This window comes from Aquiflexum lacus (assembly GCF_015476655.1).
GTDB lineage: Bacteria > Bacteroidota > Bacteroidia > Cytophagales > Cyclobacteriaceae > Aquiflexum > Aquiflexum lacus.
Genome location: NZ_JABFHF010000025.1, coordinates 1 through 86,859, shown reverse-complemented (window position 1 = coordinate 86,859; position 86,859 = coordinate 1). Strand labels below are relative to the sequence as shown.

Annotated in this window: 79 protein-coding genes and 1 tRNA gene; 45 read left to right on the top strand and 35 right to left on the bottom strand. The window is 38.0% G+C overall.

Annotated elements, in window-relative coordinates; genetic code table 11:
• From HMJ38_RS19265 to HMJ38_RS19255, 3 genes are all read right to left on the bottom strand, one after another.
• A partial coding sequence (locus tag HMJ38_RS19265; protein WP_228779986.1) for a transposase occupies nucleotides 1–310 on the bottom strand: 310 nt, incomplete at its 3' end.
• Between the two features lie 426 nt (nucleotides 311–736).
• Nucleotides 737–2,503, bottom strand: a complete 1,767-nt coding sequence (locus tag HMJ38_RS19260) for an AAA domain-containing protein (RefSeq protein ID WP_194976065.1) — start codon at nucleotides 2,501–2,503, stop codon at nucleotides 737–739.
• Nucleotides 2,503–6,558, bottom strand: a complete 4,056-nt coding sequence (locus HMJ38_RS19255; protein ID WP_194976064.1) for a sacsin N-terminal ATP-binding-like domain-containing protein — start codon at nucleotides 6,556–6,558, stop codon at nucleotides 2,503–2,505. Before HMJ38_RS19255 ends, HMJ38_RS19260 begins: the two co-directional genes overlap by 1 nt.
• Nucleotides 6,559–7,016: 458 nt before the next feature.
• Between HMJ38_RS19255 and HMJ38_RS19250 the strand changes: the two genes are divergently transcribed.
• Both HMJ38_RS19250 and HMJ38_RS19245 read left to right on the top strand, forming a co-directional pair.
• Nucleotides 7,017–8,843: a DEAD/DEAH box helicase gene (locus HMJ38_RS19250; protein ID WP_194976063.1), complete on the top strand. Its 1,827-nt coding sequence runs from the start codon at nucleotides 7,017–7,019 to the stop codon at nucleotides 8,841–8,843.
• Nucleotides 8,844–9,062: 219 nt separating this feature from the next.
• Nucleotides 9,063–9,239 carry a hypothetical protein gene (locus HMJ38_RS19245; protein WP_194976062.1) on the top strand — a complete coding sequence of 59 codons (177 nt, stop codon included), beginning with the start codon at nucleotides 9,063–9,065 and terminating at the stop codon, nucleotides 9,237–9,239.
• 48 nt (nucleotides 9,240–9,287) lie between these two features.
• Here the strand turns inward: HMJ38_RS19245 and HMJ38_RS19240 are convergent, their stop codons facing one another.
• Both HMJ38_RS19240 and mobC read right to left on the bottom strand, forming a co-directional pair.
• The gene (locus HMJ38_RS19240; protein WP_194976061.1) at nucleotides 9,288–9,908 is read right to left on the bottom strand and encodes a hypothetical protein; all 621 of its coding nucleotides are present in this window, start codon (nucleotides 9,906–9,908) and stop codon (nucleotides 9,288–9,290) included.
• A 717-nt stretch (nucleotides 9,909–10,625) separates the two neighbouring features.
• Nucleotides 10,626–10,883, bottom strand: a complete 258-nt coding sequence (mobC, locus tag HMJ38_RS19235) for a plasmid mobilization relaxosome protein MobC (RefSeq protein WP_194976060.1) — start codon at nucleotides 10,881–10,883, stop codon at nucleotides 10,626–10,628.
• A gap of 2,043 nt (nucleotides 10,884–12,926) precedes the next feature.
• On the opposite strand from mobC, the gene argB reads away from it, so the two are divergent.
• From argB to argJ, 4 genes are all read left to right on the top strand, one after another.
• Nucleotides 12,927–13,751, top strand: a complete 825-nt coding sequence (gene argB / locus HMJ38_RS19230) for an acetylglutamate kinase (RefSeq protein WP_194976059.1) — start codon at nucleotides 12,927–12,929, stop codon at nucleotides 13,749–13,751.
• A 13-nt stretch (nucleotides 13,752–13,764) separates the two neighbouring features.
• Nucleotides 13,765–14,958, top strand: a complete 1,194-nt coding sequence (locus HMJ38_RS19225; RefSeq protein ID WP_194976058.1) for an acetylornithine transaminase — start codon at nucleotides 13,765–13,767, stop codon at nucleotides 14,956–14,958.
• Between the two features lie 194 nt (nucleotides 14,959–15,152).
• Nucleotides 15,153–16,190 carry an N-acetyl-gamma-glutamyl-phosphate reductase gene (argC, locus tag HMJ38_RS19220; RefSeq protein WP_194976057.1) on the top strand — a complete coding sequence of 346 codons (1,038 nt, stop codon included), beginning with the start codon at nucleotides 15,153–15,155 and terminating at the stop codon, nucleotides 16,188–16,190.
• A 10-nt stretch (nucleotides 16,191–16,200) separates the two neighbouring features.
• Nucleotides 16,201–17,415 (top strand): bifunctional glutamate N-acetyltransferase/amino-acid acetyltransferase ArgJ, encoded by a 1,215-nt coding sequence (gene argJ / locus HMJ38_RS19215; RefSeq protein ID WP_194976071.1) that lies wholly within the window; start codon nucleotides 16,201–16,203, stop codon nucleotides 17,413–17,415.
• Between the two features lie 199 nt (nucleotides 17,416–17,614).
• On the opposite strand, the gene HMJ38_RS19210 is transcribed toward argJ, so the two are convergent.
• Entirely contained in the window at nucleotides 17,615–18,154 is a 540-nt protein-coding gene (locus HMJ38_RS19210) for a hypothetical protein (RefSeq protein ID WP_228780154.1), read from the bottom strand.
• A gap of 87 nt (nucleotides 18,155–18,241) precedes the next feature.
• Here HMJ38_RS19210 and HMJ38_RS19205 point away from each other — a divergent pair, with 87 nt between their 5' ends.
• A complete protein-coding gene (locus HMJ38_RS19205; protein ID WP_194976055.1) occupies nucleotides 18,242–18,982 on the top strand; it encodes a CBS domain-containing protein in 741 nt (246 codons plus the stop codon).
• A 255-nt stretch (nucleotides 18,983–19,237) separates the two neighbouring features.
• Nucleotides 19,238–19,549 carry a hypothetical protein gene (locus HMJ38_RS19195; RefSeq protein WP_194976053.1) on the top strand — a complete coding sequence of 104 codons (312 nt, stop codon included), beginning with the start codon at nucleotides 19,238–19,240 and terminating at the stop codon, nucleotides 19,547–19,549.
• A 359-nt stretch (nucleotides 19,550–19,908) separates the two neighbouring features.
• Here HMJ38_RS19195 and HMJ38_RS19190 read toward each other — a convergent pair whose 3' ends face one another.
• The 4 genes from HMJ38_RS19190 to HMJ38_RS19175 all read right to left on the bottom strand — a co-directional run bounded on the left by HMJ38_RS19190 (nucleotide 19,909) and on the right by HMJ38_RS19175 (nucleotide 24,083).
• Nucleotides 19,909–21,153 (bottom strand): NAD(P)/FAD-dependent oxidoreductase, encoded by a 1,245-nt coding sequence (locus HMJ38_RS19190; protein WP_194976052.1) that lies wholly within the window; start codon nucleotides 21,151–21,153, stop codon nucleotides 19,909–19,911.
• A 9-nt stretch (nucleotides 21,154–21,162) separates the two neighbouring features.
• Nucleotides 21,163–22,200 carry a hypothetical protein gene (locus HMJ38_RS19185; protein WP_194976051.1) on the bottom strand — a complete coding sequence of 346 codons (1,038 nt, stop codon included), beginning with the start codon at nucleotides 22,198–22,200 and terminating at the stop codon, nucleotides 21,163–21,165.
• Between the two features lie 184 nt (nucleotides 22,201–22,384).
• Nucleotides 22,385–23,416, bottom strand: a complete 1,032-nt coding sequence (locus HMJ38_RS19180) for a hypothetical protein (RefSeq protein ID WP_194976050.1) — start codon at nucleotides 23,414–23,416, stop codon at nucleotides 22,385–22,387.
• Between the two features lie 106 nt (nucleotides 23,417–23,522).
• Nucleotides 23,523–24,083, bottom strand: a complete 561-nt coding sequence (locus HMJ38_RS19175) for a helix-turn-helix domain-containing protein (protein WP_194976049.1) — start codon at nucleotides 24,081–24,083, stop codon at nucleotides 23,523–23,525.
• 404 nt (nucleotides 24,084–24,487) lie between these two features.
• Here HMJ38_RS19175 and HMJ38_RS19170 point away from each other — a divergent pair, with 404 nt between their 5' ends.
• Complete coding sequence (locus HMJ38_RS19170) at nucleotides 24,488–25,036, top strand: fasciclin domain-containing protein (RefSeq protein ID WP_194976048.1); 549 nt, start codon at nucleotides 24,488–24,490, stop codon at nucleotides 25,034–25,036.
• Between the two features lie 59 nt (nucleotides 25,037–25,095).
• On the opposite strand, the gene HMJ38_RS19165 is transcribed toward HMJ38_RS19170, so the two are convergent.
• From HMJ38_RS19165 to HMJ38_RS19145, 7 genes are all read right to left on the bottom strand, one after another.
• Nucleotides 25,096–25,656, bottom strand: a complete 561-nt coding sequence (locus tag HMJ38_RS19165) for a hypothetical protein (protein WP_194976047.1) — start codon at nucleotides 25,654–25,656, stop codon at nucleotides 25,096–25,098.
• Nucleotides 25,657–25,950: 294 nt separating this feature from the next.
• On the bottom strand, nucleotides 25,951–26,271 hold the full coding sequence (locus HMJ38_RS25815) for a DUF2971 domain-containing protein (protein ID WP_394355076.1): 321 nt from the start codon (nucleotides 26,269–26,271) through the stop codon (nucleotides 25,951–25,953).
• 22 nt (nucleotides 26,272–26,293) lie between these two features.
• Complete coding sequence (locus tag HMJ38_RS25380) at nucleotides 26,294–26,632, bottom strand: hypothetical protein (RefSeq protein WP_228780153.1); 339 nt, start codon at nucleotides 26,630–26,632, stop codon at nucleotides 26,294–26,296.
• Nucleotides 26,633–26,792: 160 nt separating this feature from the next.
• A complete protein-coding gene (locus HMJ38_RS19160) occupies nucleotides 26,793–26,948 on the bottom strand; it encodes a type II toxin-antitoxin system VapB family antitoxin (RefSeq protein ID WP_194976046.1) in 156 nt (51 codons plus the stop codon).
• Between the two features lie 263 nt (nucleotides 26,949–27,211).
• Nucleotides 27,212–28,210 (bottom strand): 4-hydroxyproline epimerase, encoded by a 999-nt coding sequence (locus HMJ38_RS19155; protein WP_194976045.1) that lies wholly within the window; start codon nucleotides 28,208–28,210, stop codon nucleotides 27,212–27,214.
• 149 nt (nucleotides 28,211–28,359) lie between these two features.
• On the bottom strand, nucleotides 28,360–29,805 hold the full coding sequence (locus tag HMJ38_RS19150; RefSeq protein ID WP_194976044.1) for an aldehyde dehydrogenase (NADP(+)): 1,446 nt from the start codon (nucleotides 29,803–29,805) through the stop codon (nucleotides 28,360–28,362).
• A gap of 233 nt (nucleotides 29,806–30,038) precedes the next feature.
• Entirely contained in the window at nucleotides 30,039–30,929 is an 891-nt protein-coding gene (locus HMJ38_RS19145) for a dihydrodipicolinate synthase family protein (RefSeq protein ID WP_194976043.1), read from the bottom strand.
• A gap of 131 nt (nucleotides 30,930–31,060) precedes the next feature.
• On the opposite strand from HMJ38_RS19145, the gene HMJ38_RS19140 reads away from it, so the two are divergent.
• The 5 genes from HMJ38_RS19140 (at nucleotide 31,061) to HMJ38_RS19120 (ending at nucleotide 35,496) form a co-directional block, all read left to right on the top strand.
• A complete protein-coding gene (locus HMJ38_RS19140; RefSeq protein WP_194976042.1) occupies nucleotides 31,061–31,924 on the top strand; it encodes a helix-turn-helix domain-containing protein in 864 nt (287 codons plus the stop codon).
• Nucleotides 31,925–32,149: 225 nt separating this feature from the next.
• Nucleotides 32,150–32,698 (top strand): hypothetical protein, encoded by a 549-nt coding sequence (locus tag HMJ38_RS19135; protein WP_194976041.1) that lies wholly within the window; start codon nucleotides 32,150–32,152, stop codon nucleotides 32,696–32,698.
• Nucleotides 32,699–32,708: 10 nt separating this feature from the next.
• A complete protein-coding gene (locus HMJ38_RS19130; protein WP_194976040.1) occupies nucleotides 32,709–33,107 on the top strand; it encodes a hypothetical protein in 399 nt (132 codons plus the stop codon).
• Between the two features lie 52 nt (nucleotides 33,108–33,159).
• Nucleotides 33,160–33,591 carry a DUF4143 domain-containing protein gene (locus tag HMJ38_RS25810; RefSeq protein WP_194976039.1) on the top strand — a complete coding sequence of 144 codons (432 nt, stop codon included), beginning with the start codon at nucleotides 33,160–33,162 and terminating at the stop codon, nucleotides 33,589–33,591.
• Between the two features lie 219 nt (nucleotides 33,592–33,810).
• Complete coding sequence (locus HMJ38_RS19120; protein ID WP_194976038.1) at nucleotides 33,811–35,496, top strand: DUF885 family protein; 1,686 nt, start codon at nucleotides 33,811–33,813, stop codon at nucleotides 35,494–35,496.
• Nucleotides 35,497–35,796: 300 nt separating this feature from the next.
• Here the strand turns inward: HMJ38_RS19120 and HMJ38_RS19115 are convergent, their stop codons facing one another.
• The 8 genes from HMJ38_RS19115 to ubiE all read right to left on the bottom strand — a co-directional run bounded on the left by HMJ38_RS19115 (nucleotide 35,797) and on the right by ubiE (nucleotide 41,997).
• Nucleotides 35,797–36,603: a Spy/CpxP family protein refolding chaperone gene (locus HMJ38_RS19115; RefSeq protein ID WP_194976037.1), complete on the bottom strand. Its 807-nt coding sequence runs from the start codon at nucleotides 36,601–36,603 to the stop codon at nucleotides 35,797–35,799.
• 23 nt (nucleotides 36,604–36,626) lie between these two features.
• On the bottom strand, nucleotides 36,627–36,953 hold the full coding sequence (locus HMJ38_RS19110) for a hypothetical protein (protein ID WP_194976036.1): 327 nt from the start codon (nucleotides 36,951–36,953) through the stop codon (nucleotides 36,627–36,629).
• Nucleotides 36,934–37,428 carry an RNA polymerase sigma factor gene (locus HMJ38_RS19105; RefSeq protein WP_194976035.1) on the bottom strand — a complete coding sequence of 165 codons (495 nt, stop codon included), beginning with the start codon at nucleotides 37,426–37,428 and terminating at the stop codon, nucleotides 36,934–36,936. The genes HMJ38_RS19110 and HMJ38_RS19105 overlap by 20 nt, the downstream gene beginning before the upstream one ends.
• 351 nt (nucleotides 37,429–37,779) lie before the next feature.
• On the bottom strand, nucleotides 37,780–38,529 hold the full coding sequence (locus HMJ38_RS19100; protein ID WP_194976070.1) for a ThuA domain-containing protein: 750 nt from the start codon (nucleotides 38,527–38,529) through the stop codon (nucleotides 37,780–37,782).
• Between the two features lie 215 nt (nucleotides 38,530–38,744).
• Nucleotides 38,745–39,503 (bottom strand): M15 family metallopeptidase, encoded by a 759-nt coding sequence (locus HMJ38_RS19095; RefSeq protein WP_394355075.1) that lies wholly within the window; start codon nucleotides 39,501–39,503, stop codon nucleotides 38,745–38,747.
• Nucleotides 39,504–39,513: 10 nt separating this feature from the next.
• On the bottom strand, nucleotides 39,514–40,272 hold the full coding sequence (locus tag HMJ38_RS19090; protein WP_194976034.1) for an SDR family NAD(P)-dependent oxidoreductase: 759 nt from the start codon (nucleotides 40,270–40,272) through the stop codon (nucleotides 39,514–39,516).
• A gap of 274 nt (nucleotides 40,273–40,546) precedes the next feature.
• A complete protein-coding gene (porT, locus tag HMJ38_RS19085) occupies nucleotides 40,547–41,326 on the bottom strand; it encodes a type IX secretion/gliding motility protein PorT/SprT (protein WP_194976033.1) in 780 nt (259 codons plus the stop codon).
• Entirely contained in the window at nucleotides 41,275–41,997 is a 723-nt protein-coding gene (ubiE, locus tag HMJ38_RS19080; protein WP_194976032.1) for a bifunctional demethylmenaquinone methyltransferase/2-methoxy-6-polyprenyl-1,4-benzoquinol methylase UbiE, read from the bottom strand. Before ubiE ends, porT begins: the two co-directional genes overlap by 52 nt.
• Before the next feature lie 276 nt (nucleotides 41,998–42,273).
• Here ubiE and yihA point away from each other — a divergent pair, with 276 nt between their 5' ends.
• The 3 genes from yihA to HMJ38_RS19065 all read left to right on the top strand — a co-directional run bounded on the left by yihA (nucleotide 42,274) and on the right by HMJ38_RS19065 (nucleotide 43,750).
• Nucleotides 42,274–42,882, top strand: coding sequence for a ribosome biogenesis GTP-binding protein YihA/YsxC (gene yihA, locus HMJ38_RS19075; RefSeq protein ID WP_194976031.1), 609 nt, complete (start codon nucleotides 42,274–42,276; stop codon nucleotides 42,880–42,882).
• Nucleotides 42,883–42,940: 58 nt separating this feature from the next.
• Nucleotides 42,941–43,381 (top strand): DUF5606 family protein, encoded by a 441-nt coding sequence (locus HMJ38_RS19070; RefSeq protein WP_194976030.1) that lies wholly within the window; start codon nucleotides 42,941–42,943, stop codon nucleotides 43,379–43,381.
• Nucleotides 43,382–43,444: 63 nt separating this feature from the next.
• On the top strand, nucleotides 43,445–43,750 hold the full coding sequence (locus HMJ38_RS19065) for a hypothetical protein (protein ID WP_194976029.1): 306 nt from the start codon (nucleotides 43,445–43,447) through the stop codon (nucleotides 43,748–43,750).
• A gap of 49 nt (nucleotides 43,751–43,799) precedes the next feature.
• On the opposite strand, the gene fbp is transcribed toward HMJ38_RS19065, so the two are convergent.
• Nucleotides 43,800–44,840 carry a class 1 fructose-bisphosphatase gene (gene fbp, locus HMJ38_RS19060; protein ID WP_194976028.1) on the bottom strand — a complete coding sequence of 347 codons (1,041 nt, stop codon included), beginning with the start codon at nucleotides 44,838–44,840 and terminating at the stop codon, nucleotides 43,800–43,802.
• 57 nt (nucleotides 44,841–44,897) lie between these two features.
• Here fbp and HMJ38_RS19055 point away from each other — a divergent pair, with 57 nt between their 5' ends.
• A complete protein-coding gene (locus HMJ38_RS19055) occupies nucleotides 44,898–46,172 on the top strand; it encodes an aspartate kinase (protein ID WP_194976027.1) in 1,275 nt (424 codons plus the stop codon).
• 195 nt (nucleotides 46,173–46,367) lie between these two features.
• Here HMJ38_RS19055 and HMJ38_RS19050 read toward each other — a convergent pair whose 3' ends face one another.
• On the bottom strand, nucleotides 46,368–47,240 hold the full coding sequence (locus HMJ38_RS19050) for a fructosamine kinase family protein (protein ID WP_194976026.1): 873 nt from the start codon (nucleotides 47,238–47,240) through the stop codon (nucleotides 46,368–46,370).
• On the bottom strand, nucleotides 47,233–47,718 hold the full coding sequence (locus HMJ38_RS19045) for a low molecular weight protein-tyrosine-phosphatase (RefSeq protein WP_194976025.1): 486 nt from the start codon (nucleotides 47,716–47,718) through the stop codon (nucleotides 47,233–47,235). Before HMJ38_RS19045 ends, HMJ38_RS19050 begins: the two co-directional genes overlap by 8 nt.
• Nucleotides 47,719–48,087: 369 nt before the next feature.
• Between HMJ38_RS19045 and HMJ38_RS19040 the strand changes: the two genes are divergently transcribed.
• The 7 genes from HMJ38_RS19040 (at nucleotide 48,088) to HMJ38_RS19010 (ending at nucleotide 55,280) form a co-directional block, all read left to right on the top strand.
• Complete coding sequence (locus tag HMJ38_RS19040; RefSeq protein ID WP_194976024.1) at nucleotides 48,088–48,717, top strand: peroxiredoxin; 630 nt, start codon at nucleotides 48,088–48,090, stop codon at nucleotides 48,715–48,717.
• Between the two features lie 251 nt (nucleotides 48,718–48,968).
• A complete protein-coding gene (locus tag HMJ38_RS19035) occupies nucleotides 48,969–50,228 on the top strand; it encodes a 3-deoxy-D-manno-octulosonic acid transferase (protein ID WP_194976023.1) in 1,260 nt (419 codons plus the stop codon).
• On the top strand, nucleotides 50,225–51,148 hold the full coding sequence (gene rsgA / locus HMJ38_RS19030) for a ribosome small subunit-dependent GTPase A (protein ID WP_194976022.1): 924 nt from the start codon (nucleotides 50,225–50,227) through the stop codon (nucleotides 51,146–51,148). Before HMJ38_RS19035 ends, rsgA begins: the two co-directional genes overlap by 4 nt.
• Before the next feature lie 183 nt (nucleotides 51,149–51,331).
• Nucleotides 51,332–51,835 (top strand): phosphoribosyltransferase family protein, encoded by a 504-nt coding sequence (locus HMJ38_RS19025; RefSeq protein ID WP_194976021.1) that lies wholly within the window; start codon nucleotides 51,332–51,334, stop codon nucleotides 51,833–51,835.
• Between the two features lie 7 nt (nucleotides 51,836–51,842).
• The gene (panB, locus tag HMJ38_RS19020) at nucleotides 51,843–52,664 is read left to right on the top strand and encodes a 3-methyl-2-oxobutanoate hydroxymethyltransferase (protein WP_194976020.1); all 822 of its coding nucleotides are present in this window, start codon (nucleotides 51,843–51,845) and stop codon (nucleotides 52,662–52,664) included.
• A 97-nt stretch (nucleotides 52,665–52,761) separates the two neighbouring features.
• On the top strand, nucleotides 52,762–54,666 hold the full coding sequence (locus HMJ38_RS19015; RefSeq protein ID WP_194976019.1) for a tetratricopeptide repeat-containing sensor histidine kinase: 1,905 nt from the start codon (nucleotides 52,762–52,764) through the stop codon (nucleotides 54,664–54,666).
• Nucleotides 54,663–55,280 (top strand): response regulator, encoded by a 618-nt coding sequence (locus HMJ38_RS19010; RefSeq protein ID WP_194976018.1) that lies wholly within the window; start codon nucleotides 54,663–54,665, stop codon nucleotides 55,278–55,280. Before HMJ38_RS19015 ends, HMJ38_RS19010 begins: the two co-directional genes overlap by 4 nt.
• Nucleotides 55,281–55,322: 42 nt before the next feature.
• On the opposite strand, the gene HMJ38_RS19005 is transcribed toward HMJ38_RS19010, so the two are convergent.
• Both HMJ38_RS19005 and HMJ38_RS19000 read right to left on the bottom strand, forming a co-directional pair.
• A complete protein-coding gene (locus HMJ38_RS19005) occupies nucleotides 55,323–56,408 on the bottom strand; it encodes a hypothetical protein (protein WP_194976017.1) in 1,086 nt (361 codons plus the stop codon).
• A 119-nt stretch (nucleotides 56,409–56,527) separates the two neighbouring features.
• On the bottom strand, nucleotides 56,528–58,651 hold the full coding sequence (locus HMJ38_RS19000; RefSeq protein WP_194976016.1) for a T9SS type A sorting domain-containing protein: 2,124 nt from the start codon (nucleotides 58,649–58,651) through the stop codon (nucleotides 56,528–56,530).
• Between the two features lie 94 nt (nucleotides 58,652–58,745).
• Here HMJ38_RS19000 and HMJ38_RS18995 point away from each other — a divergent pair, with 94 nt between their 5' ends.
• From HMJ38_RS18995 to lpxB, 14 genes are all read left to right on the top strand, one after another.
• Nucleotides 58,746–60,044 (top strand): UDP-N-acetylmuramoyl-tripeptide--D-alanyl-D-alanine ligase, encoded by a 1,299-nt coding sequence (locus HMJ38_RS18995; RefSeq protein ID WP_194976015.1) that lies wholly within the window; start codon nucleotides 58,746–58,748, stop codon nucleotides 60,042–60,044.
• A 43-nt stretch (nucleotides 60,045–60,087) separates the two neighbouring features.
• Nucleotides 60,088–60,333 (top strand): hypothetical protein, encoded by a 246-nt coding sequence (locus HMJ38_RS18990; protein WP_194976014.1) that lies wholly within the window; start codon nucleotides 60,088–60,090, stop codon nucleotides 60,331–60,333.
• 73 nt (nucleotides 60,334–60,406) lie between these two features.
• A complete protein-coding gene (locus tag HMJ38_RS18985) occupies nucleotides 60,407–61,102 on the top strand; it encodes an XRE family transcriptional regulator (RefSeq protein WP_194976013.1) in 696 nt (231 codons plus the stop codon).
• A gap of 253 nt (nucleotides 61,103–61,355) precedes the next feature.
• Nucleotides 61,356–61,841 (top strand): methylated-DNA--[protein]-cysteine S-methyltransferase, encoded by a 486-nt coding sequence (locus HMJ38_RS18980; protein WP_194976012.1) that lies wholly within the window; start codon nucleotides 61,356–61,358, stop codon nucleotides 61,839–61,841.
• A 112-nt stretch (nucleotides 61,842–61,953) separates the two neighbouring features.
• Nucleotides 61,954–62,415, top strand: coding sequence for a GNAT family N-acetyltransferase (locus tag HMJ38_RS18975; protein WP_194976011.1), 462 nt, complete (start codon nucleotides 61,954–61,956; stop codon nucleotides 62,413–62,415).
• Nucleotides 62,412–62,855 carry a GNAT family N-acetyltransferase gene (locus tag HMJ38_RS18970; protein ID WP_194976010.1) on the top strand — a complete coding sequence of 148 codons (444 nt, stop codon included), beginning with the start codon at nucleotides 62,412–62,414 and terminating at the stop codon, nucleotides 62,853–62,855. The genes HMJ38_RS18975 and HMJ38_RS18970 overlap by 4 nt, the downstream gene beginning before the upstream one ends.
• A gap of 284 nt (nucleotides 62,856–63,139) precedes the next feature.
• Entirely contained in the window at nucleotides 63,140–63,769 is a 630-nt protein-coding gene (locus HMJ38_RS18965; protein ID WP_194976009.1) for a 7-carboxy-7-deazaguanine synthase QueE, read from the top strand.
• A 4-nt stretch (nucleotides 63,770–63,773) separates the two neighbouring features.
• Nucleotides 63,774–65,702: an OmpA family protein gene (locus tag HMJ38_RS18960; protein WP_194976008.1), complete on the top strand. Its 1,929-nt coding sequence runs from the start codon at nucleotides 63,774–63,776 to the stop codon at nucleotides 65,700–65,702.
• 533 nt (nucleotides 65,703–66,235) lie between these two features.
• The gene (locus HMJ38_RS18955; RefSeq protein ID WP_194976007.1) at nucleotides 66,236–69,259 is read left to right on the top strand and encodes a SusC/RagA family TonB-linked outer membrane protein; all 3,024 of its coding nucleotides are present in this window, start codon (nucleotides 66,236–66,238) and stop codon (nucleotides 69,257–69,259) included.
• A gap of 12 nt (nucleotides 69,260–69,271) precedes the next feature.
• On the top strand, nucleotides 69,272–70,777 hold the full coding sequence (locus HMJ38_RS18950; RefSeq protein ID WP_194976006.1) for a RagB/SusD family nutrient uptake outer membrane protein: 1,506 nt from the start codon (nucleotides 69,272–69,274) through the stop codon (nucleotides 70,775–70,777).
• A gap of 13 nt (nucleotides 70,778–70,790) precedes the next feature.
• Complete coding sequence (locus HMJ38_RS18945) at nucleotides 70,791–71,297, top strand: hypothetical protein (RefSeq protein WP_194976005.1); 507 nt, start codon at nucleotides 70,791–70,793, stop codon at nucleotides 71,295–71,297.
• 58 nt (nucleotides 71,298–71,355) lie between these two features.
• A complete protein-coding gene (locus HMJ38_RS18940) occupies nucleotides 71,356–72,021 on the top strand; it encodes a hypothetical protein (RefSeq protein ID WP_194976004.1) in 666 nt (221 codons plus the stop codon).
• A gap of 111 nt (nucleotides 72,022–72,132) precedes the next feature.
• Nucleotides 72,133–72,552, top strand: a complete 420-nt coding sequence (locus tag HMJ38_RS18935) for a 6-pyruvoyl trahydropterin synthase family protein (protein WP_194976068.1) — start codon at nucleotides 72,133–72,135, stop codon at nucleotides 72,550–72,552.
• Nucleotides 72,552–73,658: a lipid-A-disaccharide synthase gene (gene lpxB, locus HMJ38_RS18930; protein WP_194976003.1), complete on the top strand. Its 1,107-nt coding sequence runs from the start codon at nucleotides 72,552–72,554 to the stop codon at nucleotides 73,656–73,658. Before HMJ38_RS18935 ends, lpxB begins: the two co-directional genes overlap by 1 nt.
• Before the next feature lie 253 nt (nucleotides 73,659–73,911).
• On the opposite strand, the gene HMJ38_RS18925 is transcribed toward lpxB, so the two are convergent.
• The 5 genes from HMJ38_RS18925 to HMJ38_RS18905 form a co-directional block, all read right to left on the bottom strand.
• A complete protein-coding gene (locus tag HMJ38_RS18925; RefSeq protein WP_194976002.1) occupies nucleotides 73,912–74,700 on the bottom strand; it encodes a hypothetical protein in 789 nt (262 codons plus the stop codon).
• Nucleotides 74,701–74,853: 153 nt separating this feature from the next.
• Nucleotides 74,854–76,080, bottom strand: a complete 1,227-nt coding sequence (clpX, locus tag HMJ38_RS18920; protein ID WP_194976001.1) for an ATP-dependent Clp protease ATP-binding subunit ClpX — start codon at nucleotides 76,078–76,080, stop codon at nucleotides 74,854–74,856.
• Entirely contained in the window at nucleotides 76,080–76,754 is a 675-nt protein-coding gene (locus HMJ38_RS18915) for a ClpP family protease (RefSeq protein ID WP_194976000.1), read from the bottom strand. Before HMJ38_RS18915 ends, clpX begins: the two co-directional genes overlap by 1 nt.
• Nucleotides 76,755–76,832: 78 nt before the next feature.
• Complete coding sequence (tig, locus tag HMJ38_RS18910) at nucleotides 76,833–78,161, bottom strand: trigger factor (RefSeq protein ID WP_194975999.1); 1,329 nt, start codon at nucleotides 78,159–78,161, stop codon at nucleotides 76,833–76,835.
• Between the two features lie 108 nt (nucleotides 78,162–78,269).
• A tRNA-Leu gene (locus HMJ38_RS18905) sits at nucleotides 78,270–78,351 on the bottom strand.
• Nucleotides 78,352–78,484: 133 nt separating this feature from the next.
• On the opposite strand from HMJ38_RS18905, the gene HMJ38_RS18900 reads away from it, so the two are divergent.
• The 6 genes from HMJ38_RS18900 to HMJ38_RS18875 all read left to right on the top strand — a co-directional run bounded on the left by HMJ38_RS18900 (nucleotide 78,485) and on the right by HMJ38_RS18875 (nucleotide 86,494).
• On the top strand, nucleotides 78,485–80,707 hold the full coding sequence (locus HMJ38_RS18900; RefSeq protein WP_194975998.1) for a RelA/SpoT family protein: 2,223 nt from the start codon (nucleotides 78,485–78,487) through the stop codon (nucleotides 80,705–80,707).
• Between the two features lie 72 nt (nucleotides 80,708–80,779).
• Nucleotides 80,780–81,247, top strand: coding sequence for a Fur family transcriptional regulator (locus HMJ38_RS18895; RefSeq protein WP_194975997.1), 468 nt, complete (start codon nucleotides 80,780–80,782; stop codon nucleotides 81,245–81,247).
• Nucleotides 81,244–81,600, top strand: a complete 357-nt coding sequence (locus HMJ38_RS18890; protein ID WP_194975996.1) for an STAS domain-containing protein — start codon at nucleotides 81,244–81,246, stop codon at nucleotides 81,598–81,600. Before HMJ38_RS18895 ends, HMJ38_RS18890 begins: the two co-directional genes overlap by 4 nt.
• Nucleotides 81,601–81,687: 87 nt before the next feature.
• On the top strand, nucleotides 81,688–82,959 hold the full coding sequence (locus HMJ38_RS18885) for an adenylosuccinate synthase (protein WP_194975995.1): 1,272 nt from the start codon (nucleotides 81,688–81,690) through the stop codon (nucleotides 82,957–82,959).
• A 155-nt stretch (nucleotides 82,960–83,114) separates the two neighbouring features.
• Nucleotides 83,115–85,472: a PKD domain-containing protein gene (locus tag HMJ38_RS18880; protein WP_317174560.1), complete on the top strand. Its 2,358-nt coding sequence runs from the start codon at nucleotides 83,115–83,117 to the stop codon at nucleotides 85,470–85,472.
• The gene (locus tag HMJ38_RS18875) at nucleotides 85,469–86,494 is read left to right on the top strand and encodes a PorP/SprF family type IX secretion system membrane protein (RefSeq protein ID WP_228780152.1); all 1,026 of its coding nucleotides are present in this window, start codon (nucleotides 85,469–85,471) and stop codon (nucleotides 86,492–86,494) included. The genes HMJ38_RS18880 and HMJ38_RS18875 overlap by 4 nt, the downstream gene beginning before the upstream one ends.
• Nucleotides 86,495–86,859: the final 365 nt, after the last annotated feature.

Genomic DNA, 86,859 nt, shown 5'->3' with positions numbered 1-86,859 from the left:
TCATGTCTCTGATATGCTGGTTTTCGGCCAGTACTTTGCCGCAAAAATACTGTAAGGCCCAGTCTGTGTTGTAACGCTCCAACAATTGCCTGTCACTGGTGTTGAGATAGGCCTTCAGGAACATCAGTGCAAACATTCCTTTGCCACCGAACCAGCTTGGTGCACCTCTTCCAGAGCGTTCCTCGGGAAGGCAGGAAACCAGATCATCCCAGGGGATTGAATCATGTATCTGACCAAACAATGAATTCTTGAAAAAATGATATTTTGGAGAATATCCGTCGAAATCTTTGAAAAGAGGAAGCTGTGTCATAACTTTAATTGTATTTAAGTCTGCAACCTTAAAATACAAAAAAGAAAACCCCGAAAAAAGCTAAAAACAGCCAAATTCGGGGTTTTTGTGTTATGTTTTTGTTAAGTTATTGACTGAAAATCAGTATCTTAAAGGATTCGCAAGAAGCCCTAAAGGTAAGTTTGGGTATCAATTTTAAACCTAACTATTTCATGGGATATAGAAACCTTAATTCAGTATTTTTTCAATTCAATTTCATTTTCTATTTAAATGATTCGTTTATCTTAAAATTCTCTTGAATTCACAAATAATAGAAACTATAGGATATTTCGGGCTGAAAATCCAAGTCATTTAATTTAATGAAGAAAAATTCTATCCTTATTAATTGGCTCAGATAAATTTGATACCATAAACTTCATTAGAAATTTTTCTATTCGAATTTATACTTCATTGTTCTATTTTTTTAAGTTCTGGATCAGTATTTATATAAAATGAAAAGTCCTCATTTAGCCTGATTAAGTATTTCTGTACTTGATTGTCAACCTGAGAGCGAGTTAAAACATCTTTATCTGCTATAATTAATGTATGCCTTCTGGATCTACTTGTTGCTACGTTGAAAAGTCTGTTTTCTAAAGACCGATGATAGCTGGAATTGGGAACAACAAAAATTGTAACGTCTGTTGTTAAGCCCTGAACTCTTGATACTGTCTCAATTAGTAAATTCTTGTGATATCCAACAGTCTGAAATATTGCCTTTTGCAAAGCTTTTGTAGTTTCAACAAAGTAGGTCAATACAGAAATATGCAACTTTTCGTCTACAATCAATAAGTGTTTGACTATGTCTGCAGTAAGTTTTAAGGCATTTTGAGGTTTGAAGTCTCCAACTTTTAAGTCTGTTTTTATGAGAGTAGGTCCACCATTAGGATTAAAAAGTTTCCCGCATTCAAAGTTCATTTCAGGAAATGAAAGCCTTGTGTCCCTTTTGGCTCTTGATTTTAAATTGTCCTTATAAAAAATTCCTGTATAATTTGCTGACCTATCTGTTAAACGGTGTGATTCAGTTAATTGAAATATTGGCAGTGATGCATTGTCAGATAGAGCTTTAAGGCCGTCAATTAATGCACCATAGTTTTTGCGGTTTACTTTATCATCACTTAACACCACAACGGGAGGTAGCTGTCTGGTATCCCCAATCCAAATGTTTTTCTTGCCTAATAGCTTTGAACCCCCAAACATCCCAAGCAATGCTTGGCTGGCTTCGTCAACAATTACATAATCAAATGGTGGCTGGCTATTAGTTTGTGCTGCTTGGCCACTAGTTATGTAAAATGTTGAGAGGATTAATTTCCCGGGTTGCGGGCTAACATCTTTAGTTTGCTGAAGGTCAATGTGAATCTTTGCCTCATCAACTGATAATTTTGTTTTAAAAATTCTGTGTTCTTCAAGCAGATTTTTTAAAGCTGGTTTTTCAACTATTTCTATTAATGCTCTATTAGTTAATGCAGTAATTAAAACGGTCTTTTCTTGTTGACAAAGTTTTTCACAAATCTCTGCAATCATATAGGTTTTACCTGTTCCAGGGGGGCCTTGAATGATTAACGTGTCTTGTAAGGCTAATTGAGTTAATACGAAATCTGCAATATTTTTTTTATTGCCAAGTAGGGAAGGTGTCCAATCGGAATTATGGAAATCTTGGTCTAAGATTTTATTAACGGATTCATTGGTTTCATTCTGAATGATCTTTTGAAGGTTTACAATGTATTCGAATGGGGGTTTATTTGGCCCCAATAAAAGAATCATTCCTTCAGCATCTTGAATGTGTGATGAAAACTCTAAATCAACTCCTCTAAAGCCAGCAATGCTAAATTCCTTATCATTTGAAGGAGCTTGCCAAATACATACAATTTCGGAATAATTGGTTTTCGCTTTTACAAGATCACCATAAGTTCTATTTTTCCAATTTCTGTAATCTCTTAGATCTTTGGCAACGGTAAAACAATAAAGATATTCTCCTTGTCTTGGAAGGCCACGTTTGTTAGAAAATTTTAAAATCATTTCGCCTTCGTGAAATTTCAGAAATTGGGCCACGAATAATTCCTCACGGTCTTTCAAGAGGAATTGGGCAGGAGTATCTAATTTCTGCTTATAAGCTTCAGTCTGTGCTCGAAGCTCTTCTTCTAAAAATCGCCAATGCTCTTGTCTGGTGTATCTCATTAGTGCAGTAATCCTTGTTTATCACCACCAACTTCTTTGACATTTGTTTTACGGTTATCGAAAGCATATTCTTCAAATGCCTTTGCCATACTGAAATTTGGTGCGTCAAGTTGAAAATGAACGTTTCTTACGAATCTGAAAACTTCAGCAAATTTCACCAAACCTTCGAATGAAAAGGTAGAAGTTTCAAACTGAACGTGGAATTCAGAGTTCGCTCTTAACAGTCCTTCTAAATTAAGAACCTCTAAAACTCCATTGCCCCGATGAACCCAAAACATAGAATTATGCTTGCTTAATTGTAACCATTCGTTTGGCCTAATATTAAACTTGTAACTGGTGTTTCGATAACTTTTCACCACTAATGGATATTCTATTCCATTTTTATTTACTCCATTGACTACTGAGTTATTCCCTTTTCCATTTGTAAAATCAAAACCTTCTTTGCTTAAATGTTCAAATACCAGTTGTCTTGCTATTTCATTTTCCTCATTTTTACCCTTTTGATCGAGATGATTGGTGCTTGATATTGTTATTATGGATTCGTCTTCATCGGCATCAATTTTTGAAATTAGGTTTAAAAGCTGTTCAATCGTAAGGTTCTTTTCCTTCAATAATTTTTCTATGCTTAAAATATCAATAGATTGTGTAGGATTTTTAATTCCATCATTTTCAATGATTTGCTTAGATTTGATTTCCTTTGCCTTCTCAATTGCTTCGATAAAATGTACATTTTTATGAATGCTATCAAGGATAATCCCTTGTTCCATTAGCCAGATTGAGATTTCTTGTTCATCAAGTTGAAGCAGCAGACGTAATTCCTCATCTAACCCAACAAGTTCCATTAGTTTGGAAAGTGCGGGAAGCAACGAAAACATAGTAATCGGATTGGTCCATTTCCCTCTATAATAAAATTCATTTTGTTTTCGAAATACATTGAGACTTGGTCCCATGATAATCTCGTTTTGATAGTGAAAAGAAAGTTTGATTTGATCTGCCTTGTAAAATGCTGTATTTTCTATAATCTTATCCAGTCTTTTTAGTTCTAGAGAGTATTCTATAAATTGTTTTTTTTCAATTATAGCAACGAAGTATGGGAGAATTTCAAAAAGTTTATTTTTAAGGACATCAAGCTTTTCAGCTTTCTCAAAAGTAGGAATGAACTCGTCAATTATTTGAACATTAAATAATGCGATGAGGCTTTCAAATGCTTCCGAATTTGTTTCGCAATTATCAGGAATATAAATAATTTTCAGCCTTTCCGATTCATTGTTAAATCCATCTATTTTTATCCACTTAAGCTCGTTTGTATTCTCAAATCTCCCGTTGACAGAAAGTAATTTGTTTTCACTTGCCCATTGGAAAATTGCCTCCTTCTTTTCTTTAGAATAATTTTTTAATTGAGAAGCAATTCTGTTATAAATAGACCCAATTGTCTTTGTATTGTACTTTCTTATTACTTCACCTTCTTCAGTTTGTTGAGCAATATTTTTAAGAATGAGTAAATAATCATCTAACTCTAGTTTTTCTTTTAAGGGTAGAATTCTTCTCCAATTATCTGATAATGGTTCATCATAATCTAAAACGGCCAGATGTCTTCCAGCAATCTCAATTATATCTTTATCATTTACAAAAAGGTCTTTTGCTTTACGACATTCTCTGTCTGTTGAAGGGAATATGCTTGAATTCTCAATACACCATTGAAAATAGTTCTTAACAGGATGCTTACTTCCATAGTATCCCCAAGGCATATAAGCATAATTTGGTACTGTAGATGGTTGAACTGTTTTAAATGCTTGTTGCCAAAAAAGTTTTGAGAATTTATATTCTTTCGCAAATTCTGAATACCGTATCTTGTCTAAATAAATTGGATTAGATGAACCTAATAGGTGAGGATAACTATGCCCCTGTTTTGCTTCGTTACCTACTTCAACAAAATAACTCCTTTCAATCCCATTTACTTTATTAATACTTGTATTTAAATGGATTATCGAAATGTTTTCACTTACTCCTATCTTAAGAAATAAGGTCTTCCATTCACTCGTATAATCATCAAATAGTTTATAAGTTGTAGAGACGTATTTCCCTGCCTCATTAATTTTTTCTATTTTGAGAGAGGGTTCATAGAAATCTGAAAGATAGCATTCGTTTGCAGGGAAAAATCCATTAGTTGTTGTATAGAGTTTTAGGTTTTGCAGTTGAGCGTAATGCCATTCGCTTAATGCACCTTTCTTATGTTGATTAAAAATATATCTTGTAATTTTTAGATAGTTTGTTTTATCAATGCAAGTGTCAATATTGCCGATAATTTCATTTTCTAGATAAGCAGTATCTGATGGTTCTTTAACCCCTAATTGTTCAAGCCATCCTCTAATTTTACTATTTTTATCAATTTTTGGATAAACTTCACTATGAATCACGGAGACTCCTTCCCCAAATTCTGTCTCAAAAGATATCGAAGGAAAGCAAACCGTTTGTGGGCTTTTCAACTTTTTACCCTTGGCATAAATGAATGGAATTGATTTTAGCTTTTCGTTCCATTCTCTGGAATCATTTTTCACTACCTTATCGTGAAAATACTCTATCAAATAAAAATTCTCTGGAGGTTGGTGTTTACTCTTGAATATATCCGAAAGGAAAAATGACTCAAGATTGTCCGGTTCAAAAAACTTTGCCCCAAACATTCTTAACTTATCTAAACGTTGAAGCTTTGAATCGATGAATGAATCTTTTGTGTAACTAGTTTTCTCATTTTGATTTATAAATTCAATTACAGTTTCTTGAGAAATAAAATTTAATTCTGAAAGGCCAGTTCTATCAACTATTATGTCAGCTATCCTTTTTAAGGTTGAATTTTTAGATGGGACAAATGCTTTATGAATTATGGCATTTTCCAATGAAACATCAAAGGAAGCTTTTAATTCATTGAAATTAATCAAATATTTTGAAGGTAATAACTGAAGTAGTTGTAACTTGAATTTGCTATTGGCAAGTATTTCTAACCATTCAATTGTTTTTTCGGCAGTTAATTTAAAAAGCCATTGATTCCAGATCCTATCTTCGTGAAGTCCCTCTCTTGCTGCATTAGTAAGGAAACTTCCATTTAGTAAAAATGGAAATGTAAAGTCTAAAACCTTGGTAGGTAAGTAGGTAAAAATTAAACTTTCTTCATTTTGAAGTGGCTTAATTTTTCCTCTCTCGATTTTAGCAGCAAACGATAGCTCAGTATATTCAGCTATTTTAAGTTTTTCAGGTGTCTTTCCGTCTTGTTTTAATTCTACCTTTGTTTCCTCAGGTATGGCAATCTCCTCAAACGTTTTCGTGATCCAAGAACTGATTTCTTTCCCATCGTTATATAAAACAACCTCATTGAATGAGTGATCTTGGCTTTTTATTTTCTTTTCTATAGAGCAAATTGGAGTTCCATTACTTGATACCGAAATTTTTGAGACTTTTCTTAAGAATAAAAGGATTTGTCCGTTGTTAAGTAATTCATTTAATTCAATTAGTAATTCATCAGACTTTCTTACTTCTATTATGGTAGAAACAGCATAATTATATTCCGAAATGCATTTTTGGACAGAACTACTCAAATCAACCAGTTCTGTCCAAATAGGAATTATTTGCCAAGGTAATTTTGTTTTATGTATTGCTTTGTCAAAGCGAAATTGATAACCATCTGAAAATATTGTTACATGTTCAGACTTACCAAAAACTGATTTAAAGCCAATTCCTTTATATCCTGTTTTCGTTGGGTCTGCACGTTTAGTGCTAGATCCAGCTCCAGTTAGGGAGATAATATCTTCTTCGTCAAATGTCTTGCCGTTGTGAGATACAATTAAATAATTCGGCAAAAAGTCAAAGTGAATTTCATTATTTGTGTCTTTTGCAGCATCATCAGCATTTTGTATCAACTCAAAAACAAATCGTTGACTTTCAGAATAAATATCGCTAGAAACTGTATCAAGTAGGTTAGCTACCATTTCCGCCTGTCTTTCCGTACTGAAAGTTGCATTTTCCTTATATAGGTTTTTTATAAAAGTTTTCTTACTCATCATTTACATGGTTAAAATTAAAGTGTTTTAAGATGTTGAGATTGGGCGAAAAAGAAATGTTTTTCAAAACTGAGGCTGTTATTGCATTGGCATCTTTCTCTTATGTTTTTTTAAGGAGTTTAAGACGTCCTAATTATAGAGTCAGTATTTTTAATGGGATTTCCTTTAAAGAGGGTTTTGCTTCCAAACCTGAATATATTCCTGAAAATATCAAAATTAACTTCTTGAATTTTGTAAGATGAGCTTGACTTTTGTAATTAATTTTTCCAATTCTTTTACTTTTTTTAAATTTCACCAAACCTATCGATTTCAAACCACTCAAAAAATCCCCTGAACAGGGTATTTTTATAAACTTTATAAACTCCTTAGCAACAAAGAATCCATTCTATCCATCTTGTATTTCATTTTTATGATAACCTTCTTATATTAGGTTCTGGAATTAAATTTTTAAAAACTTACTGATGTTAGGCCACCAGACTTTTACTGTAAGAAAACACTCCCAAAATTCGACAAGGGTAGAGCACCTAAATGGGAATCACTATTGGACTACCAAGAAATTTGATGTTCCTGAAAACACAAAGATTTCATTATTTGTAAGAGATCTCAATTCAGATAATAAGACAATTAAAGCTGAATGGGCCTTGGATTATCTCTATAGGGAAGGTCAGACAAGAAATTTCAAGGTCTCCAGTATCACTAAAGATGAAATCAGACTTAAAGGACTCACAGGTGATAACCATACTATTCCCAATGGACCTGATTACAGTTACCCCTTTGTGGAGTCGGATATAGGTAAAATAATTGCTTTGCCCATCAAAAAGATTTTCAACCACAACAACTTACTTGAATTTGATATTAACGGATTTGTAGACTTAGGAAAAGCAATCGTTCCCTATTACATCAACACCGATCTTAGGCAATATCAGATCAAAGCCAAAGTAGAAATCTACGATAAATGGAAAAAAGGTCTGAAGAGCGTCTTGCTTCAAATGCCAACGGGTACCGGAAAAACAAGATTGTTTTGCTCCATGGTCAGGGAGTTTCATATTGCCTCGCAAAAGGATGATATTAGACGGGTTTTGTTGGTGGCCCACAGAGAGGAACTTATCCTTCAGATCAGGGACACCCTTTCCAAGAATTTTGGACTGAAAGCAGGGATCATCAAAAACGGATATGAAGAAGAGCCTAAAATCCCCATACAGATTGCGTCAATCCAAACTTTAAAAAACAGAGAGCTTACAAGAATCCCTTCTCTTGTAATCATAGATGAAGCCCATCATGCCAAAGCAGAAACCTACCTTGAGCTTTGGAAGAGGTTTCCTGAAGCCAATTTCCTGGGAGTGACTGCAACACCATACAGGTTAACAGGGGAGGGGTTCACGGATTTATTTAAGGCATTGATCACCACACCCTCCATCAGTCAATTTACAGAGGATGGATTTTTGGCTCCTATAAAATATTATGCCGTGAAAGAGAAGCGGAAATTTCTTTCCCTTGTGGGCATGAAGGGTGGGGATTACAAAGAAAGTGACCTTGAGGAATTTCTGGATACAGAGAAAAGCAGAAATGTATTGGTGAGGACCTACCAGGAATTGGCAGAAGGTAAAAAAGGGTTGGTCTATTGCGTGACAAAGAAGCACAGCAAGTTTGTCAAGGAGGCCTATTGTAATGCAGGGATTCCTGCTGAACACATAGACGGTGATACACCACCTGAAATTCGAAAAGAAATTATATCCAGATTCATCAAAGGGCATTTCAAAGTACTTTGTAATGTTGATATTTTTTCCGAGGGATTTGATTGCCCTGACATAGAGTTTGTACAACTGGCAAGACCTACAAAATCACTGTCTAAATACCTGCAACAGATTGGCAGGTGTACAAGAACGCATGCATCCAAAGGGTACGGGATCATTCTGGATAATGTGGGGAACCAACTTGAAAATGGAATTTTCAATCATGAATGGGACTGGGATTACTATTTCAGAGGTTATGCTGTCGACATAATGGATAGCGAAAATCCTAGCTTTGGTAATGGTATGAGAGAGTGGAAACTAGAAGAGGAGGATGATAACCTGGAACTGATCCTTGATCCGGGGATAGAAGAAGCAGACCCAGAAAAGCAGTATAAGGAAAATTTTGAAATCAGTTTTCACCACTTCCTAGACCAGGGCCTTAAATCGAGATACAGACAAATACATGCTATTGGATACAGTGATGAAGAAGTTATGAAAGTCCTCAAATTGCTTCACCCGCTTCAATTTGAGTCTGCAGAATCCCAATATATGTAATACCAAAAATGTAAATCAGAACTGGAGAAACTTAAAAACCAGAGAGTAGAGTTTGAACAGGAAATTATTCAAAGGAAAATTGAAATTTCAGAGTCTGATGCTTCAAAGATTGAGAAGGATATCCTTTCTGAATTCCCCAATCTTCAGTCTGTCTATTCAAAATTAAAAGAAGCGGGCATATTAAATGAATCTGACATCGAAGGTATCCTAAAACTCAAAATGAAAAGTGAATATGACTCTTTTCTTAAACGGGCAGAAGAGGCAAAAAGTGGTCAGCCGCAGCTTCAGGAGATTTTGGATGAATTATCTGAAAAGATAGAAATGGTAGACGAACGGATTTTCAAACTGAACGAAGAGATATTTCAAATGGTAGAGCCTCTTTTGGTGGAGAAGTAGGTATGGTTAAAACATATGTGTGTGCTTTAGGGTTTAAAAGATTATTTCTTATTCTGTTTTTTGAAAGTAATTTGCCACCAACCAAATTTCTCTCAGGGAGATTCTTTTATCTAGGCAATAAACTGAATACCACAAGAATAAAACAGCAGCAAGGGAAAACCAAAAATTTAAAAATTCCACAGAAAACAAACATTTTTTTTCAATAACAACTGTTCGAATGAAAAAGTAAATTATCAAAATAAAAATTTGGTAAATGGTGCAATAAAGAAAAGTCAAAAGAGAAAGTTGCTTTTCCATTAGTCTTTGTAATTTTCTTACATTTTTGTCGGAAGAAATTTGCCTTAGATAAGATTGAGAAAATAGGTGAAATCTAATTTCATCAATTGAAACTTCCGATCCGGGTTTCCATTCAGGATTAAAATTTGACATACATTTTTCAACATCGTCAGAGTTTGAGGAATTTTTTACAAAAATTTTCTTAATCTGCTTATTATAGAAATAGTTATCCAAAAATGCGACATGGATGGAATAGGTAATCAACCCCATAGTAGCTGCAGTTATAACAAGAAATAAGGAGTCTTTTGAAATATTAATTTCATCAATATTGATTTCAAACAAAAACATGTAAATCAACAACCCCATAAATCCAGAGGCAATATATCTTAGCAAGACCGAGATTGACTCAGAAAGTGTTTTAGTGTTTGAATTCATTTTCTAATCTTAGATATGTAAAATAAAATAGTAAATGAGGCATTAAAATCAACCATTAATAAAGCTCAATCAAATCAGTATAATTGAATCAACAATATTCATGAAATTGTTAAATTTAATGATAAATTCAAAATTAAATTCCATATTGATAGTGTTTTAACATATTTTTAGTGTGTAATACTATTTATTTCTTTTTTTGTTTCAGGTTTGATGGATAGAGATTTCACTTACAAAGACTGCGGCATCAATACCCGAAAAGGCAAAAATAATTTTTATGCGGTTACAGATAAACTCTGGGAACAGTATGGTGTGGGTAAGGGCATACTTTGCCTGGAATGTTTCATAGCAAGACTGGTAAGGGAATTCAAAAAAAGAAAACTTTATTTTGTGTGCATTAAACTATCGTGATAACCCTATGGTCAGGGAGATTTTGGACCTGAACACTGAAAAAAACAACAAATAGTCAATGATTTTGCAAATTGGAATCTTTTTTTTAGTCCTTGAAAAGCGCATGTTTAAATTCAGCGACGAACAAAACCCTCATATATTTCCCCGGTTGATTAGGAAGTCATAAACTGACCAAGTAGCAAAATGATTTAACTCAATTTCTCAAAGCCCGTTATTCAAATCAATAATTTGAACTGCGTATGTTCTCTGTAAGATCTCATCTAAAATCTAAAAGTCACTTTCTTGGTCCTTCTTTTTCCCAAGCATTTTTCTTAGAAATTCCATCTCACTTTGAATGCCCTCCAAATCATTTTTAATTTCTTTACTTGTGTATGATCCACCTAGTGTATTAAGCCTCTTTGCAATTTGATTTATATTATTTCCAATCCGAGCTAAGCTTATACTCGCTTCCTTTTTAAAAATATATTCTATGACTACTGGTTTTATATTTGGTATTTTATGATATGGATTTTTCACTAAGTCCATAATGTTTTTAGAGAGATTTCTAATGTGCTTTTCCTTTCTAAATTTATCTAAAAACTCCTTATCCTTTTGATTAATTCGAATCTTAAAATATTTACTTTTTACTTCAGATTCTTTAAGTTTTTGATCCCCATTTTTGTAATTGGGTCTTGATTTTGAATTGATTCCATACTGTTGATTTTTTATTCTGACAGACCAAAGGGAGAGTAGACTTTCAGACCGAACGGGAGGAAAGTAAATCGTTCCTACGATTTCGAGGAAAAGGGCTGAATTTTTCAGGGCTTTTAAGAATGTATATACATTCTTCTACCTCGCATGTACAACCTAAAAAAATAATAACACATTTTGAAAAATCTGATTACGTAATAAATTTAAAAAAAATAACACATGTTTTAGAGGGTTTTTACTTTGGATTTACAACAGAAAAAACCCATCATAATTGGGGTTGAATATTTATAATTATTTACATTAAATTATTATAATTCTTTAATGTAAATAGTTATAAATTATACGTAAATAAATTATGTAAATTTTAAATTTACGTATTTAAAATATGCGTAAATACTTTATATAAATTTAAAATTTACGTATTTAAAACACGCATAAATACTTTATGTAGATTTAAAATATGCGTATTTAAAACATGCATAAATACTTTTTATATTTTTAAAATACATTCATTAAGCTCGGATCATTGAAACTCTGTGGATTTATTCTATACATCAAAATAAGCCTAAATACTTAGCTAAATATAATTAGTCCAGTGCCAATAGAAAAAAGCTGCTTTGTCTCTTAATTTTTTAAGTGTCGATCACTTTTCGTTTGACCAAATCATGTATTCTCCAAGTTAAAGCACTTTCGGTAATTTCAGGATCTAAATCAGTCAAAAAGGAACTAAGAGTATCTCGACCGAAATGACCTTTGCCTTTAAAATGCTTCGATATTTGACGGTCAATGATTTTAGACATAACGCAATTTTGCCAGTATTTAAATTTATTGGGAAATTATATATTTACTTATTATTGCCAATACAACAAATATAATGGCATTTAGTAGAATTACTCAAAAATGCCATTAAAATATGTTTACTGGCATTTATGAGTCTCTAATATTATCTCCCAAATTGGATATGGAGGAAACTAGACTATTCTTGATTATAACTATATTTCAATCTTATCACATCCTCTCCAAACATTTGTCGTAAGTCGTGATGTAATAAAGGTTCCATACCTTATCATTTTTAGAATAATGACTATCTTACGCCTCGTACTTCTCATACTGTACAAATTGTTCGAATCATGAATTGCGTATAAAATTCCAAAACATTCGAAACCATTCAAATTAAAAAAATCACTTTTTTTGCCCGCCTTTTTGTCCTCTTTTATTTATAAAATATTAATAATCAAATAAATAGCATAGTCCTGTTCCCGCTACTCAAAAGCCAAGCAGAAATGCTTGGCTTTTTTTTTAGCTCCGCTAGCTCACAAATACAAGAATCATTATTTGTGCAATTAGGTGTCATCATATCTTGTTTTTATTTCTCCTGCTAGCGTAGCTGATCAGCTTGGTGAAGTCTATTTGATAGCGTTTCAAAGCAATATTCCATTTCATCGAACTCCTTTGCGGCAATCTTGGATATCGTACTGTACGAATTGTTGGTATCATGAACTGCATTTAAAAATTCCAATACATTCGAAACCATTCAAATTCAAAAAATCACTTTGATTTGCCCTGCCTTTCACCTTAATCCTCCTCCGACATAATATTTTATTTCTGGTTTTTGAGCCTGACACTATAGCAATCTCATATTCATTTTTTATTTTAACTATGCTTTTTCTAAGTCTCATTTTAACCTATCTAAGGAATTTAGACTATTGAGGTAATTTAGAATAATATTTCCCCCTATCGGAATGGTTATTGCTTTTAAGGAATTATTGTGATTTAGAAGATTCTAAAAATGAAATAAAATTCTGTTTGGAAGAGTTTTGAAAGATATATCACAAAAGTTTTTCAAAATAAAAGTTCAATTTTAACAACCAAAAATTTATGAACCCTTCAAAGATTCTCATCAAGTATGGTGGGAATGCCATGACCAATACAATACTCCAGAAAAAAATAGCAGAACAAATCCACCTGTTAATAGAGGCAGGACATCTAATAGTTGTTGTTCATGGTGGGGGACCATTTATCAACCGTGCACTTGAAAAAGCTGTCATCCATTCCGAATTCATTGAGGGACATAGGGTTACAAGTCCTGAGGCTTTGGTTGAAATCCAAAAGACGCTTATCGGTGATGTCAATGCCAGTTTGGTAAAGATATTCAATAGTTGTGATGTCAGAGCGGTGGGACTTTCCGGCTTGGATGGGAGAATGGTTCTGGCTACCAAGAAGTCGGTTCAAATACCATTGGCTTCAGGAGAAATTGAAAATCGTGATTTGGGCAGTGTTGGTGAAGTCACTCGGATAAATTCTGATCTTATTGAAATCCTTATCAGGAATAATTTCACACCCATTATCGCCTGTATTGCTTCCGATATGGAAGCAAATGCCTATAATGTCAATGCAGATAACTTTGCCGGGGCATTGGCAGCAGCCATTAAAGCTGATTTTTACATTACACTCACCGATGTAGATGGCTTATACCTGAATTTTCCTGACGCATTAAGCATTTTGGATCAGGTCTCCATTAACCAGCTATCGGAACTTTATGGGAGGGTTATCAAAGGTGGGATGATTCCCAAAATCCAGGCCATTGAAGCTGCTTTAAATGCAGGACTGTCTAATGCCCTGATTTTAAATGGTACCAAGCCGGAGCAATTGTATCAGTTTTTTGAAGAGAACAAAAGAATCGGAACTAAGATCATTCACTAAACAAATGGAAATTATGGAAAACATAGATTTACATCATTTAGATCAAAAATACTATTTACCTACTTTCAAAAGAATTCCGCTCACTTTAGTAAGGGGAAAAGGAAGCAAGGTATGGGATATTGAAGGGAAAGAATACACCGATCTTTTGGCGGGTATTGCAGTCAATAATGTTGGTCATTGCCATCCCCAAGTGGTGAAAGCAGTACAGGAACAAGCTGCTGAACTGATGCATATCAGCAACTTTTTTGTCAGTCCGCCTCAAGTAGCCCTGAGTGAATTTCTGGTAAAGCTTTCTGGCCTTGACCGGGTGTTTTTCACCAATAGTGGCGCAGAATCAGTAGAAGGGGCGATAAAAATCGCAAGACGTTATGCACATGCCAATGGAAGAGGTGGGACCATTATTTCTATGGAAAATTCATTCCATGGTCGGACTCTTGCAACCATCGCCACCGGACAGGCCAAATATCAGAATGGATTTGAACCCATTCCATCAGGTTTTGCCCAGGTGCCATTCAATGACTTGGCAGCCTTGGAATCAAAACTTACCAATGATGTAGCAGCCATTATCCTGGAACCTATTCAAGGAGAAGGAGGCATCATCCCTGTCAATCCTGAATACCTCAAGTCAGTCCGTGAATTATGTAATCAACATGACATTCTGCTGATTTTTGATGAAATACAATGTGGAATTGGAAGAACGGGTAATTGGTTTGCCAAAGACCATTACGGCATTCAACCCGACATCATGACGCTCGCTAAAGGGCTTGGGGGAGGTTTTCCTGTTGGAGCTTTTCTTTGTAGTGAGCGTGTCAGCACTGCCATTCAATTTGGTGACCATGGGACAACTTTCGGCGGAAACCCATTGGCTACGGCTGCGGCTATGGCTACCTTGAAGGTAATTACAGAAGAGAATCTTTGTAAGGAAGCAAAAGACAAAGGTGATTGGTTGATGATGAATTTGGAAAGCATGAAAAGTGAATTTCAGGAAATCAAAGAAGTTAGGGGAATAGGACTAATGATCGGAGTGGTCATGAACAAGCCCGCAGCCCCTTATGTTCAGGAATTCCTCAAAATGGGATTTATCACCAATGCCACTGCTGTCAATGTACTGAGATTGGTGCCACCCCTAAATATTGCAAGGAAAGATCTGGAAGATTTCCTGGAGACTTTTAAAACAGTACTCAAGGAGGAACATGTCACTGCTTAAAAATGTGGGTAAACCTTTGAGGTCTTGATAATCAAACCTCTGGTTAAATTCCAAAATTTTGAGACCTCGAAGGTTTTTTAGTCAAAAGAATGCTAATGGTTCATATTTAAAACCTTCAAGGATTGAAAAAAACCTCAAAGGTTAAAGCCTTTTGATTCAATTAAAAAGTCAGATTATTCAGGAATAAAACAACAATGAAAAAATATAAAATAGCAATCGTAGGAGCTTCTGGATTTACAGGCTCTGAATTGGCCCGCTTGCTCGCAAGACATCCCCAAGCAGAGATTATCGCGATTACTTCAGAGACCCATACAGGTAAATTATTTTCAGACCTACATCCCCAATTCTTCGGGATTATAGATCTACCATTGGTCAGTGCGGAATCCGTTACCAAAGCCGAAGTGGATGTTATCTTTTTGGCCCTACCGCACAAAATATCTATGGAATATGTGGCAAAATGGAAAAATCATTCGGCCAAAATCATTGATCTATCAGGAGATTTCAGGTTATCGACTCCTGAGGTTTATAAAGACTGGTACCAAAAGGAACATACATTTCCTGAGGGTTTCGAAAATGCCGTCTATGGCTTGCCGGAATTATTTGCTGACCTTATAAAGAATGCATCTTTGGTGGCCAATCCGGGTTGCTACCCAACTGCATCTATTCTAGCTTTGGCTCCTTTGTTTGCGGAAGGCATTGTGGAAGAAAATTCTGTTATCATAGATGCCAAATCAGGATTGACAGGTGCGGGTATCAAAGCAAGCGAAACTACCCATTTTTCCAATGTCAATGAAAATTTCAAGGCTTATGGGATAGGTGTTCACAGACATACCATTGAAATTGAAGAGCAGCTTTCAATATTGGCTAGATCCAATTGCACCTTACAGTTTACTCCTCATCTGCTTCCTGTGGACAGGGGAATCCTTGTGACAGCCTATGCAAAACTCAAAAATCCTGTCAATCAGAACTCACTGAATGATATTTATCAAAAATTCTACAAAGGGAAACCTTTTGTGAGATTGAGAAATTCTGCTCCGGGAATCAAAGACGTAAGGGGAAGTCACTTTTGCGATATTTTTCCGACATGGGATGATCGCACCCAAAGGGTTGTTATCATATCAGCCATAGACAATCTGCTCAAAGGAGCAGCTAGTCAGGCGGTACACAACATGAATCTTATGCTTGGTCTGGAAGAATCTACCGGACTGCATCAAATACCATTAAGACCTTAAAATCATGACAATGATCAAAAATATTACCAATGTACGTGGCATCAAATGCTGGGGTGCCCATACCGGTGTCAAATCCATGCGCAGAGATTTGGCCATCATTTATTCCGAGGTTCCTGCGGCGGCAGCGGCAGTTTTCACCCAAAATAAGGTGAGGGCTGAACCTGTGGAAATAAGTGAAAGAAATATAAATACCAACCACCGTGCCCAAGTTATTGTGTGCAATGCAGGCAATGCCAATGCTTGTACAGGTGAACAGGGGAGGTTAGGCGCCGAAGCCATGATGAAAGTGACCGCGGAGTTGCTGAATATTCCTGAAGATCATGTCATAATTGCGTCTACAGGTTTGATAGGCGAGCCTTTTCCTACGGAAGATGTGGTCAATGGCATCAGAAACAATATCCATAAACTCAGTGATGATACCAAAGCCGGCTCTTTTGTGGCCAATGCCATATTAACTACTGATACTTTTGCCAAAGAAGGTTTTGTGGAATTCGAGCATGGCGGTGTTCAGATCAATATGGGCGGAATAGCAAAAGGTTCTGGTATGATTCATCCCAATATGGCTACCATGTTGGCATTTGTGGTGACTGATATGAATATTGATGAAAAACTGCTGGACAAAACCCTTCGTTATTGTGTCGATAGATCTTTTAACATGATCACCGTAGATGGAGATACATCTACCAATGATATGGTATCCATCATGGCAAACGGGATGGCCGAGAACACTAAAATCAAATCCGAATCAGATCCCGGATACATTATGTTCAGGGAAAAACTCTTAGAATTACTCACTCACCTTGCCAAATTGATAGTGTCCGATGGAGAAGGTGCATCCAAATTTATAGAATACAAAGTTACCAAAGCCAGAACAGAGGAGACGGCCAGAAAACTGGTCAGGGCAATTTCCGGTTCCACATTGGTCAAAACGGCAATGTTTGGCAGGGATCCAAACTGGGGTAGGATAATTGCTGCCTGCGGTAATGCAGGAATCAATTTCAACTACAGAAAAGTAAACCTTTTTATTGGGGATCAGAATAAGATGATTCAGGTATTGGAAAAAGGGAAGCCACTTGATTTTGATAAAAACTACATCAAAAAACTTCTGAGAGAATCCCAAATCAGGGTACATCTCGAAGTCAATACCGGCAAAGAAAATGGCATCGGTTGGGGTTCAGACCTGACCACGGACTATGTTTTGTTCAACTCCGTGTATACTACATAAAGCAAAGACTGTCTCATAAGGTTCTATGTTCCCTTAAGTCCAAAAAAAGTATTGATTATCGCTTTGGAAACTTAGTGTCTTTGTGTCACAAATTTTCAGGTCTGTCACAAAGACACTAAGACTCAAAGCATATTCGAATCAATTTTGAACATAATTTTGAGTATCGATGAGATAATTAGACAATTGAGACAGTCTATTTTTAATCCTCTTTTCCGGCACCCTTGAAATAATCATCCTTATTGGAGAATAGTACATTGAAAGTAGTCAATGAACCGTAAGCACGGGTAATATATTGTTGGAGTTGAATGCGGTCTTCGTCGTCCAACTTTTCATGGTTATTGATGTTCTGTTCGAGGACCCGGAGTCTTTCTCTGACCATGACTATTTTGTGAAAAAAGGTCTTGATCGGAATTTCTTTGTTACTCATTTCAGGGTTGTAGGGATTGATCGTAACCGTCCCGTTGATCCACTTTTGAGCTAAAGTTACTTTAGGTAGATCTTCTTTGGGTTGGTTTTTTCGGATGACATTTTCTACAGCCATTTCGATTTCTGCCAAGGTGATGGGCTGAAATTCAGCTTCTTTTTTCTCTACCAATTCAAAATTGGGAAAGTCCCGGGCGATGGTCTTGACTTCTGCGGTGAAATTAAAATAGATCTTGTAGTAAGATGCATCTGATTCCACTACAACTCCTTTTCCAAACTTCGGATGTCTGATCTGACTCCCGATTCCTAAATCCATTGCTGACATATTTTTTTAATTTGTTCGTAAAAATTAGGTCAATATAAAAGGTAAATTTATATTTTCACAATCCATTCAAGCTACTTTATGAACGCTATAGACCGACTCCGATTGCTTTTTGAAGAACAGATCAATGTCCTGCCCATTGCTGAAAATCTGGTCATTTTCGAAAAAGAAAATTTTAAAGAGGAAATGGAAAGGAGAAATTTCCATTCCGCTGTTGTCGATGTGGAAGGTGTAATGATGAAATACGATGAGGGAGATGATGTTCTAAAACCCATTTCCCAAGAAGATTTGATGGAGGCCAATACCCCATTGTTGAAGGCATTTAGGATGCTGATTTCCCAAAGAAGGTTTTTTATCAAAGATGAAGATGGGAAATTAAGCTATATTGTAACAAGGACCGATTTGGATAAAATCCCTTTGAGGATAGGGTTTTTTGGATTGATAAGTCTACTTGAAACACATCTCAAAGACATGATCCGCAAGCAGCTGCCACACTGGGAGGAAAGCCTCACTGAAAACAGGCTTAGTCAGGCCAGAAGCCTTTACGAATGGAAGCAAGCCCGAAAGGAAGAAATCGACTTGGTACAATGTTTACAGTTTGGGGACTTGGGTTCGATATTCTCCAAAAACCAACGCTTCAAAAAATTTGATCCAAGTTTAAGCAGGGATCGTTTTGTACAGACTATGAACAATATCGGGCAGCTACGTGATGCATTGGCCCATTCCCAATCCCATTTGGGATTTTCTTGGGATGAAATTGATCAGATGATAGGATTTATTAGAAGCATAATTGACAGGGAAGACCCGATTTTTGAGGCATAGAATTTTTTATTTTTGGGGTAACAGGCAACCTCCAAGTTCTGGTTGTCATTTATTAATGTGTAAACCAGAATCTTTTGATCCAAAAAATCACCATAGAGGAAGCCCTTAAAGGCAATGAAAAAGCGCAAAGGTTGATCTATGAACAATTGGCCAAGCCTTTATTTATGCTATGTCTACGGTATTTGAAAGATCAAGAAGATGCTGAAGATGTGTTCTGCGTAGGGTTTTCAAAAGTATTCCAAAATCTGGCTCAGTTTGAGTACCGATTTTTTTACTTTGACCGCCTACTTTTCTCATTTGTCCCAAAGTGAATTACCTTTCCAAGTAGCCCAGGATTATTTTTTGGGAGTTGGATCGGAAACAGATCTATTGGGAAACAATTCTTCAGTAGTTTGGGGTTACAGGATACTTGGAGAAAACGGCATATTCCAAGATAAGCCGTTTATGTTTAAGGTGGATTATTCTATTACTCCTAAACTTAAAGTTTTTAATTCCTATTTTTCTAAGCCATTTTCTGGAGATTCCCGTGGCGCTAACCTCTTAGGGATATCGTACATGATTTTCTGATAAAAACTATAGGTAAATTATTGTAACAGACATTACAGTAATGTCTGTTACAATAATATTATAGGTATTAAGTTGTTTAGGGACTTGACTAATGAAATTGGTAAGAAATCCTGGACTCAACACATTAATGACAGTTTAAATATTCAACTTCTGCTTTTTAGGGTCAATGCCTTTTGCACCTTCAAGAGATTGCCACGTCGCACGAAAGCCTCCTTTACAAAATCAGATTCTCTGAAGTGCTCCTCGCAATGACGCCCCTAAAATTTTGTCCAATTAGTAAATAATCTGAAAATCCGTTTTCTTTCCAATATTGTGAAAGCTGCTTTCTTCGGTCTCCTGTCTTCGGTCTTCCAGCCTTTTCAATACCTCCCAACCTCAAAAGCGCTGATGTCCATTTGACTGAGGAGACCCTCGTGAAGTTCAGCAAGGATTTTCCCGGTTCCCGGAGCAAGGCTGATGCCCATCATGGAATGCCCGGTACCAACAAGTACATTTTTCCATTTTGGCGCGAATCCAACATATGGTAGCCCATCCGGTGAACAGGGTCTCAGGCCTTTCCAGATTTCTTCCGTTTCGGGAAACTTACTTTCAAAATCAGGATAGAACCTATTGATGGATTCAAAGATTCCTTTTACCCGGTTGATGTTGATGGATTCATTAGTTCCTGCGATTTCCATGGTTCCGCCAAAACGTACTTGATTGCCGTACGGACTTACAGCTACTTTCATTTCAGTTAAAATAGAGGCCTGTTTGATTTCCGGGTTATTTTCCTGTACAAAACTATAACCTTTTCCTCCCATCATGGGTAATGAGAATTCAAGCATTTGGGCCAATTCTGAAGACCAGGCACCACCGCAAAGGATAAACTTTGCACCTTCAATTTTGCCTTCTGTGGTTAGCACCGAATTCACATTTTCGGAATTTTTTTCGAAGCCGATTACTGATACTTTATTTTTGAAGATGACACCTTTTTCCTCCAAATAGTTTTTCAAAAAGCTGTACAAAATGGAAGGTGACAAATGGGCATCTCCTGGAAATAAGACTGCCCCTCTGGCTTTCACTTCAATATTAGGTTCCAACTTTCTTATATCTTCAATTCCAAGGATTTCCGCTTCCAAACCATGTTTCCTTGCTAAATGGGCAAATCCAATCTCTTCTTTTTCCATTTCAGCAGTCTGATAAATCATCATCAGGCCTTTTTCTACCAATCCCAAATTGGAATCCTGATGCTGATTTCTGAATTCCTGATAGAGGGATTTGCTCAACAAGCTAAGATTTTTGAGAAATGGGATGCTTTTTTCCACATGTCGGTTATTGGCAGCCTTGTAAAAAAGCCAAGACCACTCCAACAGTTTTCGGTCAAGACGTGGATGGATATAAAATGGGCTTTTGGCAGAAAACATCCATGAAATCCCCTTGCTGATCATGCCCGGCGCGGCCAAGGGGACAATATGGCTGGGTACAATCATGCCGGCATTTCCTGTGGAGCAATTGACCTCCATGTCTCCTTTGTCTACAATAATTACCTCCACTCCAGATTTATGGAGAAAATATGCTGTAAACAGACCGACGATTCCGCCGCCAATGATAATAGTTGGTTTCATTTATTTTATTCAGTAATTATTGGGTAGACATTTAGAAAGAATCTGATTCTTAAATAGTTTATCATTTTTGATAATATCAAAAAATTCGTGAAGGAAATTCCGGGCTGTTTTAAAGTCACTGGCACTCAAATATTCTTCATATTGATCTATGGTCTCTTTAATCTCAGGTTCTAGTTGGATATATTCCATTCTGACATATTCAACTAAATCTTTGTCCCTGCAAAGACCCCTATAAAGCCTTTCCTGAACTGATTTGATAGGAAGATAATCGTAGGGTATGGCATAAGGAGTGCCAACAAAACCTGCCATATCGAAATCATAGGGTAGTGGGATATGGTTTTTGTTTTTATCAGCCATTACCTTCACATTGTGTTGACCGGTATTTGACCAATCCGTATTTCCAATCATAAACGCAAAAAAATCCTGTCTGACAGCACTTGTGTCATTGATGTAATTTGGCCTGATCACTTTGGCATCTGAAATTTTGTACTGGAATCGCTTTGCTACTTTGTCATCGTCTTCAATGATAAAAGCCACTAGATTATGGGTTTTACTTTTCCTGTCTTTGACGTCGGTCAGGGTAAGGTTGACAAGCCTTGTCTGAAAATGATAAGGGGTAATTGATTCATAAAATTTATAACACATATACTCCTTTACGATAAAACCATTAAACGAATTGGCAAGTTGGCAGGGAAGCACAAGTTTAAGACTTTTATCCTCTGCAAATAGTGTATTTTTTGAATTGGACTTTTTGATTTTTATTCTTATTGGAGGGAAATGACAAATTTTTCTTCTTGTATTTCCACGGGCACGCAATTCTATCTGCAATGAATCCCATTGCCCCATTTCATTTTTATATTTTAAAACTGTGGAAAAAAAAACTGTATCTGATTTCGAGTTCCTCAATTCGTTCAAGGATGTTATCAATTCAAGTTCCAAAGGTTCTTTATCGGAAAAAAGTAGACTGCTTTGAAACCCATACGTTTGGCCTCCTGAAAAGATCAGGATAATAACAAATAATATTCCATGTGCGAGGCTGGATTTCATTGATAAAAATCAGGTTGATTTCAAGATTTAACAAAGAAGAAACTGTTTTTATTTCGACAGGCTAATTTAGATATTCTTTTGTTATCCGAATCAATATTCTATTGATGGATTGTAATACTATAATGCCTCCTGTTTGAAAGAAAACAGTTTCTTTTTTTTTCTTTGATCAAGATAAATGGCTTTTTTAACGACATTTGGATAGTATCTGATCTTTGAATAGCCTGTCATTTTTGAGAATCATAAAAAACTCCCCCAGATACTTCTTGAAATCCGGAATTTCCTTTGGGTTAAGCCCGATATCCAGATTATCTACTATTCCCATGATTTCAGGTTCCAATGCGAGGTATTCAGCCCTGACCTGTTCCAGTATTTCGGGGGAATAGCAGATTCCTCTGTAAAGACGCTCTCTGACATTGCTGATAGGTAAAACCTCACTGGTAGTGGCATAGTTGGCATTGACCAAGCCGCTCATGTCAAAGTCATAAGCAAGTGGGATATATTCTTTATTTTCCAGCTGCATGACTTTGATATTATGCTGGACCATACTGGACCAGTCTGTATTGGCAATCATAAATGCGAAAAAGTCCTGTCTTGCTGCAGAAAGTGGCTGCATCCTCTGTGGGAGTATCTGTTTTTCTTTTGCAATTTTGCCACCATGTCTTTTTGCCACTACATCATCATCTTCTATCCAGAATGATTTTACTTCATAAGTTTTAAAATTCTTGCCACTCTCATCCACTAGCGTCAAATTTGCCAATCGGGTTTCGAAAACATATGGAGTTACCGGTTCAAATAATTTATAACAAAGGTATTCTTTTAACACCAAGTCATTGTGGGCGCTGACTGTTTGGCATGGGACTACAAGTTTCAGGTTTTTATTACCTTCAAATATGGTCCCTTCAGCATCTTTCTTTTTTATTTTTATCCGGATGGGAGGGAAAAAGCATTTGGCTCTTCTGAAATTTCCCCTTGCTCTCATGGCAATCTTTAATGAATCCCAACTCCCTGTAGGATTGATATAATGTATATAAGATGGAAAATAAACTGTATCATCTTTTTCTTTTTTCATCTCTTTGATAGAGAAATTCAGACGGATCTGCATGGGATCCTTATCTGCAAACAAAGGCGAAACATCATTCTTTTGGGCAAAGCCAAATCCCGAAAACAGGGTTATAAAAAGAATGGTGAGGGTCAGTTTATTTAAAAATTTCATCATTTAGGTGGTTTTTTCTTCAATATCGATAATTGAAAATAAATAACCAAAGACCTAAGAATGAAAGTATTATAATTATCCTGCCCTAGATTCGAAAATGTGAAAAACCTTAAAGATCCTGAATAGCAATTCTTCTTTTTTCCTTTAATTTTTTAAAGTGGGAGGGAGATAAGCCGGTGACTTTTTTGAATTGATTGGATAGATGGGCTGCACTGCTGTAATGAAGTTTATATGCTATTTCTGATAAATTGAATTCTTCCAGGATGATCATCTCTTTGACACGTTCGATTTTCAATGATATCACATATTGAGCAATTGTGGTCGCTTCTACTTCTGAGAAAAAATTGGACAAATAGGTATAGCTATGGTTTAGTTTTTCACTCAAGAGCGTGGAGAAATTCACATTTGATTTTTCATCTGAGTGATAAACATAGTCGATGATGACAGCTCTGATTTTTTCAATAAGCACGCCATGCTTTTTTTCAAGGAGTTCCAGTCCGACTTTTTTAATTTTTATGTTGAGTTCACATTTTTGTTCATCGGAGACATCGGATTTTGTTTCAATTTCCCCCATACCGACTTTTATAATAATAATTTCAAGTTCATCTAATGCTTCCTTCACGAATGACACGCAGCTTTGACAAGCCATATTTTTGACATAGATTTTCATAGTGATTTTTTCGGGTTTATAAACTCGCTTGATGTTGATTCAGATCTCTTGAATGATCACTGTACGAATTACATGCCAAACATTGTCCAGACCAGTTCATCAATTCGGGGATATCTTTTATATATGATGATTTATAAGACGCCATTTTACTGTTTTAATCATAAAAAAAGATTTTACCTCATTGGGTTTTGGTGACAAATCTAGGCCATTGTGAAATCAAAAAAATTGCAAATTTTTGATGAAAACTTATAAGATTTTCCGACAAGTACAGCACGTAGATATATTTCTTTAAACCTTTACCTTAAAACAATAAAATTTTACCTTCTATCAAAATTTTCTTTACAATTATAAACTTTATAACGGGTTCATTGTTAGTTTTTTGTATTTAAACCAAGCCATACAAAATGAAAAAATTAAAATTCTTATCTTTAGCAGTTGTAGTTATCGCTTCTGCGTTTCTAGCAAGCTGTGAAAATTCCCCTAAGGAAGATACTACAGAAGAAACCGCTGTAGAAGTTGTGGAGGAAGCTCCGGTAGAAGCATCTAATACGGTTGTTGACATAGCTGTTGGATCTCCTGACCACACCACATTGGTTGCTGCAGTTGGTGCTGCAGGATTGGTGGAAACTTTAAGCGGAACAGGTCCCTTCACTGTTTTCGCACCGACAAATGCTGCTTTTGAAGCATTGCCTACCGGAACTGTAGACAACCTGTTGAAGCCTGAAAGTAAAGATCAGTTGACTTCAGTATTGACCTATCATGTCGTAGCAGGCAATGTTATGGCCGCAGATCTTTCTGATGGACAAATTGTAAAAACATTGAACGGTCAAGACCTTACGGTATCCATCAATGATGGAAAAGTAATGATTAATGGTGCAACAGTAACTGCTGCTGACTTAAGCGGAAGCAACGGGGTCATCCATGTAGTGGATGGGGTGTTGTTGCCCAAGTAATGATTACAGAAAAGAGACTAAAAACCTGCCAAATGGCAGGTTTTTTTGTTTTGAAATTGTCAAAGTTTGGAACCAGCCAAATTTTTGATTTTTGAAAAAAGTAACAAAATTCCCGGACGGATTAACAAGTAAATCAAAGTCCCGATCAATGCCAAAATACAACTGATTCCCGTTGGAAGAACTGCACCAAAAGTATAAGTCATTCCGACTACAAAGCCAAGAATACACTCAGCCCTATAGATTGGATAGAAAAGTGAAATTACCAATATACCCATCAACATATACCCGGGCATTTCGGTATTACCAAAGCTGAAAAATGAAGATAAGGAAATTCCATAAAGTAAGGCTAAAAAGAAACCTGTCCATACACTCTTTGGAATAGTGGTAAGAGGAGAATGACCTTTACACTGTTTTGTCAATCTTTTTTCAACCCTATATGATAAAAACAAAGTCAGAAAGGGAAGCAAAAAACCACCCCACCAATTGGAGATTTCAGGCAAATCCTCCCTTGCCAAAATATGGTGACTTGGCACCCCACCATGAAAATGGCTCCAGAGCAACAAGGCCCAAATGGCGAGGGTGATGATGGCTGTAAAATAGAGGCGGATTTTTAGAGACATTGGTTTTCGGGGAGGAGAGGATTAAAAATTAGGGGTTTCATAATGTCGTATTTCAGCAATTTCTATCCAATAACTTTCCATTTTATTACTGACTCTTATTTTATAAATTCATTTTAGAACGCACATTGTTTTTTTTGAAATACCTTAAAAAATGGCATTTATTATAAGTCTGATTGCTTCAAATTTATATTTGTCAAACTATATTTCTTAATAATATCTTCAATTACTTCTGAATACCATTTTGGAGCTTATGGTGATAAATGTATATTAGAAATTAATTCATCTGGTTCTATGTCACATTGAATTATGGGTGTTGGAGTAAAGCAATTTTCTTGCAGGTGTCATTTCATCATGAGTTTTTAAATGGGATAACTGGTCTTCTAATAATCTAAGATAAGAGATGATTAGTCGAAATTCATTTTCCGATTTATACTCTTGTCTCTTATATGTAAAAACATTCATTCCATTGTCAAGATGGTTAATTAGATCCTTTTGATAATTTAAATAATTTATTTCAGTTGGATACACGTCTTCCTTTGAGATTATTGCTTTTTGTAATTTTTCATGGGTTGTTTGGATTGCAATTCCATTTTCTTTAGAATAAATTTTCCACATATGGAGCATCTCGAAATTTTCCTTACATCAAAAATTTAAGTAGGTTGTTTGTTCTTATTAAACAGTTTGGATAAGTTCCAATATCCTTTGCGAAAAAGACCTTTTTGAATTTCTTTTCTTGCCCAATCATCAATAGCTTTTGCTGATAACGTTGGTAAAGTTCCTTCATATTTATCTTCAAAAGGTCTGCTCGTACGAAAAATAAAGATTTTTTGGCAAGTAAATATATTAGGGAAGGAATGTCCATATATCTCCAAAGTGTAATATTTTTTTTTTGGGGTCTAATAACCGGATGATTTTCATTTATTGGCATAACAATATATATGTAGATTTTTACGATTCCCTCTCTGTTGTAAATCAAAAAGTATTAATTTATATCAACTCAGTTTAGACTTGTGTTAACAATCACTTTGATAACTCTCAATTACCTAAACTTCAGCTCTTTTGGTTATTAATCCGATCTATCTTATCGACTTTTTTTAGGGTTAGTCTAATCTCATTGACCCCAGATTACCTTCCCATTATAATTTGCCACTGAGTTCACGAATTCCTTTTTGTTGATTCAACTGAATGATCAATTTCAATCCTTCCCCTACTGCTTCTTTTTTTGTTTTGACACCGGAAATCTTCATTGCTGCTAAAATCAGCTTATCCTCAATATCAATATTCATTTTCATGATGTATATGCTTTTATAAAAAATAAACATAAAATTTACTTAAAAGAACATTTGAAAATCTTCAAATTATTAAAGACCATTAAAATGATCATTTTACCAACCTATTTTCTTAACCAATCCCACCGTAAATGAATCAGCCCAAAAGGCTTAATTAAGTTCTCTTGATTCTTGGCTCCCCGATACTCGGGGCAGGCTTTGGTTCTTGTATCTTCTAACCCACCTTTCCCTTCAAAGTCTCGCTTCTCGGTTCTAATCTCTCGCCTCTATATCACCTGAAACCCATGCACATAAGGATCTTCATCATCCAAAAAAATGGTATTGTATCCTGTCACCACTGCCCATCCTTCTATGCTCGGAATAATAGCGGAAATTTCCCCGACTTGGGTTTCTTCTTCCACCTTTCCTGTGAATTTGGATCCAATGAAACTCTCATGGACAAATGGTTCACCTTTTTTCAATTTGCCCTTTGCATGCCATTGAGCCATACGAGCTGAGGTACCTGTGCCGCATGGGGAGCGATCGATTGCTTTGTCACCGTAAAAAACTGCATTTCTAGCTGTACTGCTTGGATCCAATGTTTTCCCTGTCCAAAGAACATGGGATAAGCCTCGGATTTGGGAATGCTCCGGATGGACAAAGTCGTATCTTTCATTCATCTTTTGCCTCAGGTTTCTGGCCATGGAGACCAACTGCTCTGCTTTGTAATGCTCTAAACCAGGGAAGTTTTCCTGAGGATCTACAATGCAATAAAAATTACCTCCATAAGCCACATCTACTATCAGCTTACCCAATTCTTCGGTCTCTATTTCAAGTTCTTCTGCTGCCAAAAAGCTTTTGACATTGGTGAGTTTGACGGATTTTACTTTTTTGCCTTCTTGCTTATATTCCACCAAGACCAATCCTGCCGGTGCTTCCATTCTTAGAAATCCGGGAGTTTTGGGCTGGATCAGTCCTTCCTCGATGGCAATGGTAATGGTTCCAATAGTTCCATGCCCACACATGGGAAGGCAACCACTGGTTTCAATAAAAAGCACGGCAAAATCATTTTCAGGATCATGGGGAGGAAAAAGCATGGACCCTGACATCATATCATGTCCCCTGGGTTCAAACATCAAACCTTTCCTGATCCAGTCCAAATTGTCCAGAAAAAACTGACGCTTTTCCAGCATATTTTTCCCTTCCAAAAAAGGAACTCCTCCTGAAACAAGACGCACAGGATTGCCACAGGTATGGGCATCAATACATTGGAAGGTGGATTTCATATTTTAAATGATATTTGTGATGTGGTTCAAGTCTTCAGGCTTGGACCACAAAATTTACAGTCTTCAGACTGTAGTAGTGCAGTCTGAAGACTGCTACCAAGAATGGTCCAAGACTAAGTCTTGAACCATTCCCTGAAGACTTGAACCACTTACTTCTTAAATTCCCCATCAACCATCCTCCAAATCCCCAATGGATTCTTCTCACTCAATGCATCAGGCAACAAATTTTCAGGCATATCCTGGAATGCAATAGGTCGGGCAAAACGTTTGATGGCGTAAACACCGACTGATGTGCTCCTGCTGTCAGTCGTTGAAGGATAAGGCCCTCCGTGCTGCATCGCGAAACCCACTTCTACACCGGTGGGAACACCTTTGTAGAGCATTCTTCCACACTTTTCTTCCAACAAATTGATCAGAAAGAGTTTGTTGTTCAGTTCATCTTCTTCTGCCCAAATGGTGATGGTCAATTGGCCATGGAGTTTTTTAGCGATTTCGAGCAGTTCGTCTTCATTTTCATAAACCACCATCAAGGCAAAAGAACCAAAAACCTCTTCTTGAAATTTAGCATCTTTCAACCAATCCTTGGCTTTGATCTTGGCCAAGGTAGGATGCGCTTTGATCAGGTCTTTCGCTGCAGATACCTTAACCCATTCCAATTCTTCTCTACCCTGTAGGTATTGAATGGAAGAATAATAGGCTTCAGCGATACCTTCGTGAAGCATGGGCGCGGCGGCGATATCTTCCAATTCTCCTTTGACAGCTTCGGAAAATTCTTTTTGAGCGGACTTAGGCACAAAGATCAATCCCGGGTTGGTGCAAAACTGACCTGCACCCAAAGTAAGTGAGCTTACAAAAGCTTTGGCGTGTCCCGAAATATCTTTTCCCAGTTTATGTTCAAATGTAAATATGGGGTTCACGGATCCCATTTCGGCAAATACCGGAATAGGTTCAGGTCTTTGACTTGCAAGGGCAAATAATGCCATGCCCCCACCGTGGCTTCCTGTAAATGCCACTGCTTTTGCTGTGGGATGTTTTGCCAAATCCTGTCCAATCTGAATTCCGCCTTCAACATGTGCAAAAACCCCAATCGGCAAGGCAGAATCTATGACGGCTTTGTGGATCACCTGCCCAACCAATTTGGATGTTTCCGGATGGGCGGGATGGGCTTTGTAAATAACGGGACAACCTGAAGCTAAGGCAGAAATTGTGTCTCCACCAGCTGTAGAAAATGCCAAGGGAAAATTGCTCGCTCCAAATACGATTACAGGTCCCAAAGGAGTCAAAAATCTTCTGATGTCAGGTTTTGGCGCAGGCGTCCTCTCTGGATCGGCATGGTCAATAGTGGCTTCTACCCAACTCCCTTCTTCCACCAAATTGGCAAAAAGCCTGATTTGACCACAGGTCCTACCCAGTTCACCGGCAATTCTACCTTCCGGCAAATTGGATTCTCCTGAAGCCAATGGGATAAGCTCAGCCTTCTCTGCTTCAAGACCTTCTGCAATTTTGCGCAAAAAAGCTGCTTTTTCCTTTCCAGGTACGTTTTTATAAAACAAAAATGCCTCTTGGGCGGACTCAAATATCTGATCTAGGTTCATTTTTCTTGGTTTAATTAGGTTATTTGGTTATTAGAAATAAGTTGGAAAAACAGTAGAAATATGATAGAAATAAGATGGAAATGAAATAGAAATATGGTTGAAATAGTAGAAATAATGATGAGTCTGGACTTCTATTTCCATTTTATATCGCCGAAGGCACGTTTCTACTTATTTCGAAATGCATAGATTACTGTTCAATATTCCCCCAAAACCTTCGAAGTCTTAAAAAGACCTCAAAGGTTGGGTCTATGTTCCAATCCTCGTTTGATAATGTTTTCTACTTTTACTCTTTCTTCACCAACTAATGTCAATCTTGGGGCTCGGACCCATTCAGTACCAATGCCTACCATTTGTTCGGCAAGTTTGATATACTGCACCAACTTGGGATGGATATCCAATTCCAATAAAGGTAAGAACCATCTGTAGATTAATAAAGCTTCTTCGTATTTTCCTGCCTTCACTAAATTATAAACGGCAACAGTCTCTTTTGGAAAAGCACAGACCAATCCTGCTACCCAACCATCTGCGCTCATTAACAGTTCCTCCATGGCTAAGGTATCTACACCGCAAAGCAACTTATAGCGATCCCCAAACTTATTTCTCATTCTGGTCACATTTGAAATGTCCCGGGTTGATTCTTTGATCGCTTGAATATTGTCACACTCCGCCAATTCCTCAAACATGGATAAAGTTACCAATGTCTTGTAATCAATCGGATTGTTATAGATCATGATCGGCAAATCTGTGCTATTTGCAACGTCTTTGAAATACTGCACCACTTCCCGATGATCCGCGGCATATCTCATGGGAGGCAAAATCATTAAGGCTGCGGCCCCCATTTCTTTGGCTTTATTTGCCCAAAAAATAGCATCTCTCGTTGCACCCTCGGCAATGTTTAGAATAACCGGTACTCGGCCATTGATGTATTTTACAGTGTCGGTAGTGAGTTTGATTTTTTCATCCTGACTGAGAACACTTGATTCCCCCAAGGTCCCCCCGAGAATGATGCCATGCACGCCGGCTTCCAATTGTGCATCTAGGTTTTTGAAAAACATGTCCATGTCCAAACTTCCATCCTGATGGAACTTGGTGGTCACGGCCGGAAATACGCCCTTCCAATTCATAGTCTTTTTGGTTTTTTTATCAAAGGTAACCCCGTATTGATGCGGATACTTACACCGGATTAGTCAATGATGATACTATATTGATTTAATATTAGACAATTTAATAAATTCGGATTAATATCATATTGCAAATGTCAAAAGTAATACCCTTTAAAATACCAAAGTCTCAAATGGAGTTCGTCCGCTATCAAGTGGATGCGGGACAACATTTTTATGATAAACTACACCAACACCCTGAATGGCAGCTGACCTGGATTAAGGAGGGGAAAGGCCAATTAATGGTCGGGGATTATTTGGGAAGGTTTGAAGCCGGTGATGTTTTTTTCTTTTCAGCTAATATGCCACACGTGTTCAGGTCAGATCCTGAATATTTCTCCGATAATGGCAATAAAAAATCATTGGGGCTAACACTGTTTTTTGATTTCGATACCTTGGGCAAGCATATCTGGGAAGTAGAGGAATTTTCTCCTTTACAACATTGGCTCCTTCAAATCAAAGGCTGTTACCACATCAAGGGATCGTCCAACTCTTTTATTCAGGAAGCGTTATTGCATTTTGGAAATAAAGAAGGACTAGACAAACTGATGGGCGCATTGCATATTCTCCGGCAATTACAGCAATCCAAGGACATGACATTGCTCAACAAACTCATTCCTCAAAAAAACTATACCGAAACAGAAGGAAAGAGGATGGGCCAGGTGATGTCATTTATTCTTGCAGAAAGTCATCGAACAGTTCAATTGCAGGAAGTAGCAGATCTTGCCAATATGAGCAAGGAAGCATTCTGCCGGTTTTTCAAAGAAAGGACCGGGAAAACATTGACAGAGTTTCTCAGCCAGGTGCGTATTCATCATGCCTGCCAACTCCTACAGGAAACTGATCTGTCCGTTTCCCAGATTGCCTATCAAAGTGGGTTTCAGAATTTATCCTATTTCAACAGGGCTTTCAAGAAATTCAGGGGAGAGACACCCAAGGAGTTTAGGGAGAAATTTTGATACTTTCAAATCTAAAAGGCTTAAAACCCTCCATCCCTACAAAATATTTAAAGACGCCTATCCTGAAGGTGGATTTTTAGTTTAATTTTTAGAGGTATTTTTTAGAATGGATCTGTAAATAACCTGAACTTTGTAGGTAGGGAGAAAAATTATTTTTTCCGGGAGGAGAAATGTTTCCTTATTTGAATTATCCATTCCATAAACCTTTGTCTTACAAATACTTAAATGATCAAAATCATCAAGGATCATGATTTCGATCATTGCCCTTTTTTCACTGGTGATCTAAATTTCATAAGCGTTCAAATTTGCTCACCTAAATTAATTAAAGCCATGAAAACACGCGAAATCTGGGCTTCCCTTCTAACAGCCTTTCTAATTGGTATTACCCTGTCAGCATCTGCACAGGAAATGAACAAACAGGACTATCTGGATAAAAGTAAGAAGCAAAAAACTGCTGCATATATCACGCTGGGAGGTGGACTTGTGCTTGGTGTTCTAGGGGCTAGCATGATTGATTCTAATAGAAGGTCTGATTTTAACCTTTTTGCTCCCACAGTTCCAAATACAACAGACAATTCAGAAGGGATTTGGGGAGCAGTTATGGTTACAGGTGGGCTGGCCGTTTTAGGAAGCATTCCTATGTTTATTAGTTCCAATAAAAATGCAAAAAAGGCAACCCAGTTGAGTTTCAGAAATGAACCCATACATATGCTAAAACATGAAGGCAACTTTTTCCGATCTGTACCATCCATTACTTTAAAAATTCCACTTTAATTAAAATGATATGAAAAAATCAATTGCACGCGCTGTATTTATTATAAGCATTCTAATCAGCATTATAGGCAACACGTATGGACAGGAAAAAACCAAAGATGACCTATTAAGAAAAAGTAAAAGACAAATTACCACAGGCTCAATCCTAGTAGGTGGTGGTGCTATCGCAAGTACAGCAGGATTATTCATGTTCTTAAATGAAAAAACATTTGATGCCGCCCCTACATTTATCATTACTGGCTTATTAACCGCCGTAATTGGCACTCCTTTTTATGTTGTCGGTCAAATAAATCGTCATAAGGCAAACCGTATGAGCTTTAAAAATGAATCCATCCATAATATCCCAAAATATGCCGGGAATCTTCCCAGATCAGTGCCTTCAATTACATACTCTATACCATTGAATTGAACCTGAGTTTTAAGAGGAATCGTCCCTGCAATTTTAAAATTAATTTTTAAAATTGCAGGGACGATTCCTCACTTTTGATCTTGAAATAAAGGAAATCAACAAAAGTCAAAAAATATACTTTTACGATTTTGGAATCAGAAACGCAATTATTCGCAACTTCAATAGAGCAGAAGTCAGGTTGGATATGGGAGGATTATGGGGAAACTTCTGTATAGGTGAAAGAATAAAATATAACCAAAATCACAGAAGTTTTGCCAACATCTACTTTTGGCGTACCTACGATCAACAGGAAATATACTATATCGAAGAAATAGGCGGAGTCTCAATTGCTATGTATTTAAGTACAGTCCGACAGCAAAGGCAAAATTACCCAATATATTCAAAGAAACATACCCCGAATCTGAGTTCAAGGTCATCACACCTAAGAATTTCTACTAACTATTTTTACTCGAAAACAGGACTTGAAAAGATAGCCCTCCGATAAGAACATATCAAAACACCACCCATCAACCAAGTCCCACCATTGGTCAATGGGGTATTGGTTTTTTGTGGAAAATTAAGTGAAATTGGTTCAGTGAAATATGATAGAAAAATACCGTTGGCGATATAAAGTTGAAATAGAGGTTAGGGACTTTTATTATATCAACTGTATTTCAATTATAGATCTATTTATTTCAGGAAAACCTATAAATAATTTTCAAATATGAAAAAGTCGCTACTTATAGTTATACTGACCATTTCAGTCTACATTTCATCCCTAGCTACAGAATTGTACCCAAGTATCATGAGCTATCAGGCAGATAGAACTGCTTTGGCCAGAAAATATAATAATCCATTGTCGGATGAATATTTTCAGCGAATGGACCGACTTTATAAAGATTGGCTGAAAGCATTGGAAAATATGCCTTACGAGAGCTATTCAGCAGATGGTAAGCTGGATTACCAGATTTTTAAGAATTACCTGGAAAAGGGAAGTTATTTTCACGCTGCGGCGTATGAGGAATACAAGTCTGTCAAAGATGTGGTTGATTTTGCAGGCCCATTGGAAGAATTCTATCAGACCAGAAGAATGGCAGAAAAACCCAATGCCCAAGAATTGGCAGCGACATTTACACAAGTTGAGAAAGCTATCAAAACCAAATGGGAGCAGTCCAAAAAAGCTAAAAAATATAACAGTTGGCAGACAGCGGAATTGGCAGCACAGGTGGTGGAAGCCATGCGAAAGAGTACTGAAGAGGCATACAATTTTTACTATGACTATGATCCGGAGTTTACCTGGTGGATGAAAGAACCCATGAAAAGTCTGGATAAAAGTTTGAAAGACTACGGGGATTTTTTGAAGAACCATTTTGAAAATACCGTGGTAAAAGATGACGGCTCGGGCATCATCGGTAAAATCTCAGGAAAAGTGGCCATAGAAAAAGAGCTTGCCTTTAATATGATCCCATATACTGCCGAAGAACTGCTTAAGGAAGGGGAAAAACAATATGCTTGGTGTGAAGCAGAAATGATCAAAGCCTCAAAAGAATTGGGTTTTGGAAATGACTGGAAAGCGGCTTTGGAGCATGTGAAAAATACCTATGTCCCGGCAGGAGAATGGCCCCAAATGGTGGCGGAGATGGCAGAAGAAGCGATTGCTTTTCTTGAAGACAATGACCTGATGACCGTTCCTGAAATGGCTAAAGAAACGTGGAGAACTACCATGATGTCCGCCGAAAGACAAAAGGTGAGTCCATTCTTCTTGGGCGGAGAAACCATCATCATTTCTTATCCTACATCAGAAATGTCCCATGAGGACAAAATGATGAGTATGCGGGGCAACAATCCACATTTCTCCAGAGCTACGGTTCAGCATGAACTGATACCCGGACACCACATGCAGCAATTTATGAATCAGCGCCATTTTCCCCATAGAAGGATATTCAATACACCATTTTGGGTGGAGGGTTGGACTTTGTATTGGGAATTTAACCTTTGGGACAAAGGTTTCCCGAGAAATGCAGAAGATAGAATCGGGATGCTTTTTTGGAGAATGCACCGGGCAGCAAGGATTGTTTTCTCATTGAATTACCATTTGGGGAATATGACTCCCCAAGAATGTATAGACTTCCTCGTGGACAAAGTGGGACATGAGCGGGCCAATGCAGAAGCAGAAGTCAGAAGGTCATTTGAAGGAAGCTATGGTCCTTTGTACCAATTGGCATATATGATCGGCGGTTTGCAGGTGTATTCCTTAAAAAATGAAATGGTCCAATCAGGGAAAATGACAGAAAAAGAATTCCATGATTTCTTTATCAGCCAAAATTATATGCCTATCGAATTGCTTCGTGCGAGGATGAAAGGTGAGGATTTGCCAAGGAATTTTAAAAGTAGCTGGAGGTTCCTGTAAAAACCTTTGAGGTCTTTTCCAGACCTCGAAGGTTTTTCTCCTAGGAATACATTGATTTTAAAGTAAAAAGACCTTTCAGGTTTTAAAAACCTCGAAGATATGGCTCTTCAACCTTTGCGATCATTTTCAGACCTCGGGGGTTTTTTAAGCCTAAATTAATTTTGTATCGCAGTTTCAAATCAGGAAATTTTATCCCTGAAGACCTTTGAGGTTTGAAAAATACCTCAAAGGTCGGGCGATGGTTATTCAAGCCATAACTTCGAGTCATGGCATGATTTTACCCATTATAAGCGCTTGGTATTACTTTGGAAATTCATCAGGTGCTTGCTTTAGGGTCATAATAATGACTCCGTTTTTACCTTTATCACCATAAAGTTCAGTGGCACTGGCACCTTTTATGACTGAAATACTTTCTATTTCATCAGGGCTGATGTCATCGAAGCTGAATATTTCCTTCAATCCATTTTTTGTTTTAAGGTAATAAGTAGGTTTGTTTCCATTCAATTCCTGCTCTAGTTGAAAAAATAACTTCGAATTGGAATCCGGAACAATTACAACATCGCCTGAAGGGCCTATTGTACTTGTTATTTTTCCTTTTAAGGATTCATTGGAGCTGAGGCCAGATACCCTTGGTCCCGACGCAACTCTTATCTGAGGACCAGTGCTTTGCAAAGTGGGTGAAATTTTTGTTGCTGTTTTTCCGTACACAGTCCAACTTCTTGACGAATTCAGCGAAGCTTGTTGGCTTTCAGTCAGTTCATTCTTAATTGCAACCAGGGTGCTTAGTTGTTTTTTCTTTAGTTGGTTTTCAAGATTCAAAACGAGATCCATTTGCCTGGATACTGTTACAGCATCAGGTTTCGTTTCAGCAAGTAGTTTTTTCAACTTTTCTGTAGCGGCATCCAAATCCCATTTGAGGGTGCTGAAGTCTGCTGCATTGGTACTGTGGATTTTTTTTATCTTTTCAGCTTGCGCATCCGAAAGTGAGATTTTATCCCTGTTTTTCATTACCAAATCGGCAGAGTAGAGATATTCCTGAAACATGTCTTGGGCGTTAACCAAGCCTGCGGTTAGGAAAAGGAATAGGAAAAGCATGTATTTAAACATAATAAGTAAGTTTTATAGTTGGTTTAGTATTCAGTCAAAAGAGAGGTGGTAGGAGATTCCCAGGTTTCCAGATAGGTTTTTTCTTCTATCCGGATTTGTTGATTGTTTTTTTCATCTTCTTCCAGTGTTATAATGATTACCTCAGTAGGAGGGCTTGGGACTTGATCTTCGTGAGGCAAAAGCAAAAATCCCAATGCAAGAGAAGCTGCAATCCCTATCGGAATCAGGTACCACAATTTTGGATTTTTCCGAATCGGAAATAGGGGGACTTCTATTTTCCTATCCTTCTCCTTCATTTCCAAAAAGAAGCCAGCCAATTCCTTATCACTATTATTGTCTTGCATTTTCATAAGCTTGTTTCTTTAGAATGAGTTTTTTAAGACCCGATTTCCCCCTGTCATAATGTGTCCTGACCGAACCGATACTGATACCCATCACCTCAGCAGCCTTTTCCAAGGTCAGATTATGGTAGAACACCAGCAGCAAAACCTCCTTTTGCCTTTCCGGCAGTCTTTCGATCAATTCTTCATGCGAAGCAGCAGTAACTTCTTCCTCTGTCTCTGCTGCATCAAATTCTGCTTCAAGTGGAGAGATATTTTTGTCCTTCTTTTTCCACTCCGCTGCGGTAAACCTGATGACAGAAAACAGCCAGGTTTTTACTTGGGATTTTTCTTTATAAATGGCCTTCCCCTCGAGAATTTTCAAATAAACCTGTTGCAACACATCCTTTGCCAAATCCTCATCAAATGAGCAGCACTGTCTTGACCAGTGGTAAGCTTCTTGGTGAAGATCTTTAAGGAGGTTTTCCAGTTGGGGGCTTTTCATTCTTAGTCATTAGTGTCTAAAAGGTACTTTTATATGACAAGGGAAGAAAGTTATTTTAGAATAAGGTTGGAAAAAGTTTGAAATACGTTGGAAATAGGGTTGGTGTAAATTGAAATACGTTGAAATAGGATAGATATAAATTGAAATAAAACCGAATCAACCGTGTTTTTCTTACCATCGTAATATTTTATTGTGTTAGCTCTTTTGCCCGCCTGCTATTTGGCAGGTCTCCCATCTTTTCTGCCATTTCAAAGGAAACGGATTCATCTTGAGGATAACCGGACAAGCATAAAAAAACCTGCCAACTCCTATGAATTCAGAGTTGGCAGGTATGGGGGAAACCTTTTGTACTTAATCTATTGGAAATCCTTTGGCGGCCCACCAGATTCCGCCATATATATGTTTTTGAAAATTGGGGTCAAGGAATGACCAATCGGTATGGCCCAATGCGGTATAAAAAATCCTACCCCCATCGTATTCATGCGTCCAAGCCATTGGGTGAAATTCTCCCATGCCCTTTTTAGGGTCATAGGAAGTCTCATCAGCGGTAATCAGAACCCTCACATCAGGGTTGAAATTCTTAAAAGCATAGATCTCGTCTGACCATAGCCATTTTTCGGGTAAGTGATATGTTGCAGGGTGGTTTCTATCGACGACATTTAACCTTAAAGTCTGCTGATGGGGATGGTTCAGAAACTGTGCGCCGATCAATTTGGTGTACCAAGGCCACTCATATTCAGTATCAGTAGCACTATGGATTCCAACGATGCCTTTTCCACTTTGCACAAAGCGTTGGATGACTGCCTTTTGCTCTTCATTGAAAATAGTCCCTGTAGTACTCATCAATATGATTACCTGATGTTTTTCCAGGTTTTTATCTGTGATGTAATTTTCGTCTTCAGTGGAATGTACATCAAAAATATGTTCAATTCCCAATTTTTTTATGGCAACCACACCATCAGGAATGGATTGATGTCTGAAGCCCTTGGTTTTGCTGAAAACCAAAACACTGAATTGCTTTTGGGCAAAAGATTCTGAACTCAAGCCTATAAGGATGATACAGGCGAGTAGGAGGGAGGGGATAAGGGTTTTTAGGTTTATCACTTTTTTTATTTTAGATTTTAGAATTCAGATTTAAACAAAGCCTGCCCCGAGTATCGGGGAGACAAGAGACAAGAACCAAGAACCGAGATTATCTTTTCCAAATCAAGTAGTGAGTTTTGAGATTAGGGGAATTTTCCAATCCGTCACGCCTGTGCGCCTGTGGCGTAGCGGACAAGTTCTTTTAATTTACAATCTTTGAATACCTTTCTTTCTCACTTCACCATTCCGAATTTTTCGGAGGCTTCTTTTCGGGAGAAGGCATTGAAATGCCACCATTCGGAGCCGATTCCAGTGAAACCTCCATGCTTCATTACTTTTCTGAGTATTTCACGGTTGGCAATATGTTCTTCAGTGATTTTTCCTTCCTTGAGCATTTGATCTTCTCTATCTGGATAAGCAGGATATCCGAAATAGTCGTACCCGGTTCCCATATCCAAAGCTTTTCCGGTTTCGGCATTGGCCAATGTAAGGTCTACTGCAACCCCGAAATTATGCAATCCTCCAATCTGGGGATTGGCAACATAAAGGGGTTTGATGCTATCAGGTTTGTTCAAGTTGTCCCAAAGTATCTGCTGTACACTTTGAGGTCGGACGCCGTCATAGATCAAGAATGTCAGTTCAGGATGATCCGCTTGGAGTTTTTCGTGTGATTCTTTCAGCATGTCAGCTACAATAGGTTGCAAATAGCATCGTGTTAAATCACCATAGACGTCTTGACCAAAGAAATTGTCTGTTGTGGAATATTTGAGGTCCACATAAATACCAGGAATAATGACTTCTATATCGACCAATCCAGCATCGATCAGGCTCTGCTCCAGATCTCCGACTTTATGGACTATTTTAAATTGCTCTCCTCCGATATCCGCGATTTCATCTTCATGGATATCATAGCCTGTGGCAGTTTGTTCGTTCATTTTGGATTCACAGCCCCAAAATGAAAATGCCAATATATAAATCAGGTGTTTTTTCAAAGTATAGGCTTTAAATGGACTTTTTCAAAACTGCAGTAGAAGCTTGAGCAGTTGGCAATATCACAATATCTGCCAAGACCACGTGAGGAGGTCTGCTAACGGCAAATGCAATGGTGTCGGCAATGTCTTCGGCTGTCAGAGGCTGAAGGCCCTGATACACAGTTTTTGATCTTGCTGCATCTCCTTTGAATCTGACCAAGGAGAATTCAGTTTCTACAAGCCCTGGATGAACACCTATAACCCTAATCCCAAATGGATTGAGGTCGATTCGCATTCCTTTGGTAATCGCATCTACGGCATGTTTGGATGCACAATAAACATTGCCGTTGGGATAAACTTCTTTTCCTGCTATAGAACCAATGTTGACAATTGTACCTGATTGCCTTTCAACCATTCCGGTCATGATTTCTTTGGAAACGTAAAGCAGCCCCTTGACATTGATGTCTATCATGGCATCCCAGTCTTCCAAGCTTCCGGACTGGATTGGATCCATTCCATGGGCATTGCCGGCATTGTTGATCAGGACATCAATTTTCTGCCAGGATTCCGGAAGGGAACCGATGGATTTTTTTACTTCTTCTTTGTTCCTTACATCGAAACAAAGTGTATAAAGTTCTATTCCGTCAGGAAGCTCATCTTTCAGATTTTCAAGCCTATCCTTTCTTCTTCCTGTTGCGATAATATTATAACCCAAATTGGCCAATGCAATCGCAGATGCTTTTCCTATCCCTGAAGTAGCTCCCGTGATAAAGGCAATCTTTTTTTCCATGCCCTAATCTAAAAAGAAATGACAAGGAATGAAATGGGTAATTTATGTGGAGTGAGATGCGAGAGACGAGAGGCGAGATGTTAGGTACAAGAAACAAGAGACAAGAGCCAAGAAAAGGATGAAGGATGAAAGAAGGATAAGAAAAAAAGCCTGCCCCAATGCTTTTATCTGGGAGCCAAGAAACAAGAAATGGATGGTAAGAGATAAGGAAAATCTTCCAATTTTTCAATTAAAAAATTTCTCTAAGCCAAAAAACTTTCAAGCCCTCCAACCTCTACTGGAAGTTAAGGTAAAGCGTGATGGATTTTCGGCGAATTTCGGAAATGGCGTCCCGGAAAGCAGGGTTGGTTTGTTCGGGACGGTAAATATCAAGTAATCCATGTGAAAAACGGACTTCAGGTGAAAACTTAAAGTATTTGAAATATAAATCGAAACCAACTCCAAGATCAACGGTGAAGTCCCTGCCTGTAGTCACCAAGTCCTCTATGTCTGCTTCATCCTGATCTTTTGTTCGGAACATCGCACTGCCACCTCCTGTGAAAAACATTCGGGTATTGTTAAATCGCTGTGCTTTGTATTTAAAAAGTATCGGTATTTCTACCATAGTTGCCTCGTTGAGGTAAGTTTGTCTTCTGGTTATGGCGGGAACATCGTTATTATTGGTCGGCTCAGAAAAATAATTCACATCTGTCTTAAACTCATAAAACCCAATTTTGGGGGTCATCATGATATTTACTTGGTCATGTAGCCTGATATTTACTAAAAACCCCAAGGAGAATCCTGGAGAATACACGGGTATAATGCTTTGGATATTATTTAGCGGTGCATTGGTAGGATCTAGGAATGCCTCGGAATACTTCATTCGCCACATATTGGTGTGGCCCGCGAGAAAGAAACCATAGGAAATGAATTTATCATCCTGTCCAGCAGAACTGATTTCATTGAACCTTGATTGTCCACTTGCCTGACTGATCAGAAAAAAAATCCCTAAAATGGAAAAGCTTATTTTTCTCCTATATATATAGAACTGATTCCGAATGTGAGCGGTTTGCATTGCGTGTTTTTAAATCCTACTTTTTTAAGTACTGAAAGAAAATCTTCACCATCAGGAAATGCCTGTACGGATTCCGGCAAATAAGTGTAAGCAGAATTATCTTTGGACACTAATTTACCGATTTGAGGCAGAATATATTTGAAATAAAAGTTATATCCTTGCTTCATCGGGAATTTTTTTGGTTTTGAAAATTCCACTATCACAGTTTTGGCGCCAGGTTTCAAAACCCTATACATATCCTGTAATCCTTTTTCTAGATTTTCGAAGTTCCTGACCCCAAATGAAACGATCACTGCATCAAATTTATTATCCTCAAAAAGCAACTTTTCAGAATCTCCCATTTGGAGGTCGATGATATGGTCCAGCTTTCTTTTGATCATTTTCTTCCGGCCTTCATTCAGCATTCCTTCTGATATGTCCACTCCGATGATTTTATCAGGGTTGAGTGCCAATGCCTCGATGGCAAAGTCACCTGTCCCCGTAGCGATATCAAGGATTAATTTTGGATTATCTTTTTTTAGATACTTGATGGCTTTTTTTCTCCAGACGATGTCTATTCCCAAACTTAAAAGGTGGTTTAAAAAATCGTATTTTTTGCTGATGTTATTAAACATCTCCGCTACCTGCTCCTTTTTTCCTTCCTGCTTTTCTTTATAAGGTACTACTGACATGGACTTTTCTCTAATGTTGTGCAATATTACTAAGGAAACCCGAGCAATCGAAAAATGTTGGAAATTAATGCGAATGTACAGTAGTTAACATTTATGTAATCGCATCTTTCCCCTATTTTAATACCATATCAATTTTATAATCGGATATTTATTGATACTGCTGGATATTGATTGATATTTTTGTGCCATTGAAAATTGATTCATGATCTTATGATTTAGTCAGGACAATCAGATTAATTTAAATTGGATTACCTTTGTGCCAAATAAAAAAATGTCATGATCAAGAAAGCGGTCTTTTTGATAAGTAATACCGATCACAACAAATGCCCTGAGCCCAATAAGCCTGAATTTGCTTTTATTGGAAGGTCGAATGTGGGCAAAAGTTCTTTGATCAATATGCTGACTGGCAACAGTAAGCTCGCCAAAACTTCAGGAAGACCAGGAAAAACCCAATTGATCAATCATTTCTTGGTGGATGACAAGTGGTACATGGTGGATTTGCCAGGCTATGGTTTTGCCAAAGTCAGCAAAAGCATCAAAGATACTTGGGGAAAAATGATCATGGACTATCTCACAGCCAGAGAAAACCTGGTGGCATTGATGGTTTTGATTGACAGCAGACTGGAGCCTCAAAAAATAGATTTGGAATTTATTACCTGGTGTGGAGAAAACGATATTCCATTTGTTTTACTTTTTACCAAGTCTGACAAACAATCCAGGTCAAGAACAAAAGAAAATGTCAATAGATTTCTCAATGCAGCATTTGAGATATTTCAGGACAAACCCCAGCATTATATCACCTCGGCGACATCAGGAGAAGGGAAAGAGGCAGTTGTTGCCTTCATTGAAGAATTGGTCAATGAATACAGGGAAGAGCGAAACTAATTCTTGGGCATTATAATTGAAATGATATCTTTGCAGCCTTAAATCAGAAAGAGACAAAATGAAATTCAACGAGATTGCCACAGTTTCCGGAAAATCAGGTTTATACAAAATATTGAAACCTACCCGTGGTGGAGTGATTTTGGAATCCATGGACGACAAGAAAGCCAAAATGGTCGTAGGTGCCAGTCAAAGGGTTTCCATCTTGGGAGAGATTTCCATGTACACCATGACCGAAGAAGGTGCGACTCCTCTGGAGGAAGTCATGAGAAAAATAGAAAAAGAGTTTCAGGGAGATTTAGGCCTTGATGCTTCGGCTGATGCTGATGAGTTAACTGCTTTTTTGAAGCATGTGCTTCCTGATTTTGATGAAACCAAAGTGTACCCTTCTGATATCAAGAAGCTGGTAAGTTGGTATAAAATCATCAGAGAACATGCCCCGGAAGTTTTGGAAGAGCAAACGGAAGAGGAAGGTGGTTCTGCTGAAGAAGCTAACTCATAATCAAATGTAGCCATGCCATGACTTTAGGTCCTGGCACGGCCAACTTTAACTGTCCACCACCCCATGGACCAACTTGTTATCCAGGATACCGCCCTTCTTTTAGAAAAAACCTTCGATCTGAAAATTCCTGAAAAGCTTTCAACCGAAGAAGAATTGGTTGCTTTGATGACTCCTATTGTCCATCAAATGCTTAACCGGGATTTTGAAAAACTACTTCAAGTGTGCTACAGAATTGATTTAGGAGAAAGTAAACTCAAACACATCCTTCATCAATCTGATCCTGAAACGATGGCTTTCGATTTGGCCAAAGCATTGGTTGAGAGACAGATGCTTAAAATCAAGATCAGAAATAAGTATTCAGAAAGTTAATTTCTATTTTCTCATTTTTTACTTTAGAAACTTCAATCATGGGTCTTTTTTATTTTTCGGCTACTTTTTCCAAAGAAGCTTTCAAGAAATTTTCAGCTTCGACCACCATATCAGGAGATCCAATGTAGAGCGGTGTTCTTTGATGAAGTGAGGTCGGTTTAATGTCCAAAATTCTTCCATAACCATCCGTTGCCATACCCCCGGCTTGTTCAGCAATAAAAGCCAAGGCATTTGCCTCATACAATAACCTTAATTTTCCCTTAGGAGATTTTGAAGTTGCGGGGTAAATGTAAATCCCCCCTTTAAGTAAGTTTCTATGAAAATCGGCTACCAAGCTTCCAATATATCGGGCACTGAATTGTCTTTCCTTACACAATTCAATGTATTTTTTCAATCCGGGCTCAAAAAGGTTGGAAGTGCCTTCATTGATACTGTAAATGTCTCCACCCTTTGGAGCGCACATATTGGGGTGGGAAAGGAAAAACTCCCCCAAAGATGGTTCGTAAGTGAAACCGTTAACACCGTGTCCTGTGGTGTAAACCAGCATGGTGGAAGATCCATAGAGTACATAGCCCGCAGCTACTTGTTGGTTGCCAGGCTGCATGATATCTTCCGGTTGAATAGGACTACCGACAGGTGTCACTCTTCGGTAAATTGAAAATATGGTGCCTATAGAGATATTGACATCAATATTGGAGGAACCGTCCAAAGGGTCGATGGCGACTACATATTTACCGGAACCGTTCTGAAGATCAATCACTTCATCGTCCTCTTCTGATACCACGGCGCATACCTCACCGCCCTTGGTAAGGGCCCGGGTAAATCGGATGTTGGCGATGACATCCAGTTTTTGTTGTTCTTCTCCTTGAACATTGGTTTGCCCGAAAGCGCCACCAATATTTGCAAGTCCTGCACGGTTGGTCTCCCGATTTACTATCTTTGCTGCAAGGGCAATGTCCCTTAAAATCTGTGACAATTCACCTGAGGCAAAAGAAAATTCGTTTTGTTTGATTTTGATAAATCTGTCCAAAGTGGTTCCCACTGAATAGGCTATGGATGAATCGCTGGGTTTGTAAAGCTTAGTCTTCATAATGTTGGAAAAATACTATTTAAGAATTTAACTCCTGAAAATTACAAATTAATTTCAATGGCAAAAACTTTTGTTTTCAAATTTGGTGGTGCTTCCATAAAAGATGCCGAATCTATAAAAAACTTGTATGAAATTGTATTCAATCGATTGCGAAATAATACAATTATTGTGGTTTCGGCCATGGGGAAGACAACAAATGCGCTTGAAGAAATTTTAGCTTTAAAATTGGAAGGTAAAGATTATTCTTTGAAAAGTGCAAAAATATTAGAGTATCATTTAGACATTTGTGAGGGACTTTTTGATTCAAATAGCCTTATTTTTCCAACTGTAAGAAATTATTTTTCACAATTGGAAAGGGTATTGGATGGGAATTTGGCTCAGGGAAATTATGACAGCTTTTATGATTCGGTAGTCTCTTTCGGTGAAATGATTTCCTCCAAGATTGTTCACGAATACCTTTGTGCCAAAGGATTGTATTGCATTTGGCAAGATGCCAGGGAAATTATTTTGACCAATAGTGACTTCAGGTTTGCAAAAATAGACTGGGAGAGTACAAGCAGACTTTGTCAAAAACTTTTAGCGCCAAAATTGACACAGTTTCCGGTAGTTACCCAAGGATTTATAGCTGCGGATCAAAAAGGCCGTACTACTACATTGGGAAGAGAGGGGTCGGATTTTACTGCAGCGATATTGGCGCACGGCATGCGGGCTAATGCGGTGACTATTTGGAAAGACGTGGACGGGGTCCTCAATGCTGATCCAAAACGATTTTCTGATTCTGTGAAATTTGAAGAGCTCGATTACAAAGAAGCGGCCGAACTGACTTATTATGGTGCATCTGTTATCCACCCCAAAACTATCAAGCCTTTGGCTAATCTTTCTATTCCTCTTTATGTAAAGTCTTTTATACATCCCGATAGGTCTGGTACAAAAATCCACCATGTTCAGGGAGTAAATACAGTTCCCTGCATTGTTGTCAAAGACAATCAGATTTTGGTGAGTTTCAAAGTAACGGATTTTACTTTCATCAATGAATCCCATATTCATTCAGTTTACACCGAGCTTGAAAGACTTAAGCTGAGCGTGAATCTGCTACAAACTTCAGCAATATCCATTTCCATTGTAATTGAGAAAGAACTTTTTAAGCTTGAAAAACTGATATACAATCTCAGGAACCAGTTCGAAATAAGGTATAATGAAAGTCTTCAATTGATAACTGTCAAAAACCACAATCCAGTCTTGATGGAAAAACTGGTGATAGGTAAAGAGGCTTTACTTGAACAAATGACAAGAACTACTTTTCAAGTCTTGGTCAAAAATCCCTATTTATAAAACTTAAATTCTTTTTAAATAAACCTATAGAAGTATTCTTATCCTTGTTAATCAGTTGGAATTGAGGTCATTTATCAGGAAGCATGAAATATCCATAGATCGGTTGATATCTTCAAAAATATCAACCAATATCAAATTGGTTATTTAAAGCATGAATTATATGTGGAACAGTATAAAAAATAAACAGCCTCCTACTTATATAAGTCTATTCACAGTCCTTTCAATTCCGGAGAGATAGCTTTTGCCAAAAAGCAGTAGATGGACCAATAAAGGATAGAGGTTGTATACCGGGATTCTTTCTTCAAAACCTGGTTCAAGGGGAAATACTGTTTCATAGGATTGGTAGAATCCTTCATCAAACCCACCAAACAACCTAGAAAAAGCCAAATCCATCTCACGGTGACCAAAATACACAGCGGGGTCAATCAGGGCAGGACTGCCATTTTTACCCCGCATGATATTCCCTGACCACAGATCGCCATGAAGGAGTGCGGGTTTTTCTTTTGGAAATATTTCTTCAAGGGTCAGATAGGTTTTTTGAAATTTTTTGAAGAATTCCAGACTCATGAGACCTTCATAATAGGCTTTACCTGCTAGTGGTTCAAGCCTGTTTTCAATAAAAAAGTCAATCCATGAGCTTTTATGGCTGTTAGTTTGGACAAGCGAAGCAATAAAATTATTTTTTACGTAGCCAAAGGACTCTTGGGTAGCCATGTGTAATTGGGCCAGGCCAACACCGAGTTCCTGCCAATAAACAGGATTGTTCTTATCAGCAGAAATCCATTGCATTAACAAAAAATTTCTGTCTTCCACTTTTCCTACATGAATAACTTTAGGAATTTGAAGAGGGCAATTTGACCGCAGCATTTCTAAACCATCTGCTTCTTTTTCGAAGATATCGGAGTCTGATTCGAAATTGGATTTTAGAAAAAAAGAGCCTGATGAGGTTTCTAAATAAATACCCTGATTGATATTGCCAGCTGCAATTAACTTTGCTTGTTTGATTTCGGGATTGCTCCCAAGACTCAGAAAAAGAATTTTTTCATAGTATTCGGGACTCTCAAACATAAATATTATGCTCTACCTTGAGATGTTCTAAAAAGTGATCGATGGAATTATCCAAAATATTGAAAACATTTTCAAATCCATCTTCTCCCCCATAATATGGGTCGGGAACCTCAATATGATCGGGGCTTGGTTGAAACTGTCTCATCAAAAAGAGCTGATTGTGTTCCATGCCGAGCTGATTCATGAGATTTTGAATATTTTTTTTGTTCGAAAAATCCATCGCAATCAGGTAGTCAAATTCCCTGATATCTACTCTATTGAGTTGTCGGGCGCGGTGCTGAATTTTGATTTCATGCTTTTTTGCACATTGAAGTGTTCTTTCATCAGGTAATTCGCCGATATGGTAATCAGAAGTTCCACAACTGTCACTGGTGAATTTTTCTTCAAGTCCAAGTATTTTGATTTTATGGTTAAAAATGGCCTCAGCTAGGGGGGACCTACAGATATTACCTAAACAGACGAATAATACTTTTACCATTTTCAAAAAGGAGACTATTATTTTAAATTTTATGTAATGTACAAGTTAAAAAAAAATATCAATAGAGAGAATAAAGAATTAAACTTAATTTAAATAAGCATAAAACTTGTCCCAAATAAAATTTTTCTTAAGATTCATTTAACTTGATAAACCTGCTTATATGACGAATTTTACATCATTATAATGTGGTTAACTTCATTATATTCCAAATGGGCCAAATATTATTTTGCATTATTTCTGAATTTTTTTCATAATTAGCTACCTTTGCATATCAAATCCAAAACAATTCGGCTATTTTATTGTCTTATTTTCAATGAATGCCTTTTTGAGAAAAATCAAATTTAAAATTTAACTTAAATCAAATATATTATGTCATTAGTAGGAAAAAGAGCTCCATTGTTTTCAGCGCCAGCGGTTATCAATGGTGAAGAAATTGTAGAAAGCTTTTCTCTCGACCAATTCATTGGTAAGAAAGAAGTGGTATTCTTCTTTTATCCAAAGGACTTCACTTTCGTGTGCCCAACAGAAATCTTGGCCTTTCAGGAAAAATTGGCTGAGTTTGAGCGTAGAGGTGTTGCAGTAGTTGGTGCTTCTACAGATACTGAAGAAACTCACTTGGCTTGGTTGATGACTTCCAAAGACCAAGGTGGAATTGAAGGTGTAACTTATCCGTTGGTTGCTGATGCTTCCAAAACTATCGCCCACAACTATGGTGTGTTGGCCGGTGAATGGAATTACACAGAAGATGGTCAGCTTACTTTCGAAGGAGCTCCAATTGCTTATAGAGGGTCTTTCCTGATTGACAAAAACGGAGTTGTAAGACACGAGACTATCAATGATTTCCCATTGGGAAGAAATATCGACGAAATGATCAGATTGGTGGATGCTTTGCACCATGTAGAAAAATTCGGAGAAGTTTGTCCTGCAAACTGGGAAGAAGGAAAAGAAGCGATGTCAGCTACTAAAGAAGGTGTTGCCGCTTACTTGAGCAAAAACTGAGAATAAAAATTCTATTGTATTAAAGCCCTTTCCATTACGGTTGGGGCTTTTTTATTATAATTTTTCAGAAAGAGTTGAATGAAAAGCTTTTTTTGTTTTACAGATAGTTTGAAATAACTTTACTTAAAGAACTGACTTTTGGATAAATTTATTCATTTATGGTTATCTTCAAGTTTATAGACCCTTCCTTTGTCAGGGTGACGGCTGCTGCGATTAGATAATGTTAAAAAGGTGGAAGGAAATAAATAAATATGAGATCTTTTGAAAAACCATTGTATGATTTTTCCATCCGGACTTTTTCCAAGTTGGCGGATATTTCAAAGGGTACCCACCTCAAGCTTGAAAAACTGGTAGAAGGACGCAAAGAGCTTTTCGAAAAGCTAGAGCAGTTCAGAGTGGGTTTTAAAAAACCCGTGGTCTGGTTTCATGTTGCCTCTTTGGGTGAGTTTGAACAAGCTAAGCCAGTAATTGGGCAGTTTAGGAAAAGATTTTCTGAATACGGAATTGTAGTAAGTTTTTTCAGCCCATCTGGCTTTGACCATGTGAATAGAAAACCTCAAGAAGATATCGACTTTATTACTTACCTGCCTTTTGATACACCCGGGAATGCAAAAAGATTTCTGGAAATACTAAATCCCCAACTGGCTTTTTTTGTAAAATACGATCTATGGGCCAATCATATCCTAGAGGCAAGGAACAGAAATATTCCGCTCTTTCTTTTCTCTGCTTCTATGAGAGATGAACAGATTTATTTCAAATCGTATGGCGGGTTTTTCAGGAAAATTCTTTTTTCTTTTGACCATATTTTTTGTCAAAATGAGAGAACTCAGAAGTTATTGGAAAGTGCGGGTTATCAAGAGACTTCAATTACAGGAGATACGCGATATGACAGGGTTCATGAAGTAGCCGGACACCCAAAATCTTTCCCAGAGTTAGAGCCCTATTTTGGGAATAATCCAACCATAGTAGCAGGGTCTGTATGGGAAGAGGATATGAAGTTGATTGTTCCACTGATCAATGAAAGTAAGCATTGCCGATGGATCATTGCCCCGCATGATATTGATCCGGGTCAGATTTCAAGTTGGCAGCAACGAATCCAGAGAACTTCTCTCAAATACTCTGAATTGCCTACTAATAGTAATGTGGAGGTGATCATAATAGATAATATTGGCATGTTATCAGCGCTTTACCAATTTGCTAAAATAGCCTATGTCGGCGGTGCATTCGGTAAAGGTCTGCACAATATCCTTGAGCCTTTGGCTTATGGAATTCCAGTAATCTATGGCAAACTTCAAAAGCCAGGTAAATTTCCTGAAGCAGCAATCAGTGAGTCCTTTGGCTGTTCTTTTCAGGTAAATGATTTTCAGGAATTTCAAAAGATTGTTCAATCACTATCAGATGAGACCGTATATCATATAGCTCAAAATGGGGCTCAAAAATTGATGAACGAAAATCTAGGAAGTTCAAAAAAAATATTAGATAGGGTAATGTCAATCTTGGATAACAAATGAAAGGAAGGGTAGTCAAATCCACTGGAAGTTGGTATACCGTCAAAACGGATCAAGGTTTGATCAATTCAAGGCTGAGAGGTAAATTCAAACAGGATGACCTAAAACTCACCAATCCAATAGCAGTTGGCGATTATGTTGAACTTGAAATGGAAGCAGGACAAGCTTCCTCTGTGATCAATGAGATTCTTCCAAGGGAGAATTACATTATTAGAAAATCCACGAGAAAAACACACTTCTCACATATTATCGCCTCCAATATTGACCAGGCATTTTTGATGGTCACCATTTCCCAACCCAGGACTTCCTTGGGATTTATAGATAGATTTTTGGTCAGTACCGAGAGTTTTAGAATTCCTGCAACCATTGTGGTCAATAAAACTGATCTGGTCAAAAAAGAAAAAGAGCTGGATTTTTTGGAATTGTTACATGAAATATATGACCCCATAGGATATCCTGTTTTGGAAATATCAGCACTAAACGACAAAGACCTGGATTTGCTTTTTAATGAAAGTTTGAGAGGAAAAACGACCCTCATTTCCGGCCATTCAGGAGTTGGAAAATCGACTTTGCTGAACAAATTGGTGCCACACGCCACTCAGTCCACCAAAGAAATTTCCAAGTTCAGTGCCAAGGGAGTCCATACCACCACTTTTGCAGAGATGTTTGAATTGGAAGGTGGTGGATACCTGATTGATACACCGGGTATCAAGGAATTCGGGATTTTGGATATCGATGATTTTGAATTGTCTCATTATTTTGTAGAAATACGCCAGTACCTAGGGCAATGCCGATATAATAATTGTCAACATATCAACGAACCAGGCTGCATCGTCCTTCAGAAATTGGAAGAAGGCTATATTCATCCCAACAGGTATGAAAGTTATTTGAATATCCTATATGAAGAGGATGATAGAAGATGATGCTATGAAGAGACAAGCAAAGCCTGCCCTGAGTATTGGGGAGAAAGCCTGGGGATTAAAGTAGCAGGCAGCTTATGGGATATACTTAACCGTTCTGAAATAAACCGTCCATTTTTAAAAAACCTTTGAATACTACCTCAATTGCTTTAATTTTCAATTTCCATTAAAATCCCGCGTATTAATATGACAGAAACCAAGACTTTGGTGCTAAATCATAAGCAGATCAAGCAAAAGATCACCCGCATGGCTTACGAAGTTTATGAAAGGAATGCATTTGAAAATGAAATTATTTTTGCGGGAATTACCGGTATGGGTTTTATTCTGGCGGGATATCTTGCCAAATGCCTTAAAGACATTTCCCCCTTGGATGTCAAAGTAATTGAAATCCATTTGGATAAATCTGATGTAAATAGAGGAGAAGTCGCACTTTCGGAAAATACAGACCTCAATAATAAATGTGTCATGGTAGTCGATGACGTATTGAATACCGGAAAGACTTTAGTGTATGCGCTCAAACCATTTTTGGATATTCCCATCAAAAAAATGGAAGTAGCTGTATTGGTCAATAGAAGCCACAAATTATTCCCTGTCACTCCTGATTACACGGGTTTGGAATTGGCTACCACCTTGAATGAACACATTACTGTAGATTTATCTTCAGACAATCACTCCGTACACCTTCACTGATAAACCCATGTCTGTCCACCAATCCTCGAATATCAAAAGAATCACCACCCATATCCTTCAGGAAATGAAAACCCGTGGAGAAAAAATCTCCATGCTGACTGCTTATGACTTTTCCATGGCAGGAATTGTGGATGCAGCAGGGATAGATATCATCTTGGTGGGTGATTCGGCTTCCAACGTGATGGCAGGGCATGAGACCACCCTTCCAATCACTTTGGATCAAATGATTTATCATGCCACTTCGGTGGTGAGGGCAGTGAAAAGAGCCTTTGTTGTAGTAGATATTCCTTTTGGATCTTATCAAGGCAACAGTTCAGAGGCGCTTAGGTCTGCTATCAGAATCATGAAGGAGTCGGGTGCGCACGCTGTCAAAGTGGAGGGAGGTTCGGAAATCCGGGAATCTGTGGTGCGGATACTTAGTGCAGGTGTTCCTGTGATGGGCCATTTGGGTCTGACCCCTCAGTCAATTTATAAGTTTGGAACTTATACAGTTAGGGCTAAAGAGGAGACCGAGGCCAATAAATTATTGGAAGACGCCAAATTATTGGAGGACTGCGGCTGTTTTGCAATCGTTCTGGAAAAGATTCCTGCGAGCTTTGCAAAGATTGTAGCTGAATCTGTATCCATACCAGTCATTGGAATCGGTGCAGGGCCGGACGTGGATGGACAGGTTTTGGTCGTACATGATATGTTGGGCATCAATCAGGAATTCAAACCCAGGTTTTTGAGGCAATATGCAAATCTTCAGTCTGTAATGACAAAGGCTGTTCAGGATTATATAAGGGATGTGAAATCTTTGGAATTCCCCAATGATAGTGAGAGTTATTAACTCTTTTTCTTCAAATTTTTCATACAATAGTTATCTTTTTGTGATTGATGGATAATTTTTATTACTAAATGGTTATTTTGGCACCAAATCCCAATAAATGAGGAAATTACTATTATCACCCATTCTTTTCCTTTTTGTTTTTTCAATTGGCTTTGGTCAGGATTTGACCGCATTGCTTGATAGTGCCCTCAATAGTCAGGGAGGTAATGAAATGTATTTTTCTCAAGCCAAAAATCTGATCAAATCAGAGGAAGATCAGATTCAATATTTGATGGCAAATCATGGATATCATAGTAAGTTGAATGACAGAGATTCCATGATGGCCTCAGAAAGGGATCTGATCCCTTTGCTAAAAACTAAGGATGATAAAGAGAAATTAATTACGGTTTATAAGCGCATAGGGTATTATTATGAGGTTGCAGGATTATATGATCAAGGTATCAAATTTTATCTCGATGCGCTTAATTATGCTGAGGACCAAGATAATCCAGAGATTTTGAGTGAAGTCCATAAATCTTTATCCCAGATCCACCGTCTCTTCCATGATTATGACAAAGCGGTGGAATTTGGGAAAAGTGCTTACGAAGTGTCCCAAGGAAGCGACAATCAATATCTTAAATCTCAAGTAAATGCCCTGAATATCATAGGTGCAGCATTCAGTGAAATGAATCTTCCCGATAGCGCAATCCATTACTACCACAAAATACTTGAACTGACTCCATTATTGGATACACTTGCCATCGCCCCAACTATAGTCAATATTGGATATGCATATTTATTAAAAGGAGATATTGAGCAGTCAAGAATGTTCAATAGATTGGGGCTGAATTTTTATAAAAAAATAAATAATGATTATGCCAAAAGTGTGGTTTATATCAATTCAGGCATGACTGAAAATAAGGCACAAAATTACACAGAAGCTTTGTCGCTCTTGGATTCAGGGTTATATTATTCACAAAAATCCCAATATGCTGAGATGTATAAATGGATTTATGATGAACAATTTAAAATCTACCATGCCGTCGGAAATTATCCAGAGGCGATAAACAGTCTGGTCAAATTGATTGCCATAAAAGATTCCCTGTTTGAAGCAGACCGGGTCCAGGTAGCCAAAGACTTGGAAACCAAATATCAAACCGCAATTAAAGATCGTGAAATAATTGAGAAAGAAGCGGAATTAAAAGCCAATCAGGCCCGATTTAATTGGATTATGTTTTTTGTGCTGCTTCTTGTTGTGATTATCGGGCTTTTAATTGTTATCCATTTTTTGAATCAGAATAGGTTTCAGAGGAAACAGGAATTGCTTGAAAAAGAAAAGGAAATCCAAATCAGGGAAGCGGCTATTAAAGCAGCTCTTTACTCTCAGGAAGAAGAGAAAAAACGCTTTGCCAAAGACCTTCATGATGGATTTGGGCAATTGATTACGGCACTAAGATTGAATATTTCAGGATTGGGTGACCAAAAGAACATTGAGAAAAAAATGGCGCTTTTTGAGCATTCCGAAAATATCCTTGGGGAGATGCACAAAGAAATCAGGCAGATAGCCTTTGACATGATGCCTGAGACCTTGGTCCAGCATGGACTCCTGCCGGCCCTTAAGGAGTTTGCGCATCGTTTGAGTACCAGTGGTAAGGTTATCGTAAATGTTCAAGCCTATGATTTTGAGGATCGACTGATTGAAATCCAAGAAATATCTATTTACAGAATCATTCAGGAATGGTGCAATAACATCCTCAAATATAGTGGGGCAACGAACATTGACGTCCAATTGGTCAATGACGAAGAAGAACTGCGATTGACTATTGAAGACAATGGAAGGGGATTTGATGTGGACCTTTTGGATAAAAGCAAAGGGCATGGTTGGAAAAATATCAATTCAAGGGTAAAGTTGATCAAAGGAGATTTAGAGATTGACTCTACCCCTTCTTCCAATGGGACTACTTTGATTCTCGCATTTAAACCACAGCATAAATCCATTGAACAAAAAGTTTTGAAAAAATGAAAGTATTGTTGGTAGATGATCATGCAATTCTTTTGGATGGGGTAAAAAGTTTACTCTCACATGATGCATCTGTGGATGTCATTGGTGAAGCTAATTCAGCAGAAAAGGCTTTAGAATTTTTAAAAGCCAATGAGGTAGACCTGCTCATAACCGATTTCAATCTCCCTGGAATGGATGGTTTGAGTTTGGTCAGGTTAGTAAAGAAAATAAGCCCCAAGACCAAAATCATCGTGCTGAGCATGCACGATGAGACCCATTTGGTCAAGGAAATTTTAAAGGAAGGAGTGGAAGGATATGTGCTCAAAAATGACTCTCATAAAGAATTGAAGATGGCTATCCAATATGTCCAAGAAGGAAGAATTTACCTCAGTAACAACATCAATAGGATAATCATTAACAGCCTTAATTTCCCAGAAGAGGATAGGCTACTGACAGATCGAGAGCGGGAAATACTTAAACTCATTGCGAAGGAATTCGCAAACAGGGAGATTGCTGAGCAATTATTTATTTCGGAAAGGACAGTGGAAACACATCGGAAAAATATATTCAGAAAGACCAAAACCAACTCTTTGGTGGGACTGATCAAGTTTGCTTACGCCAATAACCTGATTTGAAAAAAATGCCGGGAACAATGTCCCGGCCCAAAAGTTATCGGATTACTTACCCCCATTGGCTCCGACAGCCAAAGTTTTTGCAAATTCCTGACTGTACATTCTGAATAAATGTCTGCTGGCATCCATATAGGTTTCCTTGCTCATTTCGACGATGATAGGGTCAAAATCGACATCCATTTTTCTTTTTAAAGAGAATAATTGATTGAATAAGGATTCGCTTTTCTTTTTATCAGTATACAACTTGGCTTCATATGGGATGTCAGAAATAAAGTCCTTTTTAAGAGACACCGGTGCTGCAGGCATGGAACCTGTTTTATCAACTATACCAATATTGTTGTTCTTGATTTTCATGACCGGATACACATTGTAGGTGGCATCAGTGGATTTACTTTTGTCAGTTGATGTGATTTCATAATAGCCTACGGTTGAAGTTGAGACCCGCATTCTACTCTTAAAATCAACATCCAACTCTACATTCGAGAAGTCAATATCAAGGTTTTGCATCAATACGATGGAACTGGATTCTTTCATCAGGTCTTTCAGATTTTTGATCAGTCCTATTCCCATTGAAACAGATTTCAAATCCCCATTGTACATCATTATCCCATTTTCAGGCAAAAACATCACCTTTCCGTCCCCAATTTCCACATCTGCCGTTTTCCCTTTGGTTTTTTCGGTTTTGTTGCCAAATCTTTCTTTGATGGGTGCGTAGGCGCTGAATTGGTCAAGCTCTTCTAAAGGGGTGACCGTAAATCCCGCTTTACTGATTTCTTCTTCTAATATTTTCTGAAAATCATTGGACAATGATTGAAAATCTTCCGGTAGCATATCCACACTCAAAATTGTGGTAACCTTGGCTGCTCCGGATTGTCTTACATAATTTTTGTTTGTTCCTACTGTGGCCAAATTGTTTCTGATATTACTCACTTTGCTCTCCTGCTGTATTTTAACAGTCTCTGTAAAAGTTTCAAACCCAATATTCAATTGAGGAACAATAAAACCTTCGGCCCCTTTAATGTTTTTGTTTTGAAAACCTTTGGTTCCGATGCCATCAAAAAGATCTTGGGCAAAAATACTTGATGTACTGATTAGGCAGTACACCATCAATGATATAGCTGTTTTTTTCATGATTGTTGATTTTGTGGGGATTAAAATATTTATGGGGTAAAACTCCCAAAATCAGGTGTCCGAAAAAATACCATGTTTTTTGTATTTCTATATACCCACTGGCACGGATAAGAATTTGGTCAGGGCTGCACTATTATTTTGCGGCTAACCCTTCTGCCATCTGTGGTGGTCAATTGTATGATATATAATCCGGATGATAAAAATTGAGCTTGGATCTCAAACTCCCGGTTAGCAGTTAATCTGATTTGGTCAATCATGACTTGACCCAAGCTGTTGATAAGTCTAAAGTCTGAAGTTTGTGAAGCGATAATTTTGAATTGTCCCTGACTTGGGTTAGGGTAGATTTTCACCAATAATTCATTCTCGATGGGATTTTCACTTTCACCCTTAAATTTCAAATATTCCAATCCCCCTGCAGTATTACCCAGAAGTAAATCAGGATTTTCTGAAAAAGGTTTTGGAATTGAGGTTATCCAAGTATTCCTGCCCATTTTGCTGTTATGGGTTTCTCCTTCAATCAGTTCGATTTGTATTTGTTGCCTTTCAACTTGATTCATAAAGTCAGGAATATAAACCAATATTCCCCGCTGATCGATGGCATATAAAGAAGGGTTTGGGCCGGGAATCACGTGAATGTTGAGATTGCGGCTTGCAGGATTGTCTGAAAAATCCAGAAAACCCCTAGTAACAAGAGAAAGATGTTCCGCTGCATTGATATCAAATTCAAAAAGCACCAACTCACCTGTTTGTCGAGCGAGAAATAAATAATCTTTGTTTCCATACGAGAACAATTCCAAATGATCTAAAGGCCTGCTTCCTGTAACAGGAATAGTTACCTGCTTGGGATTGGAGAAAAGTGGGTCTGTATCAAAAAAAGCCCGATGTCTCAAGTCCAGGTTAGCAGTATCCACACCAGCAATCCAATAGGTATTTTGGTCGGTGGAGGTGAGAAATTCAAAATACTGGAGATTCAAAAGTCCAAGGTCGGATAGTCCAAGATAATCTTCATCCACCAAGTCCCATCCAGCTTGGGTTACCTCAATCCGATGTGCGGTTCCTATTATTCTGCCATCTTTTAGGCGGTTGGCAGTAAGAATCAACTCCCCTGATTCTTTAAAACCTTTGAAAAAAGGTCTGCTGTTTTCTCCCAAATCAAATATATGGGACTGAAGAAAAGGTTTAGCCTCTATAGGAGCTTGTTCATCAAATGAAAGTTGGAATACATTTTCCCTGTAATCTGAATTGAAGACTCCGGCCACCGCAGAAGAATTGCTGCTGATCAGCAAACCTATTTCCCAAAGATAGGAGGCATGAAAGACAGGGAATTCAGGAAGTGGCCCAATATTTGGAATTTCGGTGGAATATTCATCAAAAAGAGGCTGAGCATTTGTCCCTTTATTCGGAAGGAAATATAAGGTGTTGCATTCATCCTGTCCCAAAAGTAAGTCAAAGATACCATCATCATCGAAGTCAGTATAAAGTACAGAATGACCTCCTGCATGCTGGATTCTTTTGTTTTCATCTTCTATTTGTTCAATTCTACCAATAGGAAATCCATCACAGGTAATACCAAAACTAAAGCCGTCACAATTGCAAAATTCAAAATTTCCCCATCGACGTTCAGGAAATGCAAAACCATCGATATCTGCAAAGCCTTTTCGTTCGACACTGGTATTGAGGTAGAATTCAAGGTAATCACCCGAAGCAAAATTGAAAGTTGCAATATCCAAATCTCCATCACCATCAATGTCCATGATCAAAGGTATGTCCAAGTTATTGGCCTGAAGATTAGAATTGTTGTCCAGTCTTAAAAAATTCTGTGCCAGTTCCCAACTTGGATATTTGGCACCTTGCTGAGTGATATTTCGATAAGCCCTGATTCCAAAAGGGCTGCTGGTGAACAGATCTTTTTTACCGTTTCCATTGAAATCAGCAAGTACCAAAAATCCTGAAACATCATTTGGAAAATAATATGACATCTCGGGAAGATATACAAAATCATTTCCATCTGTTTGAAACACCAAAATCCTACGGGAATTGATGTCCCATACAATCAATTCTTCTTTTCCATCTCCATTGGTATCCATTTGTTGGAATTGAGCGGCATTGATGCCTACAGCAAAGGGCATTTCGATGTCATTTCCCTGAAGAGAAACTTTGGTGGATTGGTCAAAAGTGAAGGTTTGTTGGGCATTTGCCCAAAAGGTGATTAAAAATAAGATCGAAATAAAAAGGTACTTCATCAATTGGTCTTCGTATTAAGTCCTAAAATTAAACGATAGAATTTGATATAAGATGTTTGTGAATCCTTTAATTTTAGCCATCAAATCTGAAATCATGAATATCCCCCAACTTTACAACCATTTCCTTCGAGCTACAGGAGTAAGTACAGATACCAGAAAAATAGATCAAGGCAACATCTTTTTTGCCCTGAAAGGGCCAAATTTCAATGCCAATGATTTTGCCTCCAAGGCTTTGGAAATTGGAGCTTCTATGGTAGTGGTGGATGAAAAAAGGGTCGTGCCTGAAAATGACAACAGGTTTTTTCTGGTGGAGGATGTTTTGTTGGCATTGCAGCAACTCGCAAATTATCACAGAAAACAACTGACCATACCGATCATTGGATTGACCGGAAGCAATGGCAAGACAACTTCCAAAGAATTGCTTCACGCTGTTTTGAAAAGGAAATATAAGACCGCAGCCACTGTCGGCAATTTGAACAACCATATTGGAGTTCCTTTGACCATTTTGGGGATAGGAAAAGAAGTGGAAATAGCAATTGTGGAAATGGGGGCGAATAAACAAGGGGATATCAAAGAACTCTGTGACATCGCAGAACCTACCCATGGATTTATTACCAATATTGGCAAAGCTCATTTAGAAGGCATGGGCGGACCTGAAGGGGTGCTGAAAACCAAGACAGAACTTTTCCAACATCTCCGGGAAAATAAAGGAACAGTTTTTATCAATTCCCAGGACCCGATTTTGTCCAATATGGCCAAACGTTTTGAAGAACCGATTCTTTATCCTTCCAAAGGGGATTTCTGTGAAGTGACATTTGTGGAGGCTGATCCTTTTGTGAAGTTCAGGGTTGAAGGCCAAGAAGGAACTTATCAATCCGCTTTGATTGGAGCATATAATTTTGGAAATATTGCTACAGCACTCTGTGTGGGCAAGTTTTTTGAGGTGCCAATGATTGAAGCCGTGGAAGCTGTGATTGCATACAATCCTTCCAATATGCGTTCGCAACTTATTGAGAAACGCAGCAACCTGATCATTCTCGATGCCTATAATGCCAACCCTTCCAGTATGGAAGTTGCCATCAAGACATTTGGGAGCATGACAGGCAAAAAATACAAGATGGTGATTTTGGGTGATATGTATGAATTGGGGGACAGTACAGTAGAGGAACACAGCAAATTAGGAGAATTGATCAGTCAATATTCTTTTGACAAAATCTGCCTATCCGGCAAGCATATCAAAGCCGCACTTGGAAAAGCCCCTATTTCAACGCTTTATTTCCCCGATCCTTTTTCCTTCAGAAACTGGCTTCAGGATTCCAAGTTGGAAGATTATATGATCCTGATAAAAGGGAGTAGAGGGATGAAGTTGGAGGGGTTGGTGGAGTTTATTTAAAAAGATTTTTGGATTCGGGTATATTGGAGTCGTTCCTTTCATTTTGATCAAGGATGAGATCATTCTTGAACCGGTCATCGGCATTCCGGTCAATGCAAGGAATTTTGATTTGGCCGGTTTGGCTGAAATTGGCGGTGGGTATAGGATGGAAAAACTTTGGTTGACTGCTTCTGTCAATTATCTTCATAGTATAACCAATACTTCCATGACCAACACTGCTTTTTTTGGAAATGCTGATTTCAAGCATAAAGGAATGATATTTTCATTGGGAATGAAATATGGGTTGTAAATGTTAAAATTATCAACAATTTTTTGATAATAATTTTAGCATTTCATATTTTTATCGGATTAAATGAAAATCCATGTACCTCAATTCCAATATCAAAGTCCTCAGAAAGAGGAAATCCATTACCCAGGAAAATATGGCAACTGCTATTGGCATCAGCAGGTCAAAACTTGCCGGGTATGAACTCAACGTCAATCCTCCTTTGGACACAGTGTTATTGATTGCGGATTATTTGAGTGTATCCGTGGATATTCTGTTGAGAAAAAAATTGGAAGACCTTTCTGAATACAAGTTGCGGGAGTTACTGGAAACAGATCAATTTCTTAAAGGAAGAAACCTGCGGATTTTGGCGACCACTGTTGATGCTGATGGTCGCGAACTGATAGAGGTAGTTTCCCAAAAAGTCAAAGCAAGTTACTTAGCAGGTTTTTCTGATCCGGATTTTATAGAAGAATTGCCGAGGTTTAACCTCCCTTTTTTACCTCAGGACAAAAAGTACCGGGTGTTTCAGGTAGACGGGGATTCCATGCTGCCGATCCCCGACGGAGCTTGGATAGTCTGTGAATATGTAGATGATTGGACAGCGATCAAAGACGGGGGCAAATATGTCATTGTAACTGAAGGTGATGGCGTAACATTTAAAATTACCTACAACCAAATCAAGGATAACGAGCGGCTTTTACTTTGCTCATCTAACCCGATTTACAAACCATTTGAAGTAGATATCAATGCTTTAAGAGAAGTATGGATGTTCAGATTAATGATGGTTTAAGGATTTTTGACCCACTTTATGGGATGTTAAATCTAAATTGGGTATATTTTCTGTACATCAAATTGGGTGGTTTTTACAATTTGATGAATGGTTTGTTTTGGATGAATAGATTTTCTAATTCTGTAGTCTTTAGAAATTTTTTTTGAAATTAATTGTTTTTTAAGAAGACAAAATGGGTTTTAATCCGTTGTACATAAATAGTTTGGAAGTGCTTATTGAAAAATTGAGTATTAACCTTAAAAGATCAGTAATCATGAGAGAGAATGCGGTAATGAGAACCCCTTTAGGGAATGTATTAGTCGAAACTTGGGATGACTACCTTGTAAAACTTCAGTTTACAGATCTGCCGGAAACTGATAAATTTTTGGATGGTTTACTGATGGACATTAGGATTCAATTGGGTCTTTATTTTCAGGGTAAACAAAAAACCTTTGACATTCCTGTCGCCTTTGGCGGAACCGATTTTCAGCATAAGGTATGGATGGAAGTCAATAAAATTCCATTTGGAAATACAAGTACCTACGAAAAAATTGCAGCCAACATCGGAAATCCCCAAGCAGTAAGAGCGGTGGGAACTGCGATTGGTGCAAATCCTATTCTGGTCATGTTGCCCTGTCATAGGATTGTTGGTAAACATGGTCAGTTGACCGGATATGCCGGCGGACTTTGGAGAAAATCGCAATTGCTCGAAATTGAGCAAAAGGAGAAGGTTGGTAAGCAAGTCCCGTTACAATTTTAGGATATAAGGTTAAATTTCATAAATTGAGAATACAAAAAAGCCAAGTTTGGGAATCCGAATTTGGCTTTTTTGTTTTAAATTTCAATCATCATCTTTTTAATCCATAACAGACATGTCTTCCTTAAAAATCATTGAATATTCCCCGGAACTGCAACAGTATTTTGAAAAAATCAACAAACAATGGGTCGAGCAGTATTTTACCCTTGAACCCATTGACTTGGCACAACTGAAAAATCCGAAAGAAACTATTTTGGATAAAGGAGGGGCCATTCTTTTTGCAAAAGAAGGAGAAAAAATTATTGGGACGGTGGGTTTGAGTAAAGTAGAAGATGGTGTATTTGAAATGATTAAGATGGGAGTTAGTCCCGAAGCACAAGGGAAAAAAGTAGGACAGTTGCTCGGTCAGGCTATCCTGGAAAAAGCCAAGGAATTGGGTGCACATAAAGTGATTCTTTATTCCAACAGTAAACTCGTAGCAGCACTTCACCTTTACAAAAAACTTGGTTTTAAAGAATTGGTACCGGAATGTGGGAAATACAATAGGTGTGATGTCAAAATGGAAATGGATTTATGACAGAGATTAAAATCAGAACTGGATCTATCAGCGAGGTAGTGGAACTCAGCAGGAAAGTTCCTGAGTTTTTTCAACCTCATTCAGAAAAAATTTATGAAGAGAGATTAGCTGACACTCAACACTTAATCTTGATAGCAGAACTAGATGGCAATCCAGCCGGATTTAAGGTGGGCTATCAGAGATACAGTCATGATGTTTTTTATTCTTGGATGGGAGGGGTGTTGAATGAATATCGTAGGAAAGGCATTGCTACCAAGCTAGCCAATGAACAAGAAACTTGGGCAAAAACCCGGGGTTATACTAAGGTTGTATTCAAAACCCGAAACCGATTGACAAAAATGATTCATTTTGGACTGAATCGTGGTTTTATGATTGTTGATCTTATCAAAAAAGGTAAGGTGGGTGATTATCGGTTGGTATTGGAGAAGATGCTGAAATAGAAAAAATGTACAAATTATTATGAACCAAGTATCAAGAAATATGCGGCTTTATGACACATAAATGATTCGGTTTTTAATATTTGACTTTTTGATTTTGTTCAGTGTAACAGAGGGTTGTTAAACTTCTTGGATTATCTGAAACACTGTAAAATTTAGATTTCCAGAGAATATTCCAATCTATATAGGTTATTATTTTTAGCCATTATTATGATTTTCCTATACCTTTGCAAACCAAAATACAAATTTATCACTCAGCGGTTCAATAACCCGCTTTATCAAAAATTATGGAAAATACTAAAGTAGAAATAGATTCAGGGAAGATGCTCCCTGTGATGGAAGCATTTTATACCATTCAGGGAGAAGGGATGCATTCCGGTGCGGCGGCTTATTTTATAAGATTGGGCGGATGTGATGTAGGTTGTGTCTGGTGCGACGTTAAAGATTCCTGGGATGCGGGTAAATGGCCTGCGCTGAATATCCAAGAGATAGTAAAAGCTGCTATGGTATATCCCGGAAGACTTGTTGTAATTACCGGCGGTGAGCCATTGATGTATAATTTAGCGCCTTTGACAGCGTTATTGCATGAAAATGGTTTTAAAATTCACATTGAAACATCAGGAGTTTACCCTGTAACTGGGCAATTTGATTGGATTTGTTTTTCACCCAAGAAATTCAAAGATCCCCATCCGGAAATTTATAAGCTTGCTGATGAATTGAAGGTAGTAATTTATCATAAGTCTGATTTTGAATTTGCTGAAAAGCATGCCGAAAAAGTAATTAAATCCTGTAAAAAATTGCTTCAACCTGAATGGAGTAAGCGGGAAACCATGACGGAGCAAATCATAAATTATGTTAAATCCTTTCCAAATTGGAAAATATCGCTGCAAACCCATAAATTTATGGATATACCTTAACCCCATGAAATCAGTTACCCTTTTATTAATGATGGTTTTATTTGTCCATATCGGCTTTGGACAAACATATACTATCATTGACAGTAGGGCCATCAAGTTGCATCAAGAGGGTGATGAGCTTGTGCAAAGGAGACAATATGATGATGCTATCATGAAGTACAAAGCCTCGATTCAGCGGGAAGCAAGTTTTTTGGAATCTTATCTAAAATTGGGAAGGATTTACCTGACGAAGGGAGAACCAAATGAGGCCTTGGAAATCTCAGCAAGGGGAGAAGCAAGGGCGCGTACCTCTTCAAAAGCATCAAATCATTTAAAAGGAGAATTTAATTGGCTCAATCTTCATTGCTATTTGAGTATAGGAGAGTTTCAACAAGCTATTGAACAATTTGGAAAGGCGGACATACTCTTGGACGACAGTTTTAAAAGAGTTAATGAGTATAAAGATACAAAGTCTCAGGTGAGGTTTTTGCAAAATCAAATGCAGAATGTGCTTGCGATCGAAAAGGAAATTCTTCCCGAACCGCTTAACCAATTCCAACTGCAATATTTCCCGGTTCTTACCGCAGACAGCAAAAAGATTATCTTTGTTAAAAGAGATGGTTTACAGAACTTTGAACATGAGGACATATTTGTAAGCTATTTTTCGGAAGAACAACAGATTTGGTCAGATCCTCAAAGTATTTCAAGGAACATCAATACCAATTATAATGAGGGCACTTGTACCATATCTGCGGATGGGAATATCCTGATTTTTTCTTCCTGCGAAACACCGGATACCTTGGGAGATTGTGACCTGTATATTGCATACAAAATCAACGACAATTGGCAGCGTCCTGTCAATATGGGAAAAAATGTGAATTCAAGATTTTGGGATTCACAGCCATCCTTATCTGCGGATGGTAGAATCATGTTTTTCTCATCCAATCGGAGAGGGGGATATGGGGGCAATGATATTTATTACACGTTAAGAATGCCTGATGGATCTTGGTCCGAGGCCAAGAATCTCGGATCCAAAGTGAATTCAACCAAGGATGAGGTTTCTCCCTTTATTTATTTCAACAATGAGATATTGTTTTTTGCTTCTAGTGGACATCGTGGTTTTGGGGGATTGGATTTGTTTGTATCGAGGGTAGTCAATGGAGAGTTCTCCGAACCTGAAAATCTGGGCTATCCTATCAATGATCATCAGGATCAATACTCATTGTTTATAACTGCCCAAAAAGATTATGCATATTATACAGAAAGTACTTATATCGGCAAAAAAGTAGAGAGGTCATTTCTGTATAGGTTCAAATTCCCCGAAGAGATTGCTCTAGGAGAAAGTCTAATTGTTACTCAAGGTAAAGTTCTCAACGGAAAAACGGGAGAACCTATAGATGCCAGGCTTTCTTTGGTCAGCCTGAGTAATGACAGTACCCTTTATGAATTCCGGTCTGATGGAAAAACAGGCGAGTTTATGATGTTGTATCCTGATAAAGCATTTTCCGGCCTATATGTGGAAAAGAATGGCTATCTGCCAAAAATCTACAATGTGGAAAAGGATAATCTGAAAGACCAAAAAAATCTATTGGTTACACTGATCCCAATAGCACCTGGTGAAGAATTTATTTTTGAGAACATATTTTTTGATTTTGACAAAGATGATTTGAAACCAGAATCGATAAGTTCATTAAAAAGGCTTCAATCATTTCTAGCAGAAAACCCAAAAGTATCCATCAATATCGTAGGTCACACAGACAATGTGGGCAACGCAGGTTATAATGAGAACCTGAGTAAAAGGAGGGCTGAGAGTGTGCGCCTTTACCTACTTAAAAATGGAGTGAAAGAAAGTCGGGTCAATGCAATAGGTAAAGGTCAAAGTGAACCGATGGTAACGAATGACACCGCAGAAAACAGAGCCCTCAACAGAAGGATTACAGTTTCAATACAATAAGTATTCTAATCTTTTTAATCTTAAATTTCAAATTAAAATATATAAATAGTATTATTTTAAAATATAATAATTCAATAAAAATCATTTTTTTAGTGAAAGTTTAAAAATCAACTGCAAATTGAGTTTCGGTGCATTTTTTCTACTCTGAAATACGCTTTAATGTGTCCAAATAATTTAATTATTACTTAGAAAAGTATTGATTATGTGCTTGATAGCAAGAAAATTAAAAACTAAGGAAAATGATAGTTTGTAAAATCGGAAGCAAATTCTTTGAAAAAAGGATGTAATTTCTAAATATTTCTCATTTTTTTAAAAAAAAATTTAATTTTGTTTATTTTAAAATATTAACTTTAAAAATTAAAAAATCATTATATATACAAATAATTAAAAGTAAAATATTGAATTTTAACGAATTTAACCAAATTAAATTTTTTGGTATGTTTTGAGCTTTGTTTATTATTTTTTTGAAAAATATTGTAATATTTAAAGTTAAAGGATAAAATTGGATAAAATTATTTGCTCTTCACCTAAATATGAGAAAGTTTTTATTGATCAAGTCAATACTTGTATTGATTTTCTCGGCTGCATTCGCCCAAGACCGAATTGTCTCCGGTACTGTGATATCGACTGAGGATGGATTTCCTATGCCAGGAGTAACCGTGATGGTAAAGGGAACCATGATCGGTACAGCCACTGATTTGGATGGGAACTATTCACTGAGTGTCCCTGAAAGCAACAATATTTTGGTATTTCGGTTTGTAGGATCTGAATTCCAGGAAGCCTTGGTTGACAATAGATCCAGCATCAATGTTTCATTGAAGCCTGACAGCAAAAGCTTGGAAGAATTTGTGGTTACAGGATACAGTATCCAACCCAAACGAGAAATTACAGGCGCGGTCTCATCTGTCAAAGGTGAACTCATAGAGAACCTCCCTATGCAATCTTTTGATCGCGCATTACAGGGCAGGGCAACAGGCGTGCACGTTTCATCGGCAAACGGACTTCCTGGTGGTGCTGTTAATATCAGAATTCGGGGCACAGGTTCTATCAATGCAGGTAATGAACCACTATATGTGGTCGATGGGGTTCAGATCAATTCCAGGGATGATGCTACTTTTACCCAATCTAATCCTTTGGCTTTCCTGAATACCAATGATATTGAATCCATTGAAATCCTAAAAGACGCAGCCTCTGCGGCCATCTATGGTTCCCAAGCAGCAAATGGAGTGGTAATCATTACCACCAAAAAAGGTAAGCAGGGCAAAGCCCAATTTTCTTTCAATTCTTTTATAGGAACTAGTCAGCCCTTGAAATACTTGGATGTTTACAATTCCCAGGAATGGTACCAACTCAGAAAAGAAGCTTGGTCAAATACCGGCAGTCCCATAGCTGCGGCAAATGCACTCAACAATATGGGAATCCTTCCATCCAATTGGCAAAGCCTGAGTCCGGAACAACTTGATGCAGTAGCTGCTGAGCTTTCTACTTATGATTGGCAAAGACAAATGATAGGCTCTGGAAGTTTGCAGAATCATGAACTTGCCATTTCGGGAGGAGATGACAAAACCCTTTTTAGGATATCAGGATCTTACAACTATCAGGAAAGTACATTCAAGCCGGTAGATTTCGAAAGGGGAACATTATCAATCGCCCTAAGCCATCAGGCCAATCCAAGACTAAGGATTGAGAATAGTCTGAATATTTCCACCTTTGGACAAAATATTCCTTTTGCTACTTCGGGTTCATTTTTAGGGAATCCAGCTTTTTCCTCCTCCCTAATTTTGCCACATAATGCCATTTACAACGAGGATGGCTCTTTCAATACCAATATTGCTGGGGTTTTAAATCAAAATATAGCCATGGTCAATGCCTATAATTCTGGTAGTCAAAGAACAAATACTATGGTGGGAAATTTGGGTGCGAATTATCAGATCCTCGAAAACTTGACTTTCCGATCAATGGTCGGTTTAGATTACCGCATGGTACAGGGAGAGCAGTTCAGGGATCCAAGGACACCTGATGGCATAGGAATAAATGGGCGAGCATCTGTACAGTCCAACTGGAATGTAAATTTTATTACTACTCAGACCTTGAATTGGTTCAAGACATTTGCTTTTGAACATAACGTGTCCGTTTTGGGTGGGTTTGAATATAGGTCTGAAACCAATGAAGGTTTGTCAGGTTCTGCAATCGGTTTTCCATCATTTGAGTTTAGGACTATCCAATCCGGTGCTTCACCTGAGACAATATCCGGATTCTGGTCAGGTTATAGAAGAATCGGATCTTTTGCTTCAGTCAATTACGATTTCAGGAAAAAATATATGTTGACCCTGACGGGTCGTTATGATGGGTCTTCCAGATTCGGAATGGATACACAGTATGGATTTTTTCCTTCTGTAAGAGTTGGATGGTATATCAAAGAAGAGTCTTTTCTCCGTGATTCCGAAGTTGTATCAGAATTGAAAATCAGAGCTTCTTATGGAAGAACCGGTAACGATCAGATTGGGAATTTTTCGGCAAGAGGACTTTACGGTGCCGCAGGTAATTATTCAGGCGCAGGAGGTATCAGACCCGTAGGACTGGAAAACAGAAACCTCAGCTGGGAAATCAACCAATCAGCTAACTTCGGATTGGATTTTGGTTTAATGTCCAATCGGCTTATCGGTTCAGTTGATCTTTTTCACCGTAAATCCAAAGATTTATTGTTGGACCTTCCGGTCATAGCATCTAATGGCTTCAATTCAGTGACGACTAATATTGGAGAATTGATAAATAGAGGGATAGAATTTGAACTTACATCTATCAATGTAGATAGAGGAAGCTTTAAATGGAGCACTAGTTTCAATTATACCTATATCGAAAATGAAATTACCAAACTGCATGGAGGTAGTACGTTTCTGCCATCTGATCCATCTATAGCAGTTGGCCAATCTCTCGGAACACATTTCACCCAACAATATGCAGGTGTGAATCCAGCAACAGGCAGATCCATGTGGTATGACTCCAATGGCGATATCACTTATCAGCCAGTTGCAGAAGACAGGGTATATTTAGGAAATTCACTTCCAAGCCATTATGGAGGTCTTCAAAATGCCTTTTATTTCAAAGGTTTTGAGGCCATTGTCTTTTTCAACTATGAGTATGGTCGTATAATTGAAGATGGACAGTATAATTTTCTAAGAGAAAATGGAGCTCGTCTTACGACCAATGCACTCCGTGAGGTAGCTGACAGAAGATGGACTACTCCAGGACAGATTACTGATATCCCTAGACCTTATGCAGGTGGCCCTGAAGTCAGGTCTGTCAATATGAACACCGGCTCTGCTGTGTTGTTAAAAGCCGATTACATCCGTTTAAAGCAAATTACCTTGGCTTACAATTTCAAACCGGAATTGATCAGGGGTCTTGGGCTTTCCACTGTGAGAATTTTTGCACAGGGTATCAATTTGTGGACCTACACAGATTTTCCAGGATATGATCCCGAATTCTTAGGAGCGGCCACAGGCATTATTCCACAGACAAAAAATTATACCATAGGGATTCAGGCAGGATTTTAATTGATTTAAATTATGAAACTCATTACTTACGATATATTGAAATCTTTAGGCCTTGCAATTGTTTTTGCACTTTCCCTGATTTCCTGTGATGGTATCCTCAACGTTGATCCAAGACAATCCATCGATGGGTTTGATGCCCTCAATACGCCTGAAAATATGGAAGCGGCGCTTAATTCCCCATATGCAAGACTTAGGTCTGTGTCTGCCTACGGAAGAAACCTGATGGCTTTTGGTGATGCCTTGGCAGACAATGGGCTTGCGACCAACAATTCGGGTAGACTATTGAATGAAGCCAGAAATCAACCTTATTCCCACTACACCCATTGGACAAACTTTTATTTTGGGATCAATGAGGTGAATTTGATTTTGGAAGCGATACCCAATATTCAGGGAACACCCGCCGTATCCACTGCCACCAAAAATAGATGGGAAGGTGAAGCGAAATTCTTAAGAGCGCTTTTCTATTTTGACCTTGTAAAGACTTATGCATACCTTCCGGGAATAAATGTTCCGGAACTAGATAAGGGTGGGATACCCTTGGTTTTGGAGGGGGTCAGGACTACTGATATTGAAAAAGCCCTTAACAGACAGACGGCAAGATCAAGCGTTGAGCAGGTATTTACCCAGATTTATACAGATTTAGAAAATGCCATTCGTCTTTTGAATGATGGCAGGGGTGTTCAATTTGCATCCCAGACGGCGGCCAAAGCTTTACTCTCCAGAGTTGCCCTCTATAATCAAGATTGGGAAAAAGTAGTAGATCAATCCAACGAAGCTTTGTCTTCCTCAAGAGGGAAATTGTTGGAAGGGGAGGATTATATCGCAGGTTGGAGATTATCTGTACATCCAGAATCCATTTTTGACCTCCGGTTCGATAATGCTTCCGAAAGTAATGGCGTCAATGAATCTATTCAAGCTACTTATACGACCATCAGGGATCTTGAAAATATAACACAAGTAGGAGGTTGGGGAGATTTTATTCCTACGCCGGTTTTTGTCAACTTGATGGGAATTTCAGTAACGGGTTCAGGGCCAACCTTGGCCATAACAGATAGAGGAAGAGACATCAGAGCATTCCAATATGAGGTTGGTCCTGGAAGGGTTGCAAATGGCTCGGGAAGAAGGATGGAGTGCATTAAATTCGCATCCAAAAACGGTTTTGCTTTTGGTGACAATATTCCTGTCATCAGGAAGTCAGAAATGCTGTTAAACAGAATGGAAGCTTATTTTCACCTTGACCAAGAAGATTTGGCATTGGAAGATTTGAATTTTTTCAAAAATGCCCGGGGACTCGAAGAAGTGGATTTGGGAGGAGAGGTATTGCTTGCTGAGATTTTGCTGGAAAGGAGAAAGGAATTGGCTTTTGAAGGACATCGGTTCTTTGACCTCAAAAGGTATGGAAGGGACATCATCAAGCAGCAAGGCAATGTTCCATTTACGGATTTTAGGATTTTGGCAAACATCCCACAAGCAGAAGTGGATGGAAATAAAAATTTAGATCAAAATGCTGGCTATTAAACTGGGTAAAGAAATGAAAAAATTTATAGGATTCTTTTTGGTTTTCGTCTGTCTTTATACCAGTTCATGTTTAGAGCAGGAATTTCCATTATTTGAAGATTCGCTGATTGAATGGGATGCTACGGTCGTGAACAGTCCTGCCTTAGGAAAGGATTTCCCTTTGTTGTTAAGGGTGCCTCGCCCTACTTTTGCAATTTCAACCTCAGATCCCTTGATTACTAGGAGAACGGGTCAACTTAGCTTGAGGGTTAATTTTGTCAGCCCACAGAAGGCCAATGAAGAAAACTTTACCTACAGGGTAATTGCTGATGAAACTTCGGCAGTTGAAGGAGTGCACTATAACATAAGCGGACAGGCAGTCATTCCTGCCAAATCAAATTTTGCAGATGTACAAATTGAAATATTGGATTCAGGAGCAGGGACAGGGCCTGTTGACTTGGTATTGGAATTGGTTGGAAACACCACTGTCAAACCTAGTGAACGTTATAAGAAAGTAGGCGTCAGAATTTCGCAGCAATAATAATCCTTGGAAAAATTTTCTAAGTTCAATCTTCCCTTTTTTTAATTTTAAATCTTTTATGATCAAGTCGTTTCATTTTATCTTTTCTATTTCTTTATCACTCTTTACATTACAGGTTTCAGGACAGGTAGAAACACTTCAGGACGTCAGTATTCCCGGTGCTCCGTTGATAGCAAATGCCTATCCCGAAGTCAAAGGAAACCCCTATTTGAGTGATTTTTCTCAAGGTTATATTTTGGTCAGTAAAATAGATACTATTAGAAATATTGCCATTCGATTTAACCTTTATGGCAATATGCTAGAGGTAAACAGGTTGGGAGAACTGATGGGGTACACAGGAAAAAATATTCATGGATTTATTATTGAACCATTTGAGGCCATGGAAATCTATAAATCAGGATTTGATCTTCCCAAATTGGGAAAAGGTACTTTTGCACAGGTATTGACAGAGGGAAAATATACCCTTTTGAAATATAAGTATAAATACATCGCAGACGATCCCTCTGCTGCCTATGGATCTCAAAAGTCAAAAGCTTTTCAAAGTAAAATGGATTTTTTTGTGGTACATCAAAAAAATGTTTTTCCATTTAAAACGAAACGAAAACAATTGAACGCGGTATTCGGCGTTGAGACTTCAAAAGTTTTGGACTTGATAGGTGTAATGAACATAGACCTCAGGAATGAGGATGATATGGTAAAATTGATACGCGCTCTGAACAATTAAAACAGGTCAGCCTTCAGTATTTTTTTTTAGATTTTCATTCTATAGGGAATACCTATGTTTTTGTGAAGAATAGGTTTATTTTTGCACTCCGAAATCAGGAATACCCGTATCATGGTACACGTTTGTAGAAAAGAGCATTTTAACGCCGCGCATAAGCTTTGGAATCCAAATTGGTCAGAGGAAAAGAACAAGGAAGTTTTTGGACCCTGCTCCAATGTCAATTGGCATGGACATAATTTTGAACTGATTGTTACCGTCAAAGGACTTCCTGATCCTGAGACTGGCTTTGTTGTGGATTTGAAGGCCTTGAGTATTTTGATAAAAACTTTGGTGATTGATAAGGTTGACCACAAAAACCTGAATGTGGATGTGGACTTTATGCAGGGCAAAATGGCAAGTTGTGAGAATCTGGTCATGGAATTCTGGAAAATCCTCGAACCTGCTGTCAATGAAATTGTTCCTCATGGAAGTCTTTACAAACTGACTCTTTATGAAACTCCGAGGAACTTTGTGGAGTACTTTGGAGAATAATGCGATATTATATCATTTCAGGTGAAAGATCCGGGGACTTACATGCCTCCAATCTGATCAGGGCGATCAAGGGATTGGATATTGATGCCTCATTTCGGGGCATGGGCGGGGATTTTTCTCAGTCAGAAGGACAAGAACTGAGGGTCCATTATAAGAATGTTGCTTTGATGGGATTTATTGAGGTGGTTTTTGGGTTCAGAAAAGTTTTGAAATACCTACAGATCGTCAAAGATGATATTCTTGCTAATAGGCCTGATGTATTGATTCTGATAGACTATGGAGGTTTCAATATGAAAATGGCCGAATTTGCAAAGAAGCATGCGATTCCGGTCCATTACTATATCCCACCAAAAGTCTGGGCTTGGAACCAGAAAAGGGCATTGAAGGTCAAAGCCTTCACGGACCATGTTTATTCGATTCTGCCATTTGAACCGATATTTTTTGAGAAATTTGGGGTAAAAGCCCATTATGTTGGCAATCCGCTATTGGATGAAATAGCCAAATTTGAACCACATCCTTTTTTCCATCAGAAGAATGAATTGAGTTACAGCCCCATCATTGCTTTGCTGCCGGGAAGCAGAAAACAGGAACTCCAGAATATGATGCGGGTAATGCTGGAGGTTGTAAAGAACTTTCCACAGGCTCAGTTTGTCATTGCAGGGGTTTCCAATCTATCACCAAAACTCTATGAACCTGCCATCCAAGCGGGTATCAAAGTGATTTATGATCAAACTTATGATCTGTTGCATCATGCCAATGCGGCCATTGTCACCTCCGGTACGGCTACCTTGGAGACCGCTCTTTTTAGAGTTCCGCAGGTGGTGGTGTACAAAACCAGTTCGGTAAGTTATGCCATTGCAAAAAGACTGATCAAAGTTCCTTTCATTTCTTTGGTCAACTTGATAGCCGAAAGAGAAGTGGTAGCAGAGCTGATTCAGGGAGAATTCAATATGAAACGATTGAGTCTGGAACTGAACAAAATCCTGGCAGATATACACCACAAAGCAGCCATTTTGGATGGTTACACAGAAGTCAAAGAAAAACTAGGTGATGGTTCCGCTTCGGATACTACGGCAAAAATGATCGTTGAGAGTTTGAAGATTTGACCATATTGGTTTTTCTTACCACATAGAAACATAGGTCACATAGCTTCAATGGAGCGGTCGATTTTTAGGGCACATATAGACAGATTTAGTCAAGGTTTTGGAGGCTTGGAAAGATTGTATTGTTGAGGTTCATGAAATCCATTTCAATAAAACCCTATTTTATCTATGTGAACTATATGTGCTATGTGGTAATTAATTTTTTACCACATAGGAGACACATAGGGCACATAGTTTTCCTTGAAAGAATTTAAAGTTAATTTTTTGAGATGTTATTTCCTGTATAATATTCATAGACTTTTCTGAACTTTGGCACAAAATCCCATTGGGGATAAAATTCTTTTTCTTCTACCAATTGACCCCTGTCATTATAAAAATATTGAAAGGCATCTTCTCTTTCAGTACTTCCGAGTCCATAGGCTTCCTTGGCTTCTAATTGGTTCAGTGAATTATACCGATAATAATAAAGTAGGATGGGTGATTCTCCTCCTCCCATATAAGTGTATTTGAATATCCTGTCGAATTCATCGTATTCATAGATTTCTTTTTCCATATCCTGATTTTCACCGTATTGGGTTAATACCAACAGTCCGCTCTCATTGTAGGTATGGCTTCTTATTAATTTTTTTTCACTATTGAGTTCCCTGACTATCCGCCCATTTTCATCGTATTCCAGAAATACTGATTCCACATATTCAAAATCTCCATTTCTTTTATAGAATGACTTCTTTTGAACCAACAATCCGGAACCGTTATAGAAATAAAGACTGACCCCGGTAGTATCATTTTCATAGGTACCTGATGTCAAAACCACTTTTCCAGATTCATCGTAATACCAATCTTGTCTTCCAACATGAATGTCAAATTCGAATTGATAAGAATTAATGCTTTTTAATTTCCCTTCAGGGGTGTAAAGGTGTCCTTTAAGTACTTCCCTCACTTCGTCCAAGTTCATTGGATCAATTTCCGGGTCTATTTCCTGATTGATCTCACAAGAAGATAGCGATATCAGAAAAAGGGTTAAAATTTGAATGTACTTTTTCATGGCCAGTAGATTTAACAGTTAATCTACTAAAAAATATTTAGTAAAAAAGAAACAGTAGTTTTATTTTAGATGCCATAAAAAAACCGCAGAAATCATTTAAATGACTGCTGCGGTTTCGAATTGTTACTTGAATATTTAAAACTGAAAATACTATCAAGCCACCTGCAATTTTTTAAACTTGGACTTGTCAAACTGCTCTTGGGCGTATTTTTCATCGATCACCAATTCCTTGATGGTTTCATCGGATGGCAATTCGTACATGGCATCTGTGATGATGGCTTCACAGATGGACCTTAAGCCTCTTGCTCCTAGATTGTACTCAACCGCCTTCTCCACTATATAATCTATACCGCTTTCCTCAAATTGAAGTGAGACATCTTCCATGGCCAACAGTTTTTTGTATTGCTTGACCAAAGCATTTTTGGGCTCGGTGAGTATGCTTTTCAATGTGGCTTTGTCCAAAGGATCCAAATGGGTCACTACCGGAAGCCTGCCTATCAGTTCAGGGATCAATCCAAAAGATTTCAGATCTTGGGCTGTGACATATTGAAGAAGATTTGCTCTGTCCACTTGTTTGCCTTCCACAAATTTACTGAAGCCCATGGGCTGTGTATTTAACCTTTTGGCAATATGCCTGCCAATGCCATCAAAAGCCCCGCCACAAACGAAAAGTATATTTTCCGTATTGACCGCAATCATTTTTTGGTCAGGATGTTTTCTCCCACCTTGTGGCGGCACATTAACAATTGTTCCTTCTAATAACTTCAAAAGCGCCTGTTGTACACCTTCTCCACTTACATCACGTGTGATGGAAGGATTATCTGATTTTCTGGCTATTTTATCCAATTCATCTATATAGACTATACCTCTTTCCGCAGCTTCTACATTGTAGTCTGCTGCCTGTAACAGACGAGTCAAAATGCTTTCCACATCTTCACCCACATAACCTGCCTCAGTAAGCACCGTTGCATCGGCTATACAGAAAGGCACCTCAAGCACTTTGGCTAATGTTTTTGCCAAATAGGTTTTACCTGTTCCGGTATCCCCAACCATGATGATGTTTGATTTTTCGATCTTGATTTCATCCTCATCATGGACCTTTTGCTGTAACCTTTTGTAGTGGTTATAGACCGCCACGGTCAGCACCTTTTTGGCATCATATTGACCGATGACATATTGGTTGAGGTATTCTGTAAGCTCTTTTGGTTTTTTGAGTTTGAACTTGGGGTTCTTAACAGGTTTTTTGTTTTTCTCTTCTTCCCCCAAAATCTGATAGGCCTGATCTATGCAGAAATTGCATATATGGGCCGATATCCCAGAAACCATCAGGTCTACGTCTCTCTTATTTCTCCCACAAAAGGAACAGGTAACTTGTGCCATTATTTAATTTTTTTGATCAGTACTTCATCTATCAAGCCATATTCTTTGGCTTCAGGTGCTTTCATCCAATAATCTCTGTCTGAATCTTTTTCGATCTCATCATAAGTTTTTCCCGAATGGTCTGCTAAAATCTGATACAATTCTTGCTTCATAGACAAAATCAGTTTTAATGAAATTTCCATGTCTTTGGATTGACCTTGCATGCCACCGGAAGGCTGATGGATCATCACCCTGGAATGTTGAAGGGCAGATCTTTTATCTTTGGCACCTCCTGCCAACAATACTGCCCCCATAGATGCAGCTATGCCAGTGCAGATAGTGGCTACATCAGGATTGATATATTGCATGGTGTCATAAATACCCAAGCCTGCAGTTACAGAACCACCTGGACTGTTTACATATAGTAGCACATCTTTTTTTGGATCGGTTGATTCCAAAAACAATAATTGGGCGGTAATGATATTGGCAATAAAATCATCCACTTGTGTACCCAAGAAAATGATCCTGTCCATAATCAATCTTGAAAACACGTCAATTTCACGGAAATTGGTTGGTCTTTCTTCGATTACCGACCTGGTCATGTTTTCAACAAAAGTATTGTATTGGTCAAATGCATTGCCGCTGATGCCTCTACTGTGAACGGCATATTTTCTAAACTCGTCTCTGTTGATCATAATTTAATTTTTATGTAATGTACAAAAATAAAAAAAGCCCTTACAAAAGGACTTTTTCTTAACGATTTTATCTAGGAATTAGTTTTCCAAGAGTTCCTTGAATTTATCGATACTGATTTTTTCCTCTTTCACATTGGCTTTTTCCTTCACAAAGGCCAAAACCTTATCATTCTGAACAGAGGTCAACATTTGCATATAATTCTGCCCATCATTTCCTTTGAGGTAGTTGTCCACAAACATATCCATGCTCGCTTCCAATTGTGCACCAAGACCTGAAGAGGCAAATTGGCCTCTGATCATTTCTTTAGTTTTTTCGATAACGTCTTCATGTTCTGCCTGAATATTGTTGTCCTTAGCGATTGTATTGGAAATAATGGTCCAGGTTAATTGCTTGGCATATATCGGATATTCATCTTCTACTTGATCTTCAGTTACTTTGCCGTCATTGGCTTTGAGTAGCCACTCTTTTAAGAATACTTCGGGAAGATCGATATTTGCTTGATCTATTAGCTTTTCTTTGATTTTCTCATCGCTGTAAACCATAATTTCCTTATTGTAGTTTTCAGCCATAATCTCTTTGACCTTTTCTATCAACCCTTCCTCGGAATCTACTTGACCTTCACCGAAAAGTTTATCGAAAAATTCCTGATTGAATTCAGCCAACTCTGTTCTATTGATATTCTGAACAGTAAAGGTAAAATCACCGGTAAGTTTTTCTACTTCTTCATCAGAAACGCCAACTGTTGAAGCTAGGTCTTCTTTTATGGTTTTTGAGGGATCAAACTCAACTGCATCACCTTTTTTCAGTCCGACAAATTTGTTGAGGGATTTTTCCTCTACTTTTGATAGGGGAAGAGAAAAAGTTTTTTCAAAAGAACCATCTGCTGATTTGAGGTCACCGTAAAGGAAGTCATCTTTCTCGCTGATCTCAGGGTTGGTCATTTTGCCATATTGGCTTCTAAGGTTAAGAATAGCATCATCCACTTCTTTTCCGTCCATTTCAACGGAATAGGAAGTAGCTTCTAATGTTCCGTCAAACTTGACCTCAACATCATCCACAAAACCTATTTTATATTGGAATTCGAATTCTTTTTGGGTATTCCAATCAATTTTATCAGCATCTTCAATGATCGGCAGTGGGTCCCCCAAGATTTTGAAAGTCTGTTCTTTTAGGTAATTATTGAGGGAGGAGGAAAGAAGTTCGTTGATTTCGTCTACGAGGACCGAAGTTCCATACATTCTTTTCACCATAGAAACAGGAGCTTTGCCTGGCCTGAACCCTTTGATGGTGGCTTTTCTTGCATAGTCCTTCAGTTTCGCATCAACCTTAGGTTGATAATCTGCTTCATTTAATTTAATTTTAACAGAAGCTTGATTTGCTGCGTGCTTGTCTAATGTGATTTCCAATGTGTTGAATTTTGGTTTGATAAAATTTAAAAACCCCCAATCCCATTTCTTATTCGAAGTTCCTGACTCAGGATCGATTTCGGAAAGGTGATTGAGGGCCGGAAAATGTGCGGATAGAGGGACTCGAACCCCCATGCCTTACGGCGCTAGATCCTAAGTCTAGTGCGTCTACCAATTTCGCCACATCCGCTTAATGTGGACGCAAAGGTAATAAGTAAAATTTAACTTACAAAAATTGAATCAAAAATTCATTTAGAATTATTCTGAAAAAAACTATGCAACTTTCGTTGTTTAGATAAAAGTATTGCTTTAGCTTAGTTTATATGATACAAGTAGACCTGGAAGAGGAAAGAAAGGAAATAATTAAGAGATACAGAAAGCTTCTCAAGATGGCTAAACCCATGCTGAAGGATGGGGATTCCAAGATAATCAAAAAGGCTTTTAATGTTTCCAATGAAGCTCACAAGGAAATGCGCCGCAAATCCGGTGAGCCCTATATCTATCATCCATTGGAAGTCGCATTGATTTGTGTAGAGGAGATAGGCTTAGGTACAACAAGTATTGTTTCTGCCCTGCTGCATGATGTGGTTGAAGATACAGATTGGGAGTTGGAGGATATTGAAAAGGAGTTCGGCTTGAAGGTCATGCAAATTATTGATGGACTGACCAAGATTTCCGGAGTCTTTGAATATGGTTCCTCCCAACAGGCAGAGAACTTCCGAAAAATGCTTCTGACATTGTCTGATGATGTCCGGGTCATATTGATCAAAATTGCAGACAGACTCAACAATATGCGAACCTTGGAAAGTATGCCAAGGCATAAACAACTTAAGATAGCCTCGGAAACCATGTATCTTTATGCACCATTGGCGCATAGGTTGGGTCTCTATACCATCAAATCTGAACTTGAGGATTTATATCTGAAATTTACCGATTCAGATACATATCAGTTTATTCTGACTAAAATCAATGAGACTAGGGTTTCCCGAAACAAATTCATCAAAAGCTTTATAGCCCCGATCGAAGAGGAGCTTGAATTACAAGGTTTCAAATTCACCATCAAAGGAAGACCCAAATCTGTTTTCTCCATTTATAATAAGATGAAAAAACAGAATATACCATTTGAAGAAGTTTATGACCTGTTTGCAGTGAGAATTATTATTGAAAGTGAGGTGGACAATGAAAAGGCTGATAGCTGGCAGGTATATTCCATTGTCACGGATTTTTATCGTCCCAACCCTGATAGGTTGAGGGATTGGATCAGTACCCCACGGGCAAATGGATATGAATCTCTTCATACTACAGTAATGAGTAATACCGGACAGTGGGTGGAAGTTCAGATCCGTTCAGCGAGAATGGACGACATAGCTGAAAGAGGATACGCTGCCCATTGGAAATATAAGGATAAGGATATTGTTCAAGCCAAAGCAGGTACTGGTTTGGATGATTGGATCACCCAAGTCAGGACATTACTGGAATCCAATGATGGTTCGGCCATCGAATTCATGGATGACTTCAGGGGAAATCTTTTCCATGATGAAGTCTTTGTATTTACACCAAAAGGAGAGTTAAAAGTACTTCCTTTCGGAGCAACAGCGCTGGATTTTGCCTTTGAAATTCACACTGAAGTTGGGGCTAAATGTATTGGTGCCAAAGTCAATCAAAGACTTGTTCCGATCAATCATAAATTGAAAAATGGTGATCAGGTTGAAATTCTGACCTCCAACAAACAAAAACCAACCGAAGATTGGCTCAATTCGGTGGTGACTTCAAAAGCCAAAGCCAAAATTAAAGATGCGCTCAGGGAGGATAAAAAATCTATCTTAATGGATGGGAAAGAAATTGTCCAAAGGAAACTGAAGCAAATGAAAATCGAATTTACCTCAGAAATCGTAGAGCAGTTACGTGCATACTTTGAAACCAAAACTCCCAATGAGTTTTACTATAAGGTAGGAAGAGGAGTGATTGATGCCACTTCCATCAAAAGTTTTAAGGAATTTAGAGATCATAAAAAACAAAAAGGAAAAGTCACCTATGAAAAGGTTAAAGATGAAACAAGCTTTACCAAAGAAATCAAAAACCTCAAAGGTCCTGAGCACGATCAATTGTTGATCGGAGAGGATATGGATGTGGTGGATTATATTTTGGCAAAATGCTGCAATCCCATTCCTGGAGATGATGTTTTCGGATTTGTGACCATCAATGAAGGAATCAAAATTCACCGAACCTCCTGTCCCAATGCTTTGGAACTTTTATCCAATCATGGAAATAGGGTGATCAAGGCAAGATGGACCAGTCAGCAGCAAATCGCATTTTTGGCCGGATTAAGGATTGTTGGGACAGATAGGGTGGGTCTGATCAATGATGTCACCAAAGTGATTTCCAATGAACTTAAGGTAAATATGCGCTCTATCACTGTTGACTCGGACAGCGGACTCTTTGAAGGGACGATCAAACTATATGTTCACAGTACTTCGCATTTGGAAAAAATGGTTGCTAACCTTTCAAAAGTAGAAGGGATCATTAAAGTTACCCGGTTTGATTAATTAGCCATTGACATGTTTTATTTGAATCTTTTCTAAATAAGAAGAGTTATATTTGCACAAAATCCAAGATACATGGCCCTTAACGAAACTCTTTTTGAAGAGGTAAAGAAAATTTTCACTGCATACCTGGAAAACAAAAAACTTAGAAAAACGCCTGAGCGATATGCCATTCTGGAAGAAATTTACGGCAGATCGGGGCATTTTGATGTTGAATCGCTGTACATCAGCATGAAAAACAAGAATTATAGGGTCAGCAGGGCAACAGTATATAATACTTTGGATCTTTTGGTAGAATGTGATCTTGTGACCAAACATCAGTTTGGACAGAATCTCGCCCAATTCGAAAAATCCTACGGGTATAAACAGCATGATCATCTGATCTGTGTAGAATGCAATAAAGTATTTGAGTTTTGTGATCCAAGGATACAGAATATTCAAAATACAGTAGGAGAAATTCTTAAATTTAAAGTAATGCACCATTCCTTGTTGCTATATGGTAGTTGTGAAAACATGAACTGCGAAAACAGACCTAAAATATGAAGTTAAATTACAGAATTGAAAAAGAAGAAAAGGCTCATTTTTTATACTTAACCGGGGATTTAATTGGAGATGATATCGGTCCAAAGTTGGTGGAATTTGTGTCAGATGCGGTCAATGATAAGGTAATGGTCTTTATAGTGGACTTGTCCGAAGTAAGGTATATCAGTTCAAGTGGCATAGGCCTCTTGATCACCATGCTGACCAAAATGAGGAATGCAGGCGGAGATGTGTACTTGACTACCCCGTCGGAACATGTTAAAAAATTATTGATCATTACCAAGTTGAATAATATTTTCACTGTTTACCCTACTATGGAGGAAGCAAAGAAAGAATTATATGATAGGCAAGAATAAATCCCTTGATTTCCTTGCAATTCATTAACCTTATTCCAAATTTCACGCCTCAAAAAGACTTTAATCTAAGAGTTGATTTTATAGGAAATGAAAATGGATATTTTATTAGGCCTACAGTGGGGCGACGAAGGTAAAGGTAAGGTAGTGGATGTTTTGGCACCACAATATGACGTAGTGGCCAGATTTCAGGGCGGTCCCAATGCGGGACATACTTTGGAATTTGATGGCATCAAGCATGTACTTCACCAGATACCCTCCGGTATTTTTAGAGAAAACATACTCAATATCATAGGTAATGGAGTTGTCCTTGATCCTGTCGTTTTAAGAAAAGAAATTGAGGGGTTGCATAAATTCAACATTTCTTTCAAGAAAAACCTTTTTGTTTCCAAGAAAGCAACAATCATAATCCCAACCCATAAACTATTGGATGCTGCTTATGAAAAGTCAAAAGGCGATAAAAAAATTGGTTCAACTTTAAAAGGTATTGGTCCGACCTATCAGGATAAAATCGGTAGAGTTGCACTTAGAGTTGGGGATATATTGGCACCTGATTTTGAGGATAAATACAATGCCTTGGTAGAAAAGCATAAAACTATTCTGTCTTTCTACGAATTTGATCTGATCCACTTGCCCGAACTGGAGAAAACTTTTTTTGAGGCAGTTGAATTTTTCAGAACATTGAATCTGGTTGACAGTGAATACGAAGTGAATGGTTATTTGGATTCAGGGAAAAAAGTTCTTGCTGAAGGTGCTCAAGGTTCATTGTTGGACATTGATTTTGGCAGTTACCCATTTGTGACTTCAAGCAATACTATGGCCGCAGGTGCCTGTACAGGTCTTGGAGTAGCCCCATCTAAAATCGGAGAGGTTTTCGGAATTTTTAAAGCTTATTGCACAAGAGTAGGTAGTGGACCTTTCCCAACTGAACTATTTGATGAGGACGGAGAAGCCATGAGGAAAGAAGGGAACGAATTCGGTTCTACTACGGGCCGACCTAGGAGATGTGGTTGGATTGATTTACCGGCATTGAAATATTCTATTATGATAAATGGAGTGACTCAACTGTTTATGATGAAAGCCGATGTACTGAATATCTTCGAAGAAATAAAAATCTGCACCCATTATGAGTTGCCGGATGGTAGCAGAGTAGATAGACTTACCTATGAATTGAATACCCAGGATGCCAAACCGATTTATAAAACTGTCCGTGGCTGGTTCACCTCACTGGCCGAAGCCAATGATTATGATAAATTTCCAGTTGAATTAAGAGATTATGTCAGCCTTTTGGAAGATGAACTTGGTGTACCAATTAAAATGGTCTCAGTCGGTCCTGATAGAAAGCAAACCATCTTGAGATAAGAAGACTAAGACCTCCTTTTGGGAGGTTTTTTTATTTTCAAAAACATCTTTTTGAATTTTAAAAGGCCATCTAAGCCATTCATCATTTTTTTTATTTCCTTAAATTCTTAATTTACGATTTCGATTTTAAAATTAAAGAAAGGGAAACTGATACTGTGAGATTAGGAGAAGGTCAATTCATCAAGAGTTTCGGCATTTTATTAATGCTTTATTTTACATTTTTTGCATTTACAGATTCTGAGGCTCAGGTAGGGTTTCCTTATTGCGAGGATTTTCAGGACAATTCTACCCAGAGTGCGACTATCTTTGGGGGCAGTGCGAGGTTATTGGATGGCGTATTGAGATTGACTGATGCGCAATTAGAGCAGAATGGATACATATACATTGATATTCCATTTCCTTCCGCATTTGGAATCAAGACTTCTTTTGAGTTTTTTGTTTATGGAGGCAATGGAGCTGATGGGCTTACGGTATTCTTATTTGATGCTGCTGTTTCCAATTTTAGTCCAGGAGGTTTTGGAGGATCTCTTGGGTATGCCCAAAGAGGGCAAAATCCAGGGTTAACTGGCGCATATCTTGGAATAGGACTGGATTCTTTTGGAAATTTTGGTAATTCGGGAGAAGGAAAAGTCGGCGGATTTTTTGGCGGAGGGGATGCCCTTTATCCAAATAGTATTGTAGTCAGAGGGAATGGCTCTGGATTGACAGGATATCAGTTTGTCACGGGTAAATGGACAAACAATGCCGGTGAATTTTCACTTCCCGCTGCAGATCGATTTCCACTCGAATCTGGTGGTGCAGGCTCTCAAAGGGTGACAGATCCTAATATTCCAGGTTATAGAAAACTGTTTATTGATATGGAACCTCATCCTGGAGGGGTAGGCTATTCCATTTCTGTTGATTTAATGGTCACCACCAGCCCCGGAAATCCCAGAATGGTTAAAGTTTTTGACAAAACAGATTACATTTTTGAGGCACCTGAGAATTTAAAGATAGGCTTTGCTGCCTCAACAGGTGGCCAAACCAATATTCATGAAATCAGAAATTTGCAGGTAGAGGTTTCAGATCAGGACAGACTTGAAAATCCAATAGGTACCGATATTGATGACAAGGCTTCCTGCGAAGGTCAGGAAAATACCTATGAAATTACCCGAGAAGAAATTATACTCCCCAATGAAGGTTCTTCAATTAGATGTCTGCAACTGTATGGTTCATTGGATGAGATAGAAGCTGAAGCAGACGATATTTGTTCTCAAGGCAGGTGTAGGCCCGAAAACAGAGAAATGGTTTTGCCACAAGGCACCTTTAGAGCAGCTGATGAAGGTGGTAGCTTTACTTTTTTTCCGAACGTGGGATTTGTGGACGAGACGGTCGAAATTTATTATACCGTAACAGATAATTATGGTAAAACTTCCTCAGGGAATTATATACGTCTTTTGATTCAAGAATCTCCAGAACCGGTAAATATTTTAGGAGAGGGTCTAGGGGAAGTAGAAAATGACGTCAGGTTATGCGAAGGTGATGGAATTTTACTCAGTGCAGTGGGCGATGAAGTATATGTGAGATTTGAATGGTTTAAGGATGGGGAGTTAATCCCTGATTCGAATATCCCTGAATATTTTGCAGTGGAAGCCGGAGGATATACCGTTACTGCATACAATTCAAAAAGTTGCCCAACAGAATCGGCCGTATTCGAACTCATCAATCCGGCTTTTCCAGAACTTGGAATTGAAGACCCGGTGGTAGGATGTACACCTGGAATGACCTTGGATGTAAGGGACTTTATATTTGACTACAATGAGGAAGAATTTGATTACAGGTTAGAAACCCCTACGGGTCAATTTTTGATCAATGATGAAATGGCCGATGTTGGACAATCAGGGCTTTACAAAATCAGCGTGAAACACAAAGATCTGGATTGTTGGTCTGACCCGGTTGATTTTGAATTGATTATTGTTTCTGAGGCGCTGAACTCAAATTTTGTCTATGAAGTAGATGGAACGGGGATTACAGGTGATGAAGGAGGCGGGATATTTATCGATGATCCTATCCGATTCAATGATCTTTCCACAGGTGGCGCCATTGCTTGGAATTGGGATTTTGGTGAGGGAAATTCAAGCAGTGAGCAATCTCCTGTTCATGTTTTTGGAAAAAAAGGAAATTTCCTGATCAGGTTGACAGTTACCAATGAGTTTGGTTGTGAAGATACTTTTGAGATGGAGTTACCATTAACAAAGTCATTTAGAGTGATGTTACCAACAGGATTTACCCCCACTTTATCTGAAAATCAATTCTTCAGACCCAAAACAAAAGGAATTATAAAAATGGAAATGTTGATTTTCAATCTCTGGGGAAATATGCTTTTCAGGACAGAAGATATCAATACAGAAGGATGGAATGGAAGAGTCAACGGTGAATTGATGCCTTCTGGCAATTATGTTTATAGGATCAATATGGAGTCTATTGATGGTGATGTGATCGAAGAAAGCGGGAAATTTATATTGATCAGATGATGAAAAGAATTGAATTGATAGTCATGTTGGTTTTTGTTTTTGAGCTTTCTCAAGCGCAAGATGTTCAGTTTTCGCAATTTTATGCTTCCCCTTTATTTCTGAACCCAGCATTTGCCGGAAGTTCTGAAATGACAAGATTGGGTGTTAATTTTAGAAACCAATGGCCATCTCTGGATCAGACCTTTGTTACATTTTCAGCTTATGCCGATCATTTCATAGATGAGAAAAATTCGGGAATTGGGGTCATTATAAATGGAAGCAGGGAGAGTTTGGCCAATTTACAGAACATAGAAGTCGGCTTAGTATACTCTTATAGAGTAAGATTGGGAGAATCAGGATTCTTGCATATGGGTATTCAAGGCAGTTGGGCGACTAGGTCAGCGAGTTTTGATGAAGTTGTTCTCAGTACCCAATTGGATATTAACCGTGGAGTAGTGCTTCCCGGTGGAAATGGCGGAGCAATTCCTGACGATAGACAGCGCAGTTTTGCCGATTTTCATTCAGGGATGCTCTATTACAATGATAGGTTTTGGTTTGGCGTTTCAGGGCATCACCTTACACAGCCAAATATTTCCTATTTGGAATTTGACAGGGATAAACTTCCAATCAGGTATTCTACACACGGGGGTGTAAAATTTGACTTGACACCCGGTGACATCAATGACTATTTCAACAATACCCAACAGGAGCGGACCTTCTCATTGGCTTTTAACTATAAAAGGCAAGGGTTCTTTGATCAATTGGATTTTGGAATGGAGCTGTACTTTGAACCAGTGATTCTTGGACTTTGGTATAGAGGCTTTCCTACCAGGATTGGTTTGCCAAACAATGAAGCCCTGATAGGTTTGATTGGATTTTCTTTGCAAAATGGAATTGACCTAGGATATAGTTATGATTTTACCCTTTCACAGTTGGGTTGGAGAAACTCAGGTGGGGCACATGAAGTTTCTATGAGGTATTCCTTTGTTGATCAATTCCTGCAAAAGAAATCCCGTAAGAGGATGCCGACATTTAGATATTGAAGATTTCTTGGTCATCCTTTTTTTTTCTGCTTGAAAATCAGCACACTTTACCTTTTTGTTAAATTATTTTCAGATCTGCTTTTGCAAATGAGAAAAAGTGTTGCACCTTTGCAATCCCAAACGACGGGCACCCAAATCAAAATCCCCCCATTTATTCGGATTGATTGATTCATAAACAGAAAATAAAAAGTAAATTTTATAAATCTGTTTTTGAAAGAATAAAATTTTGAATTACCTTTGCACTCCTGTTTTACGGGAAGAAAAGAATAAGATAACGGCGCGAGTCGACGATGGCCGGGAAAGCCCGGTCAAAAGTTCATTGAAATGTTGAAGACGAAACGAATGAGAATCCGGTCGGAGCTTTA

Excerpts from the sequence above, each read along its gene's own strand:
- HMJ38_RS19165 (WP_194976047.1), bottom strand. The coding sequence starts at position 25,656 with ATGTCTCTAAAAATCCGCCTCTATTTTACAGCCATCATCACCCTCGCC.
- HMJ38_RS18925 (WP_194976002.1), bottom strand. The coding sequence starts at position 74,700 with ATGAAAAAGTACATTCAAATTTTAACCCTTTTTCTGATATCGCTATCT.
- HMJ38_RS19070 (WP_194976030.1), top strand. The coding sequence starts at position 42,941 with ATGAAATTCAACGAGATTGCCACAGTTTCCGGAAAATCAGGTTTATAC.
- HMJ38_RS18985 (WP_194976013.1), top strand. The coding sequence starts at position 60,407 with ATGTACCTCAATTCCAATATCAAAGTCCTCAGAAAGAGGAAATCCATT.
- HMJ38_RS18915 (WP_194976000.1), bottom strand. The coding sequence starts at position 76,754 with ATGATCAACAGAGACGAGTTTAGAAAATATGCCGTTCACAGTAGAGGC.
- HMJ38_RS19260 (WP_194976065.1), bottom strand. The coding sequence starts at position 2,503 with ATGAGATACACCAGACAAGAGCATTGGCGATTTTTAGAAGAAGAGCTT.
- HMJ38_RS19205 (WP_194976055.1), top strand. The coding sequence starts at position 18,242 with ATGAACGCTATAGACCGACTCCGATTGCTTTTTGAAGAACAGATCAAT.
- HMJ38_RS18945 (WP_194976005.1), top strand. The coding sequence starts at position 70,791 with ATGAAAAAATTTATAGGATTCTTTTTGGTTTTCGTCTGTCTTTATACC.
- mobC (WP_194976060.1), bottom strand. The coding sequence starts at position 10,883 with ATGGACTTAGTGAAAAATCCATATCATAAAATACCAAATATAAAACCA.
- HMJ38_RS25815 (WP_394355076.1), bottom strand. The coding sequence starts at position 26,271 with ATGTGGAAAATTTATTCTAAAGAAAATGGAATTGCAATCCAAACAACC.
- porT (WP_194976033.1), bottom strand. The coding sequence starts at position 41,326 with ATGCAAACCGCTCACATTCGGAATCAGTTCTATATATATAGGAGAAAA.
- HMJ38_RS19135 (WP_194976041.1), top strand. The coding sequence starts at position 32,150 with ATGATCAAAATCATCAAGGATCATGATTTCGATCATTGCCCTTTTTTC.
- HMJ38_RS18950 (WP_194976006.1), top strand. The coding sequence starts at position 69,272 with ATGAAACTCATTACTTACGATATATTGAAATCTTTAGGCCTTGCAATT.
- HMJ38_RS18885 (WP_194975995.1), top strand. The coding sequence starts at position 81,688 with ATGAAAATGGATATTTTATTAGGCCTACAGTGGGGCGACGAAGGTAAA.
- HMJ38_RS19050 (WP_194976026.1), bottom strand. The coding sequence starts at position 47,240 with ATGTTTGAGAGTCCCGAATACTATGAAAAAATTCTTTTTCTGAGTCTT.
- HMJ38_RS19055 (WP_194976027.1), top strand. The coding sequence starts at position 44,898 with ATGGCAAAAACTTTTGTTTTCAAATTTGGTGGTGCTTCCATAAAAGAT.
- HMJ38_RS18960 (WP_194976008.1), top strand. The coding sequence starts at position 63,774 with ATGAAATCAGTTACCCTTTTATTAATGATGGTTTTATTTGTCCATATC.
- HMJ38_RS19170 (WP_194976048.1), top strand. The coding sequence starts at position 24,488 with ATGAAAAAATTAAAATTCTTATCTTTAGCAGTTGTAGTTATCGCTTCT.
- HMJ38_RS18980 (WP_194976012.1), top strand. The coding sequence starts at position 61,356 with ATGAGAGAGAATGCGGTAATGAGAACCCCTTTAGGGAATGTATTAGTC.
- HMJ38_RS19015 (WP_194976019.1), top strand. The coding sequence starts at position 52,762 with ATGAGGAAATTACTATTATCACCCATTCTTTTCCTTTTTGTTTTTTCA.
- HMJ38_RS18955 (WP_194976007.1), top strand. The coding sequence starts at position 66,236 with ATGAGAAAGTTTTTATTGATCAAGTCAATACTTGTATTGATTTTCTCG.
- HMJ38_RS18970 (WP_194976010.1), top strand. The coding sequence starts at position 62,412 with ATGACAGAGATTAAAATCAGAACTGGATCTATCAGCGAGGTAGTGGAA.
- HMJ38_RS18935 (WP_194976068.1), top strand. The coding sequence starts at position 72,133 with ATGGTACACGTTTGTAGAAAAGAGCATTTTAACGCCGCGCATAAGCTT.
- panB (WP_194976020.1), top strand. The coding sequence starts at position 51,843 with ATGTCTGTCCACCAATCCTCGAATATCAAAAGAATCACCACCCATATC.
- HMJ38_RS18975 (WP_194976011.1), top strand. The coding sequence starts at position 61,954 with ATGTCTTCCTTAAAAATCATTGAATATTCCCCGGAACTGCAACAGTAT.
- HMJ38_RS19245 (WP_194976062.1), top strand. The coding sequence starts at position 9,063 with ATGAAAAGTGAATATGACTCTTTTCTTAAACGGGCAGAAGAGGCAAAA.
- lpxB (WP_194976003.1), top strand. The coding sequence starts at position 72,552 with ATGCGATATTATATCATTTCAGGTGAAAGATCCGGGGACTTACATGCC.
- HMJ38_RS19180 (WP_194976050.1), bottom strand. The coding sequence starts at position 23,416 with ATGATGAAATTTTTAAATAAACTGACCCTCACCATTCTTTTTATAACC.
- HMJ38_RS19145 (WP_194976043.1), bottom strand. The coding sequence starts at position 30,929 with ATGAATTGGAAGGGCGTATTTCCGGCCGTGACCACCAAGTTCCATCAG.
- ubiE (WP_194976032.1), bottom strand. The coding sequence starts at position 41,997 with ATGTCAGTAGTACCTTATAAAGAAAAGCAGGAAGGAAAAAAGGAGCAG.
- HMJ38_RS19065 (WP_194976029.1), top strand. The coding sequence starts at position 43,445 with ATGGACCAACTTGTTATCCAGGATACCGCCCTTCTTTTAGAAAAAACC.
- HMJ38_RS19175 (WP_194976049.1), bottom strand. The coding sequence starts at position 24,083 with ATGAAAATCTATGTCAAAAATATGGCTTGTCAAAGCTGCGTGTCATTC.
- argB (WP_194976059.1), top strand. The coding sequence starts at position 12,927 with ATGAACCCTTCAAAGATTCTCATCAAGTATGGTGGGAATGCCATGACC.
- yihA (WP_194976031.1), top strand. The coding sequence starts at position 42,274 with ATGATCAAGAAAGCGGTCTTTTTGATAAGTAATACCGATCACAACAAA.
- HMJ38_RS19035 (WP_194976023.1), top strand. The coding sequence starts at position 48,969 with ATGAGATCTTTTGAAAAACCATTGTATGATTTTTCCATCCGGACTTTT.
- HMJ38_RS19010 (WP_194976018.1), top strand. The coding sequence starts at position 54,663 with ATGAAAGTATTGTTGGTAGATGATCATGCAATTCTTTTGGATGGGGTA.
- HMJ38_RS18995 (WP_194976015.1), top strand. The coding sequence starts at position 58,746 with ATGAATATCCCCCAACTTTACAACCATTTCCTTCGAGCTACAGGAGTA.
- HMJ38_RS18900 (WP_194975998.1), top strand. The coding sequence starts at position 78,485 with ATGATACAAGTAGACCTGGAAGAGGAAAGAAAGGAAATAATTAAGAGA.
- HMJ38_RS19155 (WP_194976045.1), bottom strand. The coding sequence starts at position 28,210 with ATGAAATCCACCTTCCAATGTATTGATGCCCATACCTGTGGCAATCCT.
- HMJ38_RS19025 (WP_194976021.1), top strand. The coding sequence starts at position 51,332 with ATGACAGAAACCAAGACTTTGGTGCTAAATCATAAGCAGATCAAGCAA.
- HMJ38_RS18890 (WP_194975996.1), top strand. The coding sequence starts at position 81,244 with ATGAAGTTAAATTACAGAATTGAAAAAGAAGAAAAGGCTCATTTTTTA.
- fbp (WP_194976028.1), bottom strand. The coding sequence starts at position 44,840 with ATGAAGACTAAGCTTTACAAACCCAGCGATTCATCCATAGCCTATTCA.
- HMJ38_RS19185 (WP_194976051.1), bottom strand. The coding sequence starts at position 22,200 with ATGAAATCCAGCCTCGCACATGGAATATTATTTGTTATTATCCTGATC.
- HMJ38_RS19150 (WP_194976044.1), bottom strand. The coding sequence starts at position 29,805 with ATGAACCTAGATCAGATATTTGAGTCCGCCCAAGAGGCATTTTTGTTT.
- HMJ38_RS19090 (WP_194976034.1), bottom strand. The coding sequence starts at position 40,272 with ATGGAAAAAAAGATTGCCTTTATCACGGGAGCTACTTCAGGGATAGGA.
- HMJ38_RS19255 (WP_194976064.1), bottom strand. The coding sequence starts at position 6,558 with ATGATGAGTAAGAAAACTTTTATAAAAAACCTATATAAGGAAAATGCA.
- HMJ38_RS19105 (WP_194976035.1), bottom strand. The coding sequence starts at position 37,428 with ATGAAAAGCCCCCAACTGGAAAACCTCCTTAAAGATCTTCACCAAGAA.
- HMJ38_RS18940 (WP_194976004.1), top strand. The coding sequence starts at position 71,356 with ATGATCAAGTCGTTTCATTTTATCTTTTCTATTTCTTTATCACTCTTT.
- HMJ38_RS19190 (WP_194976052.1), bottom strand. The coding sequence starts at position 21,153 with ATGAAACCAACTATTATCATTGGCGGCGGAATCGTCGGTCTGTTTACA.
- rsgA (WP_194976022.1), top strand. The coding sequence starts at position 50,225 with ATGAAAGGAAGGGTAGTCAAATCCACTGGAAGTTGGTATACCGTCAAA.
- HMJ38_RS19115 (WP_194976037.1), bottom strand. The coding sequence starts at position 36,603 with ATGTTTAAATACATGCTTTTCCTATTCCTTTTCCTAACCGCAGGCTTG.
- argJ (WP_194976071.1), top strand. The coding sequence starts at position 16,201 with ATGATCAAAAATATTACCAATGTACGTGGCATCAAATGCTGGGGTGCC.
- HMJ38_RS19110 (WP_194976036.1), bottom strand. The coding sequence starts at position 36,953 with ATGAAAATGCAAGACAATAATAGTGATAAGGAATTGGCTGGCTTCTTT.
- HMJ38_RS19250 (WP_194976063.1), top strand. The coding sequence starts at position 7,017 with ATGTTAGGCCACCAGACTTTTACTGTAAGAAAACACTCCCAAAATTCG.
- HMJ38_RS19130 (WP_194976040.1), top strand. The coding sequence starts at position 32,709 with ATGAAAAAATCAATTGCACGCGCTGTATTTATTATAAGCATTCTAATC.
- HMJ38_RS19005 (WP_194976017.1), bottom strand. The coding sequence starts at position 56,408 with ATGAAAAAAACAGCTATATCATTGATGGTGTACTGCCTAATCAGTACA.
- HMJ38_RS19140 (WP_194976042.1), top strand. The coding sequence starts at position 31,061 with ATGTCAAAAGTAATACCCTTTAAAATACCAAAGTCTCAAATGGAGTTC.
- HMJ38_RS18965 (WP_194976009.1), top strand. The coding sequence starts at position 63,140 with ATGGAAAATACTAAAGTAGAAATAGATTCAGGGAAGATGCTCCCTGTG.
- clpX (WP_194976001.1), bottom strand. The coding sequence starts at position 76,080 with ATGGCACAAGTTACCTGTTCCTTTTGTGGGAGAAATAAGAGAGACGTA.
- argC (WP_194976057.1), top strand. The coding sequence starts at position 15,153 with ATGAAAAAATATAAAATAGCAATCGTAGGAGCTTCTGGATTTACAGGC.
- HMJ38_RS19225 (WP_194976058.1), top strand. The coding sequence starts at position 13,765 with ATGGAAAACATAGATTTACATCATTTAGATCAAAAATACTATTTACCT.
- HMJ38_RS19120 (WP_194976038.1), top strand. The coding sequence starts at position 33,811 with ATGAAAAAGTCGCTACTTATAGTTATACTGACCATTTCAGTCTACATT.
- HMJ38_RS19000 (WP_194976016.1), bottom strand. The coding sequence starts at position 58,651 with ATGAAGTACCTTTTTATTTCGATCTTATTTTTAATCACCTTTTGGGCA.
- HMJ38_RS19160 (WP_194976046.1), bottom strand. The coding sequence starts at position 26,948 with ATGAAAATGAATATTGATATTGAGGATAAGCTGATTTTAGCAGCAATG.
- HMJ38_RS19040 (WP_194976024.1), top strand. The coding sequence starts at position 48,088 with ATGTCATTAGTAGGAAAAAGAGCTCCATTGTTTTCAGCGCCAGCGGTT.
- HMJ38_RS18895 (WP_194975997.1), top strand. The coding sequence starts at position 80,780 with ATGGCCCTTAACGAAACTCTTTTTGAAGAGGTAAAGAAAATTTTCACT.
- HMJ38_RS18875 (WP_228780152.1), top strand. The coding sequence starts at position 85,469 with ATGATGAAAAGAATTGAATTGATAGTCATGTTGGTTTTTGTTTTTGAG.
- HMJ38_RS19045 (WP_194976025.1), bottom strand. The coding sequence starts at position 47,718 with ATGGTAAAAGTATTATTCGTCTGTTTAGGTAATATCTGTAGGTCCCCC.
- HMJ38_RS19210 (WP_228780154.1), bottom strand. The coding sequence starts at position 18,154 with ATGGATTTAGGAATCGGGAGTCAGATCAGACATCCGAAGTTTGGAAAA.